General features: G+C 62.5%; 107 protein-coding genes, 1 tRNA gene and 1 riboswitch (1 of these 109 running past the window's edge). Of the genes, 76 read left to right on the top strand and 32 right to left on the bottom strand.

Annotated elements, in window-relative coordinates:
- The 3 genes from QRN54_RS24520 to QRN54_RS24510 all read left to right on the top strand — a co-directional run.
- The coding region annotated (locus QRN54_RS24520; RefSeq protein WP_285183280.1) for a non-ribosomal peptide synthetase crosses the window boundary (this coding region is incomplete at its 5' end): on the top strand, positions 1-801 show 801 of its 12436 nt. Its footprint begins 11635 nt before the window's first position.
- An 86-nt stretch (positions 802-887) separates the two neighbouring features.
- Positions 888-1910 (top strand): alpha/beta hydrolase, encoded by a 1023-nt coding sequence (locus tag QRN54_RS24515; protein ID WP_162114705.1) that lies wholly within the window; start codon positions 888-890, stop codon positions 1908-1910.
- A 102-nt stretch (positions 1911-2012) separates the two neighbouring features.
- Positions 2013-2849 (top strand): helix-turn-helix domain-containing GNAT family N-acetyltransferase, encoded by an 837-nt coding sequence (locus tag QRN54_RS24510; RefSeq protein WP_083059990.1) that lies wholly within the window; start codon positions 2013-2015, stop codon positions 2847-2849.
- 10 nt (positions 2850-2859) lie between these two features.
- Here QRN54_RS24510 and QRN54_RS24505 read toward each other — a convergent pair whose 3' ends face one another.
- The 5 genes from QRN54_RS24505 to QRN54_RS24485 all read right to left on the bottom strand — a co-directional run bounded on the left by QRN54_RS24505 (position 2860) and on the right by QRN54_RS24485 (position 8080).
- Entirely contained in the window at positions 2860-4326 is a 1467-nt protein-coding gene (locus QRN54_RS24505) for an FAD-dependent oxidoreductase (protein ID WP_285183274.1), read from the bottom strand.
- 87 nt (positions 4327-4413) lie between these two features.
- Positions 4414-4875: a carboxymuconolactone decarboxylase family protein gene (locus tag QRN54_RS24500; protein ID WP_003944075.1), complete on the bottom strand. Its 462-nt coding sequence runs from the start codon at positions 4873-4875 to the stop codon at positions 4414-4416.
- Entirely contained in the window at positions 4872-5807 is a 936-nt protein-coding gene (locus QRN54_RS24495) for an NAD(P)-dependent oxidoreductase (protein WP_054187433.1), read from the bottom strand. Before QRN54_RS24495 ends, QRN54_RS24500 begins: the two co-directional genes overlap by 4 nt.
- Positions 5804-6553 (bottom strand): SDR family oxidoreductase, encoded by a 750-nt coding sequence (locus QRN54_RS24490; protein ID WP_030536773.1) that lies wholly within the window; start codon positions 6551-6553, stop codon positions 5804-5806. Before QRN54_RS24490 ends, QRN54_RS24495 begins: the two co-directional genes overlap by 4 nt.
- Positions 6554-6613: 60 nt before the next feature.
- Positions 6614-8080 (bottom strand): aldehyde dehydrogenase, encoded by a 1467-nt coding sequence (locus tag QRN54_RS24485; RefSeq protein ID WP_285183270.1) that lies wholly within the window; start codon positions 8078-8080, stop codon positions 6614-6616.
- Between the two features lie 217 nt (positions 8081-8297).
- Between QRN54_RS24485 and QRN54_RS24480 the strand changes: the two genes are divergently transcribed.
- The 20 genes from QRN54_RS24480 to QRN54_RS24385 all read left to right on the top strand — a co-directional run bounded on the left by QRN54_RS24480 (position 8298) and on the right by QRN54_RS24385 (position 27807).
- Positions 8298-9155, top strand: coding sequence for a mycofactocin-coupled SDR family oxidoreductase (locus QRN54_RS24480; protein ID WP_007728643.1), 858 nt, complete (start codon positions 8298-8300; stop codon positions 9153-9155).
- Between the two features lie 136 nt (positions 9156-9291).
- The gene (locus QRN54_RS24475; protein WP_024487471.1) at positions 9292-9858 is read left to right on the top strand and encodes a TetR/AcrR family transcriptional regulator; all 567 of its coding nucleotides are present in this window, start codon (positions 9292-9294) and stop codon (positions 9856-9858) included.
- The gene (locus QRN54_RS24470; RefSeq protein WP_073513281.1) at positions 9855-11060 is read left to right on the top strand and encodes a cytochrome P450; all 1206 of its coding nucleotides are present in this window, start codon (positions 9855-9857) and stop codon (positions 11058-11060) included. The genes QRN54_RS24475 and QRN54_RS24470 overlap by 4 nt, the downstream gene beginning before the upstream one ends.
- Complete coding sequence (locus QRN54_RS24465) at positions 11060-11866, top strand: SDR family oxidoreductase (protein WP_003944110.1); 807 nt, start codon at positions 11060-11062, stop codon at positions 11864-11866. The genes QRN54_RS24470 and QRN54_RS24465 overlap by 1 nt, the downstream gene beginning before the upstream one ends.
- On the top strand, positions 11863-13257 hold the full coding sequence (gene cyp51 / locus QRN54_RS24460; protein ID WP_285183263.1) for a lanosterol 14-alpha demethylase: 1395 nt from the start codon (positions 11863-11865) through the stop codon (positions 13255-13257). The genes QRN54_RS24465 and cyp51 overlap by 4 nt, the downstream gene beginning before the upstream one ends.
- A gap of 2 nt (positions 13258-13259) precedes the next feature.
- Complete coding sequence (locus tag QRN54_RS24455) at positions 13260-13451, top strand: ferredoxin (protein ID WP_020907945.1); 192 nt, start codon at positions 13260-13262, stop codon at positions 13449-13451.
- Positions 13452-13488: 37 nt separating this feature from the next.
- Positions 13489-14040 (top strand): Cif family virulence factor, encoded by a 552-nt coding sequence (locus tag QRN54_RS24450; RefSeq protein ID WP_007728648.1) that lies wholly within the window; start codon positions 13489-13491, stop codon positions 14038-14040.
- A gap of 5 nt (positions 14041-14045) precedes the next feature.
- Entirely contained in the window at positions 14046-15293 is a 1248-nt protein-coding gene (locus QRN54_RS24445; RefSeq protein ID WP_087503877.1) for a hypothetical protein, read from the top strand.
- 26 nt (positions 15294-15319) lie between these two features.
- Complete coding sequence (locus QRN54_RS24440; RefSeq protein WP_285183258.1) at positions 15320-16957, top strand: acyl-CoA synthetase; 1638 nt, start codon at positions 15320-15322, stop codon at positions 16955-16957.
- A 60-nt stretch (positions 16958-17017) separates the two neighbouring features.
- Positions 17018-18271: a cytochrome P450 gene (locus tag QRN54_RS24435; protein ID WP_285183257.1), complete on the top strand. Its 1254-nt coding sequence runs from the start codon at positions 17018-17020 to the stop codon at positions 18269-18271.
- 34 nt (positions 18272-18305) lie between these two features.
- Positions 18306-19046 (top strand): MlaE family ABC transporter permease, encoded by a 741-nt coding sequence (locus QRN54_RS24430; protein ID WP_070161424.1) that lies wholly within the window; start codon positions 18306-18308, stop codon positions 19044-19046.
- On the top strand, positions 19043-19915 hold the full coding sequence (locus QRN54_RS24425) for an MlaE family ABC transporter permease (RefSeq protein WP_003944051.1): 873 nt from the start codon (positions 19043-19045) through the stop codon (positions 19913-19915). The genes QRN54_RS24430 and QRN54_RS24425 overlap by 4 nt, the downstream gene beginning before the upstream one ends.
- 9 nt (positions 19916-19924) lie before the next feature.
- Positions 19925-21094, top strand: coding sequence for an MCE family protein (locus QRN54_RS24420; RefSeq protein ID WP_285183254.1), 1170 nt, complete (start codon positions 19925-19927; stop codon positions 21092-21094).
- The gene (locus tag QRN54_RS24415; protein WP_285183252.1) at positions 21091-22113 is read left to right on the top strand and encodes an MCE family protein; all 1023 of its coding nucleotides are present in this window, start codon (positions 21091-21093) and stop codon (positions 22111-22113) included. Before QRN54_RS24420 ends, QRN54_RS24415 begins: the two co-directional genes overlap by 4 nt.
- Positions 22110-23132: an MCE family protein gene (locus QRN54_RS24410; RefSeq protein WP_030536766.1), complete on the top strand. Its 1023-nt coding sequence runs from the start codon at positions 22110-22112 to the stop codon at positions 23130-23132. The genes QRN54_RS24415 and QRN54_RS24410 overlap by 4 nt, the downstream gene beginning before the upstream one ends.
- Entirely contained in the window at positions 23132-24394 is a 1263-nt protein-coding gene (locus QRN54_RS24405; protein ID WP_030536765.1) for an MCE family protein, read from the top strand. The genes QRN54_RS24410 and QRN54_RS24405 overlap by 1 nt, the downstream gene beginning before the upstream one ends.
- Positions 24391-25524 (top strand): MCE family protein, encoded by a 1134-nt coding sequence (locus QRN54_RS24400; protein ID WP_285183248.1) that lies wholly within the window; start codon positions 24391-24393, stop codon positions 25522-25524. Before QRN54_RS24405 ends, QRN54_RS24400 begins: the two co-directional genes overlap by 4 nt.
- Positions 25521-26840, top strand: coding sequence for an MCE family protein (locus QRN54_RS24395; RefSeq protein WP_285183247.1), 1320 nt, complete (start codon positions 25521-25523; stop codon positions 26838-26840). Before QRN54_RS24400 ends, QRN54_RS24395 begins: the two co-directional genes overlap by 4 nt.
- A complete protein-coding gene (locus tag QRN54_RS24390; RefSeq protein ID WP_285183244.1) occupies positions 26807-27343 on the top strand; it encodes an Rv1363c family protein in 537 nt (178 codons plus the stop codon). Before QRN54_RS24395 ends, QRN54_RS24390 begins: the two co-directional genes overlap by 34 nt.
- A complete protein-coding gene (locus tag QRN54_RS24385) occupies positions 27340-27807 on the top strand; it encodes a hypothetical protein (RefSeq protein ID WP_285183243.1) in 468 nt (155 codons plus the stop codon). The genes QRN54_RS24390 and QRN54_RS24385 overlap by 4 nt, the downstream gene beginning before the upstream one ends.
- Here QRN54_RS24385 and QRN54_RS24380 read toward each other — a convergent pair.
- Positions 27804-28394 carry a TetR/AcrR family transcriptional regulator gene (locus tag QRN54_RS24380; RefSeq protein ID WP_003943994.1) on the bottom strand — a complete coding sequence of 197 codons (591 nt, stop codon included), beginning with the start codon at positions 28392-28394 and terminating at the stop codon, positions 27804-27806. The two genes, QRN54_RS24385 and QRN54_RS24380, sit on opposite strands and share 4 nt — an antisense overlap.
- Positions 28395-28614: 220 nt before the next feature.
- On the opposite strand from QRN54_RS24380, the gene QRN54_RS24375 reads away from it, so the two are divergent.
- Entirely contained in the window at positions 28615-30153 is a 1539-nt protein-coding gene (locus tag QRN54_RS24375) for an FAD-binding protein (RefSeq protein WP_285183242.1), read from the top strand.
- A gap of 28 nt (positions 30154-30181) precedes the next feature.
- On the opposite strand, the gene QRN54_RS24370 is transcribed toward QRN54_RS24375, so the two are convergent.
- Positions 30182-30691: a MarR family winged helix-turn-helix transcriptional regulator gene (locus tag QRN54_RS24370; protein ID WP_030536759.1), complete on the bottom strand. Its 510-nt coding sequence runs from the start codon at positions 30689-30691 to the stop codon at positions 30182-30184.
- Positions 30692-30865: 174 nt separating this feature from the next.
- Between QRN54_RS24370 and QRN54_RS24365 the strand changes: the two genes are divergently transcribed.
- Entirely contained in the window at positions 30866-31648 is a 783-nt protein-coding gene (locus QRN54_RS24365; protein WP_003944012.1) for a dioxygenase family protein, read from the top strand.
- Positions 31649-31688: 40 nt separating this feature from the next.
- On the opposite strand, the gene QRN54_RS24360 is transcribed toward QRN54_RS24365, so the two are convergent.
- Positions 31689-32147 (bottom strand): peroxiredoxin, encoded by a 459-nt coding sequence (locus QRN54_RS24360; RefSeq protein WP_030536758.1) that lies wholly within the window; start codon positions 32145-32147, stop codon positions 31689-31691.
- 57 nt (positions 32148-32204) lie between these two features.
- Here QRN54_RS24360 and QRN54_RS24355 point away from each other — a divergent pair, with 57 nt between their 5' ends.
- The 12 genes from QRN54_RS24355 (at position 32205) to QRN54_RS24300 (ending at position 48593) form a co-directional block, all read left to right on the top strand.
- A complete protein-coding gene (locus tag QRN54_RS24355) occupies positions 32205-33791 on the top strand; it encodes an anthranilate synthase component I (protein WP_007728697.1) in 1587 nt (528 codons plus the stop codon).
- Positions 33788-34492 carry a TIGR02234 family membrane protein gene (locus QRN54_RS24350; RefSeq protein ID WP_030536757.1) on the top strand — a complete coding sequence of 235 codons (705 nt, stop codon included), beginning with the start codon at positions 33788-33790 and terminating at the stop codon, positions 34490-34492. The genes QRN54_RS24355 and QRN54_RS24350 overlap by 4 nt, the downstream gene beginning before the upstream one ends.
- A 125-nt stretch (positions 34493-34617) precedes the next feature.
- The gene (gene trpC / locus QRN54_RS24345) at positions 34618-35427 is read left to right on the top strand and encodes an indole-3-glycerol phosphate synthase TrpC (protein WP_003944016.1); all 810 of its coding nucleotides are present in this window, start codon (positions 34618-34620) and stop codon (positions 35425-35427) included.
- A gap of 74 nt (positions 35428-35501) precedes the next feature.
- Positions 35502-36851, top strand: a complete 1350-nt coding sequence (gene trpB, locus QRN54_RS24340) for a tryptophan synthase subunit beta (protein ID WP_007728699.1) — start codon at positions 35502-35504, stop codon at positions 36849-36851.
- Entirely contained in the window at positions 36848-37651 is an 804-nt protein-coding gene (gene trpA, locus QRN54_RS24335) for a tryptophan synthase subunit alpha (protein ID WP_003944010.1), read from the top strand. The genes trpB and trpA overlap by 4 nt, the downstream gene beginning before the upstream one ends.
- The gene (lgt, locus tag QRN54_RS24330) at positions 37648-38721 is read left to right on the top strand and encodes a prolipoprotein diacylglyceryl transferase (protein ID WP_180279703.1); all 1074 of its coding nucleotides are present in this window, start codon (positions 37648-37650) and stop codon (positions 38719-38721) included. Before trpA ends, lgt begins: the two co-directional genes overlap by 4 nt.
- Positions 38718-39143, top strand: coding sequence for a TM2 domain-containing protein (locus QRN54_RS24325; RefSeq protein ID WP_030536756.1), 426 nt, complete (start codon positions 38718-38720; stop codon positions 39141-39143). The genes lgt and QRN54_RS24325 overlap by 4 nt, the downstream gene beginning before the upstream one ends.
- Before the next feature lie 126 nt (positions 39144-39269).
- Positions 39270-40082, top strand: coding sequence for a TM2 domain-containing protein (locus QRN54_RS24320; RefSeq protein WP_165639873.1), 813 nt, complete (start codon positions 39270-39272; stop codon positions 40080-40082).
- Between the two features lie 133 nt (positions 40083-40215).
- Positions 40216-44715, top strand: a complete 4500-nt coding sequence (gene gltB, locus QRN54_RS24315; RefSeq protein WP_285183236.1) for a glutamate synthase large subunit — start codon at positions 40216-40218, stop codon at positions 44713-44715.
- Entirely contained in the window at positions 44708-46210 is a 1503-nt protein-coding gene (locus QRN54_RS24310; protein ID WP_285183234.1) for a glutamate synthase subunit beta, read from the top strand. The genes gltB and QRN54_RS24310 overlap by 8 nt, the downstream gene beginning before the upstream one ends.
- Before the next feature lie 82 nt (positions 46211-46292).
- On the top strand, positions 46293-47711 hold the full coding sequence (gene pyk, locus QRN54_RS24305) for a pyruvate kinase (RefSeq protein WP_003944038.1): 1419 nt from the start codon (positions 46293-46295) through the stop codon (positions 47709-47711).
- Complete coding sequence (locus QRN54_RS24300) at positions 47712-48593, top strand: acyl-CoA thioesterase (RefSeq protein WP_003944096.1); 882 nt, start codon at positions 47712-47714, stop codon at positions 48591-48593. It abuts the gene before it with no gap.
- 33 nt (positions 48594-48626) lie between these two features.
- Here the strand turns inward: QRN54_RS24300 and QRN54_RS24295 are convergent, their stop codons facing one another.
- Positions 48627-49130, bottom strand: a complete 504-nt coding sequence (locus tag QRN54_RS24295; RefSeq protein ID WP_042923025.1) for an SRPBCC domain-containing protein — start codon at positions 49128-49130, stop codon at positions 48627-48629.
- Positions 49131-49305: 175 nt separating this feature from the next.
- Positions 49306-49386: riboswitch (ZMP/ZTP riboswitch) on the top strand.
- 22 nt (positions 49387-49408) lie between these two features.
- On the opposite strand from QRN54_RS24295, the gene QRN54_RS24290 reads away from it, so the two are divergent.
- A complete protein-coding gene (locus QRN54_RS24290) occupies positions 49409-50380 on the top strand; it encodes a bifunctional 5,10-methylenetetrahydrofolate dehydrogenase/5,10-methenyltetrahydrofolate cyclohydrolase (protein WP_285183231.1) in 972 nt (323 codons plus the stop codon).
- A 111-nt stretch (positions 50381-50491) separates the two neighbouring features.
- Here QRN54_RS24290 and QRN54_RS24285 read toward each other — a convergent pair whose 3' ends face one another.
- Entirely contained in the window at positions 50492-51124 is a 633-nt protein-coding gene (locus QRN54_RS24285; RefSeq protein WP_285183230.1) for an AMIN-like domain-containing (lipo)protein, read from the bottom strand.
- A 75-nt stretch (positions 51125-51199) separates the two neighbouring features.
- A tRNA-Leu gene (locus QRN54_RS24280) sits at positions 51200-51276 on the bottom strand.
- Positions 51277-51383: 107 nt separating this feature from the next.
- Between QRN54_RS24280 and QRN54_RS24275 the strand changes: the two genes are divergently transcribed.
- Both QRN54_RS24275 and QRN54_RS24270 read left to right on the top strand, forming a co-directional pair.
- Positions 51384-52001, top strand: coding sequence for an ANTAR domain-containing response regulator (locus QRN54_RS24275; RefSeq protein ID WP_003944029.1), 618 nt, complete (start codon positions 51384-51386; stop codon positions 51999-52001).
- Positions 52002-52209: 208 nt separating this feature from the next.
- Positions 52210-53541 (top strand): ABC transporter substrate-binding protein, encoded by a 1332-nt coding sequence (locus QRN54_RS24270; protein WP_003944031.1) that lies wholly within the window; start codon positions 52210-52212, stop codon positions 53539-53541.
- Between the two features lie 56 nt (positions 53542-53597).
- Here the strand turns inward: QRN54_RS24270 and QRN54_RS24265 are convergent, their stop codons facing one another.
- From QRN54_RS24265 to QRN54_RS24250, 4 genes are read right to left on the bottom strand one after another with little or no spacing between them, the layout of a single operon-like run.
- A complete protein-coding gene (locus tag QRN54_RS24265; protein ID WP_007728720.1) occupies positions 53598-54404 on the bottom strand; it encodes an ABC transporter ATP-binding protein in 807 nt (268 codons plus the stop codon).
- Positions 54401-55429, bottom strand: a complete 1029-nt coding sequence (locus QRN54_RS24260) for an ABC transporter ATP-binding protein (RefSeq protein WP_063316078.1) — start codon at positions 55427-55429, stop codon at positions 54401-54403. The genes QRN54_RS24265 and QRN54_RS24260 overlap by 4 nt, the downstream gene beginning before the upstream one ends.
- A complete protein-coding gene (locus QRN54_RS24255) occupies positions 55422-56411 on the bottom strand; it encodes a branched-chain amino acid ABC transporter permease (RefSeq protein WP_003944088.1) in 990 nt (329 codons plus the stop codon). Before QRN54_RS24255 ends, QRN54_RS24260 begins: the two co-directional genes overlap by 8 nt.
- A gap of 5 nt (positions 56412-56416) precedes the next feature.
- Positions 56417-57727, bottom strand: coding sequence for a branched-chain amino acid ABC transporter permease (locus QRN54_RS24250; RefSeq protein ID WP_223304673.1), 1311 nt, complete (start codon positions 57725-57727; stop codon positions 56417-56419).
- A 301-nt stretch (positions 57728-58028) separates the two neighbouring features.
- On the opposite strand from QRN54_RS24250, the gene polA reads away from it, so the two are divergent.
- Positions 58029-60776, top strand: a complete 2748-nt coding sequence (gene polA, locus QRN54_RS24245) for a DNA polymerase I (RefSeq protein WP_007728727.1) — start codon at positions 58029-58031, stop codon at positions 60774-60776.
- Between the two features lie 58 nt (positions 60777-60834).
- On the opposite strand, the gene trxA is transcribed toward polA, so the two are convergent.
- Complete coding sequence (gene trxA, locus QRN54_RS24240) at positions 60835-61206, bottom strand: thioredoxin (protein WP_003944106.1); 372 nt, start codon at positions 61204-61206, stop codon at positions 60835-60837.
- A 74-nt stretch (positions 61207-61280) separates the two neighbouring features.
- A complete protein-coding gene (locus tag QRN54_RS24235) occupies positions 61281-62276 on the bottom strand; it encodes a helix-turn-helix domain-containing protein (protein WP_003944097.1) in 996 nt (331 codons plus the stop codon).
- Between the two features lie 213 nt (positions 62277-62489).
- Between QRN54_RS24235 and QRN54_RS24230 the strand changes: the two genes are divergently transcribed.
- Positions 62490-63419, top strand: coding sequence for a DMT family transporter (locus QRN54_RS24230; protein ID WP_285183226.1), 930 nt, complete (start codon positions 62490-62492; stop codon positions 63417-63419).
- On the opposite strand, the gene QRN54_RS24225 is transcribed toward QRN54_RS24230, so the two are convergent.
- Entirely contained in the window at positions 63364-63939 is a 576-nt protein-coding gene (locus QRN54_RS24225; RefSeq protein ID WP_158646451.1) for a 2'-5' RNA ligase family protein, read from the bottom strand. The genes QRN54_RS24230 and QRN54_RS24225 overlap by 56 nt on opposite strands.
- Here QRN54_RS24225 and QRN54_RS24220 point away from each other — a divergent pair.
- The 4 genes from QRN54_RS24220 (at position 63905) to QRN54_RS24205 (ending at position 67795) form a co-directional block, all read left to right on the top strand.
- The gene (locus tag QRN54_RS24220; RefSeq protein WP_285183225.1) at positions 63905-65002 is read left to right on the top strand and encodes an isocitrate/isopropylmalate dehydrogenase family protein; all 1098 of its coding nucleotides are present in this window, start codon (positions 63905-63907) and stop codon (positions 65000-65002) included. The genes QRN54_RS24225 and QRN54_RS24220 overlap by 35 nt on opposite strands.
- A gap of 164 nt (positions 65003-65166) precedes the next feature.
- Entirely contained in the window at positions 65167-66081 is a 915-nt protein-coding gene (locus QRN54_RS24215) for an ABC transporter substrate-binding protein (protein WP_371683520.1), read from the top strand.
- Positions 66081-67037 carry an amino acid ABC transporter permease gene (locus QRN54_RS24210; RefSeq protein ID WP_003944035.1) on the top strand — a complete coding sequence of 319 codons (957 nt, stop codon included), beginning with the start codon at positions 66081-66083 and terminating at the stop codon, positions 67035-67037. The genes QRN54_RS24215 and QRN54_RS24210 overlap by 1 nt, the downstream gene beginning before the upstream one ends.
- Complete coding sequence (locus tag QRN54_RS24205; protein WP_003944053.1) at positions 67034-67795, top strand: amino acid ABC transporter ATP-binding protein; 762 nt, start codon at positions 67034-67036, stop codon at positions 67793-67795. The genes QRN54_RS24210 and QRN54_RS24205 overlap by 4 nt, the downstream gene beginning before the upstream one ends.
- Positions 67796-67798: 3 nt before the next feature.
- On the opposite strand, the gene QRN54_RS24200 is transcribed toward QRN54_RS24205, so the two are convergent.
- The gene (locus tag QRN54_RS24200; RefSeq protein ID WP_064112545.1) at positions 67799-68644 is read right to left on the bottom strand and encodes a class I SAM-dependent methyltransferase; all 846 of its coding nucleotides are present in this window, start codon (positions 68642-68644) and stop codon (positions 67799-67801) included.
- Between the two features lie 337 nt (positions 68645-68981).
- Here QRN54_RS24200 and rpsA point away from each other — a divergent pair, with 337 nt between their 5' ends.
- On the top strand, positions 68982-70469 hold the full coding sequence (rpsA, locus tag QRN54_RS24195; RefSeq protein ID WP_003944095.1) for a 30S ribosomal protein S1: 1488 nt from the start codon (positions 68982-68984) through the stop codon (positions 70467-70469).
- A 179-nt stretch (positions 70470-70648) separates the two neighbouring features.
- Here rpsA and QRN54_RS24190 read toward each other — a convergent pair whose 3' ends face one another.
- Entirely contained in the window at positions 70649-70864 is a 216-nt protein-coding gene (locus QRN54_RS24190; RefSeq protein WP_003944056.1) for a hypothetical protein, read from the bottom strand.
- 159 nt (positions 70865-71023) lie between these two features.
- On the opposite strand from QRN54_RS24190, the gene coaE reads away from it, so the two are divergent.
- On the top strand, positions 71024-72238 hold the full coding sequence (gene coaE / locus QRN54_RS24185) for a dephospho-CoA kinase (RefSeq protein WP_030536741.1): 1215 nt from the start codon (positions 71024-71026) through the stop codon (positions 72236-72238).
- Positions 72239-72242: 4 nt separating this feature from the next.
- Here the strand turns inward: coaE and QRN54_RS24180 are convergent, their stop codons facing one another.
- Complete coding sequence (locus tag QRN54_RS24180; RefSeq protein WP_054187412.1) at positions 72243-72761, bottom strand: ribonuclease FAU-1 family protein; 519 nt, start codon at positions 72759-72761, stop codon at positions 72243-72245.
- 86 nt (positions 72762-72847) lie between these two features.
- Between QRN54_RS24180 and uvrB the strand changes: the two genes are divergently transcribed.
- The 3 genes from uvrB (at position 72848) to QRN54_RS24165 (ending at position 76572) form a co-directional block, all read left to right on the top strand.
- Complete coding sequence (gene uvrB, locus QRN54_RS24175; RefSeq protein ID WP_007728743.1) at positions 72848-75010, top strand: excinuclease ABC subunit UvrB; 2163 nt, start codon at positions 72848-72850, stop codon at positions 75008-75010.
- A 45-nt stretch (positions 75011-75055) separates the two neighbouring features.
- Positions 75056-75931 (top strand): SCO6745 family protein, encoded by an 876-nt coding sequence (locus QRN54_RS24170; protein WP_021344388.1) that lies wholly within the window; start codon positions 75056-75058, stop codon positions 75929-75931.
- Positions 75932-76119: 188 nt separating this feature from the next.
- Positions 76120-76572, top strand: a complete 453-nt coding sequence (locus tag QRN54_RS24165) for a universal stress protein (RefSeq protein ID WP_003944055.1) — start codon at positions 76120-76122, stop codon at positions 76570-76572.
- 1 nt (position 76573) lies between these two features.
- Here the strand turns inward: QRN54_RS24165 and QRN54_RS24160 are convergent, their stop codons facing one another.
- The 3 genes from QRN54_RS24160 to QRN54_RS24150 all read right to left on the bottom strand — a co-directional run bounded on the left by QRN54_RS24160 (position 76574) and on the right by QRN54_RS24150 (position 80466).
- Positions 76574-77035, bottom strand: coding sequence for a DUF732 domain-containing protein (locus QRN54_RS24160; RefSeq protein WP_007728747.1), 462 nt, complete (start codon positions 77033-77035; stop codon positions 76574-76576).
- A gap of 83 nt (positions 77036-77118) precedes the next feature.
- The gene (locus QRN54_RS24155; protein ID WP_007728751.1) at positions 77119-79401 is read right to left on the bottom strand and encodes a HelD family protein; all 2283 of its coding nucleotides are present in this window, start codon (positions 79399-79401) and stop codon (positions 77119-77121) included.
- A 132-nt stretch (positions 79402-79533) separates the two neighbouring features.
- On the bottom strand, positions 79534-80466 hold the full coding sequence (locus QRN54_RS24150; RefSeq protein WP_285183219.1) for a DoxX family membrane protein: 933 nt from the start codon (positions 80464-80466) through the stop codon (positions 79534-79536).
- Between the two features lie 245 nt (positions 80467-80711).
- Between QRN54_RS24150 and QRN54_RS24145 the strand changes: the two genes are divergently transcribed.
- Positions 80712-81278 (top strand): DUF2716 domain-containing protein, encoded by a 567-nt coding sequence (locus tag QRN54_RS24145; RefSeq protein WP_225320039.1) that lies wholly within the window; start codon positions 80712-80714, stop codon positions 81276-81278.
- 28 nt (positions 81279-81306) lie between these two features.
- Here QRN54_RS24145 and QRN54_RS24140 read toward each other — a convergent pair whose 3' ends face one another.
- On the bottom strand, positions 81307-81993 hold the full coding sequence (locus QRN54_RS24140) for an MBL fold metallo-hydrolase (RefSeq protein ID WP_058227016.1): 687 nt from the start codon (positions 81991-81993) through the stop codon (positions 81307-81309).
- A 174-nt stretch (positions 81994-82167) separates the two neighbouring features.
- Here QRN54_RS24140 and uvrA point away from each other — a divergent pair, with 174 nt between their 5' ends.
- Positions 82168-85128, top strand: a complete 2961-nt coding sequence (uvrA, locus tag QRN54_RS24135; RefSeq protein WP_024487477.1) for an excinuclease ABC subunit UvrA — start codon at positions 82168-82170, stop codon at positions 85126-85128.
- 71 nt (positions 85129-85199) lie between these two features.
- Here uvrA and QRN54_RS24130 read toward each other — a convergent pair whose 3' ends face one another.
- The gene (locus QRN54_RS24130) at positions 85200-85907 is read right to left on the bottom strand and encodes an alpha/beta fold hydrolase (protein WP_064444635.1); all 708 of its coding nucleotides are present in this window, start codon (positions 85905-85907) and stop codon (positions 85200-85202) included.
- An 86-nt stretch (positions 85908-85993) separates the two neighbouring features.
- Between QRN54_RS24130 and QRN54_RS24125 the strand changes: the two genes are divergently transcribed.
- Positions 85994-86698: a helix-turn-helix transcriptional regulator gene (locus QRN54_RS24125; RefSeq protein WP_231783407.1), complete on the top strand. Its 705-nt coding sequence runs from the start codon at positions 85994-85996 to the stop codon at positions 86696-86698.
- Positions 86699-86703: 5 nt separating this feature from the next.
- On the opposite strand, the gene QRN54_RS24120 is transcribed toward QRN54_RS24125, so the two are convergent.
- The gene (locus QRN54_RS24120; protein ID WP_030536732.1) at positions 86704-87120 is read right to left on the bottom strand and encodes a DUF1801 domain-containing protein; all 417 of its coding nucleotides are present in this window, start codon (positions 87118-87120) and stop codon (positions 86704-86706) included.
- A 1-nt stretch (position 87121) separates the two neighbouring features.
- Positions 87122-87490, bottom strand: a complete 369-nt coding sequence (locus QRN54_RS24115; RefSeq protein ID WP_007736262.1) for a DUF1844 domain-containing protein — start codon at positions 87488-87490, stop codon at positions 87122-87124.
- Positions 87491-87859: 369 nt separating this feature from the next.
- On the opposite strand from QRN54_RS24115, the gene infC reads away from it, so the two are divergent.
- The 6 genes from infC to pheT all read left to right on the top strand — a co-directional run bounded on the left by infC (position 87860) and on the right by pheT (position 93885).
- On the top strand, positions 87860-88552 hold the full coding sequence (gene infC, locus QRN54_RS24110) for a translation initiation factor IF-3 (protein ID WP_003944008.1): 693 nt from the start codon (positions 87860-87862) through the stop codon (positions 88550-88552).
- Positions 88553-88595: 43 nt separating this feature from the next.
- A complete protein-coding gene (rpmI, locus tag QRN54_RS24105) occupies positions 88596-88790 on the top strand; it encodes a 50S ribosomal protein L35 (RefSeq protein ID WP_003944043.1) in 195 nt (64 codons plus the stop codon).
- A 63-nt stretch (positions 88791-88853) separates the two neighbouring features.
- Positions 88854-89243, top strand: a complete 390-nt coding sequence (gene rplT, locus QRN54_RS24100) for a 50S ribosomal protein L20 (protein WP_003944011.1) — start codon at positions 88854-88856, stop codon at positions 89241-89243.
- A gap of 23 nt (positions 89244-89266) precedes the next feature.
- Positions 89267-90097: a TrmH family RNA methyltransferase gene (locus tag QRN54_RS24095; protein WP_007736261.1), complete on the top strand. Its 831-nt coding sequence runs from the start codon at positions 89267-89269 to the stop codon at positions 90095-90097.
- A gap of 170 nt (positions 90098-90267) precedes the next feature.
- Positions 90268-91338, top strand: coding sequence for a phenylalanine--tRNA ligase subunit alpha (gene pheS / locus QRN54_RS24090; protein ID WP_283551952.1), 1071 nt, complete (start codon positions 90268-90270; stop codon positions 91336-91338).
- Positions 91339-91398: 60 nt separating this feature from the next.
- Positions 91399-93885 (top strand): phenylalanine--tRNA ligase subunit beta, encoded by a 2487-nt coding sequence (gene pheT / locus QRN54_RS24085; protein WP_019748615.1) that lies wholly within the window; start codon positions 91399-91401, stop codon positions 93883-93885.
- Between the two features lie 58 nt (positions 93886-93943).
- Here pheT and QRN54_RS24080 read toward each other — a convergent pair whose 3' ends face one another.
- Positions 93944-95005 (bottom strand): Lrp/AsnC family transcriptional regulator, encoded by a 1062-nt coding sequence (locus QRN54_RS24080; protein ID WP_285183209.1) that lies wholly within the window; start codon positions 95003-95005, stop codon positions 93944-93946.
- A 56-nt stretch (positions 95006-95061) separates the two neighbouring features.
- Between QRN54_RS24080 and QRN54_RS24075 the strand changes: the two genes are divergently transcribed.
- The 14 genes from QRN54_RS24075 (at position 95062) to QRN54_RS24010 (ending at position 110813) form a co-directional block, all read left to right on the top strand.
- Positions 95062-96381, top strand: a complete 1320-nt coding sequence (locus tag QRN54_RS24075; RefSeq protein ID WP_285183208.1) for a flavin-containing monooxygenase — start codon at positions 95062-95064, stop codon at positions 96379-96381.
- Entirely contained in the window at positions 96381-97292 is a 912-nt protein-coding gene (locus QRN54_RS24070; protein ID WP_007736251.1) for a bile acid:sodium symporter family protein, read from the top strand. Before QRN54_RS24075 ends, QRN54_RS24070 begins: the two co-directional genes overlap by 1 nt.
- The gene (locus QRN54_RS24065) at positions 97289-98224 is read left to right on the top strand and encodes an SDR family oxidoreductase (protein WP_285183207.1); all 936 of its coding nucleotides are present in this window, start codon (positions 97289-97291) and stop codon (positions 98222-98224) included. Before QRN54_RS24070 ends, QRN54_RS24065 begins: the two co-directional genes overlap by 4 nt.
- A gap of 117 nt (positions 98225-98341) precedes the next feature.
- Positions 98342-98803 carry a hypothetical protein gene (locus QRN54_RS24060; RefSeq protein ID WP_058227037.1) on the top strand — a complete coding sequence of 154 codons (462 nt, stop codon included), beginning with the start codon at positions 98342-98344 and terminating at the stop codon, positions 98801-98803.
- A gap of 38 nt (positions 98804-98841) precedes the next feature.
- The gene (argC, locus tag QRN54_RS24055; protein ID WP_285183206.1) at positions 98842-99912 is read left to right on the top strand and encodes an N-acetyl-gamma-glutamyl-phosphate reductase; all 1071 of its coding nucleotides are present in this window, start codon (positions 98842-98844) and stop codon (positions 99910-99912) included.
- 32 nt (positions 99913-99944) lie between these two features.
- Positions 99945-101183 carry a bifunctional glutamate N-acetyltransferase/amino-acid acetyltransferase ArgJ gene (gene argJ / locus QRN54_RS24050; protein ID WP_050656537.1) on the top strand — a complete coding sequence of 413 codons (1239 nt, stop codon included), beginning with the start codon at positions 99945-99947 and terminating at the stop codon, positions 101181-101183.
- Entirely contained in the window at positions 101180-102103 is a 924-nt protein-coding gene (gene argB / locus QRN54_RS24045; RefSeq protein ID WP_125051139.1) for an acetylglutamate kinase, read from the top strand. The genes argJ and argB overlap by 4 nt, the downstream gene beginning before the upstream one ends.
- On the top strand, positions 102100-103299 hold the full coding sequence (locus QRN54_RS24040) for an acetylornithine transaminase (RefSeq protein WP_007736227.1): 1200 nt from the start codon (positions 102100-102102) through the stop codon (positions 103297-103299). Before argB ends, QRN54_RS24040 begins: the two co-directional genes overlap by 4 nt.
- Positions 103296-104246, top strand: coding sequence for an ornithine carbamoyltransferase (gene argF, locus QRN54_RS24035; RefSeq protein ID WP_021334039.1), 951 nt, complete (start codon positions 103296-103298; stop codon positions 104244-104246). The genes QRN54_RS24040 and argF overlap by 4 nt, the downstream gene beginning before the upstream one ends.
- Positions 104243-104722 (top strand): arginine repressor, encoded by a 480-nt coding sequence (locus QRN54_RS24030; protein WP_007736224.1) that lies wholly within the window; start codon positions 104243-104245, stop codon positions 104720-104722. The genes argF and QRN54_RS24030 overlap by 4 nt, the downstream gene beginning before the upstream one ends.
- Positions 104723-104769: 47 nt before the next feature.
- Positions 104770-105969, top strand: coding sequence for an argininosuccinate synthase (locus tag QRN54_RS24025; protein ID WP_007736221.1), 1200 nt, complete (start codon positions 104770-104772; stop codon positions 105967-105969).
- Between the two features lie 3 nt (positions 105970-105972).
- On the top strand, positions 105973-107415 hold the full coding sequence (gene argH / locus QRN54_RS24020; RefSeq protein ID WP_003944092.1) for an argininosuccinate lyase: 1443 nt from the start codon (positions 105973-105975) through the stop codon (positions 107413-107415).
- A 170-nt stretch (positions 107416-107585) separates the two neighbouring features.
- Positions 107586-110567, top strand: a complete 2982-nt coding sequence (locus QRN54_RS24015; RefSeq protein WP_285183203.1) for an acyl-CoA synthetase — start codon at positions 107586-107588, stop codon at positions 110565-110567.
- 39 nt (positions 110568-110606) lie between these two features.
- Positions 110607-110813 carry a Trm112 family protein gene (locus QRN54_RS24010; protein ID WP_003944045.1) on the top strand — a complete coding sequence of 69 codons (207 nt, stop codon included), beginning with the start codon at positions 110607-110609 and terminating at the stop codon, positions 110811-110813.
- Here the strand turns inward: QRN54_RS24010 and QRN54_RS24005 are convergent.
- Genes QRN54_RS24005 through QRN54_RS23995 form a run of 3 tightly spaced genes read right to left on the bottom strand, consistent with a single transcriptional unit; the run spans position 110810 to position 112910 of the window.
- Positions 110810-111427 carry a TetR/AcrR family transcriptional regulator gene (locus tag QRN54_RS24005; protein ID WP_285183200.1) on the bottom strand — a complete coding sequence of 206 codons (618 nt, stop codon included), beginning with the start codon at positions 111425-111427 and terminating at the stop codon, positions 110810-110812. The genes QRN54_RS24010 and QRN54_RS24005 overlap by 4 nt on opposite strands.
- Positions 111424-112179 carry an ABC transporter permease gene (locus QRN54_RS24000; RefSeq protein WP_285183198.1) on the bottom strand — a complete coding sequence of 252 codons (756 nt, stop codon included), beginning with the start codon at positions 112177-112179 and terminating at the stop codon, positions 111424-111426. Before QRN54_RS24000 ends, QRN54_RS24005 begins: the two co-directional genes overlap by 4 nt.
- A complete protein-coding gene (locus QRN54_RS23995; RefSeq protein WP_285183197.1) occupies positions 112176-112910 on the bottom strand; it encodes an ABC transporter ATP-binding protein in 735 nt (244 codons plus the stop codon). The genes QRN54_RS24000 and QRN54_RS23995 overlap by 4 nt, the downstream gene beginning before the upstream one ends.
- A gap of 86 nt (positions 112911-112996) precedes the next feature.
- Here QRN54_RS23995 and QRN54_RS23990 point away from each other — a divergent pair, with 86 nt between their 5' ends.
- The gene (locus QRN54_RS23990; protein WP_285183196.1) at positions 112997-113605 is read left to right on the top strand and encodes a DNA-3-methyladenine glycosylase; all 609 of its coding nucleotides are present in this window, start codon (positions 112997-112999) and stop codon (positions 113603-113605) included.
- A 19-nt stretch (positions 113606-113624) separates the two neighbouring features.
- On the top strand, positions 113625-114902 hold the full coding sequence (gene tyrS / locus QRN54_RS23985; protein ID WP_007736194.1) for a tyrosine--tRNA ligase: 1278 nt from the start codon (positions 113625-113627) through the stop codon (positions 114900-114902).
- Positions 114903-115343: the final 441 nt, after the last annotated feature.

The raw sequence follows: 115343 nt of genomic DNA, 5'->3' as shown, positions 1-115343 counted from the left end.
GAAGAGCTTCTCGCCGTGGTTGTTCCACTGCGGACGAAAGGGACTGGGCGACCGCTGTTCTGTGTGCACCCCGGTATCGGCCTGTCCTGGGGGTATGCCGGCTTGGTGCGGTATCTGCCCGAGGACAGACCCGTGTACGGACTTCAGCTCCCCGCTCTCAGCGACGACGGTGACTATCAGTCGATCGAACAGTTAGCCCATCGCTACGTCGAAGAGGTGGAGGCCGTTTCGCCGGACGGGCCGTACGACTTACTCGGGTGGTCCCTTGGCGGAGTCATCGCGCACGCCATGGCCGTCGAACTGCAATCGTCAGGCCGCGACGTCGCCACACTGGCGATGATGGACAGCTACCCCGACAACGGCGATGCCCCTGCGTCAGCCGAACTCGACGTCCGAGACCTACTGCGAGGACTCGGCCTCGAGATCGAGACCGACCGAGATCTGACCTTCGACGAGGCGGCGGCCGTGTTGGCCCGGAGGCTCGGGCCCGAGACGGGAGTCGACGGTCGGGACCTCGAACGGATTGCCCGAGGGTACGAGACATCGCAGAGAATCACGCACCAGTTCGTTCCCCAGGTCTACGAAGGAGATCTGCTGATCTTCCTGGCATCCGGAGACGACGACACGATTCCGCGCGACAGGTCGCCGCAGGAATGGAGCCCACTCGTGACGGGCCGGATCGTGGAGGTGCCCGTGCGCTGCGAACACAACGAGATGATCGAACCTCCGGCCATGGCGGTCATCGGACCGGAGCTCGCCCGGGTGCTCTCGATGTTTTCCAAATACTCCGAACGGGCATGACAACTTCAAGCCACCAAGCCGCACGCCCGCGAAGCGAGCGCCACCGAGCTGTTGCCGGGCACCGCAATCGAGCACGAGGAGCGGCAATGAGAAGAATCGGACGTACTCGGGCAATGCTTGTCGTCGCCCTCGTCGCGTGGACGGGACTGTTCGGCGAAGCAGCGTTGGCCTCGGCTGACCCGGCCCCGACATCCCCTTCAGACGGTTCAGCTCTCGATCACGTCGAGGAGATCAACGCCCGTCAGCTGACTATGTACGTCTACTCGGCTGCGATGGACAAGGTGATTCCGCTCGAGGTGATTCGGCCGGCAGACACAAGTGCGCCCCGGCCGACCCTCTATCTACTCAATGGCGCCGGCGGAGGCGAGGACACGGCGACGTGGCAGACACGGACAGACGTCGTCGACTTCTTCGGCGACAAGAACGTCAACGTCGTCAACCCGATCGGCGGTGCCTACAGCTACTACACCGACTGGGAGAAGCCCGATCCTGTTCTCGGACTGAACAAGTGGACCACATTTCTCACCCAGGAGTTGCCACCGATCGTCGATGCCACGCTCGGGACTACGGGTACGAATGCCGTTGCCGGATTGTCGATGGCAGGTACCTCGGTTCTGAGCCTGGCCGAGGCGGCGCCATCGGTTTACCGTGCCGTCGGTGCTTTCAGCGGGTGTGCCGAGACGAGTACTCAACCCGGTCAGGACTACGTGAGATTCGTGGTCGGATTCCGCGGCGGCAACGTGGACAACATGTGGGGTCCTCCCGGCGGTCCGGGCTGGGTAGCCAACGATCCTGTGGTCAACGCCGAGAGATTGCGGGGGGTCGACCTCTACATCAGCAATGGATCGGGCCTGCCCGGCCCACACGAGAATCTGGGCGGACCGATGGTCAACGGCGACCTCGGCGTTCTGGCGAACCAGGTGATCGTGGGTGGAGTCATCGAGGCTGGGACGAACCAGTGCACCCAGCGTTTGGCCGAGCGGCTCGACTCCTTGGGTATCCCGGCCACCTATGATTTCCGGGCAACTGGCACTCACTCTTGGGGTTACTGGCAGGACGATCTTCACAACTCGTGGTCGATGATTGCCGCGTCGATCGGTGCGCGTTAGCCGGCGAACCCTGGGGTCGGTGGCTGAGTTGTTTCTCACTCCGGGACACTCTTGCCGAACCTAGCCGACCGAACTGCAGGTCAGCGGCGTTATAGTCGCCTCATGAGTTCAGAAACACTCGCTCCCCTCGACACCGACGTACTTGCGCGCAGGTTTGCGTGCCTGGGTGATCCGACGCGGCTGCGAGTGCTCCGACTTGCTGCCGGCGGTCCGATCGACGTCGACACGATTGCACACGCCGCATCACTCGAGCCGTCGGCGTTGAGTGCCCACCTCGAGGCCTTGATCGAGGTCGGTTTTGTCGAGGCTTCGGTGCGTGAAGGCACTTCGGTTGTCAGTGTTGCCGGAACGGCATACTCCGATCTGATGGCAGCGGCCGCCGTCGTGGCTGCTCGCGGTCCGGTCGAAGACACACTGGGAGTTCTTCCCGATGACGTGGTGGTGCGCCGCATGGAATCCGGCGACTGGGATGCCGTCCGCTCGATCTACCGCGAAGGAATCGACACCGGAACCGCGACGTTCACCACCTCGGTGCCATCCGCCGAGAAGCTCGACGCGCAATGGTTACCCGATCATCGATGGGTGGCCGAGATCGACGGCCGCGTCGAAGGCTGGGCGAGCCTCAGCCCGGTGTCCTCGCGAGACTGCTACCGCGGGGTCGCCGAGAACTCCATCTACATCGGTAGCGGCGCTCGCGGGCGCGGCGTGGGCAAGCTGCTGCTTCGCCGACAGGTGCAAGCCGCCGACGCCAGTGAGATCTGGACAGTGCAGTCGTCGATTTTCCCGGAGAACCGGGCAAGCGTCGCCTTGCACCAGGCCGTCGGATTCCGAGTCGTCGGCACTCGCTCGCGTATCGCTCAACTGGGTGGGCGGTGGCGTGACACGTTGTTCCTCGAACGTCGCAGCGAGGACGCTGACATTGCGGATGCTGACATCTGAGAAGAGACGCTCAGCCCTTGGCAGCGCTGACTCCGGCGCGTCGCCCGTAGAAACTGCCGTCTCCGAGGGACGTTCCGGAGGCATACCCGCCAGCGCAGACACCGGCGGTGCATCGTCCAGCGGCAAACAGACCCGGGATCGGTTCGCCGGAGACGTGCATGACCTCCGAGTTGATCGACGTGCGCAGACCGCCGAGCGTGAATCCGGCGGTGAAATTGCGAAGATCGAGCGCAGCGACGGGTGAGCCGATCGGCTTGACCCACTCCTTCTTCTTTCCCAGTACCGGGTCCTCACCACGGGCGGCGTGGCGGTTGTAGACCTCGACGGTCGACTGGAGGGTGCCTTCCGGCAGACCCATGTCGGATTCGAGTTCCTCGACGGTCTCGGCCACCCACTTGGGCTGGAATCTGAAGAACGGTGTGGAACTGTCGGCGGCGCAGCCCTCTTCGTAGGAAGCTTCGTCGATGATCAGGTAGGCCTGATTCTCGTTGCGCAGCAGCGTCTCCTGGCCGATTCTTCCCGGGTACGTGTCCTCGTTGACGTAGCGCTGGCCGCGTCCGTTGACGAGAATGCCGCGGATCATCAACTGGGGGTCGCCGAAGAATGCGACCTCGGTGGCGTCCATGTGCGCGAGGTCGGCCCCGAGAGCCTGCGCCATCTGGATGGACTTTCCGTCGTGCTCTTCGATAGCCGCACCGGGGCGCCCGATCAGCCGTGGGGCGTACGACTGGATCATCGCTTCGTTGTAGGCGAAGCTTCCCGTCGCCAGTACGACACCCGTGCGTGCTCGAACTGCCACTTCCTTGCCGTACTGCTTGGCGATGATGCCGACCACTCGATCTCCGTCGACGACCAGGCGCTGGACTCGCATGTCGTATTCGGCTCGTACGCCGAGGCTTTCGGCCGTCTCGATCAGTGGCTTCATCAACATGAAACCACCGCCCTTCTCCCCGGTGCGCTTGCCGCTCATCTGTGGAACGTGCCCGCGAGGGGCCGGTGTCGCGATCGTGTTGAACGGTGCCGAGTTCTCGCCGCCGGAATACATGAGTCCGTCGTCGAAGGGTGTTTCCCAGCCGGGTTGGCTGTAGAAACTCTCCTTGAACGGCACACCGTTGTCGACGAGCCAGTTGTAGTGCTCGACGCTGCCTTCGCAGTAGTCGGTGATCTTCTCCTCGTCGGCGCCGGGACCGAGTGCGGCCATCATGAACGATTTCATGTTGGCGGGGGAGTCCTCGAACCCGAGTGCCTGCTGCAACGGGGTCCCGCCGCCCAGATAGATGAATCCGCCTGCCAGCGCCGCAGCGCCGCCCCAGCCGCTCGTGCGCTCGAGCACCAACACGTCGGCGCCTGCTCGCGCGGCCTCGATCGAAGCACTCACTCCGGCAATGCCGTAGCCGGCGACGACGACGTCAGCCTCGAAGTGCCACTGCTCGATGTTTGCGGAGGACTGCGGACGGATTGAGCTGGCCTCGGCCATGGATTCGGATCCTTCGTTCTTCTGGTTGGTTGGTGGGGGAATCGGTGGGTGTGATCGATGCCCTGATGGCAGTATCTCGACCGAAAGTCAGTCGGTGTCCGTTTTCGCGGAATCGGCCGCGGCCTTCTCCTTGGCGCGCGCGGCCTTACGTCTGTCGGCCTTCACGGCGATCAGCGCATTGTTGAGCCCGGTGGCCAGCGGCCAGCCGACGTAGTGGCACAGGAAGATTGCGGCCTCTTCGAACTGCTGCTCGGTCAACTCCTCGTTGTGGAGAGCAGCGTTGATCTGGATCTTCGCCACATCGTTCTGCCCCTGGGCGGTGATGGCACCGATCAGGAGTAGTCGTCGATCACGTACCGACAGTCCCGGTCGCGTCCAGATGTCGGCAAAGAGGTGGTCGGCGGTGACCGCGAAGAAGTCGCCGGGAACGTCGGCGGGAAGCTCCCAGCCGTACACCTCGTTCATCTTCGCGACGCCACGAGCACGGGCCTCGGAGATGCGGCTTTCGTCGGTTCCACCGGCATCGGTCATGTGAGTGGTGTCGGTCATGCGTGCTCCCGAATAGTAGATGCCGTTGAAGGTTCGGCCGACCTGTCTTCGCTGTCATTCCCGACGCCCAGACCGGCACCGAGTCCGGCGAGCGCAAGGTGCGCGAGCGGCAGGTCGAGATTCAGCCGATCACCGAGGTCGATGGCCAAGGCCAAGTCCTTCTCCCCGAGATTGCGAACATGCCGCAGTATCGAGAACCACGGGTCGTCCTCCGAGACCGGTGCGGTGGTGTCGCGGAGCATGATCGCGCCCGCGCCACCGGTGATCGCATCGGTGTGCCTGACGACCTTTCCGAGCGTGCGGAGATCGAGTCCTGCTGCTTCGGCGAGTCGCGCGGCCTCGGTCGTGGCGGTGAACGAGACGAAGTGAAGAAGGTTGCGTGCGAGCTTCATTCGCGTTCCCGCGCCGACGTCACCGGCATGAACCACCAGCTCGGCCCAGGATCCGAAGGGCTCGCGGACGGCTTCGAACGCCTCGTCGGAGCCGCCGATCATCACTGCCAGCCTGCCCTGCGCTGCGCCGCCGGCACCGCCACTGATCGGCGCGTCGACCAGCAGAACACCACGCTGTTGACAGATGTCAGCGAGTTCCACCGCCGTGGTGTCCGAGATAGTGGAGTGAATCGCGACGACAGTGCCTGGCTGTGCGGTCGACAGAATCCCGTGCGGCCCGCACACAACCTCGCGTACCTGCGCGTCGTCGAGCACCGTGACGGAGATGATGCTCGCCTGCGCTGCAACGTCGGCGGGCGTCGATGCTGCGCTCGCGCCCGCAGCGGTGAACGGTTCGAGCGCTTCTGCGCGGGCATCACACACCACCAGTCCGCCCGGCCAGTCCAGGAGGCGCTGCGCCATCGGCGCGCCCATGTTGCCTAGGCCGATGTATCCCAGTCTGGTTTTCGAAGCGCTGGCTTTCGGCGCCGATTGCGTCATGACCGGTACACCTGGCCTCCGTCGACGTTGAAGATCTGCCCGGTCACCCAGCCTGCGTCGTCGGAGAGGAGGAACAGGCACATGCCGACGAGATCGTCCGGTGTTCCCATGCGCTGCAACGGGATTCGCTTCACCATGTCCTTGACGATGTTGCCGGGGGTGACGGTTCGAGTCGCCTCCGTGTCGATAGGGCCGGGAGCGATGGCGTTGATCCGGATGTTCGACCAGCCGAGTTCGGTCGCGAGTTGTTGTGTCAGGCTGTTGACGCCGGCCTTCGCGAGTCCGTAGTAATTCGAGTACAGCCAGGCTGCTGTGGAGGACTGGTTGACGATCGAACCGCCCTTCGCTCGCATGTGAGGTACGACCGCCCGGCACACGTGCAATGCGCCGTCCATGTTGACGCTCATGAACTTTCGGTAGTAGTCCCAGTCCACCGTCAACAGGGAATCGATCTTCATTCCGCCGTAGATGGCAGCGTTGTTCACCAGGTGCTCGATGCTGCCGAACTGCTCGATCGTGAAGTCGGCGAGTGCCGCAGTCGACTCCCCGTCGGCGACGTCGACGTCCTTGAACACGGCATTTCCGCCGTCCGCGTTGATCTGCTTGGCGACTGCTTCACCGAGTTCGCGATTGAGGTCCGCCACGACCACGTTGGCCCCCTCCGCGGCCAGAGCGCGGGCATACGCCTCTCCGATACCCTGCGCTGCTCCGGTGACTATCGCGGTGCGACCGTCGAAACGTCCCATGTCGACCTACTTTCGTGGTGATCTTTCTGTGGTGAGGGTGTGGGGTGAGGGTGTGGAATGTCAGGAAGGTGAAGCGACGAGCTTGGTTTCGAGGTATTCCTCGAAACCCGCGAGGCCCATTTCGCGGCCGATCCCGGATTGTTTGTAGCCGCCGAACGGTGCGTCGGCCGAATACCAGACGCCGCCGTTGACGCTCAGCGTTCCGGTTCTGACACCGGCAACGACGTGCGCGACGCGATCGGGATCGGTGCCCCACACCGACCCGGACAGGCCGTATGGGGAATCGTTGGCAATCCGGATAGCGTCGTCGTCGTTGTCGTACGGAAGGATCACGAGGACGGGCCCGAAAATCTCCTCCTGCGCTACGCGAGACGAGTTGTCCAGCCCGGCAATGAGAGTGGGTTCGACGAAGAAACCCCTCTCGCGATCGTCGGGACGGCCCCCACCCGTCACGATCGTGCCGCCCTCTTCGACCGCGAGGGTGAGGTAGCTCTCCACCCTGGCGCGCTGGCGCGCCGAGATGACCGGGCCACACACCGTTCCGCGCGCGCTGGGGTCGCCGGCTCGGATACCCGCCATCGCGGCAGATGCCGCGGCCAGAGCATCGTCGTACCGAGCGCGCGGCACCAGAAGTCTGGTACTGAGCGCGCATCCCTGACCGGCATGAACGCAGACGGAGAACGCGGCAACCGAGCATGCACCTTTGATGTCCGCATCGTCGAGGACGATGAATGCGGACTTACCCCCGAGTTCGAGGAAGACCTTCTTGAGAGTTTGCGCGGCCGTGGCCATCACTGTGCGTCCGGTGGCGGTGGAACCGGTGAAGGACACGAGATCGACGCGCGGATCGCTGCACAGCTGCGCGCCTAGGGAGTGATCCGTCGACGTCACGACGTTGACTACGCCGGCCGGGATCTCGGTCTCTTCTGCAATCACCTTGGCGACCAGCGCGGCGCACCAGGGCGTGTCCGGCGCGGGTTTGAGAACGACGGTGTTGCCGGCTGCGAGGGCGGGACCGAGCTTGGTGAAATTGATCTGGTGCGGAAAGTTCCACGGTGTGATTGCGCCGACGACGCCGACGGCTTCCTTGAGAAGTCGGCGATGGGTCGGAATCCCCATGGGAGACGCGTGCCCGAGATCTTGTTCCCACGAATAGGTTTCGATCAGATCGGCCCAGTAGCGAAGATCTTCGATCGGGCCTTCGAGCTGCGGACCGCTCGTCAGCATGACCGGTGCGCCGACCTCGGCGACGGTGATCTCACGCAACTCCTCGATGTGGGACTGGAGTGCATCGCACAGTTGGCGCAGGCAGTGAGCGCGAAACCCGTGATCGCGTGCCCATTCGGTGTCGTCGAACGCACGGCGCGCAGCGGCGATGGCCGCGTCCATGTCCGCGGCGGTGCCTTCGGCCGCACGGCCGATCAGTTCCTCGGTCGCCGGGTTGAAAACTTCGAAGGTTCCGCCGGATCCGGGAACCAGCTTTCCGTCGACGAGAAGTGCAGAACTGTCTGCGGGTCGAAGCGTCATAGCGCAAACCCTCTCTTTCTGGACATGTGTCTGGACTCTAGTTCACACTTGTGGTTGAGGCAATGGTTTTTGGGGCATAAGAGATTTCGAGAGCCCAGCGGTCTCGAGAGGGTCTCGGATCTGCTTCGACGAAAAGCGCCTCGTGTCCGGTGCGGCGCCGCTACGGTTCACCGCACATTCACAACCACGTCTTCACAGCCACAGGAGAGAGGTCGAAATGAACAGAGTTGACGGAAAAGTGGTGTTGGTGACCGGCGCTGCTCGAGGTCAGGGGCGCAGTCACGCCGTCCGTCTCGCGCAGGAGGGCGCGCACATCATCGCCTTCGATCTGTGCGCAGACATCGCCAGCAACGAATACCCGCTCGCCAGTCCAGCCGATCTGGAGGAAACGGCTCGACTGGTGAAAGAGGCCGGGCAGCAGGTGGTGACGGCGCGTGTCGACGTCCGTGATCGCGCCGGACTCGAAACAGCACTTGCCGAGGCGGTAGGGCAGTTGGGCGGATTGCATGTCGTCGTGGCGAACGCCGGTATCTGTCCGCTGGGCAAACACGTGTCGACCGCCGGTTTCGTCGACGCCTTCGATGTGAACTTTCTCGGTGTCGTCAATACAGTGCACGCGTCGATGGAATACCTCGGCGAAGGGGGTTCGATCATCGCGATCGGATCTGTTGCCGGTCTGGTGCCGCAGACCGGATTCAACGGGCAACAGGCGCTCCAGGGTCCGGGTGGCGACGGATACGGCTTGGCCAAGAAGCTGATTCAGGCCTATACCAGTTCGTTGGCGCTGACCCTCGGGCCGAGTTCCATTCGCGTCAACGCGATTCATCCGACCAATGTGAACACCGACATGTTGCAGAGCATGCCGATGTACCGGACGTTCCGTCCCGACCTCGAGAATCCGACGGCCGAGGATGCGGCAGTGACGTTCCCGTTCATGCAGGCGATGCCGACTCCGTGGGTCGAACCCGCGGACATCTCGCATGCGGTCGTGTACCTGTCCTCGGACGAGTCGCGATTCGTCACCGGCCAGCAACTGCGCGTGGACGCTGGTGCCGGGATGAAGATCGGTCTGTAGTAGAACTTTTCGCTTCGTGGCTGCCTGTTCGTGGTGAATTTTCGAAGTTTCCCCATTTCGTTGCCCTGGACAGGACGCTGTAGTAACGTCCAGACACGTGTCCAGCAAACGGGGCGATTCAGGTGGCGGGGGATCGATTGTCTATGAATCCACTCGCAGGCGCCTCACGGGCAAACAGGCGGAAACTGTGGCCAGGCTTGCCGAAGCAACAGTGAAAGTTCTACGCAAACAAGAGTTTTCCGGACTGACTGTCCGTTCGGTTGCGGCCGAAGCGGGTGTAGGAACTGCGACCGCCTACACGTATTTCGCGTCCAAGGAGCATCTGGTCGCAGAGGTCTTCTGGCGAAGACTTCAGAACTCGTCGGCGCCTGATGGCTCGGGGTTGGATCGCACCGCGCACGTGCTGTCTGTACTTCGAAATATCGCGCTGCTTCTCGCGGACGAACCGGAGGTATCGGCCGCCGTGACTAATGCACTGCTCGGATCCGATCCTGAAGTGGAACATCTTCGCGGGCGGATCGGACTCGAGATCCATCAACGACTCGCTTCGGCGTTGGATCCGAATGGCGAACCCGAAGTGTTGGAAGCGCTCGAAATGCTTTATGCCGGGGCGCTTCTGCGGGCAGGGATCGGCTACGGAACCTACGCGCAAATCGCTGGACGCCTGGAGGCCTCAGCTCTACTGATCCTGGAGAAATCATGACAGAAGCTTTGATCGATCCGGTGGTCTTCAATCCGTACGACTACCACTTTCACGACGATCCGTATCCGACGTACAAGCGTCTGCGCGAAGAATCACCCCTGTATCACAATCCGGACGTGGGATTTTGGGCGTTGTCGCGATATGCGGACGTGGTCGACGGATTCAAGGACAACAAGCGTCTCTCGAGCGCCAACGGGGTATCGCTCGACCCCGCAGCCTACGGTCCACACGCGCATTATGTGATGTCGTTTCTCGCGATGGACGATCCCCGCCATATGCGGTTGCGCCAGTTGGTTTCTCGCGGATTCACGCCGCGACGGGTTGCGGAGCTCGACGGCCGGATCCTCGAACTCACGAAGCAACATCTGGTACCTGCGTTGGGCGCGGGGGAGTTCGACTGGATTACGGAGGTGGCGGGAAAGCTGCCGATGGACGTCATCTCCGAACTCATGGGGGTCCCCGAACCCGACCGAGCCGAACTGCGGCGCAAGGCGGATCTGGTGGTGCATCGAGAGGCGGGTGTTCTCGACGTGCCGCAACCTGCGGTGGAAGCTTCGATCAGTTTGATGGGCTACTACAAGGAGATGATCGCGCAGCGTCGCCGATCGCGGACGGACGATCTGACCTCGGCCTTGCTCGATGCCGAGATCGACGGAGACAAACTCTCGGACCAGGAGATCCTCGGATTCATGTTTCTGATGGTCGTGGCCGGAAACGAGACCACGACCAAGCTTCTCGGAAACGCTCTGTACTGGGGTTCGCACCACCGGGAGCAGATCACACCGGTTCTCGACGATCCCGAACGAGCCTCGGAATGGGTGGAAGAGACTCTTCGCTACGACACGTCGAGCCAGATCGTGGCTCGGACTTCGGTTGTCGACCTCGAATATCACGGACGCACCATTCCGGCGGGGGAGAAGGTCCTGCTCCTGATCGGATCGGCCAACCGAGACGCCGACGTCTTCGACGATGCCGACAGCTTCCAGATCGGCCGGAGTTCGTCGGGCAAACTCGCGAGTTTCGGTGGTGGCGTGCACTTCTGCCTCGGTGCCCACCTTGCCAAGCTCGAAGCCAAGATCGCCCTGGCGGAGTTCGGGCGTCGGGTCAGCGACTACGAAGTCGTCGAGTCCGGAATCGAGCGTGTTCATTCGACAAATGTCCGGGGCTTTGCGGCCCTGCCGGTGAAAGTGCAGGTGCGCTGATGCCTCGTTTCGAACCCAATCCTGTTCGCCGGCCGGCACTGATCAGTGGTGCGTCGTCGGGAATCGGCACAGCCACCGCGTATGCCCTGGCCGAACTCGGGCATCCGGTTGCACTCGGTGCGCGTCGAGTCGCCGAATGCGAAGCCATCGCCGAGAAGATCCGCAGCAACGGTGGTGAAGCGTTCGCCCACTTCCTCGACGTCACGGACGGTGATTCGGTCGACGGGTTCGTCTCGGCCGCAGAGGCAGTCCACGGCCCCGCGGAAATCGTCGTCTCCGGTGCCGGAGACCTCGAATTCGGGGCTGCGGACGAGATGAATCCTGAGGCGTTTCTACGGCAGATCCAAGTTCACCTCGTCGGTGCGCAGCGATTGGCGCATCGTGTTCTCCCCGGTATGAGGCAACGACAGCGCGGTGACTTCGTACTGATCGGCTCGGATTGTGCCGAGCGCCAGCGTCCACTCATGGGTGCGTACGACGCAGCGAAGGCCGGGCTCGAGGCAATGGGGCGTCAGATGCGAATGGAGCTCGAGGGAACAGGCATTCGCGCGTCGATCGTGCGACCCGGGCCGACACTGACCGGCATGGGGATGGACACGACGCCGGAGATCATCGGACCGGTCGGGGAATCGTGGAGCAAGTGGGGGTTCGCCCGCCATGGTTACTTTCTGCGCGCCTCGGACATCGCCAATGCCATCGTCGCCGTTGTGTCGGCGCCGCGAGGAGCACACATCGTGCTCGTCGAAGTTCAGCCCGAGGCGCCACTGGACAAACTTCCCACTGCGAACTCACAGGAGACGACATGACGCACGGAGTGCAAGAGACGTCGCGAACACTGCCAGAGCCGCCGCGGGTGTCCGGCGGGGATCTCCCGCACGGGCATCTCGAGGAACTGCGAACCGACCCGATAGCGCTCATGCGCCGGGTGCGTGAGGAATGTGGTGACGTCGGCGCCTTTCAACTTGCCGACCGCACAGTGATCTTGCTGTCCGGAGCCGAGGCAAACGAGTTCTTCTTCCGCTCCACCGACGAGGATCTCGACCAACAAGCGGCTTACCCCTTCATGAAGCCGATATTCGGTGAAGGCGTCGTCTTCGACGCCAGCCCGGAGCGGCGTAAAGAGATGCTGCACAACTCGGCTCTGCGCGGCGAACAGATGCGCGGGCACGCCGCCACGATCGGCCGCGAAGTCGAGGCGATGGTCGCGCAGTGGGGAGACGAAGGCGCGATCGATCTGCTCGACTTCTTCGCCGAGCTGACCATCTATACCTCGTCGGCGTGCCTGATCGGCAAGAAGTTCCGCGACGAACTGGATGATAGCTTCGCCAAGCTGTATCACGAGCTCGAACAGGGAACGGATGCATTGGCTTTCGTGGATCCGTACGCGCCGATCGATAGTTTCCGCCGCCGCGACGAGGCCCGGTTGGCGTTGGTCGCTCTGGTACAGGACATCATGAACGGGCGCATCGCGAATCCTCCGCATGGCAAGGATGACCGCGACATGTTGGACGTGTTGGTCTCGGTCAAGGACGAGAACGGCGACCTCCGGTTCAGTGCCGACGAGATCACCGGAATCTTCATCTCGATGATGTTCGCCGGCCACCATACGACTTCCGGCACGGCAGCGTGGTCGCTGATCGAGATGTTGCGGCATCCCGACACCATGACGGACGTCGTCGACGAACTCGACAATCTGTACTCCGACGGCGCCGACATCAGTTTTCATGCCCTGCGCCAGATTCCGGTTCTCGAGGCTGTGGTCAAGGAAACCCTTCGACTGCATCCGCCGTTGATCATCCTGTTGCGGGTGGCACGTGGAGATTTCGAAGTGGGCGGCTTCGAGATCCGAGAGGGCCATCTTGTCGCCGCGACACCCGCGATCTCCAATCGAATCGCCGAGGACTTTCCCCGGCCGGACACCTTCGATCCCGGGAGGTACATCGACCCGAATCAAGAGGACATCGTCAACCGCTGGACGTGGATTCCGTTCGGAGCCGGCCGGCATCGCTGCGTCGGCGCTGCGTTCGCCCAGATGCAGCTCAAAGCGATCTTCTCGATCCTGCTGCGGGACTTCGAGTTCGAGATGGCGCAGCCGTCGGAATCCTACCGAAACGACCACAGCAAGATGGTCGTCCAGTTGCAGCAGCCGTGCGCGGTGAGGTACCGGCGCCGAACACGTCCCGGGCGTGAGGGGTGATCATGCACGTCGAAGTCGACCTCGACCTGTGCCAAGGCCATGCGGCGTGTGAGCTGGAGGCACCGGAGATCTTTGTCGTCCCGAAGCGGGGGAAGGTCAGTCTTCTGGACTCGGACCCACCCGAGTCGCTCCGCGGTGAAGCCGAGATGGCGGTCAGGTACTGCCCGACCGGCGCCCTGAGAATTGTCGATTGATTGCAGCGAATTCATGTGCTCGAGGGAGGAAGTTCAGATGACGGGTTTCGACCGCGCAGAGCTCGACGAGATGGTCCAACGCTGGATCGAGGCGAACAAAAAGGCCGAAGCCGCCGGCGATTGGAAACCGTTGGCGGACATGTATACCGAGGACGCCACGTACGGGTGGAACTACGGCCCCAAGCAGGATTTCATGGCGGTGGGGCGCGAGGAGATTCGCGAAGTCGCGCTCGGTCTCGAGATGAAGGGCCTCGAAGGCTGGGAGTATCCGTATCAAGACTTTGTGATCGACGACCGTAGCGGAAACGTGATCGGCTTGTGGAAGCAGATTTCCGATGCCAAGCGTGAGGACGGTAGCAACTACTCCGTCTACGGTATCGGTGGTAGTTGGTTCCGCTACGGCGGGGATTTCCAATGGTCGTGGCAGCGTGACTTCTTCGACTTCGGGAACGTGTCGGCACTGTTCATGGAGATGATCGGCAACAACGCTCTCTCGAAGGGGATGCAGGGCCGGATCCAGCGATCGATCTCGGGCGACCCGCTACCGGGCTGGTATCCGGTGGGCACCGCGCCGGTTTCGCTGTGGTGAGTCCGATGTCGGTGCGCGATTCCTTCGAGGCACTCTCGCAGCGCGACCTTGCCGTGCTGGTGCCCGAGTTGCTCCTGTGCGGGCAGCTGATCGATCGCTCGGGCATGGCGCATCTGATCGTCGAATTCGGACGCGAGGGTATGGCACAGGTGGCCGTCGAGGAGTGGGAGTCGGCCAGCCCCTGGTACACCCGCCGCATGCAGAAGGCTCTCGGATACGAGGGCGACGACGTCGTGACGATCTTCAAAGGGTTACAACTCGACATCGGCGCTCCGCCACAGTTCATGGACTTTCGATACCGGGTCGACGATCCGCTGCACGGTGAATTCTGGCTCGATCATTGCGGAGCACTCATGGACGTCGAGCCGTTGGGCGATGAGTTCGTGACCTCGATGTGTCACGACATCGAGGATCCGACTTTCGATGCAACGGCCATCGCGACCAACCCGCGCGCCCAGATCCGGCCGATTCACCGACCACCGCGCAGGCCCGCCGACCGACATCCGCACTGCGCCTGGACCGTTTCCATCGACCCGTCGCACACGCCTCCCGTGATGACCGCGCACACCGAGCAGATCGGACGCACCGCCGCGGTGACGGTCGAGCTGAGCCCGATCGATCACGGTGGGGACGGTAGGGCGGACTACTCGGGTCCGTTGTTGTCCGACCTGAGGTTTTCCGACTTCTCGCGATCAGCCTTGGTTCGTATCGCAGAGGAGATCTGTGTGCAGCATCATCTGTTGGCGTTGGGCTTTCTGGCAGCGGTTCGCCGCCGTGCCGACGAAGACAAGGCTCGCGAGATCACGCGAAAGCAATTGACCGGAATCGCGGGAGTTGCGGCACAGCGTATTCGAGATGCGCTCGGGCTTCCTTCGACGCTGGAATCGTTGGCATTGGTCCTGTCCGTGCATCCCTTGCTGAATCCGAAGCAGTATGTAGAGAGCGAGATTCGACAGGACGGCGGTGCTCTGGAGCTGCGGATCTCGCGAGAAGCTCTTGTCGACCGCGACGGCGGTTGGCCGACCTTGCTCGGCAGCGAGCACCTTGATCCTCTCCAAGCTTTGGTCCGCGGCGTGAATCCGCACTTCACCGTGAGAGTGGTGGCCGAAGATGCCGCGGGGCTTCTTCTGGCCGTCGACATCACCGAGGCTCCCGCTCCGGAATGCGTCGAAGTCGCCATCACGAAGGTCAGTACCGGCGCGGCATTCGTATTCGAAGATCGCGGAATCCCCTTGCCTCTCTTCGTCGTCTGACCGGCCGAACCCGAAGGACTCAACCTATGGCGTACACGTTTGCAGACCTGTTCGAGCATTCCGTCGATGTGATGCCCGATCGCCTCGCGCTGATCGTTTCCGGCGAGGAGGTGACATACCGTGAGCTCGACGAGCGGGCCAACCGATTGGCGCATTACTTCCAGTCCGTCGGGTTGGGTGTCGGTTCGCACATCGGTATTCAGCTGCACAACTCGATCGAGGCGATGGTTGCTGTCCTCGCGGCCTTCAAGATCCGCGGCGTTCCCATCACGGTGAACTACCGCTACACGAGCGACGAATTGGTTTATCTGTACGAGAACGCGGATCTCACGGCGTTGGTTTTCCATCGTGGTTTCGCTGAGCGGGTCGCCGAGGCCTTGGTGGCCACGCCGCGGGTCAAGTACGTGATCGAGGCGGCGGACGAACTCGCTCTCGGGAACGAACCGTCGATTCCGGGGGCAGTGGCGTACGAGGATGCGCTCGGCAACCAATCCTCGCTTCGCACAGGTGAACATGCATTTCCCGAGCGTTCCGGCGATGACGTCTACGTTCTCTACACCGGCGGAACAACCGGACGACCGAAAGGCGTCGTCTGGCGGCAGGAAGACATCTGGCGCGTATTGGCCGGCGGTTACGACTTCTATTCGGGTGAGCCGATCGCCGACGAGTACCAGCAGTCGCGCGGTGGCGCCGCGGCAGCCGAACCGATGCGGTGGTGCATGCTTCCACCGCTGATCCACACCTCGGCACTGATGCCGACGTTCAACGCTCTGTTCTCCGGAAACACCGTCATCTTCGAACCGAAGTTCGATGCGGCACAGGTCTGGAAAGTCGTCGCCGAGTATCGGCCGCAGGTCATGGTCATCACCGGCGACGCCATGGGCCGTCCACTGGTCGAAGCCCATCACGAAATGCAACCGGATGGGTCGAGCCTGGCTGTGCTCGCCTCCGGCGCTGCGCTCTTCTCCGGATCGGTCAAAGATGCGTTCTTCGACGTCTTTCCGAATCTGATGATCTCCGATTCGGTTGGATCGTCCGAAACAGGCTTCGGCGGAATCGGATTCGCAACCAAAGGGCTCGAGCAGCGTGGCGGACCCAAAGTGGGTGCCAACAGATTCACGGTCGTCGTCGACGACGACAACCGTGTGTTGGAGCCGGGCTCGGGCGCCGAAGGATGGCTGGCGAAACTCGGAAACGTTCCACTCGGCTACTACAAGGATCCGGTGAAGTCGGCCGAGATATTCCGCGAGGTGAACGGCGCACGGGCAGTGGTGACCGGAGACCGGGCGCGGATCGAGGACGACGGCTCGGTCACCCTCCTCGGACGGGGAAACATGGTGGTCAACACCGGCGGCGAGAAGGTCTTCGTGGAAGAAGTCGAAGCCGTGGTGAAGGCCCATCCCGACATCTACGACGCGACAGTGATCGGTGTTCCGGACGAGCGGTGGGGCAATCGGGTGGCGGCAGTGCTTCGCATCCGCGACGGTGTGGAACCGGATTTCGAATCCATCGAGAAGCACGCCCGCAGTCACCTCGCCGGCTATAAGATTCCGCGTTCCTTCTGGATCGCCGACGAGGTCGTTCGAGCGCCGAGCGGCAAGCCGGACTACCGCTGGGCCAAGGAGTTCTCACAGAACAGCGACCCGGTCCACCGGATCGACTAGCGCTCACACGCAACACCCGGCACCCGGCACCCGGCACCCATCCGTAAAGGAGCATCTGCAATGCCTGAGATCGACCTTCCCGACGGGTTCGACGTGACCGACCCACATCTGTACGGCGAGCGCGTCCCGCTTGCCGAGTTCGCCGAACTACGACGATGCGCTCCGGTCTGGTGGAACGCCCAGGAACCGGGTACCGGCGGATTTCACGACGGTGGTTGTTGGGTTGTCTCCCGCCACGCAGACGTCCGCGACGTCTCGTTGCGCAGCGAGGAGTTCTCGAGCAACGTCAACGGCTGCATTCCGCGGCATGAAGACAACATCTCGGCGGAGGAGTTGGAGGCGACAAAACACGTCCTCATCAACAAGGACGCCCCTGAGCACACACAGCTGCGCAAGTTGGTGGCACGCTTGTTCACTCCGCGGTCGGTGGAAGCGATGCGGGCCGGGTTGGAAGCGCGGGCAGAAGACATAGCGTCGGCTGCCGTGGCGGAAGGTAGCGGTGATTTTGTCAGCCAGATCGCCAGCGAGTTACCCATGCAGGCGATCTCGGAGCTGATCGGTGTACCGCAGGACGGGCGCCGTCAGCTGTACGAATGGTCGAATCAGATGACGGGATACGACGACGAGTCACTCGCCGGCGAGTCTCGGATGGCGTCGGCGCAGATATTGGGCTACGCCTATCAACTGGCTGAGGCGAGACGGGAGGAACCGCTCGACGACATCATCTCGCGCTTGGTGCATGCCGACATCGACGGGCAGAAACTCACCCCGGAACAGTTCGGTTTCTTCGTCATCATGTTGGCTGTCGCGGGCAACGAAACGACGCGAAACGCAACGACACTCGGCATGATGGCATTTCTCGAGCATCCGGATCAGTGGGAACTGTACAAGCGCGAGCGTCCGCGCACCGCCGCGGACGAGATCATCCGCTGGGCTTCGCCACTGACGTCGATGCAACGAACAGCAGTGGTGGACACACAGATTGCCGGCACTGCGATTGCGAAGGGGCAGCGCGTCGTACTGCTCTACGGCTCGGCGAACTTCGACGAAACCGTCTTCGGGAACCCCGACGTCTTCGACATCACCCGAGACCCGAACCCGCACCTCGCGTTCGGAGGAACCGGGCCGCACTACTGCGTCGGCGCCAACCTGGCCAGAATGGAGGTCGATCTGATCTTCGGCAAGATCGCCGATCACATGCCCGACATCAGCAAGCTCGGCGATCCGAGCAGGCTCTCGTCCGGTTGGCTCAACGGGATCAAGGAATTCAAGGTCGACTACGGCAACTCCACGTCATGTCCTTCGGGGCATTGACGTGTACAGCGGAAGAGTTGCACTTGCGGGCCCGATGCGCGAACTCGGCCAGTTCTACCGGATGGGCGCCGATGTCGCAGTGGGCTTGTTCCGCAACCGCTTTCAGGTGCAAGAGTTTCTCGAGCAGAGTTGGATGATCGCCCGGGTGTCGATCGTGCCGACAGTGTTGGTAGCCGTGCCGTTCACGGTCCTGGTGAGTTTCACCCTCAACATCCTTCTCCGCGAAATCGGTGCCGCCGACCTCAGCGGCGCCGGGGCCGCGCTCGGTGCCGTGACTCAGGTCGGTCCGGTGGTGACGGTGCTGATCGTGGCAGGTGCGGGCGCGACAGCCATCGCCGCCGATCTGGGATCGAGAACGATTCGTGAAGAGATCGACGCCATGGAGGTGCTCGGGATCGATCCGATCAATCGGTTGGTGATTCCGCGGGTGGTCGCGTCGACCGTGGTGGCTTTGCTGCTCAACGGACTCGTCTGCGTCATCGGCATCGCCGGCGGTTACGCCTTCTCGGTGTTTCTCCAGGGCGTGAACCCTGGCGCCTTCGTCGAGGGAATCACGTTGCTGACCGGCCTGCCCGAGGTGGCGTTGTCGATGGTCAAAGCTGCACTGTTCGGGATGCTGGCGGGATTGGTGGCCTGCTATCGCGGACTGTCGGTACGGGGTGGGCCGAAAGGCGTGGGGGAGGCCGTCAACGAAACGGTGGTGTACGCATTCATGGCGTTGTTCGTCGTCAACACCATCGTCACCGCGGTCGGCATCCGATTGACGGCGGGGTGATCGAGGTGACGCTGTCGGATTCGCTGGCACAAATCGGCAAGTTCGGACGCACGCGGGCGCGGGTGGCTCGAACGTCACGCTCGATCGACGACGTCGGGCGACAAGCTGTCTTCTTCGCGCGCGCCATCGCTCACATCCCGTGGGCAATTCGCAAACACCCGAAAGAAGTGTTGAGGCTGGTAGCCGAGATCAGCATGGGCACCGGAGCTTTGGCAGTGATCGGCGGCACGGTTGCGGTCGTAGGATTTTTGACTCTCGCCTCGGGCGGCACCATTGCGATCCAAGGTTTCAGCTCACTGGGAAATATCGGAGTCGAAGCGCTCACCGGATTCTTCTCCGCCTTCATCAACGTTCGTATCGCTGCGCCGGTCATCGCGGGAATCGGCCTGTCGGCCACGATCGGCGCAGGTTCGACCGCGCAGATCGGTGCCATGCGCATCAGTGAGGAAATCGACGCCCTCGAATCGATGGCGATCAGTTCGGTCCCGTACGTCGTCAGCACCCGCGTCACCGCAGGGATGATCGCGATCTTGCCGCTGTACTCATTGGCGCTCGTAGGATCTTTTCTGGCCGGAAGGTTCACCACGGTCGTGCTGTTCGGTCAGTCCTCCGGTCTTTACGACCACTACTTCACGACGTTCCTCGATCCGGTCGATGTCGCATGGTCCTTCGTTCAAGTGCTCGTGATGGCACTACTGGTGATGCTGATCCACACGTACTACGGATACAACGCGTCCGGGGGACCGTCGGGCGTGGGAACTGCAGTGGGCCGCGGGGTTCGGCTCTCGCTGATCTGCGTCGTGGCGGTGACCCTGCTCGTCTCACTCGCGCTCTACGGCGGTTCCGGCAACTTCAATCTGTCCGGTTAGGGGGACTGCGTGCACAGATACGGCTACAAGTTGGCTGCTCTGGGCTTGGCTGCGGCGGTCGTCGGGGTCATCGCTTTGTCGGTCGCGTCTTTCAACCAGGTGTTTGTCGCTCGCGTCCCGATCACGGTGATCGCGGAGCGCGCGGGGCTCGTGATGGATCCGGGCGCGCGGGTGAAGATGGCCGGGGTGACCGTGGGCTCGGTGGAGTCCATCACGCCGACTGACGACGCCACCGCACAACTGTCGTTGTCGATCGATCCCGAAGCGCTCGAATCGATTCCGTCAAACGTGGATGTGGCGATCACGTCGAACACGGCCTTCGGCGCGAAGTTCGTCAGCCTGTCCTCGCCGGAGCAGCCGAGTAGTGCGCGACTTGCCGCCGGAGCGACGATCGACGCATCCCGGGTGACCGTCGAGCTGAACACGGTGTTCGAGAAACTCACCACCGTGCTCCGGACGGTGGACCCGGGCAAACTCGATTCGACATTGGGTGCCCTCTCGACTGCTCTGCAAGGACGCGGCGAACGGCTCGGGGTCGCACTCGAACAAGCAGATTCCTCCTTGCTCGAATTCAACACTGCACGTGAGGCTCTCGATCATGTGTTGACGGATTTACCAGCCGTCACACAGACCTACCGCGACGCTGTTCTCGACTTGATGGACACACTCGACTCGCTCACGACGACGGGAACCACTGTTCTCGACGAGCAGCAGAATCTTGATCTCCTCTTGCTCAACGTGATCGGGGTCGCCCGCACCGGAGAAGATGTACTGGGAGAAAACGCCGACGGTATCGACACCGTTCTGTCGTTACTGCGGCCGACCACCGCACTGCTCGAGGAATACTCCCCGGTGATTCCCTGCATGTTCCAGGGACTGCAGGAGAGCAAGAAGATCGGCGACGGCGCCTACAACGGACAACCAGGAATCAAGATGTCGATCGGTCTGATCGCCGGAACCGAACCGTACCGATATCCCGACGACCTCCCGAAGGTCGCGGCAACAGGTGGCCCGCAGTGTATGGGCCTTCCACTGCGCGACCCGAACGTCAATGCTCCGTACCTGGTGACCGACACCGGGGTGAATCCGTTTGCGCCCGAGCGTCAGCCGAATGGTGGGCAACCGATGAACACGGTCCCGGATCTGATGAGCTACCTGTTCGGGACGGAGATCCGATGAAAGTTCGTGGGTACACCGTCAAGTTCGGAATTTTTGTTCTGGTGATGATCCTCGTCAACGCCGGGCTGATCCTCGTGTTCGGCCAGATGCGAGGTGGCGACGCGAGGTCGTACTCGGCGGAGTTCGTCAACGCCTCCGGGCTCAGAGCCGGCGACAAGGTGCGCATCGCCGGTGTGCCGGTCGGTTCTGTCGGCTCCGTCGAATTCGGTGGGAATCACCGTGCCCACGTGAGTTTCAGTGTGGATACGGGTGACACCGTGACTGTATCGACCAGAGCCGCTGTTCGATATCAGGATCTGGTGGGTAATCGATACCTCGAACTGCTCGACGATCCGGGGATCGCGGAACCGCAACCGGAGGGCGAGAGCATCCCCGTCGATCGCACCGCACCGGCACTCGACCTCGATGCGCTACTCGGTGGTTTCAAGCCGCTGTTTCAAGCCCTGGACCCGGAGCAGGTCAACGCGTTGTCGATGTCCTTGCTCGAGGTGTTTCAAGGCCAGTCCGGAACTGTGGCATCGGTGCTGGCGCACACCGGATCGATTACGAACACTCTCGCAGACCGCGACCAACTGATCGGTCGAGTGATCGGCAACCTCGACGGTGTGCTTAGCGAATTGCGCAGCCGCGGTGGTCAGTTCAGTGACACTCTCGATCACCTACAACAGCTGGTCAGCGGGCTCACGGCGGACCGGGAGATGATCGGGACTGCCGTCGAGAGTGTGAACACCGCATCAGGCACCTTCGCCGATCTCCTCGCCGGAGTTCGCCCGGACATCGCGGGAAACCTGTCGAAGCTGGACGCAAGCCTGAATCCGCTGATCGAGCAACAGAGTGAGCTCGATCGGATTCTCGCGTCCATGCCCTCGAACTACAAGCAGCTGATCCGAGTCGGCTCGTACGGGTCGTTCTTCAACTTCTATCTGTGCGGAATCGCACTGAAGGTCGACGGTGCCGACGGTACGCCGCTCACTGTCGACCTGGTGGATCAGACGACCGGAAGGTGCGCACCACGATGAGAGAGATGGCACAGAGCCAGGCCGTACGCGTGGGGGTCGTGGGATTGGTCGTCACGGCCGCCGTCGTATTGGCATCGCTCCAGTATCAGAATCTGCAGTTCCTGAAATCGGGTGTCGGGTACAGCGCGGTGTTCGCCGACGCCAGCGGTCTCGCGCCGGGAGACGAAGTCAACGCCGCCGGAGTGAAGATCGGAACGGTGGATCGGATCGAGGTCGAGCACGGACTCGCGCGCGTGGATTTCACACTGGAAGGCTCGATCGGTCTGGGAGAAAGCACATCGGCGGCCGTCACCACGATGTCGTTGCTCGGCAAGCGAGCGGTATCGCTCGATCTGGACGGTCCGGGAAGGATCGCGGTCGGCGGCGAGATCCCGGTCGAGCGAACAAGATCGGCGTACTCGCTGCCCGACGTGCTCGGTGACCTCACCACGACGGTCGAGGACATCGATCTCGACCAACTCTCCGAATCGCTCGACGCAGTGGGGCAGGTGATGTCCGACAGTGCGCCGAACCTGAGGCCGGCGCTGGACGGTGTCGCACGGATCTCCGACAGCGTCAATAGACGCGACGACATGTTGCGCACCTTGCTGTCCGATGCAAACGACGTCGCCGGGACGCTGGCCGAGCGTGGACCACAGGTCAACGCGCTACTCGTCGACGGCAACGCCTTGTTGGGAGAACTGGATCGGCGACAGGCGGCGCTGGGGGAAGTGATCACGAACATCTCGGCGTTGTCGACCCAGCTGAGCGGACTCGTCCACGACAACGAGGCGCAATTGCAGCCGGTCCTCGGCAAACTCGACACGGTTGTCGGAATTCTGCAGAACAACAAGGACAACCTTTCTCAGGGAATCGACGGTCTCGGTACGTACGTGGGCACGCTCGGTGACACCGTGGCCAGCGGCCCCTTCTACTACGCCTACGTCCAGAACCTGGTGCCGGCGCAATACACCCAACCGTTGATCAACGCGATGTTCGGGCTACCACCTGCGCCGCTACCGATTCCGGAGGTTCGATGATGGGTGCCTTACGAGTTCGCAAACCGGTGAACTGGCGCCGAATCGCCGTCGTTGGTGGAAGCGTCATCGGTGCGGCGATCGTCGTCGTGTCGGGATACCTTGCGGTGCAACATCTGCGCTACTACAACGTGACGGCCTACTTCACCTCGACGACCGGTCTGTATGTCGGTGACGACGTTCGTGTCGTGGGAGTCGACGTCGGCCGCGTCACCGCGATCGCCCCACAGGGAGATCGAATGCGCGTCGAACTGAAATTGGCGCGCGAGGTTCCCGTCGCCGAGGACGCGAAAGCGGTGATCGTTGCCCAGTCGCTGGTCTCGGCCCGCTTCGTGCAGTTGACGCCGGCGGTGACGGACGGCGCCGACGCACTGAATGACGGTGCGGAGATCCCACTCGACAGAACGGCCGTCCCGGTCGAGTGGGACCAGATCAAGGAACAGCTGGGCCGGGCTGCCGACGCTTTGGGCCCCGTCGGCGACGATCGCGGTCCCGCCGCCAACTTCCTCGACGGTGCCGGATCCGCACTGGCTGGCAACGGGGAAGCGCTGGGGCGCTCGGTGACCGAACTCTCGGAGGCTATGAGCACACTCGACGAAGGCGGAGCCGATCTGTTCGGCACCATCCGCGGCCTGCAGACCTTCACGACCGCACTCGCCGCAAGCGACGAACAGATCGTTCAGTTCCAAGGACGACTGGCAAATGTCTCGAGTGTGCTCGCCGAGAGCCGGACGCAATTGGCTCCGGCTCTCGCCGATCTGGACGCCGCCGTCGTCGACGTACAGCGGTTCGTCGAACAGAACCGAACCGGCTTGACGGAGCAGATCGCGAAGTTGGCCGACGTGTCCCAGGTATTGGTCGACAAGCGCGCAGGTCTCGAGAAGGTACTGCATCTGGCTCCGACAGCGTTGTCGAACTACTACAACGTCTACCGGCCGGCCCAAGGAGCGATGGTGGGTGTGCCCGCATTCCAGAACGTCGGCAACCCGATCGACTTGATCTGCGGCGGAATCGCCGGCCTGGCCAACGACACCTCGAAGAAGGGCGCGGATTTGTGCATCGAATACCTCGGCCCGTTGCTCAACACGATCAAGGCGAACTACCCGGACCTGAGCATCAATCCGACCCGGGCGCTCGGGGCTCTTCCGGACCAACTGGTGTACAGCGAGCCTGATCTGGAACCGACTGGCGCCTTGAGCTTTCCGATCATGCCCCCGGCGCCTGACCTGGCCGGACTGCTCATGCCGTCGACGGAACCCCGATGACTACCCGGAGGTGGGTGACAGTCTGTGTGGGGGCGAGCACCGTGCTGGTTCTGGCGGGTTGCCAATGGAGCGGGCTGAATTCGGTTTCGCTGCCAGGCGCGGCTGGGCGCGGTGAGGGGAGTTTCGCAGTCGTGATCGAGATGCCGGACGTCACGTCGATAAGTCCCAACTCTCCGGTCATGGTCAACGACGTGACGGTCGGAAGTATCAGTGCGATCGAGACCGACAACTGGCACGCACGGGTGACGGTTGCACTCGACGGTTCGGTGTCCCTGCCCGCCAATGCGACTGCCAAGATCGGCCAAACCAGCCTGCTCGGGTCCAAACACGTTGCGCTTGCGCCGCCTACCGATGTTGCGCCGGAAGGGCGGTTGTCGGAGGGATCGGTGATCCCCCTCGCGTCGGCCGGCGTCTATCCCACCACCGAGGAAGCGTTGACGGCACTGTCATTGGTCCTCAACGGCGGCGGGCTCGCTCAGATTCACAGCATCACCACGGAGCTGAACACGGCGCTCGGCGGACGGACGGATGCGGCGCGCGACCTGCTGAGTCAGATGGATACCGTGACCGAAACACTCGACCGCCAACGTGATGCGATGGTCACGACCATGGAGAATCTCGACGTCTTCGCCGGCGAGATCACGGCTCAGCGAGACGTTCTCGGTGAGGCGTTGGAGACCCTTGATCCGGCCTTGGCGGAACTCAGCGCCCAACGCGTCGACCTGACCACCGCCCTCGATGCGGTCGGCAGGTTCGGGGACGTCGGGACCGATCTGGTCGACCGGACCCGCGACGATTTGAAAGCCAATTTGAGCGCCTTGGAATTGACGCTGCAGAAGGTGGTCGAAACAGGACCGGACCTGATCAACAATTTGGGCAACCTGAGTACCTTCCCCTTCCCCCAGACGACCATCGACGACGGAATGCGCGGCGATTACACCAATCTGTGGGCGCTGATCGACCTCACGAGTAATCGCCTCCAGTCAGGTCTCGGCTTCGGTACGCCGTTCGGGGCGCCGCAAACTCCGGTGGAGAACGGAGTACTGGTCGATCCCTTGACCGCCCCACTCGGCACAGGGCAGCCCGGCCCACTTGGCACAGCGCAGCCCGCCCAGGGAGGTGGACGATGATTCTCACGAAGTTGGTGCGAAGGCAATTGACGATCTTCGCGATCCTGGCGGTGATAGGCATGAGCGCAGCGGCTATCTCGTACCTGAGAGTTCCGACCATGCTCGGAATCGGGCGCTATTCGGTGACAGTCGAACTGCCGGACGCCGGTGGCCTGTATCGGAACGCGAACGTGACCTATCGCGGCGACACCATCGGTCAGGTCAGATCGGTGCGTCTGTCTCCGGGAGTGGTACGCGCCGAATTATCTTTGGAGAGTGCGGTTCCCGTTCCCTCCAGCGGGCTCGCAGTAGCGGTGCGAAGTGTGTCGGCCATCGGCGAGCAATACGTCGACATGCAACCGAGAACCGCGGACGGACCGTTTCTGGCCGACGGAGACGTGATCGGCCCCGACGCTGTCACGATCCCGACCGAGATCGGACCGGTCCTCGATCAGGCGCAGGCGATGCTCGCATCGGTACCGCAGGAAAAGTTGCGATCGGTGATCGACGAGTCCGCGGCAGCTTTCGGAGGCAGGGGAGAGGATCTGGCTCGTCTGCTGGATTCGACCACCTCGTTCGTCGATCAGATGTCTGCTGCCACAACCCCGGCCACGACGCTCGTACAGCAGTTGGATCCGCTCCTGCAGACACAGGTGGTGACGGGCGATCAGATTCGCCAGTGGGCGTCCAGTGTCGCTCAACTCAGTGGACAGTTGGAGGTCGCCGACGGGTCCGTGCGCAATATCCTCGAGACCGGACCGGGCTTCGCGACTGAAGCCGACCTGCTGTTTCAAGGCCTCAAACCCACTTTGCCTGTGCTGCTTGCCAATTTCACCAGCACCGCTCAGGTGGCTTTGACGTACAACGCCGGGTTGGAGCAGGTGCTCGTCATCTTGCCGCCACTGGTCGCGGCACAGGAAACCGTCGTACAACGCGGGCAGGTGGACGGCGCCGCGAACGTCAACTTCCATCTCCAAGCGCAGGACCCTGCGGCGTGCTCGACCGGTTACCTTCCGGCCGATCAGCGACGGGACCCGACCCAGACGAGTGTGCCGGACACCCCGGCTGATCTGTACTGCAAAGTGCCACAGAACTCGGTCTTCGCCGTTCGTGGATCTCGGAACATTCCCTGCATGGAGGTACCGGGCAAACGAGCACCGAGCCCGGAGATCTGCCGGAGCCCCGAAGCGTACGTGCCGTCGGGGACCAATGCGCCCGGCGAGTTGTACACCGGGCCTGACGGAGTCGACTATCAACACACGGAGTTGGCTCCAGCTGACTCCGGCCCGGGGGAGGGTGAGCCGTGGCAACAGTTGCTGACGCCGACGAATCGCTGAGAGGTGAGGTGCTGGATCCGGTCGGAGGGAAGCGCGGTGTACTCACTGCCCTGGTCTGGATTGCACTCGCGGCTCTGAGCGTCGTTGTGGTCTTCGGTGCTCTGGCAGTACGATCCGACCGGGCGCGCGAGACCCAGCGTCAAGAGTACGTCGACGGTGCGGTCGCAGGAGCCCTCGCTCTGATCGACGTTCACTCCGCCACGCTCGACGAGGACCTCGAGACGCTACAGGCCCTGAGTACGGGAACCTTTGCCGACGAACTGAAGTCCGGCGAATCTGCGTTCGTCGCGTCCATCCGTGATTTTGCCGTCGATTCCGACGGTCGTGTCGACACCGCAGCCCTGGCATCGGAATCCGGAACCTCGGGGGTGGTACTGATCGCGGCATCGGCTCAGGTCGCCAATTCAGCGGGAGAGTCTTCGGCGCGAACCTACCGTCTTCGCGTCGGTGTCGATGAAGTTGACGGGCGGATACTGATGTCGAGTGTGGAGTTCGTCCCGTGAAGCGCGTGGTCTTGGCGTTTGCAGCGCTGATCTTGGTGGGAGCCGGCGGGACTCTGCTCTGGAGTCACCACCGTTCGGCAGCCGCCGAAACCGCACGTGCCGAGGTGATCGGTGTGGCGCCGATGCTCGTCGAGAATCTCTTGAGCTACAACAGCGACACGGTGGACGAGGATCTTGCACATGCTGCCGAGGGCGCAAGTGGAACATTTCAGGACCGCTTCGCTGAATTCGGATCGAAAACCGTTGCACCCCAGTCGAAGGAGCAAGGAATCAGCACGAAGGCGCGAGTAGTCGATGTCGGAGTGCTCTCCGCTGCTGCAGACCGAGCGGAATTGCTCCTGTTCGTCGATCAGATCGCGACGAGTATCGCGCGGCCGGCACCAGCGTCGACGTCGAGCCGAGTCGAGGTGACACTCGATCGAGTCGACGGCACATGGCTGGTGAGTGCCATGACCCCCGTCTAGTGAAGGTTGTCGCGGCCCGCCATGATCAGCCTGGCAGTGACTTCGAGCCGGTCTGCGATCTGCGAATAGGACTCGTAACCCATGCCGGCTCGGACAAGCGCTCCGGACCAGGAGATTTCGAGTGCTTCGAGTACGTCGGGATCGTATGACGGCCCCAGCGCCTCGATGAGCCGCTCGCGGATGTTCTTGCCGATACGTCCCCGAAGGTGTTCGACGTCGGGATCGTTGCCCATCATCGCCGTGGTCACGGCCGCGGCCAGCTCCGGTTCGTCGGAAACGAGGAGTGCGACGCTTCGAAGGACCGAGCAGACCTGCGCTTCTCGTTCCGCCTCGGGGGAGGGCTCGTGCGGTACCGCGTCGAGTCGGCGCCAGAACAGTTCTGCCACAAGGTGACTCTTGGACGAGAAATAGGTGTACGCCGTAGCCGCGGCGACACCGGCTTCCGCTGCCACCATCCGCACGGTCAGATCCGCAAACCCTTTGTCGCGCAGGACCGTGATCGCTGCCGCGGTCAATCGATCGACGGTTTCGGCTTGCTGCTGGGTCAGTCTGCGGCGAGTGGACTCGAACTTGGTCTTACCAGACATGTGTCCAGACACTACGGGATCAGACCCGTGCGAGCAAAGTGTGCGCTATCGCTGCTCGTTCTCGCTCCCGCTCGGCGTCATGTCTCGCTCCCGCTCGGCGTCATGTCTCGCTCCCGCTCGGTGGGACAGAATTTCGAACCCCCGCGATCGCTAAGTCCATGTGTTAGAACGATTTCTAGAACATGTTCGGAAACTGTGCCCAGAATCAGAGAGGCTGACGATGACGAAGTGGGACGAGACGTGCGACGTACTCGCTGTGGGATCAGGCGGCGGACTCACCGGCGCGTACACGGCAGCCCGCGAAGGCCTCGACGTCATTGCGATCGAAGCAACCGACAAGTACGGCGGAACAACGGCGTACTCGGGCGGCGGCGGAATGTGGTTCCCGTGCAACGCCGTTCTTCGTCGGGGCGGGGACGACGACACCATCGAGGATGCGCTGGAGTACTACCGATCAGTGGTGGGTGATCGTACGCCCGCCGACGTTCAGGAAGCCTACGTTCGAGGTGGCGCCGGGTTGATCGACTACCTCGAAGAGGACTCGAACTTCGAGTTTCAGATACTGCCGTGGCCCGACTACTTCGGTGAAGAGCCCAAGGCTCGAGCGAGTGGACGGCACATTGTTCCCAAGCCGATGAACGCGAACAAGCTGGGTGCCCTTCGTGATTCGCTTCGTCCGCCGCTGGCGACGGAACGGCTGGGGGAGAAGTTGCCGAAGTACCTCGTCGGCGGCCAGTCGTTGATCGGTCGATTCCTGTTGGCTCTTGCGGAACTCCCGAACGCCACCATGCACCTGAAGACCACTCTCGAGGAACTGGTTGTCGAGGACGGGGTGGTGGTCGGAGCCGTCGTCGACCGAGATGGTCGGCGTCGAACCATTCAGGCACGCAGAGGAGTGATCCTCGCCGCCGGTGGATTCGAGCAGAACGAGACCATGCGTGCCGAATTCGGTGTCCCCGGATCCGCTCTCGACACGATGGGCTGCCCCGGCAACCTCGGGAAGGCGCACCAGGCGGCGGTCGCCGCGGGTGCCGACACCGACCTGATGGGCGAGGCCTGGTGGTCGCCGGGACTCACCCATCCAGATGGGCGCTCCGCGTTTGCGCTGTGGTTCACCGGCGGAATCTTCGTGGACGACGACGGTCGTCGATTCGTCAACGAATCAGCGCCGTACGACCGCTTGGGTCGCGCTGTCATCGAACACATGCGGGCAGGGAAAGTAACCACGCCGTACTGGATGATCTACGACAACAGAGAAGGCGCAGTGCCGCCGGTGAAGGCACCCAACGTACCCATGGCCCAGACGGAGCAGTATGTGGCTGCGGGGTTGTGGAAGAGTGCACAGACACTCGAAGACCTCGCTGCCCAGATCGATGTTCCCACAGCGGAACTGGTGGAGACCGTGAAGCGATACAACGCGTTTGCGGCGACTGGCGTCGACACGGACTTCGGTCGAGGAGACACTGCGTACGACCGCGCCTTCTCTGAGGGGGCTTCGCCGCTCGTACCGATCGATCAAGGGCCGTTTCACGCTGCCGCTTTCGGCATCTCCGACCTCGGGACCAAAGGTGGTCTACGGACCGACGCGACCGGGAGGGTGCTCAAAGCCGACGGTACGGCGATTGCCGGGTTGTACGCGGCGGGGAACACGATGGCAGCGGCCAGCGGGACTACGTACCCCGGCGGTGGAAACCCGATCGGAGCGAGCATGCTGTTCAGTCACTTGGCTGCTCTCGACCTCGCGAAGCTGCCGTCTTGATCATCAGTCGCTCGTCTCGGGGATGTGGTCAGGCCTTGCCGAGTCCGGCGGCGATTCCCTTGTCCAGTTGGGTGAGCATTGCTGTACCCAACGACGAAAGCTGGGCGACCTGGCGATCGTCGAGGCCCTCGAAGAGGAGACCTTGAACTGAGGCGACGTGCGGCGGTGCGGCCGCGACCACCTTTGCCATTCCCTCGTCGGTGAGCACTGCGTTGGAGCCGCGGCTGCCACGAATGACTTCCCGTTTCACCCAGCCGGCCTTCTCCATCTTCGTGATCACGTGCGAGAGGCGGGACAGGGACGCGTTCGCGCGCTGGGCCAGTACCGACAACTGGAGCTTGTGGTCGGGGGCGTCCGAGAGTGCCGCGAGTACGAAGTATTCGAAGTGTGTGAGTGCCGAATCGCGTTGTAGTTGAGTGTCGAGTGCGGCAGGCAACCGTGTCACGAGAGCGATCAGTGTCAGCCATGCTTCTTGCTGCTCGGCTGTGAGCCACTTCGTCTGAGACTGCGCGTCGGGCTGCGCGGTCGGTTCACTCATCGGTGACTTCTCCTTCGGGTCGAGCATTCTTCGTGCACGGAGCGTGCTTGTGTACAGCGTCTCAGACGCATGTCCAGAAGAATCCTGCGGGGAATAGTTGCGGGACGCAAGTGTTGAGTTCTATATTAGGTTGAATCTTCAACTTACGACGAATGTCTATCCCGAGGAGTCCGTATGTCCACCACAACCATGCCTGCGCTGTATCTCAGCCACGGTGCTCCGCCGCTGGTGGACAGCGCGTTGTGGGTCGACCAGTTGGGGGCGTGGGCCGGCGATCTTCCGCGGCCGACGGCAATCCTCGTCGTATCGGCGCACTGGGAATCAGCACCGCTGACGATCGGATCGACGACCACGGGCACCCCGCTCATCTACGACTTCGGTGGTTTTCCCGAGAGGTTCTACCGCGCGAAGTACAACTCTCCCGGCGCTCCGGAACTCGCCGCCCAGGTTGCCGCGTTGATGCCGGACAACGAACGCGTGGTTCAGCAGCCGAATCGAGGCCTGGATCACGGTGCCTACGTGCCGCTCACGGTGATGTACCCGGACGCAGACATCCCGGTACTGCAAATTTCGCTGCCCACCCTCGATCCCGAGCGTTTGCTCCATCTCGGACAGCGCCTACGGCCACTCCGTGAGCAAGGTGTACTGATCGTGGGATCCGGATTCACCACGCACGGGCTACCGTTCCTGCGCGATCCGTCACCGGAGGCGCAGGCCCCGGGATGGTCGGCGGAATTCGACGCGTGGGCAGGGGAGAGGTTCGCTGCCGGTGACGTCGATTCCTTGATCGACTTCCGCGCTCAAGCTCCCGGGATGCCGTACGCGCATCCGACCATCGAGCACTTCGCCCCGTTGTTCGTCACGCTCGGTGCGTCATCCGATCCGGAACAGGTGCCCACCCAGGTGATCGACGGATTCTGGATGGGGCTTGCGAAGCGCTCGATTCAGGTCGCCTAGAGATTTCAAATCGCGCAGAGAATCAGGTCGCCCAGGTGGGTCAGCTTCGATTGCGAAGGAACTCGAGCGCCTGGTCGCCGTGGGTGTTGGCGCGTAGTTCACTCGAGATGACTTTGAGGACGGTGCGGTCGGTGTCGATCACGAAGGTCGAGCGTTTGACCGGAGCCAACTTGCCCAGGAGTCCGCGCTTGACGCCGAACTGTTCGGCTACCTTGCCCTCGGTGTCGGCGAGTAGGGGGTAGTCGAAGGATTGTGCGGTGGCAAAGGTGGACTGAGCTTCGACCGTATCGGTGCTGATGCCCGCTCGCGAAGCGCCCACCGCGGCGAATTCGCTGCCGAGGTCACGGAAGTGGCACGCCTCGGCGGTGCACACCGGCGTCGAGGCTGCCGGGTAGAAGAAGAGGACCAGGGGTCCGTTCTCGAGCAGGCTCGTCAGCGAGCGCGGAGTCCCGTCCTGGTCGGGCAGTGAGAAATCGGGAGCGAGTTGGCCTGGTTTCATTCGGCCGAGGTTACCCGCGCACGACGGCCACATGGGGGAGCCTGGGATGATGGAGCCATGCACGGCGAGCCCACCTCCATGTCCGCACGGTCATCCGACACCGCGATCGTCGGTGACGCGTCCGATTCCACCACGACCCGGGAGCAGTTCCGAGCTCTCGCAGCTGAGCACCGGGTCGTTCCGGTCACTCGGAAAGTGTTGGCGGACTCCGAAACTCCGCTCTCGGCGTACGAGAAGTTGGCCGGCAATCGTCCCGGCACCTTCTTGCTCGAGTCGGCCGAGAACGGTCGTTCGTGGTCGCGGTGGTCGTTCATCGGCGTCGGGAGTCCGGCTGCACTGACCGTCGTGGACGGAGAGGCGGCCTGGTACGGCAACGTTCCGGCCGGCGCTCCGGCCGGCGGCGACCCGATCGACGCGCTCGGTGCCACCCTCGAGCTGCTTCGTTCGGAGCGGCTGCCCGACCTGCCCCCGCTGACCGGCGGAATGGTCGGATTCCTCGGCTACGACGCGGTGCGGCGCCTCGAGAGATTGGGTGACTCCGCGGTCGACGACCTGCAGATCCCCGAAATGGTCATGCTGCTTGCCGCCGACATCGCCGCAGTCGATCACCACGAAGGGGCGATCACCCTCATCGCCAATGCCGTCAACTGGGACGGCACGGACGAGCGCGTCGACACGGCGTACGACGACGCAGTCGCCAGGTTGGACGCGATGACTCGTGCTCTCGCGGCGCCGGCGAAATCGACGGTGTCGACATTTTCGAAAGCGACTCCGAACTACCGCCGTCAGCGCACCACCGAGAGCTTCGGTGTCGACGTCGAAAAGTTGATCGGCGACATCGAAGCGGGCGAGGCATTCCAGGTAGTTCTCTCGCAGCGATTCGAGATCGATTGCACTGCAGCGCCGATCGACGTGTACCGGATGCTGCGAGCGTCGAACCCCAGCCCGTACATGTATCTGCTCAACGTGCCGAACGGTGATGGAGAGACGGCGTTTTCGATCGTCGGTTCGAGCCCGGAAGCACTGGTCACGGTTGCTGAGGGCGTCGCGACAACACACCCGATCGCTGGAACCAGATGGCGCGGTGCCACAGAGGAGGACGACATCCTGCTCGAGAAGGACCTCCTCGCCGACGAGAAGGAAAACTCCGAGCACCTCATGCTCGTCGATCTGGGGCGAAACGATCTGGGTCGTGTCTGTCGCCCGGGCACGGTGAAGGTGCACGACTACCGGCACATCGAGCGGTACAGCCACGTGATGCATCTCGTATCGACCGTCACCGGTCATCTGGCCGAGGGAAAGCACGCTCTCGACGCCGTCACCGCATGCTTCCCCGCTGGAACCCTCTCGGGGGCACCCAAGGTCCGAGCGATGCAGCTGATCGAAGAACTGGAACCGACCAGGCGCGGTATCTACGGCGGCATCGTCGGCTACCTCGACTTCGCCGGCGACGCCGACACCGCGATCGCGATCCGAACGGCATTGATCAAGGACGGGATTGGATACGTCCAGGCGGGCGCCGGTGTCGTCGCCGACTCGGATCCGGTGTACGAGGACACCGAGGCCCGCAACAAGGCGATGGCAGTGCTGAGCGCGATTGCGTCGGCGCACACCCTGCGCACCATCGGAGGTGACGATCAGTGAGTGAGAACGAGTCGAGTGCAGCGGAGCCTACAAGCGTTTCTCGTGGCACCGCCGTGCCGAGAACGCTTCTGCTGGCGTTGTCGGCAGCAGCTCTGTGGGGCAGCTCACGAATGACGTGGGTTCATCTGACCTCGAGCGACGGCAAGACGCTGGAGAGGACGACGGATCTCGACGGCAGCACCTGGGCGGCGGCGATGACTCCGCTCGCGCTCGCGCTTCTGGCGGCGATCGCGGCGTCGTTTGCGGTGCGAGGTTGGGCACTTCGGGTAGTCGGACTGTTGGTTGCCCTCGTCGCCGTCGCGGTAGCGGTTCCGGCAGTGCAGTTGTTGGTGTCCGGAGCCTCTGCGGACCGAGCGGTGGAGTTGGCCGAGTTGTCCGGTCACCCGGAAGACCTCTCGACGACTGTTTCGGTACTGCCTGCCTTGCTTGCGTTGGTCGGAGCGGTGGCGGCGCTCGGTGCGGCAGTACTTCTGATGCGCAAACCTCCAGTGCGAGGCGGGTTGTCGTCGAAATACGACAACCCTGCCGCGCGCCGCGAGGCCGCGGCCAAGCTTGGTCAGGGAGACAAACCTGCATCGGACGAGCCTGTGACACAACGGATGTTGTGGGATGCGCTCGACGCCGGAGAGGACCCGACAGCGACTGACGGGGACGACGGAGTTGGGGGAGACAACGGCGCGAAACCGGGGTCGTCCCACTGAGTAAGACTGAACCCTCACCTGCGTGGGTACCCCGACGGAGTAGCAAAATTTCGTCCCACTAGGCTGAGACCACCCTGATGACGTATCTCACATCGGGCTCTTGCCCAGAAAGGATTCGGGCCACGATGACCGTACTCGACTCGATTCTCGACGGGGTGCGCGCTGACGTCGCCGCCCGCGAAGCCGTACTCGACTTCGCTGCAGTCAAGGCTGCTGCGGCCGCTGCACCGCCTGCACTCGATGCTGCAGCAGCACTTCTGGAATCGAGCATCGGCGTCATCGCCGAGGTCAAGCGAGCGAGCCCGTCAAAGGGTGCGTTGGCCGACATTGCCGATCCCGCTGAGCTTGCCGCGGCGTACCAAGCCGGTGGCGCACGCATCATCAGTGTTCTCACCGAAGAGCGCCGTTTTCACGGCTCGTTGGCCGACCTGGACGCAGTCCGTAAAGCGGTCACCATTCCGGTGCTCCGCAAGGACTTCATCGTGGGGCCGTACCAGATTCACGAGGCTCGCGCTCACGGCGCCGACGTCATCTTGCTGATCGTCGCGGCACTCGAGCAGCAGGCGCTCGCCTCGTTGATCGATCGCACCGAATCTCTGGGAATGACTGCCCTCGTCGAGGTGCACACCGAGGAAGAAGCCAACCGCGCGCTCGAAGCCGGCGCCAAGGTGATCGGTGTGAACGCCCGCAATCTCAAGACTCTCGAGGTGGACAAGAACACCTTCGGTCGCATCGCTCCCGGTCTTCCGACCGAGACGATCAAGATTGCCGAGTCCGGTGTTCGCGGAACTGCCGATCTGTTGGCGTACGCCGGGGCGGGCGCCGACGCAGTGCTCGTCGGTGAAGGCCTCGTGACCAGCGGCGACCCTCGCAAGGCCGTCGCAGATCTGGTCAATGCAGGTGCGCACCCGTCCTGCCCCAAACCGTCTCGATAAATCGCTTCACCCGCCCGGCGTGCTTTGATGCACCCGGGCGGTGACCAGCGACACCGTTGGGGCAGACTGGTGGGGTGACTTCACGTACTCAGGAACCAGGCTCCGGTGCAATATTCAAGGGCGGCAATCTGCCGCCGGCCAGCGCGGGACTCACCGAGCGCTCCCACGATCCCGACGCCGGAGGCCATTTCGGCGTCTACGGCGGACGGCATGTGCCGGAAGCCCTCATGGCGGTTATCGACGAAGTCACTGCGGAGTACGAAAAGGCTCGAGCGGACGACACGTTCTTGAACGAACTCGACCGCTTGCAGCGCGATTACACCGGGCGCCCGTCGCCGATTTTCGAGGCAACGCGAATGAGCGAGTTCGCCGGCGGTGCGCGCATCCTTCTCAAGCGTGAAGATCTGAACCACACCGGTTCTCACAAGATCAACAACGTTCTCGGTCAGGTTCTGCTGGCAAAGCGTATGGGCAAGACCCGCATCATCGCCGAGACCGGAGCGGGCCAGCACGGTGTGGCATCGGCAACCGCCTGTGCACTGCTCGGTCTCGAGTGCGTCATCTACATGGGTGCTGTCGACACCGAACGTCAAGCACTGAACGTCGCACGCATGCGCCTGCTCGGCGCGGAGGTCGTTTCGGTCGAGACCGGTTCGCGCACGCTCAAGGACGCGATCAACGAAGCCTTGCGCGACTGGGTTTCCCACGCGGACAACACCTATTACTGCTTCGGTACCGCGGCAGGCCCGCACCCGTTCCCCACCATCGTTCGGGACTTCCAGCGAGTGGTCGGCCTCGAAACACGCGTCCAGGTTCAGGCACTGACCGGCCGCCTGCCCGATGCAGTCACAGCCTGCGTCGGAGGCGGCTCCAACGCAATCGGAATCTTCCACCCGTTCATCGACGATCTGTCGGTACGGCTGGTTGGCTACGAAGCGGCCGGCGACGGTGTCGAAACCGGAAGGCATGCAGCAACGTTCGCCGGCGGTACCCCTGGTGCATTCCAGGGTGCCTACTCCTACCTCCTCCAGGACGAAGACGGTCAGACCATCGAATCGCACTCGATCTCTGCTGGTCTGGACTACCCGGGCGTCGGACCCGAGCACGCTTACCTGAGCGATATCGGGCGCGCGACCTACGAACCCGTCACCGACAGTGAAGCCATGGATGCGCTGCTGCTGCTCTCGCGCCGCGAGGGCATCATCCCGGCCATCGAATCGGCCCACGCCGTCGCCGGCGCACTCCGACTGGGCAAAGAACTCGGTGAGGGCGCGATCATCGTCGTCAATCTCTCCGGTCGCGGTGACAAGGACATGGACACCGCCGCAAGCTGGTTCGGTCTTTTCGACGGCGCCTCAGGTCAGGCAGCCGCTCCGGATGATGCAGCAGACGAGAACGACAACACGGAAGGCTCGGACAAGTGAGCGAACGACCATCACGCCTCGCACCCACCTTTGCCGCCTGCAAGGCTGACAAGCGTGCCGCCCTCGTCGGTTACCTGCCTGCCGGTTATCCGACCGTTCCCGAATCGATCGACGTGTTCAAGGCGATGGTCGACGGTGGCTGCGACATCATCGAAGTCGGTGTCGCGTATTCCGATCCGGTCATGGACGGTCCGACCATCCAGCGTGCAGCCGAAACCGCACTCACCAACGGCGTTCGCCTTCGCGACATCTTCACCGTGATCGAGCAGATCAGTTCGGTCGGCGGCAAGGCCGTCGTGATGACGTACTGGAACCCGGTACTGCAGTACGGCGTCGACAAGTTCGCACGAGACCTCGCTTCCGCCGGCGGGCTCGGACTGATCACCCCCAACCTCATTCCGGAAGAAGCCGGCGCCTGGATGGAAGCATCCGAGGAGCACCACCTCGACCGGATCTTCCTTGTCGCTCCGTCCTCGACGGAAGAACGACTCGCGATGACACTCGATGCGAGTAGTGGATTCATCTACGCGGCCTCGACGATGGGTGTCACCGGCGCTCGCGACGCCGTGTCTTCGATGGCTCCGGAACTGACCGCACGAATCCGCGCGCATTCCGACATTCCCGTCGGCGTCGGATTGGGAGTTCGCTCCGGCGCACAGGCTGCCGAAATCGCGGCATACGCCGATGCCGTCATCGTCGGCTCGGCTCTGGTCTCCGCGGTCGAGAACGGCCTGGGAGCGGTTCGCTCGCTCACCGAAGAACTCGCCGAGGGCGTCCGCTCGGCTACCGTGGCGTCGTGACCTCAACTGTGGACCTGCTGGCCTATATCCCCAGCCCGCCCCAAGGCGTCTGGTACGTCGGACCGGTGGCGCTTCGCGCCTACGCGCTCTTCATCATCCTCGGCATCATCGTCGCGATCGTGTGGGGAGATCGTCGTTGGGTCGCCCGCGGCGGCGAGAAGGGGACCGTTCTCGACATCGCGATCTGGGCCGTTCCCTTCGGTCTGATCGGTGGCAGGCTCTACCACGTTTTGACCGACTGGCCCGCCTATTTCGGCGAGAACGGTCAGCCACTCGACGCACTCAAGGTGTGGCAGGGAGGCCTCGGAATCTGGGGAGCAGTGTTCCTCGGCGGCATCGGTGCGTGGATCGGCTGCCGTCGACGCGGCATTCCGGTGTCCGCGCTCGGTGATGCGATTGCGCCCGGAATCTTGCTCGCGCAGGCCATCGGTCGTATCGGCAACTACTTCAACCAGGAGTTGTACGGTCGCGAGACCACCGTCCCATGGGGCCTCGAGATCTTCGAGCGTGTGAACTCTTCCGGCCAGCTCGATCAACTGGCAGGTGTCTCCAACGGAGAAGTCATTCGGGTCGTTCACCCGACGTTCCTCTACGAAGCTGTGTGGAACGTCCTGATCGTGATCCTGCTGGTCCTCGTCGACCGCCGATTCAAGATCGGCCACGGACGCCTGTTTGCTCTGTACGTCGCGGGCTATTGCCTGGGCCGGTTCGTCGTCGAACTGATGCGCGACGATTTCGCCTACGAGATCGCCGGCATTCGCGTCAACACATTCACTTCGGGGATCGTGTTCTTCGCCGCACTGGCTTACTTCTTCCTGGCGAAGAAGGGTCGTGAGGATCCGGCTGATTTGAAGTCGAAGGACTACGTCGCTGCGGTAGCTGCCGGCGAAGCAGGAGTCGCGGCGCCAGTTACCGAAACTGATTCGGCGAAGGCCGACGCGAAAGTCGCCGACGCTGAAGATTCTGAATCCGATGCTGCTGAATCCGCTTCCAGTGAGGCAAGCGCCTCCACGGCAGCGTCGGATGAGTCGTCGGACGCGGTGAAGCTGTCGAAGAAAGACAAGCCGTGACAGGTCCCTATTCGCAGGGGGGATTCCCCGAGGATCAGGGACCGGTCTACGGCGCGCCCAATCCGTACGGATATCAGCAGCCATTGCCGCCTCCATCGATGTACGGGTTCGGAGATCCCTACGCCCCGTACGGTCGGCACCCGGTAACCGGGGAACCGTATTCCGACAAGTCGAAGGCCACCGCTGGACTGTTGCAGATCTTGCTGGGCTTCTTCGGAATCTGTGGAGTCGGGCGCCTCTATATCGGAAGTGTCGGCATCGGATTGTGCCAACTGCTCGGCATGTTCTTCGCGCTGTTCATGTCGGCGTTCCTCATCGGAATTCCATTTGCGATCGGAATCTGGATCTGGGCGTTCGTCGACGGCATCGTGATACTTTCGGGCAATGCGCGGGACGGTGCTCGCCGGCCATTGCGAGGATGAGTCGCGAGCGCGAACCGAGGAAACATGTGTGGGGGACTGGCCTCGAGAAGGTCGAACCTTCTCGAAGTCCGATAACAAAAGCTATTACGTACCGTCGTCGAATCGAAGGAAAGTACGTTGCCTAACTTGAACAAGAATCCGGAACCTTCCGAGTCGGGGGACTCGTCTGGATCACAGCCGCCGGTTCCACCGCAGTTCGGGTCGCCGTTCGACTACGACGCGACGGCGGATGCGTCGTTGACGGAAACCTCGGCACCCACCGAAAAGACGCCGTCGACGGAGACCACCGGCACCGGTCCAGGCTGGGACACGTATTCGGGAGTCGGAAACGGTCCGGGGTGGGGAAACCACCCCATCTACCCGCCGCCGACCGGAACCGAATCGACCACAGCGTTTCCCGCTGCCGATTCTGATTCCACCCCGAATCAGCCGACAGCGCCGTACACGTCGCAGGAAAGTTACGCCGCCCAGAACTATCCGGCGCCTGACTACTCGAGCCCGACCCAAACCCCGACGGACGGTCCCGTCTACGGTGCACCGGCAGATCAGACTCCGAATCCCTACGCGGCTCCGCCGCAGGGCTACCCCCAGCCGGGATACTCACAGCCGGGTTACGGTCAGCCTCAGGGGTACCCACAAGCTCAGGGTTATCCTCAGCCTGGCTACGGCCTGGTCGACCCGTCCGCACCATACGGACGTGACCCGATGACCGGTGAACCGTACTCGGACAAGTCGAAGACGACTGCCGGATTGCTGGGCATTCTGCTCGGCGGATTCGGTGCAGGACGTTTTTATCTCAACCAGCCCGGCATGGCTGTCGCACAGATCGCGGTCACTTGGTTGACGTGTGGAATCGGTGGCATCTGGCCGCTCATCGACGGAATCATGATGTTGACCGGCAGTGTGCGCGATCAGTACAACCGCCCTTTGCGTAGCTGATCGAAACGACCGTCGGCAAGTGTGACCCCCTGATGCCTCGGTATCAGGGGGTCACCGTTTTGCTCTCGCGACCTGCGGTTATGGGCTGATAAACTAGCGCACGTCGGCTGCATGTCCGCGTGGAGGTCGCCGAGTGCTGTTTTCTCGAATACCTGAACCTCGGGGCCTGTACGACCCCGATCAGGAAACCGATTCGTGTGGTGTAGCCGTGGTAGCAGACACCTCTGGACGCCACCTGCATTCCATTGTCGACGATGCGCTCGCGGTCCTGGGCAATCTCTCCCATCGCGGCGCAGTTGGGCGCGAATCCAACAGCGGAGACGGCGCGGGCATTCTGATTCAGCTGCCGACGGAGTTCTTCGACGCGGTGACCGGGTTCGAGCTTCCACCACCCAACGCGATGGGTGAGAACACCTACGCGGCCGGAAACTGCTTTCTCCCGGTGGATCAGGAAGCACGTTGGCGCGCGGTAGTTCGGATACACCGGTACGCAGCGGCAGAAGGACTGCGGATTATCGGGTGGCGAGAGGTGCCGGTCGACCGAGACTGCGTCGGAACCGTTGCCGCGCAGTGCGCTCCGTACGTCAGTCAGTGTTTTGTGACGTGCGCCGAGTCGCGAGATCGTAGTGTGGGCGGAATTGCCTTGGACAGACGAGTGTTTGCGCTCAGGAGACAGGTCGAGCGGATTCACTGTGCCAACACTGCAGTGTATTTCCCCTCGTTGTCCGCCCGAACCATCGTGTACAAGGGCATGCTGACGCCGACGCAGTTACCCGGTTACTTCACCGACCTACGCGACGACCGAATGCGAACTGCGTTGGCAGTCGTGCACAGTCGATACTCCACGAACACATTTCCGTCGTGGCCACTCGCTCAGCCGTATCGCTGCATCGCCCACAACGGCGAGATCAATACGATTGTGGGAAACAGGAATTGGATGCGCGCTCGCGAGCCGATGCTGCGGAGCACACTTTTAGGTGGGGACATCGATCGCCTGTTTCCGATCTGCACCCCGGGAGGATCCGACTCTTCGTCGTTCGACGAAGTACTGGAGTTTTTGACGCTCGGGGGCCGCAGTGTGCAACACGCCATCGCGATGATGATTCCCGGAGCCTGGGAGAACGATTCTTCGATGCCCGACGAGATAAAGGCCTTCTACCAATTTCACGGTTGTCTGATGGAACCGTGGGACGGTCCGGCGTCCGTGACGTTCAGCGACGGCATTGTTGTCGGGGCCGTGTTGGATCGCAACGGTCTTCGCCCAGGGCGATGGTGGCGGATGAAGAACGACCGTATCGTGTTGGCCAGTGAGAGCGGTGTGTTCGACGCTCCCACGTCCGAGGTGTTGGAGAAGGGGCGCCTCGAACCGGGACGCATGTTTCTCGTGGACACCGCTCGCCATCGGATCGTTTCCGATGCGGAGATCAAGTCCGAACTCGCGAGCACAGCCCCCTACCGGGACTGGGTCGACGGGGGATTGGTCGACCTCGAGGAAATCCCCGAGACTGCGCCTGCCCGAGGCGATCCGGCTCCGCTGTTGCAACGGCAGTTGCTCTTCGGATACCACGCCGAGGACGTGCGGGACATTCTTGTCCCGATGGCAAGCTCAGGATCGGAGCCGTTGGGATCGATGGGTGTCGACACGCCTCTCGCCGTTCTTTCGGATCGGCCGAAGCTGTTGTACGACTACTTTATTCAGCTCTTTGCTCAGGTGACCAACCCGCCTTTGGACGCGATTCGCGAGGAAGTCGTCACTACGCTTGGTGTCACCCTCGGCGCTGAGCAGAACTTGTTCGAAGCGTCGGCGCTGTCGTGCCGAAGGATTGTTCTCGACAAACCGGTGATCGGACCGGGGAAGATGGCGAAGGTCGCCGAACTATACGGCGCAAGAACTCCGAGAAGCGCTGTCCTTCGCGCAGGTTTCGATCCGAGGGGCAGTCTCACCGAAGGCGTCGAGAGGCTTCGTGAGTCCGCCCGAACAGCCGCCGAAGCCGGAATCGAGATTCTGGTGATCTCCGACCGTGGATCAGGCCCTGAGCAGGCTCCCATTCCGTCATTGCTCGCAGTATCAGCCGTGCACCACGATCTGGTTCGTCATGGCCTGCGGACCAAGGTTTCCCTTGTCGTCGACTCGGGTGACGCGCGCGAAGTTCATCACATCGCGCTGCTGATCGGCTACGGTGCGGCGGCTGTCCACCCGTATCTTGCTCTCGAATCTGTCCAAGCCCTCAGCGAGCAGGACGAACTTCCCGGGATAGATCCGAAGACTGCGTCGGACAACTACCTGAGAGCAACAAATTTCGGCGTGCTCAAAGTGATGTCGAAGATGGGAATCGCTACGGTTCACTCCTACACGGGCGCACAGGTATTCGAGGCCGCGGGCTTGGGTCGAGAGTTGGTCGACGAATACTTCTGCAACACACGGAGCCGGATCGGCGGGATCGGTATCACCGAAGTCGCGCGCGAAGTTCTGATGCGCCACACGGCTGCGTTCTCGTCGTCCGCAGTGCAGCATCGTCAGTTCGACAATCGTCAGTTGACCGACAGCGGACAGTACCGGTATCGCCGCGATGGTGAATTGCATGTGTTCACACCCGAATCCGTGTTCTTCCTTCAGCATGCGACCCGGACGGGGCGAAGTGAAATCTTTCGCCGCTACAGCGATGAAGTCGATCGACTGAGCGCGCAGGGCGGAACACCGCGGGGATTGTTTCGATTTCGGTGTGAGGTTCGTCCGCCGATTCCGCTCGATCAGGTCGAACCCATCGAGATGATTCTCGCTCGATTCAACACCGGTGCGATGAGCTACGGTTCCCTCTCTGCGGAGGCGCACGAGACGATGGCGGTTGCGATGAATGCTCTCGGCGGGCGTTCCAACACCGGTGAGGGCGGAGAGTCGCCGGAGCGGTTGCGTGACGACAAGCGTCGAAGCGCAGTCAAGCAGGTCGCGAGTGGGCGCTTCGGGGTGACCAGCGATTACCTGGTCAATGCCACCGACATTCAGATCAAGATGGCCCAAGGTGCCAAGCCCGGTGAAGGAGGGCAGCTTCCGGGGTCCAAGGTGTACCCGTGGATCGCGGAAACCCGGTACTCGACGCCTGGGGTCGGGCTCATTTCTCCGCCCCCGCACCACGACATCTATTCGATCGAGGATCTCGCCCAATTGATCTATGACCTCAGATGCGCAAACGATCGTGCGCGGATACACGTGAAATTGGTCAGCGCAGTCGGAGTCGGGACTGTTGCGGCAGGTGTGGCCAAAGCGCACGCCGACGTGGTGCTGATCTCCGGTCACGACGGTGGGACGGGTGCTGCGGCACTCTCGTCCATCCACCACGCGGGTACGCCGTGGGAGATCGGGCTGGCCGAAACTCAGCAGACCCTGGTGCTCAACGGGTTACGCGATCGGATCGTCGTCCAGTGTGACGGGGGTTTGCGCACGGCGCGGGACGTCGTCGTCGCCGCGTTGCTGGGGGCGCAGGAGTACGGGTTTTCCACGGCGCCACTCATCGCGGCCGGGTGCGTCATGATGCGGGTATGTCACCTCGACACCTGCCCTGTCGGAGTAGCGACGCAGAATCCCGAACTGCGCGAGCGATTCACCGGCCGGCCCGAGTACGTCGAGAACTTCTTTCGCTTCATCGCCGACGACGTACGACGGCTGTTGGCAGAACTGGGGTTTCGAAGTATCGACGATGCTCTGGGGCACGCAGACGTATTGGAAATGTCTCCGGCGGTGGCACATTGGAAGAGTCGCACGTTGGACCTCTCACCACTCTTCGACGTTCCGGCCGCGCCGGCCGGCGCGGCCTTCCAACCGTATGTACCTACTTCGAGCGAACTCGAACGCACCCTGATCAAGTTGGCTGCGAACTCCCTCGAGGACGCTCGACCGGTGCATATCGAACTGCCAGTACACAATACGGATCGAGCGGTGGGAACGAGGCTGGGCGCTGAGGTGACCAGACGCTACGGCGCCGTCGGGCTACCTGACGGCACCATCGACGTCGTGCTCCGTGGAACGGCAGGCCAGTCACTCGGTGCGTTCCTGCCACCGGGCATCTCGCTGGTCGTTGTCGGCGATGCAAACGATTACGTGGGAAAGGGGCTCTCGGGTGGACGAATCGCGCTTCGGCCGAGTGAGGACGCACCCTTCGTGGCCGAGGAGCAGGTGATTGCCGGCAATACGCTGCTGTACGGCGCTACGAGCGGTGCGCTCTATGCCAGGGGGCGTGTCGGGGAACGATTCGCGGTGCGAAACTCGGGTGCGGTCGCTGTGGTGGAAGGCGTCGGCGACCATGCGTGTGAGTACATGACCGGGGGTCGCGTCGTCATCATCGGCCCAACCGGTAGGAACCTTGCTGCGGGAATGTCGGGCGGAATTGCCTTCGTACTCGATGTGAAGGCAGAGAAGGTCAACCGCGACATGGTCGTGCTGGAGCGGCCTTCGGCGGAAGACTGTCGTCAGCTGGTCGACATTCTCGGCGAGCATTTCGCTGCGACCGGCTCGCCGGTGGCTGCGAAACTTCTCGACGACTGGGTTGGCCAGAGTCCGAGATTCACCAAAGTCTTGCCTGTCGACTACCGGAAGGTCGTGGAAGAGAACGAACTGGTGGAGCCGGCTCATGCCTGACGCACGCGGGTTCCTCAACGTGAAACGATCCGACGCACCGACCAGATCGCCCGATGTGCGTGTCGGCGACTGGGCGTCGGTATACGAGTCGCTGGATCCCGTCGTGCGAAATCGAGACGTATCTGCACAGGCCTCGCGTTGCATGGACTGCGCTGTGCCGTACTGCCATTCGGCCGACGTAGGGTGTCCGCTCGGCAATCTCATTCCGGAATGGAACGACCTGGTTCGGCGTGGACGGTGGTCCGAAGCCTCGGAGAATCTGCATTCCACCAACAATTTCCCCGAGTTCACCGGACATCTGTGCCCCGCACCGTGCGAAACGGCGTGCGTTCTCGCACTCGACGACGAGCACACGTCGGGGGGTGTCACCATCAAGCGCATCGAACAGGCGATTGTCGACAACGCCTGGGAGTCGGGTTGGTTGGGGCCGCAGGCTGCGGTAGTTCACAGCGGAAACCGTGTTGCGGTTGTCGGTTCGGGACCGGCGGGACTGGCCGCGGCTCAACAACTGACACGAGCCGGACACAGTGTCACGGTGTTCGAGCGGAGCGATCGGATCGGGGGACTGCTTCGCTACGGAATTCCTGAATTCAAGTTGCCCAAGGCCCTCATCAACCGGCGGCTGGACCAACTGACCGCCGAGGGGACCCGATTCGTCACCGACTGCGCCGTCGGAGTGAACGTGAGCGCGCACGACCTCCTGACGGATTTCGAGGCGGTAATCCTGGCGGTCGGGGCTGATCGTGTCAGAGACACCGACGTACCGGGTCGTAGTCTTCGTGGAATCCATCGTGCGATGACGTATCTGCGGGCGGCCAACCGCGAATGCGAGGGTGATGGTGCGTCGAGCATCTCGGCGCGAGGTAAAAACGTCGTGATCATCGGTGGCGGCGACACGGCCGCCGACTGCCTCGGCACGGTGCATCGCCAGGGTGCGCTCTCGGTGACGGAATTGGACTACCACGTCCCACCTCCGGCACGCCGCGATCGAGATCGCGACCCATGGCCGTTGTGGCCGCGGGTCCTGCGCACCTCGCCGGCGGACGAGGAGGGCAGTGACAAACGATTCCGATGGGCGGCGCAGGAATTTCTCGACGACGGTGGGGGTGCGGTCCGCGCAATCCGGATGGTTCCGGTAGCCGTGTCACGAGCGAAGGACGGACAACGGACCCTGGTGGAGACCGGCGACACGACGGATCTGGTGTGCGAGATGGTCCTGCTCGCTCTGGGTTTCGACGGCGTCGAAACCGCCCCGCTGCTCACCGACCTTGATGTCGGCACCGATCCACTCGGCAGAATCGAGTGTGATGTCGGGTGGCAGACCCGGACACCCGGCGTATTCGTCTGCGGCGACGCGCATCGCGGGGCGTCGCTGGTCGTGTGGGCGATTGCCGAGGGACGGTCGGCCGCACGTGCCGTCGACATGTTTCTCACAGGCGAGTCGGCGCTTCCGGCTCCGGTTCATCCAAAGGCATTTCCGCTGTTCGTGAGCTGACCAACTGAATCGAGTAAGTACAGAAAGTGCAGGTCGCAAATGCCGGATAGAAGTGCGGTGGGGTAGCGACTAGGCTCGAGCCGTGAACCGACGGACAAAAATTGTATGCACACTTGGACCTGCGACAGCTTCTGGCGACCGCATCCGTGAGCTCGTGGAGAGCGGCATGGACGTGGCGCGCCTCAACTTCAGCCACGGCGAGCATGCCGATCACGAAGAAAACTACATTCGCGTCCGCGCCGCGTCGGACGCCACCGGAAAGGCCGTCGGTGTTCTCGCCGACCTTCAGGGGCCCAAGATTCGACTCGGCCGATTCAAGGACGAGCGGACCACCTGGGCCAACGGTGAAGAGGTTCGTATCACCGTCGACGACGTCGAGGGAACGCACGATCGCGTCGGGACCACGTACAAGGAATTGGCGCGCGACGCCAAGGCCGGCGATCGACTGCTGGTCGACGACGGAAAGGTCGGCCTGGTCGTCACGTCCATCGACGGCAACGACGTCGTCTGTCGGGTCACCGAAGGCGGTCCGGTCAGCAACAACAAGGGCCTCTCACTGCCCGGTATGAACGTCTCCGTTCCAGCCCTGTCGGGCAAGGACATCGCCGACCTCGAGTTCGCTCTCAAGCTGGGTGTCGACTTCATTGCACTCTCCTTCGTTCGCTCACCGGCGGACGTCGAATTGGTTCACGCCATCATGGATCGAGTCGGGCGCCGCGTTCCCGTCATCGCGAAGCTCGAGAAGCCCGAGGCCATCGACAATCTCGAAGCCATCGTGCTCGCGTTCGACGCCGTCATGGTCGCCCGCGGTGACCTCGGTGTCGAGTTGCCGCTCGAGCAGGTCCCGCTCGTTCAGAAGCGCGCAATCCAGATTGCTCGTGAGAACGCGAAGCCGGTCATCGTCGCGACGCAGATGCTCGAGTCGATGATCGAGAACTCACGTCCCACTCGCGCAGAGGCATCCGATGTCGCCAACGCCGTTCTCGACGGCGCCGACGCAGTCATGCTCTCGGGCGAGACTTCGGTGGGCAAGTACGTCATGGAAACCGTTCGCACCATGGCCCGCATCGTCGAGGCCGTCGAGAACGAATCGACCCGTGTCCCACCGTTGACCCACGTCCCGCGCACCAAGCGCGGTGTCATCTCGTACGCAGCACGCGACATCGGCGAACGTCTCGACGCCAAGGCCTTGGTTGCGTTCACTCAGTCCGGTGACACGGTGCGTCGACTGGCTCGTCTGCACACGCCGCTGCCGTTGCTCGCCTTCACACCGCTGCCCGCGGTGCGCAGTCAGCTGACGCTGACGTGGGGAACCGAGACGTTCCTGGTCGATGCGGTGGCCACCACCGACGAGATGGTGCGTCAGGTGGACAGTGCGTTGCTCTCCCTCGGGCGGTACGTCAAGGGCGACCTCGTGGTCATCGTTGCCGGGTCCCCTCCGGGAACTGTCGGTTCCACCAACCTCATTCACGTCCACCGCATCGGTGAAGAGGACCACTGAGTGACCCACGCGAACGCGTCCACCGACCTCGGTACTCTCCTCGGTTTGTTGGATCTGGAGCAGATCGGTGAAGACGCGTTCCGTGGATACCACCCGAAACAGGTAGGTTCGCGGACGTTCGGCGGTCAGTTGGTGTCTCAGGCACTGATGGCCGCCGGGCGGACCGTCGACGGTGATCGCCCCATCCATGCGGTGAATGCCCATTTCATTCGCGGCGGAGATGTCAAGGCGCCCATCGAGTATCGGGTGGATCGTCATCGCGACGGGCGGGCGTTCGCCAACCGTCAGGTGACTGCCTATCAGGGTGAGAACGAATTGTTCGTGATGCTCGCGGCGTTCCAGGACTCCGGCAAGGGGCTCGACCATGCTGTCGAGATCCCGGATGTTCCACTTCCGGAGTCGTTGCCTCCCATCGGCGATCATCTGGTGGGGTACGAGGAAAAACTGCCGCATTTCAGTGCAGCGCTCAAGCCGATCGACATGCGGTACGCCAACGATCCGGCGTGGATCCTCAAGGGCACCGGCGAGAAACTCAACCACAATCGGGTGTGGATGCGCCCCGACGGTGATCTGCCGGACGATTCGCTCATTCACGCTGCGACGCTGGCATATTCGTCCGACACCACCGTGCTCGATTCGATTCTGACCACTCATGGTTTGTCCTGGGGTCATGATCGTATCGTCGCGGCGACGGTCAATCATTCGATCTGGTTCCATCGCCCGTTCCGGTTCACCGACTGGGTCCTGTACGCCACCGAATCGCCGGTCGCCGCAGGTTCGCGCGGTCTGGCAACCGGACGGTACTTCTCGGTGGAAGGACTGCTGTTGGCGACGGTGGTCCAAGAAGGAATGATCAGGCATTTCCCGCGTAAAGGGGAATGAGATGCGGGCCCGAGACCGAACTCGGGCCCAGAATCAAGCAGACTTGCGATATTGCGGTGAGAGTTCGTCGGCGCGGTCCCACGGAGACCAGTCGACTTCGCGTCCATCGAGTTGGGCCGCAACAACTTCCAAGCCCGCGTGCCAACCGGCGGCGTGCGCGTACGCGGACTCCTCGTCCTCCATCGTGTGGGTGAGAGTCAGCCAACAGCCGCCGGTGCCGTCCGGTGCCAGTTCCCAATGAAGAGTGTCTGCGTCCCAGAGGAATTCGAGAATTCGGTGCGGGTGGACGCTGATGACCGTCCCGCGCGTCACGTGATCTGCGGGCAGTCCGAAACGCTCGACTTGTTCCGGTGTCACCTTGAACAGTAGATCCGCGCCGGGAGTGAGATCGAAATCGACGTCCGCCGGAAACCAGGCGTCGAGGTACTCGCGTTCCGTTATCACTTTCCAGACCTTGTCCGGTGCGTGCGGAATCGCCAGTTGGAAGCTCAGTGACACCCGACCGTCATAGGTCAGGTTTATCTTGCCGTTGTCCATCGGTGCCTCCAATGCTTGGTGCCCGTGCGGTTGCCCCCCATCGTGCCATCTAATTGCACAGGATGGAATAACTGCAGGTCAGATCGTTACCTATTGATAGGTTATGTCGATTTGTCTCGTTTTGTGAGTGGCGTTCTCGACGCGTTTCGTGGCGGTGAAGCAACCGCGCGGTACGCTGACCACGCACGACTGGCGCGGGTGGGAATTACCACCGGGGAGTGCACATCGCGAGGCATCGACCGCCTGGGTGCTTCACACATCTTGTGTGAAGGGGATCCATGTCTATCGAGAATCGGCCCACCGAAAATCTGTCTACCGAAAATCTGCCCAGCCAGAACGTGGCCGCTCGAATAATCGACGGACGCGCAATTGCCGATGCTGCGCTCGCGGACCTGTCGGTGCGCACCAGGCAGTTTCGTGATGAGGCGGGGCACGTTCCTTGCCTGGCCGCCGTCATCGTGGGAGCGGACCCGGCCTCGAAGGCGTATGTACAGATGAAGGCCAAACGATCTGTCGCCGTCGGAATGACGTCGCGGACGGTCGAACTCCCGGTGAGTACAACCACCGAAGAACTGGTCGGCGTGCTGAGAGCGTTGTCGGCGGACCCTTCGATCGACGGCATACTGCTGCAACACCCGGTGCCAGACCACATCGACGAACGGGCCGCGTTCGATGCCATCTCGGCCGACAAAGACGTTGACGGCGTCACTTCGGCATCTTTTGCGGCAATGGCGTTGACCGGTGGGGGATTCGAATCGTGTACGCCGAGTGGCATCCTGCGCCTGCTCGGCGCCACAGGCGTCGAACTCACCGGAAAGCATGCTGTCGTGGTCGGCCGAAGCCCGATACTCGGATTGCCGATGGGAATGCTCCTCCTGCGTCGAGGCGCAACGGTGACATACTGCCATTCGCGAACCGTCGACCTGGCCGCCCACGTCGCCTCGGCAGACGTCGTCATCGCGGCCGTCGGTGTTCCGGAACTGATCAAAGGGGCGTGGATCAAGCCTGGGGCAGTGGTGATCGATGCGGGGTACAACGAGGGCAACGTCGGAGATGTGGAGTACGCCGCTGCGCTCCCACATGCCGGTGCGATCACACCAGTGCCGGGTGGCGTCGGCCCCATGACGGTGGCAGTCCTGCTGGAACAAACACTGGCAGCAGCAGTTCGAGCAGCGGAAGTTCGGGCATGCAGTGAGAATCATGACAGTCGTGTTGAACCGGACCCCTCAATCGCCTCGGATCGATTGTGAGACCTCGGTTTCGAGACGGAGTATTCATGCGCCCCGCGATAACCGAATTACCGCGTCGAGCACCGCTGCGCTGGAATGGCTGAGCTGAGCGCGCAATTGGGTATTCGACAGTCAGCTGTGTGCTTTGGGGATGTCGATCATCAACTGGGATGGTGGATCGGATGTCGATACGGTGTATGCCGGACGGATGTCGACCGTGCCGACAAACGACTGCAGGATCGCACTGTTCCTGGCTGCACTGTCTATGCGCGTGATGTTTCCGCCCTCGTGAGACACGGAGTTGAGCGACGAATCCGATTGGACTCCCATCAGGTCGACTTGAAGTATCGATCGACTTCCAACGTCCACGACTGTGCTGTCACCCGCTCGTATTGCTTCACTGACGTATTCGGTTTTCCAGAACACAGATCCGCTTCCGTCGAAGCGATAGGTGATGCGGGTGAAATCATCGTGATCGATCACGTCGATCTCGGTCACATCGACGCGCGGAGTCGGTGAAGGGACCTCCGTGTCGTTCGGGAACGGGGGAGGCATGGAGATCTCGGTGGATGGGGCATCGATCGGGGGAGAGCCGACCTGAAGGGTGCCGGTTTGTGTTGCAGCATCGAGCACGGCCTGGGTGGAAGATTCGCCGGCAGTGCTGGATTCGCCGGCAGTATTGGATTGGCCGTCTGTTTGACACCCGGTGAGCAGCGCGAGAATCGATATGGCTCCGAGCAGAGCAATCAGCCGGTGACCGTTCATGGATCGAATCTAACGGCGGTCGATCTGGGGTACAGCCGAATGCCGAAACCTTGCGGTGCGGCCAGCTGCGGCAGGTGGTGCCCTCGGTGAGACTCGAACTCACACTGGACGGGTTTTGAATCCGTTTCCTCTGCCAATTGGGATACGAGGGCTTGTTGCGATGACTACATTAGAAGATGCGATTTCAATGTCAAACACCGGTACCCTCTAATCGTTCGCGTCTCGTGTCGGGGCGGTTCGATGGAGGAGGATGGTGGCCATGAATTCGCCGCAGCCGCAAGGCAATCAGCTCGCACCCCGTCGTGTTGTCGTCGCTGAAGACGAGGCGTTGATCCGCATGGATCTGGTCGAGATGCTCCGCGAAGAGGGCTACGACGTCGTCGGTGAGGCCGGTGACGGGCAGGTTGCGGTGGAGTTGGCCGAGTCGCTCAAGCCTGATCTGGTCATCATGGACGTGAAGATGCCCAGGAGAGACGGCATCGACGCCGCTTCGGAGATTGCCGCCAAGCGGATCGCTCCTGTTGTCATTCTCACAGCGTTCAGTCAGCGCGAGTTGGTCGAGCGCGCACGCGATGCCGGCGCCATGGCTTACTTGGTCAAGCCGTTCTCGATCAGTGACCTCGTTCCCGCTGTCGAATTGGCGGTCAGTCGTTTCCGCGAGGTGACGGCGCTCGAGCGTGAGGTCGCTGATCTTTCCGACCGGCTCGAAGCACGCAAGCTGATCGAGCGAGCAAAGAGTGTTCTGATGGTTCGCCAAGCGCTCACCGAACCTGAGGCGTTCAAGTGGATTCAGCGCGCCGCGATGGATCGGCGCTCCACGATGAAGGCGGTCGCACAGGTCGTACTGGAAACTCTGGGCGGTGAACCGGACGCTTGAGCAAAGTGTCCGGGTTACCCGGTTGCTGCGTCGACCGTCGAAACGTCGCGCAGCGCTACAGCCGTGTAAACACTGTGCACCTTCAGATAACAGTCAGGTCACAGGGCTTTCTTGAAGGATCGCGAAACGGTTCCAAGGTCTAGCGTCTGATCCCACAGCGAGCGCCAGTTCGGGTGGCGCGAGCACCGGCTGATCTTAGGAGCGTGGGATGGCTAGACGAACACTTGTGCGTACTGCTGCAGTTCTCGGCGCGGCATCACTGGCACTTGCAGGCTGTAGCTCGGACAAGTCGGATGACTCGTCTTCGAGTGGCTCTACGTCCGGCGCTTCTGCCGCGACGACATCCGTCACGACTGATTGCACCCCGGAGCAGGCCAAGGCCGGCGCCACCCCGTCCACGGAAGCACTGCGCATCGGCACGCTTCTTCCCGATACAGGCAGCTTGTCGTTCCTCGGGCCGCCGATGGTCGCGGGCACCCAGCTGGGAGTCAACGACGTCAATGCAGCCGGAGGCGTTCTCGGCCAACCGGTCCAGCTGATTCCCGGCGATTCGGGTGACACCACAACGGACACCGCCAATACCACCGTCGACCGCGAATTGGCTGCAGGCACTCAGGTCATCGTCGGCGCCGCGTCGTCCTCGGTCTCGCTCAAGGTGATCGACAAGATCGCCAGCGCAGGCGTCGTGATGTTCTCGCCTGCCAACACCTCGGACCAATTCGTCTGCTACCCAGACAAGGGCATGTACTTCCGCACCGCTCCGACGGACGTACTGCAGGCTCAGGCCGTCGCACAGCTCATTTCGGACGACGGTGGTCAGCGCGTAGCGATCATGGCCCTCAACGACCCGTACGGGACGGGTCTGGCGGACAACATCGAAAAGAATCTGATCGATTCGGGTGTCCCCTCCGATCAGATCGAGAAGATCATCTACGACCCGAACGCGCAGTCGTTCAACTCCGAAGTCGATCAAGTCAAGAACTTCAATCCGGATGCAGTGGCACTGGTGGGCTTCGAAGAGTCGGCGAAGATCATCACGCGCATGCACGAAGTGGGCATCGGCCCGTCGGACGGAATGGCGATGTACGGCGTCGACGGCAACATGGGCAACGCTCTCGGCGAATCCGTGGCGAAGCCGTTGCTCGACACCATGCAGGGAACGACGCCCCTGACGGACGTCGGAGCTGCCTTCCAGGATCGTCTGAAGGCTGTGAACCCCTCTCTGATCGACTTCAACTACGCCGGAGAGTCATACGACGCGGTGGTGATCTCAGCGCTCGCTGCCGAGCAGGCGAAGTCGACGGCCGGTACCGACATCGCAGCCAACATCAACAGCGTCACCGAAGGCGGCACCAAGTGCACGTCCTACGTCGAGTGCCTGCCGTTGGTGAAGGCGGGAACCGACATCGACTACGACGGCATCACCGGTGAGTTGGACTTCAACGATTCGGGGGAGCCGTCCATCGGTTCGTACGGAAAGCTCAAGTTCGGCCCTGAGAACACCCTGACCACAGAAGGATTCGTGGTGGTGGGCAAGTAAGCAGCCAAGGAGAATGGGCCAGGGTCTCGCGACCCTGGCCCATTCTCGTGTCTGTCCTACTTCTCTTTGCTTCCGGCAAGCGTTCCCAAGTACAGCTCGATCACTTTGGGGTCGTTCATCAGATTGGCGCCGGTGTCGGTGTACGCGTTCTTACCCTGATCGAGTACGTAACCGCGGTCGCAGATCTGAAGGCAGCGGCGCGCGTTCTGCTCGACCATGATGACCGAGACACCGGCAGCATTGATCTTCTTGCAGCGGATGAACACCTCGTCCTGGAACATGGGGGACAGGCCCGCGGACGGTTCGTCGAGCAGCAGCACCGACGGATCCATCATCAGGGCCCGGCCCATCGCGACCATCTGGCGTTCGCCGCCGGAGAGTGCGCCGGCCTTCACCTTTCGTCGTTCACTCAGAAGAGGGAACAGTTCACTCACGAAGGCGAATCGTTCCGCGAATGCCTTGGGCCGCAGATAGATGCCCATTTCGAGGTTTTCTTCGATGGTCAGAGTCTGAAAGACGTTCTGTGTCTGAGGGACGTACCCGACTCCCTTCTGAACGAGGACGTGAGCGGGCGCAGACGTGATGTTGTCCTCGCGTAGGGTGACCGACCCTTCGCGTACCGGTATCAGTCCGAACAGTGATTTCAGGAGTGTCGATTTGCCTGCGCCGTTCGGTCCGATGATCCCGACGATTTCCCCTTCCTTCAGGAAGAAGTTGCATTCACGCAGGATGTTGACGCCGGGAATGTAGCCCGCGACGAGGCTGTCGGCGCGGAGCAGGGCACCTGCCGACAGTCGCTGATGCTCCTCGGCCGTCGCGGCGAACTCTGCAGGCGTGAGTGAACGTGCGTGGTTCTCGCTCATGGCTTCTCGTGCCTTCCGCGCGGTTCCTCGGGACTCGATTCCAGCGTCGCGGCGAGATCGGCCGGAAGGTTGTCGATGTCGGGTTCCGACAGGTCCCCGCCCGTCTCGAGGGTTTCGACCTCGGCTTCAGCCAGGGCGGCGGCCAGAACGGCCGTCTCGCCCACCGGATTTCCGTTGTCGTCGAACTCGAGGGCCTGGTCATGGTGGCTGCCCAGATATGCGTCGACGACGGCTGTATTGGACGAGAGTTCGTCCGGGGTGGATTCGGCGATGACGCTGCCCTGCGCCATGACCACCACCCAATCGCTGATGTCTCGGATCACGTCCATGTCGTGCTCGACGAACACGACGGTCATTCCGTCGTCGCGCAATGACTTGATGTGTCCGAGCAGGCTTTGCGTCAGAGCAGGATTGACCCCCGCCATCGGTTCGTCCAGCATCACCACCGAGGGCGAGGTCATGAGTGCGCGAGCCATTTCGAGCAGTTTGCGCTGCCCACCGGAGAGTGAACCGGCGAGGTCGTCGGCCTTGGTGTCGAGTTTGAATCGTGCGAGGAGTTCGTTGGCGCGTTCGGTGATCTCGCGTTCCTGGCCTTTCCAGATCCACGGGACGAGAGATGCAAAAATGCGTTCACCACGTTGGCCGGTGGCACCGAGACGTACGTTGTCCAGCACGGTGAGTTTGGAGAGCGCCTTGGTCAACTGGAACGTCCGTACCACTCCTTTCCTGGCTACCTGGTGGGGATACATGCGGCCCAGCGATTGACCGTCCATCGACCACGTACCGGTGTCCGGCCGGTCGAATCCGGTAAGGAGGTTGAAGAGCGTCGTTTTTCCGGCACCGTTTGGACCGATCAGACCCGTGATGCACCCTCGTTGAATCTCGAGGTGATCGACGTCGACGGCCTTGAGACCGCCGAACGTCCGCGAGACGTTGTCAGCGACCAACACCGGGTCGGGTTTCGCCGATCCGGGAAGGTGAGGAACGTCGGCAAAGATCTTTGCTCTGGTATCGGCGTCAAGCATTGAGTTGCACCTCCCGCTTGTTACCCAGTATTCCCTGCGGTCTGAAGACCATCAGGAGAGCAATCATCAATCCGAGCAGGACATACCTGGTGGCCCCGACCTGTTGTTCGGTCAGCGAGAGCAGCGGATTCTCGCCGGAGATCGCCTGACGCAGCAAGGCATCAGGGATGGCGAGGAGGAACCAGAACAACATTGCGCCGACCACCGGGCCGAATACCGTTGCCGCCCCGCCCAGAATCAGTGCGCCGAACGCGAAGAACGTCTGCGCGGTCGAGTAGAAGTCCGGGTTGATGGACTTGGTCTGCAAAGCGTTGAACACCCCGGCCAGACCACCGATCACGCCGCCGAGAACCAGCGCCTGCATCTTGTACACGAACACGTTCTTGCCCAACGATCGCGCTGCGTCCTCGTCTTCGCGAACCGCCTTGAGGACGCGCCCCCACGGGCTGTGCGTCAACAGGTAGACAAATCCGCACAAGATCAAGACCAGGGTCCACCCCACGACCATCGACCAGAGGTCGTCTCCGTAGAACTTCACGCCGAGAAACGAGTATTGCTTGGCCGAGTCGAACGGGCTCAGTGCGGTGAACGGATCTGCGAAACCGAAGAGGCCGTTGGTGGAACCGGTCACCGAATCCGACGCGGTCGAGCGGAAGATCAGACGCAAGATCTCCGAGGCCGCGATGGTGACGATGGCGAGATAGTCGGCGCGCAGACGCAGCGTCGGAATACCGAGCACGAGCGCGAGAAGGCCGGCTGCGGTGAGTCCGACGAGGATGCCGAGCCAGAGCGGCTGGTCGTAGGTCACGGTCATGATGCCGACGCCGTAGCCGCCGAGAAGGGCAAAACCGATCTGACCGAAATTGAGCAGTCCGGCGTAGCCGAAGTGCAGGTTCAACCCGATTGCCAACAGTGCGTAGAAGATTGCCGACGGCCCGATCAGCTGGGCGAAGGAAACCTGGAAAGCTCCCATGATGTCCATGTTCGTCACCCGATCCTTTGTCTGGATCCGAGGATGCCCTGGGGGCGAACCACGAGGATCACGATCAAGACGAGAAGTCCGCCGATGTATTTGAGGTCTGGGTTGATGATGAGCGTCGAGAGTTGGACCAGAAGTCCCACGATGACGCAGCCGAGTAGCGCCCCGTACGCGGTTCCCAGACCACCGAGGGTGATTCCGGCGAACATGAGCAGCAACAGTTTGAAGCCCATTTCCCACTGGACGCGTCCGCCGAGTTCGGAGATGCCGAACAGCACACCGCCGAGGGCGGCCAATCCGCCGCCGAGACCCCAGACGAACATGATCACGCGCTCGACGTTGATTCCGGACGAAGCGGCGAGGTCACGATTGTCGGAGACGGCACGCATGGCCTTTCCGATGCGAGTCTTCTGCAGAAGCAGTGCGACGCCGACCAGGACGACCAGACTGACGATCATGACTATCGCGTTGGCGTCGGTCAGTGCGATCGGGCCCCAGTTCTTCTCGACCTGGCCCTGGTAGTCGTCGAACGGTTCGGCGCGGTCGGAGAAGAAGATCAGGATCAAGTAGCGCAATGAAATCGCGAGGCCGATCGAGACCACCAATTGCGCGATCAACCCGGTCTTGCGCTTACGCAGTGGTTTCCAGACGATTCCGTTGGTCAGCAGGCCGATGCCGATGCCGACGAAGATCGCGAGGATCGTGGCGGGAATCAGCGGAACGCCGAAGGACGTGTTGATCACCCAGGCAGCAACGGCTCCCAACGTCACCATCTCGCCGTGAGCGAAGTTGGTCAGGCCAGTGGTGCCGTAGATCAGGCTCAAACCCACACCGGCGATCGCGATCACGAGGCCGAACCGCAGACCGTCGACCGTCGTGCGGATCAGCTTCTCGCCGAAGCTGACATTCGAGGCGGTACGTACCTCGCCGAACGAGAAGATCACGGTGTTCGCGCGGCCGGCCACCACCTCGCGTTCGACAGCGGCTTGCACACTGACCCCGTCGGGAAGTGTGTCGGCAACGATCTCGAAGGTGTAGGTGCCCGGTGCCACGGCCAGTTCCCAACGGCCGTTCGATGCCGATTCTCCGGTGGCGACTTCCGTGCCGGAAGAATCGAGTGCACGCACGGTGACGCCCTCGAGGCGTGTGCCGCCGTTGTTGAGATTGCCGCTGACGGGGACAGCGTTGTCGGGAACCGGTGCTGTCGGTGGCGCGGATGCTGTCGGGGTCGGCGGTGTAGGGGAAGTGGTCGGTTCCTGAGCCGAAGCAGTTCCGGCCAGGCTGAGTAATGCGAAGAACGTCAGTAATGCAAAGGCCAGTAGTCGGCTGAGTGTCGCGAGGGTCTGCCGTTTCACTACGGGTGGGGCCACGTACGTCCTCCGAGCGGGTCGGGAATAGCGCGTCTGGACAAAGTGCCGCGCAGCAGAGGGATTGTTTCGCTGCTGCGATTTCCGGACTCTAACGGCTCCGTTCGCTTCAGATGGGGTTCTGAGATTTCCGGGATGTTTCGGTTCCGTATCGAAGGCGAAGGCTGCATCAATTGTCCGATTCTTGTGTCTGTTCCTGCGTAAACAACGGCGAAGGCGTCGATGTCGGTCGCGATCCCTAGACTGATGAACCGTGAGCCCCGCAACCACAACTCGGTCCAGCACGTCCACCGCTCCAGCCGGCACCACCGGCAAGGCGGACGATCGCCCTCTTCTGATGCTTCTCGACGGGCATTCGTTGGCGTTTCGCGCCTTCTACGCGCTGCCTGCAGAGAACTTCAAGACACACAGTGGGCAGGCCACCAACGCGGTGTACGGCTTCACGTCGATGTTGATCAACCTTCTTCGTGACGAGCAGCCCACCCACCTGGCCGCGGCCTTCGACGTGTCGCGTCAGACGTTTCGCGCCGACCTGTTCCCCGAATACAAGGCGCAGCGCGCGAAGGCTCCTGACGAATTCAAGGGCCAGATCGACATCACCAAGGACGTTCTCGGCGCGCTGGGCATCCCGGTCATGGCCGAGGAAGGTTTCGAAGCCGACGACGTGATCGCCACCTTGACCACGCAGGCGGAGGCCCTCGGATACCGGGTTCTCGTCGTGACCGGTGACCGTGACTCGCTGCAACTGGTGACCGACAACGTCACTGTGCTCTACCCGAAGAAGGGTGTCTCGGAGCTCACCCGATTCACGCCGACGGCCGTAGAGGAGAAGTACAGCCTCAGCCCGGCGCAGTATCCCGATTTTGCTGCACTGCGCGGCGACCCGAGTGACAACCTCCCCGGCATCCCCGGCGTCGGCGAGAAGACCGCCACCAAGTGGATCCGTGAGTACGGCGACCTGCAGGGACTGGTCGACAACGTGGACAAGGTCCGCGGCAAGGTGGGCGACTCACTGCGGGAGAACCTCGCGAACGTCCTGCTCAATCGTCAGCTCACCGAAATGGTTCGCGACGTTCCCTTGCCGTACACGCCCGAGCAGTTGGTGTTGGCCCCGTGGGACCGCGAGAAGATTCATGCGTTGTTCGACGATCTCGAGTTCAAGGTTCTCCGCGATCGACTGTTCGCGACCCTGTCGTCGTCCGAGCCCGAAGCAGAGGAAGGGTTCGAGGTCAGCGGCGACGCACTCGCCCCGGGTGCGGTTGCCGCGTGGCTCGACGCCCACGCACGAACCGGTGAGCGTCACGGCGTGACGGTGCTCGGAACCAGAACTCCGTTCGCCGGCGACGTCACTGCACTCGCGATCGCGGCCTCCGACGGTGAATGTGCATACATCGCGGCGTCGACGGCAACACCGGAAGACGAAGCAGCTCTCGGTGATTGGCTCGCCGACGCATCGCAGCCGAAGGCGCTGCACGAAGCCAAGTGGGCGATCCATGCTCTGCGTGGGCGTGGTTGGACGCTCGGTGGACTGACCAGCGACACTGCTCTGGCCGCGTACCTCGTCCGGCCGGGCCAGCGCAGCTTCAATCTCGACGACCTCTCGCTCCGCTACCTCAAGCGTGAACTGCGCGCCGAAACATCCGGCCAGGAACAGCTTTCACTGCTCGACGACACCGAGCAGCTCGATGCCGAAGCGGCCGAGACCGCGATGCTCAGCGCTCAGGCCGTTCTCGACTTGGCAGCTGCACTGGACACCGAGTTGGAGTCGATCGAATCCAAGTCGCTCCTCTCCGACATGGAACTGCCGTTGACGATCGAGCTCGCTCAGATCGAGGCCACCGGCATCGCCGTCGACAGCGCGCATCTGCACGATCTTCAGAGCCGTTTCGCCTCCCAGGTCGCCGACGCAGCAAACTCGGCCTACGAGGTGATCGACAAGCAGATCAACCTGGGTTCGCCGAAGCAGCTGCAGGTGGTCTTGTTCGAAGAACTCGACATGCCCAAGACGAAGAAGACGAAGACGGGCTACACCACCGACGCCGAGGCGTTGCAGGGTCTGTTCGACAAGACAGGACACCCGTTCCTCGAACACCTTCTCGCGCACCGTGATGCGACGCGTATGAAGGTGACCGTCGACGGTCTTCTCAAGGCCGTAGCCGAAGACGGACGCATTCACACGACGTTCAACCAGACGGTTGCCGCGACCGGACGTCTGTCGTCGACCGATCCGAACTTGCAGAACATCCCGGTGCGAAACGACGCGGGGCGCGAGATTCGCGACGGATTCGTAGTCGGGCAAGGGTTCGACGTTCTACTCACTGCCGACTACAGCCAGATCGAAATGCGCATCATGGCGCACGTATCAGGCGACGAGGGACTGATCGAGGCATTCAACACCGGTGAGGACCTGCACAGCTTTGTCGGCTCGCGCGCATTCGGTGTACCGATCGAAGAGGTGACTCCAGAACTGCGGCGCCGGGTCAAGGCGATGTCCTACGGTCTGGCCTACGGGCTCAGTGCCTACGGATTGGCGTCGCAGCTGAAGATTTCGACCGAAGAAGCGAAGCAGCAGATGGATGCGTACTTCGCTCGTTTCGGCGGCGTGCGGGATTACCTCCACGCGGTGGTCGAGCAGGCACGTAAGGACGGCTACACCTCGACGCTCTACGGTCGTCGTCGCTACCTGCCGGACCTCAACAGCGACAACCGTCAGCGTCGTGAGGTTGCCGAACGTGCTGCCCTCAATGCGCCGATCCAGGGCACTGCGGCCGACATCATCAAGGTGGCGATGATCAACGTGCAGAAGGCTCTCGCTGACGCCGGATTGAAGTCGCGCATGCTGTTGCAGGTGCACGACGAATTGGTGCTCGAAGTGGTTGCCTCCGAGTTGGAGGAGGTCACCGCGCTGGTCAAGGACAAGATGGCCACAGCCATCGAGCTGTCGGTACCTCTGGATGTTTCGGTGGGAACCGGTCGAAGCTGGGACAGCGCGGCTCACTAGGCAGCAACGAAAAAGGCTGGGCCGGAATCGACTTCGATTCCGGCCCAGCCTTTTCACGCTATTCAGCAGATGCGGTCTGCTCTGCGATCTGCTTGCGGACCTCGTCCATGTCGAGTGCCTTGACCTGAGTGACGAGCTCCTCGAGCTGAGCGGCGGGAAGCGCGCCGGCCTGGTTGAACACGAGTACGCCTTCGCGGAAGGCCATGATCGTGGGGATGGAGCGGATGTTGGCGGCCGCTGCGATTCCCTGCTCGGCCTCGGTGTCGACCTTGGCGTGAACGACGTCGGCATGCTTCTCCGAAGAGGCTTCGAACGTCGGTGCGAACTGGCGGCACGGGCCGCACCAGGAGGCCCAGAAGTCCACGAGGACGACGTCGCTGCCGTTGATCGTTTCGTCGAAGTTCTGCTGGGTGAGTGTCTGGGTGGCCACAGGGGTCCTTTCCATTGTGCGGGCTGTTGGTGTGTGCAACGCCCCGGAACCGCTGATTCTTCCCTGAGCCGATTTCAGCTTGCGTTCTCGGTCGCCCGAAACGTCCGGCGGTAGGCCTGCGGCGTGGTGCAACGCAGACGAATGAAGTGCTGGCGAAGCACGGCACCGCCGCCGAATCCGACGCGTTCTGCGATGACGTCGACGGAGAGGTCGGAATTCTCGAGGAGATGTTGGGCGGCCAGTACTCGCTGATCGCTGAGCCAGCGGGCGGGGGTTGTTCCCGTTTCCGCTTGGAAACGGCGCGCGAACGTGCGCGCGGACATGTTCGCGCGGGCTGCGACCATGCCCACAGTGAGGTCGAGGGCGAGGTTCTCCGTCATCCAGTCGAGGAGCGGGGCAAGGGTTGCACTCGGCGTCGAGGCGAGGGGAGTGGCAACGTACTGGGCTTGCCCACCGTCACGATGGGGCGGCACCACCATCCTTCTCGCGATGCCATTGGCAACGCGAGAACCCTGTTCTTTTCGGACGATGTGCAGGCACAGGTCAATTCCTGCCGCGGTGCCTGCGCTGGTGAACACCGGATCTTCGTCCACGTACAACACGTCCGGATCGACCTTGGCTTCCGGATACGTCTGGGCAAGCCTCTCTGCATGCCGCCAATGCGTCGTGCATCGCCTTCCGTCCAGTAGTCCAGCCGCCCCGAGGACAAACGCTCCGGTGCACAGACTCGCCACCTTGGCGCCCCGGGCTACGGCCTCGTTGAGTTTGACCAACAGGGGATCGACACTCGAGTCGGGACTCGGTGAGCACATGTACGCGTCGCCGGCGTCGTAGGTTCCGCCGGCGGACACGACGATGAGATCGGCGTCGTCGAGAGAATCGAGGTTGTACGGAACATCGATGTTGTACCCGAACCGCGTTCGGATCGGACCCGGAACTGCGGCGATCAGAGAGAAGTCGTACGTGGGGAGGCCGTCGTCGGATCGGTCGAAGCCGAAGACTTCACATGCGACGCCGAGTTCGAACGCTTCGGTCATCGGCATCAGTGGGACCACCACTTTCGCGAGCATCTTTCGAGTGTGACAGAAAAACAGGAAAGTGGCAGAAAATCGTCCAAGTCTGGCTTTTCTGCCACTACTGCCACGTGGGACATTCCGTCAGGCTGGACACATGGCAATCATCGTCGTCAGCGTCTTGGTCCTACTGGTCCTGAACGTACTAGCTCTTGCCGGCCGAACGCCCGACACTCGTCACGACGTCAGTCCGCACGGAGACTTCACCCTTTGAGGGCAAGTCTGGCCTTTCAATACACCGCAGCTGCGGTGGTGTGGGGAGCCAGTTTCCTCTTCATGAAGATCGGGCTCGAAGGTCTGTCCTTCACGCAGGTAGTTCTGTGGCGCTTGGTCTTCGGTGCGCTCGCGCTGGTTCTCGTGTCAGCGGTCGGCCGGATCGGCCTACCGAGGGACTTTCGCGTCTGGAAACACATGGCTTTTCTCGCAGCGACACAATGCATCGTGCCGTGGCTGCTGTTCAGTTGGGCGGAGCAAAACATGTCTTCGGGACTCGCGAGCATCTACAACGCCACCACGCCACTGATGACTATGGCTGTCTCCCTTGCCTTTCTGCCGGGGGAGACGCTGACGCGATACAAATCGCTGGGGTTGCTTCTCGGATTCGGTGGGGTGCTGATCGTATTGGCGCCGTGGAATCTCGGCGTCGGCGGAAGTGTCAGTTCTCAGGTCGCTTGCCTGGGAGCGACTGCCTCGTACGGGATTTCGTTTGTCTACCTCAGACGTTTCGTGCTTCCTCTCGGCGTCGACACCCGCACGGTCGCGCTATTACAGATCAGTATCGGTGCATTCGTGATGGTTTTGGCCTCACCGGTCATCGCGAATACACCGATGCACCTGACGCCGGCAGTTGTCCTGTCGATGATCGCTCTGGGCGCACTGGGGACCGGGCTCGCATTCATCTGGAACACCAATGTCGTTCAGGGGTGGGGGCCGACTGCGGCGTCCACCGTCACTTATCTCAGTCCAGTGGTGGGCGTCGCTCTCGGCGCAATAGTCTTGAACGAAAGCGTTGGCTGGAATCAGCCGGTTGGTGCACTCGCGGTGATCGCGGGAATCCTGGTGACCCGACGTGCAACCCGATCTGTCACAGCGGCGGCGTCAGTAACCATTCCGTCTTCTGTTCGCCGTCCCAGCGCCTGATCGCGCCGCAGCGCCCTTGAATCACGTCGGTTCCCAGCAGGGCGATGGCTTCACCCAGACGTGCAGGTTCGACGCGTCGGGCGAGCGTCACATGAGGCGTCCACGCGCCGGGCTCGACGTGGGCGGGAAGCGCCGTCGAACCAACGGTTGCCTCGGCTATTTCTCGGTGCAGGTGAAGGAGTGCGCGCGAAGGAATGACCGAGCGCGCCAAGACCATCTGCTTGCCGCCGAACACGATGTAGCCACCGAGTCGGACCTCGAAGTCAGGGGCCGAGAAGCGCCGCTTCAACAGTTTGTCGATCTCCGCGGGGATCTCACGGGCGACGAACAGTGTGATGTGCGGACGGTTGGACGGGCTGTGATGAGAGGCCTGACTTGGTAAACCGGCGTCGGCGAGAAGCTGCCACTGTGCTCGGACTTCCGACTCACTCACTGGATCGAGGAGCAATTCCACCGACTGGACCATGGTGAGCAATGATTGCCTGATGACAGGTGCGAGCGCAATCGGTACTTCGGCCATGCGGCTGGGACTCATGCACGGCGACGGAATCGGCCACGAAATCGTCCCGGCGACACGGCAGATCGTGGATGCGGCGTTGTCAGCGGTTCATGCTCCGCCCGTCGAGTGGGTCGAGCTTCCGCTCGGGAACACGGCCATCGACAGCCACGGCACACCGATTCCCGACGAGACCATCGATTCGTTGGGGCAGCTGCAGGGTTGGATTCTCGGACCCCACGACAGTGCGTCCTATCCGGAGAGGTTTCGCGGACAACTCACACCCGGCGGCGTCATCCGGAAGAAGTTCGAGCTGTTCGCGAACATTCGGCCGGCAGCGGCGTTCCCCGGTGTCAAGGCAATGGTCCCCGACATGGATCTGGTGATCGTCCGCGAGAACACCGAGGGGTTGTACGCGGATCGGAACATGGCAGTCGGCAGCGGCGAGTTCATGCCGACGCCCGACATCGCGCTGGCCGTCGGTGTGTTCACCCGCGCTGCGTGTGAACGGATCGCACGCACTGCCTTCGCGTTGGCGTCGCGACGGCGCAATCACGTCACGATCGTCCACAAAGCCAACGTCCTCACACTGACCACCGGCCTGTTCCGTGACGCCTGCCGAACAGTCGCTGCGGAGTACCCACACGTAGTCGTCGACGACGAGCACGTCGACGCGATGGCGGCGCACCTGGTTCGGCGCGGCGGCGACTTCGATGTCGTGGTGACCGAAAACATGTTCGGCGACATCTTGTCGGATCTGGCGGGCGAGCTGTCCGGTTCACTCGGAACCGCGCCGTCGATCAACGCTTCCGAGACGCAGGTCATGGCTCAGGCTGCGCACGGTGCCGCACCCGACATCGCCGGGAAGAATCGGGCGAACCCGACGGCACTGTTCCTCTCGAGTGCAATGATGCTCGACTGGCTCGGTCATGCGCGTGGCGATCGGTTGTTGTCTGCGGCAGCACGCCGGATTTCAGAGGCCGTTCGCACGACCATCGCGTCGGGCATCGCGACCGCCGACCTCGGCGGTTTGGCATCGACCAGCGAATTTTCCGAAGTCGTGTACGCACACACTCTGCGTCGCTGATTCTTGTACGACAGGCCGGAATCTTGCGAAGTCGGCGACGGTGGAACTCCTGCCGTAACCTACCGTTCGACTGAATTTCGGATGGACGTTGCAAGTGCGGCGATCGACGAGTGGAGAGCAGAGTCGTGGTCGATGAAAACGCACGGGCACCAAGGCCACGTGGCGTGAGTTATGGCTCGAGCAGTGGTGGGCGTATCCGTGCCAACGTGGTGCGAGTCTTGTTGGTGGGCTTGATCGTCGCACTGTGCGGCGGGTGTGTGACCAACAACGAGGGCCTCGTTCCGGAGGGGCCGCCACTTGACATCCAGAAGGTGCCCGAGATCGCCGCCCTGTTGCCCCCGAACGTCAGGGAGTCGGGCAAGCTGCAGGTCGGGGTCAACATTCCTTACGCACCAAACGAATTCAAAGATGAGAATGGCAAGATCGTCGGCTTCGACGTCGACATCATGAACGCAGTGGCGACTGTGCTCGGGGTCGAAGCTGTCTATAATCAGGCCGACTTCGACAAGATCATCCCCGCTATCCAGTCGGGAAGCTACGACCTCGGCATGTCTTCGTTCACCGACTCCAAGGAGCGGGAGAAGTCGGTCGACTTCGTCACGTACTACAGCGCAGGTATCCAGTGGGCTCAGCGGCCGGACAATCCCGTGGACCCGAACAATGCGTGTGGGTTGCGAGTGGCGGTACAGACCACAACTACCGAGGACATCGACGAAGTACCCGCCAAGAGCGAGGCATGCGTTGCTGCGGGCAAGCCGCCCATCGAGAAGATTAAGTACGACAGTCAGGACGACGCGGCCAACGCACTCATCCTGGGTCGAGTCGACGCGTTGTCCGCTGATTCACCGGTGACCGGCTACGCGATCAAACGGAGTAAGGGGCGGATGGAAGCTGCGGGTCAGCCCTTTGATTCCGCGCCGTACGGCTGGCCGATCGTGAAGGGTTCCGCCCTCGGTCCCGCCCTGCAGCAGGCAATGCAGTACCTGATCGACAACGGTGTCTATCAACAGATCGCGCAGACCTGGAGTGTCGAGGCCGGCGTCATCGAAGTATCCAAGATCAACGGCGCGGAAAGCTGATGAACATGACAACAACTGAGACTGGCGATCCGGCGCCGATCAAGGCGATCCCACTGCGCAGACCGGGCCGATGGGTCGCAGCAGTCGTGGTGGTGGTCCTGGTAGGGCTCTTTATCTACGGTTCGGCGACCAATGAACAGTTCGGCTGGGCGACTTACCGCCAGTACCTCTTCGACGCTCGAATTTCGAAGGCCGCCTGGGTCACCATTCAACTGACAATTCTGTCGATGGCAGCCGCGATCGTTCTGGGCATCGTCCTCGCGGTAATGCGGCTGTCGCCGAACCCGGTGCTGAAGTCCGCTGCCTGGGTGTATTTGTGGGTCTTCCGCGGCACGCCCGTTTACGTCCAGCTCGTCTTCTGGGGTCTCTTCCCCTCCATATACAAGAGCATCGATCTCGGCGTTCCGTTCGTCCATCAGTTCGTGCATTTCGACATGCAGGATCTCCAGGCGGCGTTTCTCTTCGCAGTCATCGGACTCGCATTGAACGAGGCGGCGTACATGGCCGAAATCGTCCGTGCAGGTATCGCCTCGGTCAACGAAGGTCAGACCGAAGCGTCAGTGGCTTTGGGAATGACGTGGGGCCAGACGATGCGGCGAACGGTCCTTCCCCAGGCGATGCGGGTGATCATCCCACCGACCGGCAACGAATTGATCAGCTTGCTCAAGACGACTTCGCTGGTGACCGCAGTGCCGTTGAGTACCGAACTCTACGGACGAGCGAGAGACATATCCGGGGCAAATTTCGAGCCGATCCCACTCTTGATGGTCGCGGTTACGTGGTACCTCGCAATGACCAGTGTTCTCATGGTCGGCCAGTACTACGTCGAACGCCACTATTCGAAAGGGTCGACGAGGACGCTCACCACTCGCCAGCTTCAGGCACTCGCCGACGCACAGGGCAAAGAAACGGTAGTGGAGACACTCCCGGATATTCCAGGAGGAGAACGCAGATGACACCGATGGTCAAGGCAGACCGGGTCTGTAAGAACTTCGGCGCGCTCGAGGTTCTCAAAGGGGTCTCACTCGAAATCGATCCCGGCCAAGTTCTGTGCCTCGTCGGGCCGTCCGGGTCGGGCAAGTCGACGTTCTTGCGCTGCATCAATCACCTCGAGCAGGTCAACGCCGGCCGACTGTACGTCGACGGCGACCTGGTGGGCTACTCGGAGAAGAACGGAAAACTGTACGAACTTCACCCGCGAGCAGCGGCCAAACAGCGCCGCGACATCGGGATGGTGTTTCAGCACTTCAATCTGTTCCCGCACCGCACCGCTCTCGAGAACATCATCGAAGCGCCGACGCAGGTGAAGCGCGTCAGTAAGAAGAAGGCTGTCGAACGAGCGAAGGACCTCCTCGATCAGGTCGGGTTGAGCGCCAAAGCCAACGCCTACCCGGCCCAGTTGTCGGGTGGTCAGCAGCAAAGAGTTGCCATCGCCCGCGCTCTCGCGATGGACCCGAAGCTCATGCTGTTCGACGAGCCGACGTCCGCGCTCGACCCCGAACTGGTCGGTGAAGTTCTCACCGTGATGAAGCAGTTGGCCAAAGAAGGTATGACGATGGTGGTCGTCACCCACGAGATGGGATTCGCCCGCGAGGTCGCCGACCAGTTGGTGTTCATGGACGGGGGAGTTGTGGTCGAGGCAGGCGAGCCGCGGGAACTCCTGGCCAATCCTCAGCACGACCGGACCAAGGCTTTCCTGTCGAAGCTGCTGTAGCCGTCAGGGTTTGACGGCGCTGAAAATTGCAGTGCCCGGAAAGAGTTGGCCGCGCAGGGGACTCCACTGTCCCCATTCGCGGTCCAACCACTCCGGCCATTCGGGCTCGATGATGTCGCGCACCTGAAGTCCGGCGGCGACGATCTCACGAACCCGGTCGCCGATGGTGCGGTGATGCTCGACGTAGGTGGGGACTCCGTTGTCATCGACCTCGACATACGGGGTGCGGTCGAAGTAGGGGAGGGTCGCGGTCAAGCCTTTCGGCCCGGGATCGTCGGGGAAGATCCATCGAATCGGATGGTTGACGGCAAAGACCCACGATCCGCCGGGACGCAGAACCCGGGCGACTTCGTTCATCACTCGCTGCGAATCGGCAACGAACGGGACGGCGCCGAACGCGGAACAGACGATGTCGAAACTCCCGTCGGCAAACGGCAGGAGTTCCGCACTTGCCTGAATCAACGGGACTGCCGGCCCGCCGGCATTCATCGCGTCCTGCCCGCGGGCGAGCATCCCCATCGAGATGTCGAGACCGACGGCCCGAGCACCGTGTCCGGCGAGCCATCGGGCGCACGGCGCGGAGCCGCAACCCACTTCCAATATGTCTTTGTCGACTATGTCGCCGAGCAAGTGGTGATCGCCCTCGTGCAGCCCTTCGGGGCACCAGACGAATTCACCTTCCGCGCTGTTCACGCCCAGAAACTCGCCGTGGGTTCGGTGGTAATCGTCGGCGTCGGCGTCCCACCACGCACGGCTGGCGCGGTCGCTGGCACTTGAATCGACACGGACTCGGCCGACGCCGCTGGTACCGAGAATGGAATTGGCAGCGGCATGGCGCTCGTCAGACATGAACAACACAGTAGAACGGGTGATGCGGGCGCAGGGTACCCGGGTTTGCCCGGCAAGATAGCCGACGCGTAGTCTTACTCACGCGAGTGTCTGTCATCCGACCGATTGTCTATACGAGATCTTTACCAAGGTCTCGGAATCAGTCGGACCGAGGGAGCTCGCGGTGCGCTTCCGCGGTGTGGAATGTGATCCGGTATTCGGTTGTTCGTTATTGATGCAGCTGGGTACTTCGATCTAGTACTTCACAAAGTACTTCCAACATTTGTACGCCACAGTTGCGCATCTCGTCCGACAAAATCCATCAACCGACCACAACTCGTCCGGAGCAATTCAACATATGCCCTCCACAACCGTCACCTCGCCGCAGGTTGCCATTAACGACATTGGCTCCGCCGAGGACTTCCTCGCCGCCATCGATGCCACGATCAAGTACTTCAACGATGGCGACATCGTCGAAGGAACCATCGTCAAGGTCGACCGCGACGAGGTTCTGCTCGACATCGGTTACAAGACCGAAGGCGTCATCCCTTCTCGTGAGCTCTCCATCAAGCACGACGTCGACCCCAATGAGGTCGTCTCCGTGGGAGATGCGGTCGAGGCTCTCGTCCTCACCAAGGAGGACAAAGAAGGTCGACTGATCCTGTCGAAGAAGCGCGCTCAGTACGAGCGTGCCTGGGGCACCATCGAGGAGCTCAAGGAGAAGGACGAGGCCGTCAAGGGCACCGTCATCGAGGTCGTCAAGGGCGGCCTCATCCTTGACATCGGTCTTCGTGGCTTCCTCCCCGCTTCGCTCGTCGAAATGCGTCGCGTCCGCGACCTCCAGCCGTACGTCGGCAAGGAGATCGAGGCCAAGATCATCGAGCTCGACAAGAACCGCAACAACGTGGTCCTGTCGCGCCGCGCATGGCTCGAGCAGACTCAGTCCGAGGTTCGCAGCGAATTCCTGCACCAGCTCCAGAAGGGCCAGGTCCGCAAGGGCGTCGTGTCCTCCATCGTCAACTTCGGTGCATTCGTGGACCTGGGCGGCGTAGACGGTCTGGTTCACGTTTCCGAGCTGTCTTGGAAGCACATCGATCACCCGTCCGAGGTTGTCGAGGTCGGCACCGAGGTCACCGTCGAGGTTCTCGACGTCGACCTGGACCGCGAGCGCGTCTCCCTGTCGCTCAAGGCAACACAGGAAGATCCGTGGCGTCAGTTCGCCCGCACGCACGCCATCGGCCAGATCGTGCCCGGCAAGGTCACGAAGCTGGTTCCGTTCGGTGCATTCGTGCGCGTCGAAGAGGGAATCGAAGGCCTCGTTCACATCTCGGAGCTCGCTGAGCGCCACGTCGAGGTTCCGGACCAGGTTGTCGGCGTCGGCGACGATGCACTCGTCAAGGTCATCGACATCGACCTCGAGCGTCGTCGTATCTCGCTGTCGCTGAAGCAGGCCAACGAGGATTACAACGCCGAGTTCGATCCGTCCAAGTACGGCATGGCCGACTCGTACGACGAGCAGGGCAACTACATCTTCCCCGAGGGCTTCGATCCCGAGACCAACGAATGGCTCGAGGGCTTCGACAAGCAGCGTGAAGAGTGGGAGAACCGCTACGCCGAGGCTGAGCGTCGCCACAAGATGCACACCGCTCAGATGGAGAAGACCGCTGCAGACGAGGCCGCTGAGGCTGCCACCGCTGCTGCCGGCTACTCCTCGGAGACGGCTGCTGCAGACGACGCCGAGGCTCCGGCTGCTGCCGGCTCCGCTCCGGCCGAGTCCGCTGGCGGATCGCTTGCCAGCGATGCACAGCTCGCCGCACTTCGCGAGAAGCTGTCGGGCAACGCATAAGGATTACCGCTTGATCTGATCAGGCGAGATCTGTGAAGAACCCCGCCCCTGCACGTGCAGGGGCGGGGTTCTTCTCTCTGCCAGGTGTCACTTGCGAGCGAAGAATCAATTCAGTGAGTGAACACAAAAATGACCGGCACCGAAGGGTTGCCGGTCATTTTGTACTTCGTGAAGAGAACTCAGTTTGCGGGAGCAGGCACCCAGTAGGTGGCGGTCGCTTCGGCTGTGCGCTTACGCATCGACGCGAAGCTGTGTCGGCCTTGGCTCACGAGCATCGTGAACCACGTACGACGGTGCTCTGCCAGGGCAAAAGCAACTTCGGGAAACTCTATGCAGTGCACGCCGTTCGGCATTCCGAGGCGGTGCTGACCGTGATGGTCGCGATCTGCTCGCATGGCGTCCACTTTCTCGAGAAGGTGCAGGTACAGGTGCGTTCGCTAGAACATAACCGCACGGTCACCGAAATTGTGGTATTTGAGCCTCGAACGCCCCGGCGTGTTCGATCAGTAGGCGTGTCTGAATCTCTCGGGCGCGGAGATGAGAGACTGTCGAGTGTGTTGAGAGTTGGCCTCACTGGAGGCATCGGAGCCGGTAAGTCGACAGTGTCGAAAATCCTCAGCGAACTGGGAGCCGTCATCGTCGACGCCGACCTGATCGCCCGAGAAGTGGTCGAGCCCGGTACTCCGGGACTTGCCGCTCTGGTCGATGCATTCGGCGACGGGATTCTGTCCGAGGACGGCAGCCTCAACCGACCCGCGCTAGCGTCGTTGGCGTTTGCCGACGACACGTCACGCGGAACTCTCAACGGCATCCTCCACCCACTGATCGGTGCGCGGACGATGGAGCAGATTTCGTCTGCGCCGTCGGATGCAGTGCTCGTTCAAGATATTCCGCTGTTGGTCGAGGGTTCGATGGCGCCGGCATTCAATCTGGTCGTCATCGTCTACGTCGACGAGGAGGAACGAGTTCGACGCTTGGTGGGCTCGCGCGGCATGCCTGAATCCGACGCTCGTGCGCGCATCGCAGCGCAGGCAAATGACGATCAGCGTCGTGCTGTTGCCGACGTGTGGCTCGACAACAGCGGAGAGCCGGGTTCACTCGACGACGTGGTCCGCGACTTGTGGGCGAATCGACTTGTTCCCTTCGAGAAGAACCTCCGCGAGGGCACGGTAGTGCGCGCACTGCCCGAGCTGACTCCAGCCGACCCGTCGTGGCCGGCGCAGGCCGAACGAATCATCGGCCGGTTGTCGTTGGCGTCCGGTGACCGCGCGCGCCGTATCGATCACATCGGATCGACCGCAGTGCCTGGTCTCGATGCCAAGGACGTGATCGACATTCAGATCACTGTCGAGCACCTCGGCGTTGCCGACGACCTCGCGGAAGATCTGGCCGCTGCCGGGTTCCCCCGGATCGAGCACATCGTCGCCGACGACCCGAAACCGTCGTACCTCGGTGGCGAGACCGATCCGGCGGTGTGGGCGAAGCGGATCCACGGGAGTGCCGATCCAGGGCGCCGCGCGAACATTCACATTCGGGTGGACGGTTGGCCAGGTCAGCAGTTCGCGATCCTCTTCCGCGACTGGCTTCGCGCCGATGCGTCGGCGCGTGCCGAATATGCCGAACTCAAGGTCAAGGCAGCCGAGAGTGCCGCCGGCATCGACGACTACGCCGCTGCGATCGACGCCTACCTGGGTGTCAAGACGCCGTGGTTCGACGCCGCTTTCCACCGGGCATGGGAGTGGGCCGAGAAATCAGGCTGGTCCCTCTAACCACTCAGCGCCACGTGACCGGCATGCCCACCGAGGTGAGCCAGGCGTCGAGATCGTGACCGTGGGCGGCGATGCCGTCGATAGCGCGGGCCGCGTTCAGCATCGCACGCTCTGACGTCTTCGGGTCGAGAATCCCGGCGGTGTTCGCCTCGAGCAATTCGTCGACGTCGAGCAATTCGACGCTGCGTCCGGTCTGCACGATCAGGTCGAGGTAGTGGTCCTCGGACGTCCAGACCTGGTCGCCGCGGATGAAGTCGCCGATGTCGACATAGAAATCCCAGTCTCGGATGTGTTCCGGGGTGAAGTGCAGGATCGACGCCCGAATTCCGAGTTCGGGAATGATCCAGGACTCCAAGTAGTGAAACCGGGGATGGTCGGCGTGGCGCGCCATGTACAACCCCCACGGTTCTTCGCGGTAGTGCTCGACCGGGCGAACGAAGCCCTTGGGATCGACGTTGGTGCGAGCTGCGATGTCGAAGGTTTCGACCTTCGGCCGGTGAATGTGGGGACGTTCCTCGCTCATGGTCGAAGAACCTACCGCCGAACTGCATTTTCGGCTGAACGCGGACGAGCGGGCATTGTGTCGGTAGGTGCGCTTACCCTGGTTTCATGGCGTTTGCTTCCGAACATCCCGTGGTCGCGCATTCCGAGTTTCGGCCGGTTGGTGACATCGAGCGCTCAGACGCGCGCTTCGAGGTCGTCAGCCCGTACGAACCGGCAGGCGATCAGCCGGCAGCTATCGCCGAGCTGGAGAAACGGATCAACGAGGGGGAGAAGGACGTAGTCCTCCTCGGTGCGACCGGTACCGGTAAGTCGGCCACGACTGCGTGGTTGATCGAGAAGCTGCAGCGCCCAGCTCTGGTGATGGCTCCGAACAAGACTTTGGCGGCTCAGCTCGCGAACGAGCTTCGGGAAATGCTACCCAACAACGCGGTCGAGTACTTCGTCTCGTACTACGACTACTACCAACCCGAGGCGTACATCGCCCAGACGGACACCTACATCGAGAAGGATTCGTCCGTCAACGACGATGTCGAGCGGCTGCGCCACTCGGCGACGTCCAGCCTTCTGTCACGACGGGACGTGGTCGTGGTGGCCTCGGTGTCGTGCATCTACGGCCTCGGTACACCGCAGTCGTACCTCGATCGCTCGATTCAGCTGGACGTCGGTGTGGAGGTGCCGCGGGATGCGTTCCTGCGTCTGCTCGTCGACGTTCAGTACAACCGCAACGACATGGCGTTCACGCGAGGTTCGTTCCGCGTGCGCGGCGACACGGTCGAGATCATTCCGTCGTACGAAGAGCTGGCGGTCCGCATCGAATTCTTCGGTGACGAGATCGAGGCACTGTACTACCTCCATCCACTGACTGGTGACATCGTTCGCCAGGTCGACACGGTTCGTATCTTCCCGGCGACGCACTACGTCGCCGGCCCTGAACGCATGGAGCGTGCCGCCAAGGACATCGAGGCGGAACTCGAAGAGCGACTCGCCGAGCTCGAAGGCAAGGGCAAGCTCCTCGAGGCTCAGCGTCTGCGCATGCGTACGCAGTACGACCTCGAGATGATCAAACAGGTCGGATTCTGCTCCGGCATCGAGAACTACTCGCGCCACATCGACGGCCGTGGCCCTGGAACTGCCCCCGCAACCTTGATCGACTACTTCCCGGAAGATTTCCTTCTGGTCATCGACGAGTCGCACGTCACGGTTCCTCAGATCGGCGCCATGTACGAGGGCGATATGTCGCGCAAGCGAAACCTGGTCGAGTTCGGATTCCGGCTACCGTCGGCAACAGATAACCGCCCTCTGACTTGGGAAGAATTCAGTCAGCGGATCGGTCAGACCGTCTACTTGTCGGCGACACCAGGTAAGTACGAGTTGGGTCAGTCCGGCGGTGAGTTCGTCGAGCAGGTGATCCGCCCGACCGGATTGATCGATCCCGAGGTCATCGTCAAACCCACCAAGGGACAGATCGACGATCTCGTTCACGAAATCCGCGAGCGAGCGGAACGTGACGAGCGTGTGCTGGTCACGACGTTGACCAAGAAGATGTCGGAAGATCTGACCGATTACCTGCTCGAACTCGGTATTCGCGTCCGCTACCTGCACTCGGATATCGATACGCTCCGGCGAGTCGAGTTGCTCCGTCAGCTCCGCCTGGGGGAGTACGACGTGCTGGTCGGCATCAACCTCCTGCGTGAGGGACTCGACCTTCCCGAGGTGTCGCTGGTCGCGATTCTCGATGCCGACAAAGAAGGTTTCCTACGTAGCTCCACCAGCCTCATTCAGACGATCGGCCGAGCGGCTCGAAATGTATCCGGTCAAGTGCACATGTATGCGGACAAGATCACCGCTTCCATGGCGCAGGCCATCGAGGAAACCGAGCGACGACGCGAGAAGCAGGTCGCCTACAACGAGAAGATGGGCGTCGACCCACAACCTCTACGCAAGAAGATCGCGGACATTCTCGATCAGGTGTACGAGGAGGCAGAGGACACTGCGGCGTCCGTGGACGTCGGTGGTTCGGGTCGCAATGCGACGCGTGGTCGGCGTGCGCAGGGTGAGGCCGGTCGTGCGGTCAGTGCGGGTGTGTACGAGGGGCGCGACACCAAATCGATGCCTCGGGCCGAATTGGCAGATCTGGTCAAGGAACTCACCGATCAGATGATGAACGCTGCACGTGACCTTCAGTTCGAGTTGGCTGGGCGATTGCGAGACGAAATCTCGGATTTGAAGAAGGAGCTTCGAGGAATGGACGCCGCGGGTCTCAAGTAGGTCGCCTCGCGTGCGTTCGTGCTTTCGACCGCTACGGTTTCAGGTATGGATGCACAGACTGCAGGCAAGACCGCGCGGACTCTCGAACTTCTCCATTCCTTGGCGTACTTCGTCCCGGAGACGGAGAAGGAACTTGTCGGCGTCGGGTTGGAGCCTGGCCGAATGGTGTACTTTGCCGGGCGATCAGCTCCGCTCGGCGCTCCACCCGCGACTGTCGTCACGGCCACCTTCTTCAACTTCAATCCTGAATTGATCGCCAGTGTCATCCCACGTGCCTGGGAATTGGCAAGGCCCACAGAGGTTGTCGCCGCGCGGTATCGGGCAATCGACGCGGCGTACGTCCGCCTGTTCGGTGCAGACGTGACAGGATCGGCGGACATGGCCGAGGCCGCCGAACTCGTGTCGATCGCTGCCCAGAACATTCCTGGAGTGGACGGCCGCCCTCTGTACGCGGGTTGGGCGTCGCTCGACTGGCCGGCCGAGCCGCACCTGCGTTTCTGGCACGCGCTGACACTGCTGCGTGAGTATCGCGGTGACGGCCACATTGCGGCCCTTCAGACCGCGGGATTGAACGGCCTGGACGCGTTGATCACGCACACCGCGACGGGAATCGGGTTTCAGCGCAAATTCGCGCAGACTCGTCGCGGATGGTCGCAGGAACAGTGGGACGAGGCCGTCGAGAGTTTGAAGGACCGCGAACTGCTGCATCGTTCGTCCGGTGCGCTGACCGAGGACGGGCAGGACTTGCGTGACGTCGTCGAAGACCTGACGGACGACCTCGCTTTGGCTCCGTGGGATGCGCTGGGTGAGGAGGGTGCCAAGCGGTTGCTGGAATTGGCGACGCCGTGGCGTACCGCCCTGGTCGAGCAGGAAGTATTTCCGGCGGCGCTGTTCGGGCCCCGCTTTGGCAAACTTCGCTGAGTGGTCACCACCGAACAAATGTGTCTGTGACGAAGAATCACATTCACTGTGGGCTTGTGGCGTGTACTGCAAATAACACTATCCGCGGCACAATCCCGCTAATGTCAGCGCAGCGGTTGTCGAGCGGGCGCAACAGCGTTGCGCCCGGTGCCGGCCGTACCGTCCGTCCCGTAACCATGGAGGAATGAATGAGTGCCTACCGGACCGTTGTCGTAGGAACCGATGGCTCCGAGTCGTCACTGAAGGCAGTCGACAGAGCTGCCGCCATTGCCAGTGGCTCGGACGCTCAGCTCGTCATCGCGTGTGCGTACTACCCGGCTGATCCCAAGGACGTGAGCGCTGCCGCTGATGCGTTGGGTAACGAGGCCTACCAGGTCACCGGTTCCGCTCCGACCTACGAGATCCTTCGCACCGCTCGTGAGCGCGCACATGCCCAGGGGGCAAAGGATGTTGTCGAGCGCGCCGTCGTCGGCGCTCCCGTCGAATCGCTTCTCGCTTTGCTCGACGAGGTGAAGGGCGACTTGCTGGTCGTCGGAAATCGCGGATTGAACACGTTGACCGGGCGTCTACTCGGATCGGTGCCTTCCGATGCCGCTCGCAAGGCGACGTCCGATGTCCTGATCGTGCACACCGTTCGCTGAACTACCGGCAGTAGTCGGCCTCGGCCGCATCGACGAACACTTCAGCCAGCTGATCGGCGCTGGGGGGTGTTGTCGATGCGGCCGAGCCGTTTCCGGAGGTGACCATTGGTTCGCTTGCTCCGTTCAGCGATACCGCCCGCAGATTCGCGATGATCATCGCTCGATCCGTTCCGGCCGCGAGCTGCTGGCAGACGCCGTCACCGAGCGCCTGCAACATGTCGTCGGAAAAGGCGGGCGTGACCCCGGTAGACGCAAGCGCCGCCCGCAGCCGATCTGCCTCGTCTACCGGTTTTTCTGTCGGTGCGGCAGCAACAGCAGCGATGTCGTCGCTGCCGGCAGCAGCCGTCGAACTCGAATCATCCTCTGAGCAACCGGCTGTCACCGCCGCAAGCATCCCGACGCCGATCACCACGCGAGCGATCTTGCGGATGGGTGCGGCGGAACTTGCGGGCAGGCCAAGCACGAGGGGTCATTCCTTCAGTCGTCGACACAAATTGGAGTGACACCACCATTCGTGGTGTCACGCACGAACCTACTCCGTGATGCTCACGAATCGAAGGCCAACTCTGCTGCTTCGACGCCGTCGAGAACCGAGGGGAGCGACTCGACGTGAATGATGCCGAGCCTCTGGGTAGCGCGGGTCAATGCGACGTAGAGGTCGTTCATTCCGCGTGGTGACTCGTCGAGAATGTCGGCAGGTTCGACGATCAACACTGTGTCGAACTCGAGTCCCTTGACGTCCTTGACGGACAGGACGCTTACGGTGTCACTCGCAATGCCCGCCAGATCGGCAACGACCTCGGAACCGGCGATCACTGCGGTGATACCGGGATGCGACTCGGACTCGATGCAACGGCGCACGGTCGATTCCAATTCTTCGGCCGTGGTCTTGAGCGCCCACGGCGCGAATCCGCTGTCGCGTACCGACCGGGGCACGGATTGCTCCGGGTCGATCTCTTCGAGCACACGGTGCGCGACATCCATGATCTCCGAGGGAGTTCGGTAGTTGACGGTCAGTTCGGTGAGCTTCCAGCGCTTGGCGACGTAAGGCTCGAGAATCTTCTGCCAGGACGAAGTTCCCGCGGGATCACCGGTCTGAGCTGTATCGCCGACCAACGTCATCCAGCGATTCGGTATGCGCCGCATCAGCATTCGCCACGCCATTTCGGAGAGCTCTTGGGCTTCGTCGACGATCACGTGACCGTAGGTCCAGGTTCGGTCGCCGGCAGCGCGTTCTGCCGTGGTCTGGCGCTGGCCCTGATCGTGGCGTTGGGCGAGTTGGCTGGCGTCGATCAAGTCGTACGCCATCAAGATCTCGGGATCCATCTCGTCTTCGAGATCCTGTGGTGCAGACCCGGTGAGGATGTCGAGGGCGCCCTGGGCGTCGGCGATCTGCGCGCGCCATTCACGTTGTGCGCGTTCGCGTTCGGCGGCGTCGTCGACGCCGAGAATCTCGGCCAGTTCGTCGAGCAGGGGAGCATCGGCCGCACTGAAACCCGGTCCGACGCTCTGCAGAAGCTCGTCGCGTTGGGCGTCGTCGAGTTGCGGCGCTGCCTTGGCCAACCTCGCCGGCGACGTCCACAGTTCCGCGAGGATTTGCTGCGGCGACAATTCGGGCCACAGCTTTCCGATGGCGGACATGATGTCAGGGTCCTCACGCATCTCGTCGCGAATGTCGGCGATGTCGTCCCGACTGAGGAGTGACCCACCGTCGACGAGGTTTCCGCCGATGAGTTCGGCCATCTGCAGTGCCAACGCCTCGATGACTGCTGCCACGAAGATCGGGCGCGCCAGGTTGTGTGGGCGACGCGACGACCGAGCACGCCCGCGCGCCTTCGTGACAGTCTTTCGATCCAGCTTCAAGTCGTACGTGTCGAATCGAAGGGTAATCGGCTTCGACGGAACTTCCTGCCGATCCCGGACGGCGTTCTTGAGCACGTCGAGGATCGCGAGGGAACCCTTGATCTCACCGGCGGCGAGGGAATCCGTACGAGTCGCACGCACTCCGGGGTACAGGTCCCCGATCGTCGAGAGTAGAACTCCGGTCTCACCGAGTGAAGGAAGGACCTGGCTGATGTAGTCGAGGAACGTCGCGTTCGGCCCGATGATGAGAACACCGGCCTTGGCCAGTTGCTGGCGGTAGGTGTAGAGCAAGAAGGCGGCACGGTGAAGGGCGACTGCGGTTTTGCCGGTACCCGGACCGCCCTGGACGACCAAAACGCTCTTGTGCTCGGAGCGGATGATGGCATCCTGCTCACTCTGAATGGTCTCGACGATGTCGTTCATCTGACCCGTACGCGCTGCGTTCAGAGCGTCCAGGAGAGCGCTCTCACCGGCGACGCCGCCGGCTTCGGTCACCACGCCTGCGGCGCGGGCCGCGTCGAGGTCCAGGTATTCGTCGTTGATGCCGGTGACTGTGCGGCTCCGACTGCGAATATGGCGTCGCCGCTTCACGCCCTCAGGTGCCGCGGGCGTCGCCAGATAGAACGGGCGTGCCATCGGAGCTCGCCAGTCGAGGAGCAGCGTTTCGTAGTCGTTGTCGGTGTCCAGGATTCCCAGTCGGCCGACGTAGCGTCGCTCGTCGTCGAAGTCGATGCGTCCGAAACACATTCCGTTCTCGGCTGCGTCGTACTTGGCGAGATCCTCGGTGTACATGGCGTTGAAGGATTCGCGTTCGCTGCGTGCTTGCGGGGTTCCGCCGGTCTCGAGGAGGACCGTGCTCAAGCGAGTTTGGGCATACTTTCGAAGATCGTCGAGACGGGAGTACAACATCGTCACGTACTGCTGCTCGAGCTCTTGCTCGTTCAGTGACGGGTCCGCGTCGGGCAAAGGATCTCCTAGGCTTGATGAGAAATTCACGCGCTGCAAAAGCGCCAAGACAGTCTAGTTCCCCCAGATGAACTGCCGCATAGATACAGGTCAGGCCACCCGAAGGTGGCCTGACCGTGTTTTTCAGTGCACTCAGTGCGCCAATTCGTCCTTCTTGGCGCGAGCCTTTTCGAGCGCCTTCTCGGCGCGCTTGCGAGCACGCTTACCCAGCACCTCGGTTTGCTCCGACGCCGTTTCGGCCCACTCGTTGCTCTTCTCGAGGGCGAGTTCGGCGAACTCGGAGCTGCGCTTGCTCGCCAGCTCTGCCAGTTCGGCCCTGCGCTCGCGTGCGGTCTCGGCCAGTTCGGAGCCGCGCTTCTGCGCGACTTCCAGGATGTCCGGGCCGCGTTCTTTGGCGACCTCTCCGAATTCCGCGGCTCGCTTGCTCGCGATCTCCGCGAACTCGGAGCTGCGCTCCTTGGCAAGTTCGAGCCAATCCGTGCCGTGTGCCTTCGCGGTTTCGGCAAGTTCGGAACCGCGTTCGGACGCCACCGACAGAGCGTGTTCGACGCGATCGCTCGTGTGATCGGTCTGCGATGCGACCAATGGAAGTGCTGCGGCGATAGACGCCTGGGCCTTCTTCGCGGCGCGGCGGCCACGCCAGCCGAGCGACGGCTTGCCCTCGGTGTCGACGGAGGCGATCATCAGTCCGCCGAGCAAGCTGACGTTCTTGATGAAGTTTGTGCGCTGCATCGCTCGCAGTGACGGATCGGTTTCGTTCCAGAAGTCGTGACCGGCAAGCGTGGTCGGTACCAGGCTCCCCGCGAGCACCAACGACGCGAGCCGCGGCGCCTTGCCGGTGGCCAGCAGGGCACCGCCGCCGATCTGGACGGCGGCGTTGATCTTGACGAGTGTTTCCGGATCAGCAGGCACCTTCTGCGTCACTGCTCCTGGCAGCGTCTCGACGGATTTGTCGATCAGCGGTGACGCTTTGGCTGCTCGCTGAGCGGGGTTGCGCAAAGCATCGATTCCCCCGGCGATGAAGATCGTGGAAAGCAGTGGACGAGCAATTCGACGTACCAGCATGTTTCAAGCCTCCCGATGTAGGTTCGTTTTCCACCCTAGCGATCTCACAAGGAATTGGTCCGGTTCGGCGATCCCGGCACGCCTGACCCGGTCGCCGGATTCCTGGTCGCCGAAGCGCGCTGTACTGCGACGATGACTTCTCCACTGATCCGGACGCACCGTTCTGAAGTATCCGTTACCGCGTATCCGCATACGGCGTGTTCGAAGGTGTCACAGTATGCTCACCGTTCGAGCACGATGGTGTTGTGACCACCAAGATGACTCAGAATTTCGGCTCGACCCTTCCCACCGGCTGGGGACAGCTGTCGGACGAGGAGAACGAGAGAAACTGGGCGGTCTTTCGTGACCGCTTTGGGTTCACGCCCGGCATCGACGCACGATCTTGGCCCGCCATCGCCGAGCCCATCCCGTCCGTGGTCTTCGATTTGGGTGCGGCGCCAGCTGCGACTCCCGGGGCGTGGGCCGCTCGCGTGGATGCGATCAACGCCGAAGCGTTGCGCTGTTTTGTCACCGATTGGAACGACGATCCCAACTTCGTCGTTCTGGATTGGCAGCATCCGGGCTACACCTTCGACGCGGAGGCACATGCTGCTGCGAAGGAGCTTGCGGAGTGGCGTGTCCCGGTCTATCCGAACGGTGACTACTACATATTCAGTCGGGACGACTTCACGGAAGGGACCTTCGGCCATCCGTGGGAACGCACGCTGTGTGTGTTCGGGGAACGGATGGTCGAAGGACTGGGCCGGACTCTGTCGACCTGGCTTCCGCGACTTCGAGTCAACGGTGAACAGGTCGACAGCCAAGTCGGTTAGCGGGGTCCAGTACGGAACAGGTGAAACGTCACCAACCGCGTTCGCGCCACTCCGCCAGGTGCGGGCGCTCGGCGCCGAGCGTCGTGTCCTTGCCATGCCCGGGGTAGACGACGGTCGCGTCGTCGTACCTTCCGAACAGCTTGTTTTCCACGTCGTCGAGTAGAGAAGTGAACTTCTCGGGGTCGGCGGTCTTGCCTACTCCGCCGGGGAAGAGTGAGTCGCCGGTGAAGAGGTGAACCTGTCCGCTCGGTTCGGTGAGAGCCAGCGCGATGGAGCCGGGCGTGTGGCCGGACAGGTGAATAACGTCGAGGCTCAAGTTGCCAACGGTCACCTTGTCGCCGTCTTCGAGGAGTACGTCCGGGGTGACGGGAAGGACCTCTGCGTCGAGGGGGTGCGCGGCGGTCGGCACCTTGGTTGCGGCGTGAACGTCTTCGAGGGCCAACCAGTGATCGCCGTGCTGGTGGGTGGTGACGATGGAATCGAAAACAGGTGCTTCCTGTGCGATGAGCGCGATGATCTTCTCGGCTTCGTTGGCCGCATCGATCAGGAGAGATTTCCCGGTCGTGGAACAGACGACGAGGTAAGTGTTGTTGTCCATGGGGCCGACCGACATCTTCGTGATGACGGCGCCTTCGACCGTGCGCCGCTGAGGGGCAGAATCGGGGGAGAGCTGACCGGTGTAGGAGTCGTCGATCACGATGGGCTGATTCGTCATGAAACGCAGGCTACCTTCGAATAGGGGCAGGTAGAGCGATGGGCTCGCCTGGTGAGAAAAACGTGTCGGTGGCTCGGCCTACGATGACGATCGCTCGAGGACTCGCGTTTGCGAGGCCACTCGAGACTTCTCCGGGGGGACGGCCCCGGACGATTGACAATGAAGGGAATTGGTGTGGCGGATCGCCTGATCGTGCGGGGTGCGCGTGAGCACAATCTGCGAGGAGTCGATCTCGACCTCCCGCGAGACAGCCTGATCGTCTTCACCGGGTTGTCCGGCTCCGGCAAGTCCAGCCTCGCGTTCGACACGATCTTCGCCGAAGGTCAGCGCCGCTACGTCGAGTCGCTCTCGGCATACGCGCGTCAGTTCCTCGGTCAGATGGACAAGCCGGATGTGGACTTCATCGAGGGATTGTCTCCTGCGGTGTCGATCGACCAGAAGTCGACCAACCGCAACCCCCGTTCGACGGTGGGCACCATTACCGAGGTCTACGACTACCTCCGACTTCTCTATGCCCGCGCAGGTTCGGCGCACTGCCCGGTGTGTGGTGAGAAGATCGCACGTCAGACGCCCCAGCAGATCGTCGACCAGGTGCTCGAGATGGAGGAGGGTATCAAGTTCCAGGTCCTCGCACCAGTGGTCCGTACTCGTAAGGGCGAGTTCGTCGATCTCTTCGATCAGCTCAACACCCAGGGCTACTCGCGAGTGCGCGTCGACGGTGTCGTCCATTCGCTGGCGGATCCGCCGAAGCTCAAGAAGCAGGAAAAGCACGACATCGAAGTAGTGGTCGACCGATTGCAGGTCAAGGCGAGTTCGAAGCAGCGCCTGACCGACTCGGTCGAGACCGCACTTCGCTTGGCTGAAGGCATCGTGGTCCTCGACTTCGTCGACCGTGAAGAAAATGCACCTGATCGTGAGCGTCGTTTCTCCGAGAAGCTGGCCTGCCCGAATGGCCACGCACTCGCGATCGACGATCTCGAACCGCGCTCGTTCTCCTTCAACTCGCCCTACGGCGCCTGCCCGGAATGCACCGGCCTCGGTATCCGCAAGGAGGTCGACCCGGATCTGGTGGTTCCCGATCCCGACCTGAGTCTCGAAGACGGAGCAATCGCGCCGTGGTCGATGGGCCAGAGTTCGGAGTACTTCGGACGGTTGCTCTCCGGCCTCGGCGACATCCTCGGTTTCGACATGAAGACGCCGTGGAACAAGTTGCCGGCGAAGGCCCGTAAAGCAATCCTCGAAGGCAGCGAGGAGCAGGTTCACGTCCGGTACAAGAATCGGTACGGCCGTACCCGTTCTTACTACGCGGAGTTCGAAGGTGTGATGCCGTTCCTGCATCGCCGGCTCGAGCAGACCGAATCGGATCAGATGAAGGAACGGTACGACGGGTACATGCGCGACACGCCGTGCCCGGCGTGTGGTGGTGCTCGCCTGCGCCCGGAAATCCTGTCGGTAACTATCGCGGCTGGGGACTTCGGCAGTAAGTCCATCGCCGAGGTCTGTGAACTGTCGATCTCCGATTGCGCGGACTTCTTGAACAGCCTCACTCTCGGCTCGCGCGAAGAGGCGATTGCGGGTCAGGTCCTCAAGGAAGTTCAGGCACGACTCGGGTTCCTGCTCGACGTCGGCTTGGAATACCTTTCCCTCTCGCGTGCCGCTGGCACGTTGTCCGGTGGCGAGGCCCAGCGAATCCGCTTGGCAACGCAGATCGGTTCCGGACTCGTCGGCGTGCTGTATGTACTCGACGAGCCGTCCATCGGCCTGCATCAGCGTGACAATCGACGACTGATCGAAACCCTGACGCGCTTGCGCGACCTCGGCAACACGCTGATCGTCGTCGAGCACGACGAAGACACGATCCGCACGTCCGACTGGGTAGTCGACATCGGACCGTACGCCGGCGAGCACGGCGGCAAGGTCGTCCACAGCGGGCCATACGAAGAACTGCTGACGTGTGAAGAATCTCTGACCGGCGCCTACCTGTCAGGTCGTAGCTTCATCGAGGTTCCGGCCATTCGTCGACCGGTGGACCGCAAACGCCAGGTCACGGTCGTCGGAGCTCGCGAGCACAATCTCGACGGCATCGACGTGAGTTTCCCGCTGGGTGTTCTCACCGCTGTCACCGGTGTCTCCGGTTCGGGCAAGTCGACGTTGGTCAACGACATTCTCGCGACCGTCATGGCGAACAAGCTCAACGGTGCACGCCAGGTACCTGGGCGTCACACACGAATCAACGGTCTCGATCAGCTGGACAAGCTCGTGCAGGTCGATCAGTCTCCGATCGGCCGGACTCCACGATCGAACGCGGCGACGTACACCGGCGTGTTCGACAAGATCCGAACCCTGTTCGCGGCCACCACGGAAGCGAAAGTCCGCGGTTACCAGCCCGGCCGATTCTCGTTCAACGTCAAGGGCGGACGCTGCGAGGCGTGCTCCGGCGACGGAACGCTGAAGATCGAGATGAACTTCCTGCCGGATGTGTACGTGCCCTGCGAGGTGTGCCACGGCGCCCGGTACAACCGCGAAACGCTCGAGGTCCACTACAAGGGCAAGTCAATCGCCGAGGTACTCGACATGCCTATCGAGGAAGCAGCCGAGTTCTTCCAGCCGGTCACCTCAATTCACCGGTACCTCAAGACGCTGGTCGACGTCGGCCTGGGCTATGTCCGACTGGGTCAGCCGGCTCCGACTCTGTCCGGTGGTGAAGCGCAGCGCGTCAAGCTCGCCGCCGAATTGCAGAAGCGGTCCACCGGTCGCACGGTGTACATCCTCGACGAGCCCACCACGGGTTTGCATTTCGAGGACATCCGCAAGCTCCTGATCGTGATCAACGGTCTGGTGGACAAGGGCAACAGCGTGATCGTGATCGAGCACAATCTCGACGTGATCAAGACGTCGGACTGGGTCGTCGACATGGGACCCGAGGGTGGATCCGGCGGCGGAACCGTTGTGGCGCAAGGTACGCCGGAAGACGTTGCCGCGGTCCCCGAGAGCTACACGGGCAAGTTCCTCAGTGAGGTTCTCACCGCACAGCACGCGCCGGTCAAGGCCAAGCCGATCACCAAGAAGCGTGCGACGAAGGCAGTTGCCGCAAAGAAGGCCGCGCCACGGAAGAAAGCCGCTTCCGTGAGCTAGTAGAACGTGAGCAAGTAGAAATCGGTCAGTGATGCCGGGTCGGAATCGACCCGGCATCACTGCTTTGTCGATCAGGAAGTGCTGGTCTCGAGAATTACGTTGGCGACCTCTTCGGGGCGCGACCACATCGGCCAATGGCCGGTCGGGAGGTCGACGTACGTCACGGGGAGTTTCGCCAGTTCGGCGGCCATCGGATGACCTCCGTCGGCCATCTGGGCGATCACCGCGGAGGGGAACGTGCTGCAAACGACGGTTGACGGCACCTGGTAGCGCTTTTCGTTCGTCAGGACAATCGGCTCACGCGCGGGCCCAGCCGGTTCGGGTACCGCGTTGGCGCGGAACGTCTCCAGAGCTTTCTCGTCGAGTCCTTCGAGGCTGCTGCCGTCCGCTTCGAGCTCTGCCCACGTGGGGAGCGGAATCTCGATGACATCGGAGGCCAGATCCGGTCGCAGCGCTGCGCCGTCGGGCATGGGGCCCGAGTCGACGTAGACGATCCGAGCGACGCGATCCGGGATGCGATCGGTGACGGCGTACCCCACCGGGCCGGCGCCGCTGTGTACGACCAATACCGTGCGCTCGTCGGAGTCCGATACGGCGTCGACGACTGCACGGACGTGAGCGTCGAAGGTGACCGCTGATCGATCTGTGTCTACTGAGTCGAGCCCGGGCAGTGTCAGGCTGGTCACGCGGGTGTCGGAACGTTCGAGGTGGGGGAGTACTGCATCCCAAGCCCATGAACCGAGCCAGAATCCGGGAACAAGAACGATGTGAGTTTTCATGGACTCACAGTGCACCCGGGTTGGTGACAACAGAGTGTCACCAATTATGTCACCGTTTGGTATCGGAATCTGAGACACTGGAGAACGTGAATCGAGCTGCGAGATTGCATGCTCTCGTCGAGGAACTTCGGCGACAGGGCGATCGAGGGACTACGTGCTCCCGATTGTCCGAGGAATTCGGTGTCACCACCCGGACGATCAAGAGGGATATCGAGACGCTGATGATGTCGGGTGCGGCGATCGAAGCGCGCTCAGGTCCCGGAGGTGGATACCGACTCGTGGGTCGCGCCACGCTGCCGCCGGTGAATTTCACTGTTCCGCAGGCAGTTTCGATCGCGTTGGCCTTGACGGCGATGGGTGATGCTCCGTTTGCGTCGGATGGGCGAGCAGCGCTGGCGAAACTGCTCGATGTGATGGACGAGGAGAGTCGTCGCAAGGTCGCCGAGCTCGGTGGCCGCGTGTGGATTCGCGGTGAGGGCGGGGCTCTGACGGATTCGCGCGCGAACCGGCAGGCCGTCGAGCAGGGTCTCGAACAGAGTCGAGTCGTGTCGTTGCACTACGTGGATGGGGACGGTGCGGAGACGGTGCGGGCAGTTGAGCCGCACATTCTGGCGCAGGACCGTGGTCAGTGGTTTCTCATCGGCTGGTGTCGCGAGCGCGACGCCGTGCGGTGGTTTCGACTCGATCGAATGCGTCGGGCCACGCTGACGAACGATCACTTCACACCACGCGATTCGACCGTCTTCGGGCAACCGCCCGAAGACGCTCGGCCTGTTTCTCCCCGTAGGTGAGTGACTCAGTCGATCATGTTGCGGGCTGCGGCAACGGAATCCGTGATCAGTTCGGTCAGGGCGGTCACATCGACGTCGCTCAGCCGTTTGACGTACAGGCAGCCCTTGCCGATTTTGTGCTTGCCGAGGCGAGCGAGCGTGTCGGTGTAGTCGTCGAAGTTCAGCGACAAGTACAACGTGAGCGCGGTGGCCCTGGGGGAGAACCCGATCAGTGGGGTGTCACCTTCGTGGCCACTCGCATATCGGTAGTGCCGTGCCCCGAATCCGATGATGCTCGAGCCCCACATGACAGCAGGCTCGCCGGTTGCGGCCGACAGCAGGGAGATCAGCTCCACGGCGTCGGCGCGTTTGCGGTCGTCGACGCGTGAAATGAATGCGTCGACGTCCTCGGGCGTCGGTTGAGTCTTGTTGGCGGTTGCCAACTCAGTAGACCGGACCGGTGAATTTCTCGCCCGGTCCCTTTCCTGGCTCGTCCGGGTGCGAGGACGCCTCACGGAATGCGCGCTGCAGGGCTTGGAGGCCTTCACGGATGGGTCCGGCATGAGGGCCGAGGTATTCGACCGACGCAGTCACGAGTCCGGCAAGTGCCGTGATGACGCGACGCGCTTCGTCGAGGTCCAGGTAGGGGCTGGAAGACGGATCGGCGTCGGAGAGGCCGAGTTTTTCGGCAGCCGAACTCATCAGCATCACTGCAGCGCGGCTGATGACCTCGACCGCGGGAACTTCGGAGAGTTCGCGGACGTCGGGGTTCGCGCCGTCGGTGTTCTGTTCTGCCTCGAAGTTCTCACTCATGGATGTAAGGATTCCATCAGGCCGTGACGGTGTTGAATCGGGCCTCTCCCGGCAGCACTGGGAGCGGCACCGATTTCTTTCATCTGTGGCGACCTGTTACTCTTGTTGCAACGACCGCCTCCGACTTGTTCGGGGGCAGCAAGTGGAGTCCGACTCCCACCTCTGCGCGGCAGGTGAAACTGCAGTTCAGTGGTTCCGGTCACCTGTTATCGGAGATCATTCTTCGTCAGGTTCCTCGCTCAGTCGAGGAGATAGGTTTCGGCGTGAGCTGGATCTTATGTGATCGGTCGACATCGGGCCCCGCGGATGAGCAATCATCACAGCGGGGCTTTTTTGTTGGGGTGCGGGCGGTACGGGCTGCGTGCGGTCATGAAGACCGCACCGTTCAACCTAGGAGGCCCCATCAGCACTGAGACCCGCATCAACGATCGTATCCGCGTTCCCGAGGTTCGTTTGGTCGGACCTGGCGGCGAACAGGTAGGCATCGTGCGTGTTGAAGATGCACTCCGCTTGGCCCTTGAGGCCGACCTCGACCTGGTCGAGGTAGCTCCTGACGCCCGTCCACCGGTCTGCAAGATCATGGACTACGGCAAGTTCAAGTACGAGGCTGCACAGAAGGCACGTGAGTCACGTAAGAACCAGCAGCTGACGGTCATCAAGGAGCAGAAGCTCCGACCCAAGATCGACGACCACGACTACGAGACCAAGAAGCGCAACGTCGTTCGCTTCCTCGAAGCCGGTTCCAAGGTCAAGGTCACGATCATGTTCCGCGGACGTGAGCAGTCACGCCCCGAACTCGGCTACCGCCTTCTGCAGCGTCTGGGAGCAGACGTCGCAGATCTCGGATTCGTCGAAACCTCGGCAAAGCAGGACGGCCGAAACATGACGATGGTCCTGGCACCGCACAAGGGCGCCAAGACTCGTGTCAAGGCGCAGGAGAGCGCTCAGGCGCCAGTGGCTCAGGCTGCTCCGCGTCCGGCTCCGGCCGCACCGGCTTCCAGTGAAGCAGCTCCGGAAGCACCGGCGACCGGCGATGCCGCTCCCGAGGCTCCGGCCAGCTAGTCGATTTCCCAAGATCCACCACGTAACAAGAACTGAGGACTCCATGCCCAAGATGAAGAGCCACAGCGGCGCCTCGAAGCGATTCAAGGTGTCCGGCAGCGGAAAGCTCATGCGCCAGAAGGCCGGCCGTCGCCACCTTCTCGAGCACAAGTCCAGCAGGGTTACCCGTCGTCTCGACGGTGTCGCTGTTGTCAGCCCTGACGACGCTCCGCGCATCAAGCGCATGCTCGGCATCTGAGTCGCCCCCTTACTGACCACCCGGGGCCGTACTTTCAGCCCCTAGATTGACAGGATTTTTCAAGTGGCACGCGTAAAGAGGGCGGTCAACGCCCAGAAGAAGCGTCGTTCAATTCTTGCTGCATCCAGCGGCTACCGTGGACAGCGTTCGCGTCTGTACACCAAGGCCAAGGAGCAGCAGCTCCACTCGCTCACCTACGCGTACCGCGACCGTCGTGCGCGCAAGGGCGAGTTCCGCAAGCTGTGGATCACGCGTATCAACGCTGCAGCTCGTGCAAACGACATCACGTACAACCGCCTCATCCAGGGCCTGCGTCTGGCAGAGGTCGACGTCGACCGCAAGATCCTGGCCGAGCTCGCTGTCTCCGATGCCGAGGCCTTTGCCGGCCTGGTCGCACTCGCGAAGGCCGCTCTGCCGGCTGACGTGAACGCTCCTGCCGGAGAAGCAGCCTGATTCACGCATCACAGCAACGGCCCGTGGACCCGCTCACCGAGCGGACTCCGCGGGTCGTTTCTGCTGTCAAGCTCCTGCGCACAGCAGAACGACGCAAAGCAGGACGTTTCCTCGTCGAGGGCGAGAACTCGGTCACCGAACTGTTGAACGGTGCACTCTCGAATGGCGAGGCCCGCCCGGTACACGACCTCTTCTACACCGAGGACGCAGCCGAGCGCTATCAGCACGTCATCGATCGGGCGCTGACCGCTGGAGTTCGTGTTGCTCTTGTGACCGATCGAGCAATCAAAGCTCTCAGCGATACCGTCACGCCGCCCGGTCTCGTTGCCGTCAGCGATCTACTGGATGTACCGCTGAGCGCAGCCGTCCATCAGGAGACCCGCCTGCTCGCAGTGCCGGTCGAGGTCAACGAACCAGGTAACGCGGGCACCGTCATTCGCATCGCCGACGCAGTGGGTGCCGATGCGGCAATCCTCGCCGGCGACAGCGTCGATCCGCACAACGGCAAGGTCGTTCGTTCGTCGGCGGGCAGCCTGTTTCACCTGCCAGTCGTCCGCGATCGAGACACGGTGTCGGTGATCGAGCAGATTCGCGCAGCCGGCATTCAGATTCTCGCGACTGCAGCTGACGGCGAGGTCGATCTCGACGAGGCCGACGAGTTGCTGAGCAAGCCGACGGCCTGGCTGTTCGGTAACGAAGCTCACGGTCTCGATCCGGCGATCGCCGCGCAGGCTGATCATCGGGTCAGGATTCCGATCCATGGCCGCGCCGAAAGCTTGAACCTCGCGACAGCGGCGGCAATTTGCCTGTACGCAAGCGCGCGGGTGCAAAACCGCGCCACCGATCACGGCTGAAAACGCACGCGAAGACCTCACGGAATCCCATTTGCGGAAGCCTGAGACAATACAAGAGCAGAGACAATGCTCGAGCGAGTTCGAATGCTCGCTCGCAGTACAAGAAGTAAGCAGTACAAGAAGCACGCAGTACGAGAAGTAAACCGAGAAGCGACAGGAGCGTCACAGCCGTGGCCAAAAAAGAGGGCGCGACACCGCCGGAGGTCGACGCGAGTGTACTCACCGAAGAGGCGTTGACCGCTGCGGCTGAGAACGCCGAGAAGGCGCTGGCGGACGCCGCCGACCTGGATGCGCTGGCGCACGTCAAGGTGGAGCACCTGGGGGACAAGTCCCCGATCGCCCTCGCGCGCCGGGGTCTCGGCAGCCTTCCGGGCAAGGAAAAGGCGGACGCCGGTAAGCGCGTCAACATCTTCCGCACTCGGATCAACAACGCGTACGACGCTCGTCGTGAGGTCCTCCTCGCCGAGCGTGACGCCGCGGTGTTGGTTGCCGAGGCAATCGACGTCACTCTGCCCTCCGATCGCCACCCCGTCGGGGCGCGTCACCCGATCAGCCTGATTTCCGAGCAGGTCGCCGACGTATTCGTCGCGATGGGTTGGGAAGTTGCCGAGGGTCCGGAGGTGGAGACCGAGCACTTCAACTTCGACGCGCTCAACTTCTTGCCGGATCACCCTGCCCGCACGATGCAGGACACCTTCCACCTGGCACCCGAGAACTCTCGCCAGGTGCTGCGTACCCACACCTCGCCGGTGCAGGTCCGCACGATGCTCTCGCGTGAGGTACCGATCTACGTGGTGTGCCCGGGCCGCACGTTCCGCACCGACGAACTCGATGCGACGCACACGCCTGTCTTCTCGCAGGTCGAGGGCCTGGCCGTCGACAAGGGCCTGACCATGGCCAACCTGCGCGGGACTCTCGACGCGTTCGCTCGTGCCCTTTTCGGCCCCGAGACGCGTACCCGTATGCGCCCCAATTACTTCCCGTTCACGGAACCGTCGGCAGAGGTCGACGTCTGGTTCGCGAACAAGAAGGGCGGCGCAGGCTGGGTCGAGTGGGGCGGCTGCGGCATGGTCAACCCGAACGTTCTGCGCGCCAGCGGTATCGATCCCGACGAGTACTCGGGTTTCGCATTCGGCATGGGTCTCGAGCGGACCCTGCAGTTCCGCAACGGTATCCCGGACATGCGCGACATCGTCGAAGGAGACGTGCGTTTCACGCTGCCCTTCGGTGTCGCAGGCTGACCGATCCGGTCCGCGGAACCTTCACAAAGACTTATCGACAAACGAGAGAGCTGAGCAGACGTGCGAGTAGCGCAATCCTGGCTGACCGAGATCCTGCAGCGGGCAACTCCGGACTGGGAGGTGACCCCGGAAGAGCTGGACGCCGGGTTCGTCCGGGTGGGACTCGAAGTCGAGGAACTCGACACACTCGAGGCGATCGATGGCCCGTTGGTCGTCGGCAAGGTCGTCTCCATCACCGAACTGACCGAGTTCAAGAAGCCGATCCGCTTCTGCCAGGTCGAGGTCGGCGAACCCGAGCCCCGTGGCATCGTCTGTGGCGCGCGCAATTTCAACGAGGGTGACCTCGTCGTCGTTGCGTTGCCCGGCGCGGTGCTGCCCGGCGGATTCGAAATCGCCACTCGCAAGACGTACGGCCAGGTGTCCGACGGCATGATCTGCTCCGTCTCGGAACTCGGTATCGGCAAAGACCATTCGGGCATCTTGGTGCTCGAGCCTGGTACCGCCGAACCCGGCGCAGATGGCAACGAGTTGCTCGGTCTCGGTGACACGATCATCGAACTGAACATCACCCCGGACCGTGGCTACTGCTTCTCGGTCCGCGGTCTCACGCGAGAGCTCGCGTGCGGCTTCGATCTCGAATACGCCGATCCTGCTTCGGTTCCCGCGCACCCGGCTGAGGGTGAAGCCTGGCCGGTGCGCCTCGAACCGGAGTCCAAGGCTTCGCGTTTCGTGATGCGGAAGATCACGGGTATCGATCCGCAGGCAGTGAGCCCGTGGTGGCTGCAGCGTCGACTTCTGCTCTCGGGTGTTCGCCCGATCTCGCCGGCCGTCGACGTCACCAACTACGTGATGCTCGAACTCGGTCAGCCTCTGCACGCGTTCGATGCGACCTCGGTGCAGGGCGACCTGGTGGTCCGTCGCGCCAAGGCGGGGGAGAAGCTGACGACGCTCGACGACGTCGAACGCACGCTCGATCCCGAAGACGTTGTCATCGCCGACGATTCCGGAGTCATCTCGCTGGCTGCCGTCATGGGCGGCGCAACCACCGAGGTGGGAACGGCAACGACGGACATCCTCCTCGAAGGAGCTACTTGGGATCCGCTCGCAGTCTTCAAGACGGCGCGCCGGCACAAGCTGCCGAGTGAGGCGAGCAAGCGTTTCGAGCGCGTCGTCGATCCGGCGATTCCGCTCGCGGCCGTCGACCGCGCAGCCGCTCTGCTGGTCGAGATTGCCGGCGGACGGATCGAACCGGTCCTGACCGACGTGGGCGATGTTGCCCCTCGCGCTGCCATTCGCATGGATATCGACCTGCCCGACCGTGTCGCCGGAGTCACGTACCCCAACGGCACCGCAGCTCGCCGCCTCACCCAGGTTGGCTGCAACGTCGAGGTCGGCGTCAGCGAAGAAGGACACGGCCAGTTGGTCGCGACGCCGCCGTCGTGGCGTCCGGACCTGGTGCAGCCTGCGGACCTCGTCGAGGAAGTTCTTCGCCTCGAAGGTCTCGAGCAGATCCCGTCTGTGCTTCCCGCCGCTCCGGCCGGACGTGGGTTGACTCCGTCGCAGCGGCGAAAGCGCACGGTCTCGAAGGCCGTGGCTCACGCCGGTTACGTCGAGGTCCTTCCTCCGGTCTTCCTGCCGACGAACGTCTTCGACGTCTGGGGCCTCGACGCGGATGATCCGCGCCGCAACACCAGCAAGGTCCTCAACCCGCTCGAAGCCGATCGTCCGGAGTTGGCGACCACGCTGCTCCCGGGTCTGCTGGAGATCCTGGCTCGCAACGCTTCTCGCGGTCAGCGTGATCTGTCGCTGTACGGCATCGCGCAGGTCGTCCTGCCGGGCCCCGACACCAAGCCGGTGGATGCATTGCCGGTGGATCGTCGTCCGACGGACGAGCAGATCGCGAACCTGATCGCGTCGTTGCCGGCTCAGCCCGTGCACATCGCTGCAGTGTTGAGTGGTTTGCGTGAGCCGAGCGGCCCCTGGGGCCCTGGCCGTCAGGCCGAGGCTTCGGACACTTTTGCAGCAGTGCGGGTCATTGCAGCTGCAGCAGGCGTCGAGGTGGAACTACGTGCGGCGCAGTACCTGCCGTGGCATCCCGGCCGTTGCGCCGAGGTTGTCGTTGACGGCAACGTAGTCGGTCATGCGGGCGAACTGCATCCGGCTGTTCTCGAGCGTGCGGGATTGCCTGCGCGCACTTGTGCACTGGAGATCGACCTCGACGCTTTGCCGTTGGTCGAGAACCTGCCGGCGCCGCGCATTTCGCCCTTCCCCGCAGTGCTCCAGGACGTGGCGGTTGTTGTCGATCGCGATATTCCTGCGGCGAAGGTCCAGGAAGCTCTGCGTTCCGGCGGCGGCGAGCTTCTCGAAGACATTCGCCTCTTCGACGTCTTCGAGGGCGAGCAGGTCGGTGAAGGCCGCAAGTCGCTCGCGTTCGCATTGCGATTCCGTGGTGTCGACCGGACGCTGACCGAGGACGAGGCCAGTGCCGCGCGTGATGCGGCAGTGGAGGCGGCGTCCAAGGCCGTCGGTGCGCAGATGCGCGGCTGATTTCCTCAACTGATCACAGAGCCCACGACCGTTGCCGGTGGTCGTGGGCTCTGTCGTGTTATCGGCTTTTCGACTGAGGTGAATCGGAAAGCCACACATCTGGCACAACGGTGTCCGTCCGTCGCCCTTGCTGGTCGAGCACGTGGCCGAGCAGTTTGCGCAAATACAGCACGATGGATCGTTCCGTGACGCAAAGACCCGGAATCTCCTTGCGCAGACGAGTTTCGAATGCATCGAGTTCTGCAGGAGAATGTAGCCACAACTGAACCACCAGGTTGTCGGCGCCGACTACAGCGAAGCAGTTTCGAACTTCCGACGCCCGACTCAGCACTCGTCCCGCCGTATCGAGAAGCTCGGGTTCGACGCGGCACCACAAAGTGGCGAGCACGGGAAGGCCGGCCAGCGGCCGCGCGAATTCACACCGCAGCGCCACCAACCCCGAAGACGTGAGCCGGTCGATCTGGCGTTTGCACGCAGCGGGACTGACACCGATCGCGTCGGCCAGTTCCTTCATGGGAGTGCGCCCGTCGTAAGCGAGCTTCGTCAGAACCTTGCGATCCTGTTCGGATATCCCGGTCGGCCGAGCGCGCACGGCAGTACGGTTTTCGCTGGTGGTCAGCACACCCTTCTCGGACGGTGCCAGCGCATTGAGTCTCCATCGCCCACCTTCGGTGAACCAGCGTGTGATGATCGAGGTTCGTGTCGCCAGTACACCGTCGATCGTTGCGACGTCTTCCGATATGAAGCGCGACATCGACGCCAGGTCCGCGGTACCGGCTGTGACGAGCAGATCTGCTCTGCCCGTTGATGCTTCGATGGTCACGGCGTGGGCCGAGCGAGTCAGCCGTGCCGCGACGGTGTCGAGAAGAGCAGGTGAGCAATCGATTTCGATGATCGCTGTGACGATGCTGCCCAGGACCTGTGGCCCTGGAGTGACCGTGACCCAGGCCAACGACGATTCGGAGAGTCGATTCCAACGACGGGCGAGAGTCGCGGCGTCGAGTTCGAGTGGTTCGGCCAACGAAAGCCACTTCGATCGCGGTGCGAGCTGGAGCGCATTGATTATCCTCAGATCGATTTCATCTATCCCGCGACCGTTGCCGGTATCTGGTGCGCTCATAACGTCATTATCCGGCATATTTCTGCAAGATTCGGACTATCTGCGACGCTCGACGGATGATCACAGAGGAGAAGTACGCGCTGATCGGAGCGGGCCCGTCTGGATTGGCCGGCGCGCGAAACCTCGATCGGGCCGGGATAGCGTTCGACGGCTTCGAGAGCCACGACGACGTCGGTGGGCTCTGGGACATCGACAACCCGCACAGCACCGTCTACGAGTCGGCGCACCTCATCTCTTCGAAGGGCACCACCGCATTCGCGGAGTTCCCGATGGCTGATTCGGTGGCCGACTACCCGAGCCACGTCGAACTTGCCGATTATTTCCGCGACTACGCCGATACTCACGATCTTCGCAGGCACTTTGCCTTCGGCATTACCGTCGTCGACGTTTCGCCGGTCGATTCGCTATGGCAGGTCACCACGCGCAGTCGCAGCGGTGAGACAACAGTCGCGCGGTATCGAGGCGTGATCATCGCGAACGGAACGCTGTCGAAGCCGAACATGCCGACTTTCCGGGGCGACTTCACCGGCACGTTGATGCACACGAGCCAGTACCGCAGCGCCGAGATCTTCCGCGGGAAGAAGGTACTGGTCATCGGAGCGGGCAACAGTGGATGCGACATCGCCGTCGATGCCGTCCACCAGGCCGAGTGCGTCGACCTGAGCGTTCGGCGAGGCTACTACTTCGTCCCCAAGTATCTGTTCGGCCGACCCTCGGACACCTTGAATCAGGGAAAGCCGTTGCCGCCGTGGATCAAACAACGCGTCGACACCTTGGTACTCAAGCAGTTCACGGGTGATCCGGTGCGGTTCGGATTTCCGGCACCGGACTACAAGATCTACGAATCGCATCCGGTCGTGAACTCGTTGATCCTGCACCACATCGGGCACGGTGATGTGCACGTGCGCGCCGACGTCGACCGGTTCGAGGGGAAGACGGTGCGGTTTGTCGACGGATCGTCTGCCGACTACGACCTCGTTCTCTGCGCCACGGGGTATCACCTCGACTATCCCTTCATCGCGCGCGAGGACTTGGACTGGTCGGGCGCTGCCCCGGACCTGTTCATCAACGTCGCGAGTCGCCGCCACGACAATCTCTTTGTTCTCGGCATGGTCGAAGCATCCGGTCTTGGGTGGCAGGGCCGTTTCGAGCAGGCCGAGTTGGTGGCCAAATTGATCACCGCACGTACCGAAGCCCCCGCCGCGGCGCGGGAATTCTCGGCGGCGGCGGCCGGTCCTCCTCCCGATCTGTCCGGGGGATACAAGTACCTGAAGTTGGGACGAATGGCCTACTACGTGAACAAGGACGCCTACCGCTCGGCGATCAAGCGGCACATCGGACTGCTTGATGCCGCTCTGACGAAGGGAGGACAGTGATGCCGATCGACGACGTGGTGCTCAACTTCAACCCGGGATCGTTGATGATCCTCAACGCGGTGCTGGCCGCGATCATGCTGGGGATCGCCCTCGACACCTCGGTCGACGACTTTCGTCGTGCGCTCACCAAACCCAAGGCGATGGCGGTGGGTATTGCTGCGCAGTTCCTGCTGTTGCCGGCAGTGACTTTTCTCCTGACGCTGATTCTCTCGCCGGCTCCGTCGGTAGCACTCGGCATGATCCTGGTGGCGTGCTGCCCGCCAGGGAACATCTCGAACGTCCTGACTCACCGGGCGGGCGGCGACGTCGCACTCTCGGTGTCCATGACGGCGGTGTCGAACGTCCTCGCGATCTTCCTTATGCCGCTCAATCTTGCGTTCTGGGGGAGCCGACGCCCGGAGACCGACGCTCTGTTGCAGTCCGTGAACCTGAATGCGCTCGAGATGGTCGCGCAAATCGCCCTGATCATCGGTGTGCCGTTCGTTCTCGGCATCTGGGCGGCACGAAGGTTTCCGGAGATCGCCGCGAAAGCGCAGCCTTGGGTGAAAAACGGTTCGTTGGTGGCGTTGTTGATCTTCATCGTCGCGGGGGTGTCGGGGAACGCGTCGTACTTCGTCGACTACATCGGGGTGGTACTGCTCGCGGTCTTCCTGCACGACACGGTTGCCCTCGCACTGGGATACTTCTGCGGCGCCGTCACCGGGTTGAACGAATACAGCCGTCGCGCAGTTTCTTTCGAGGTCGGCATCCGCAATGCGGGGCTGGGGCTTGGCCTGGTGTTCACGTTCTTCGACGGTCTCGGTGGCATGGCCGTCGTGGCCGGCTGGTGGGGGATCTGGGACATCATCGCCGGGTTGGCTCTGGCGACGATCTGGTCCAAGCGACGCGCCCGAAAGGCGGTACCGGCATGACCGTCGCACTCGTCACGGGCGGAAACGGGTTCCTGGGTACCGCTGTCATCGACGCACTGATCGCGCAGGGCATCACCGTCGTCTGTGTCGACCTCACGGTCAAGGACACGCCGGACGATCGCATCCGCCGCGTCAGGGCGGACGTCTGCGACCCCACAGAATTGGGGCGGGTGTTCGGTCAGTACCGACCGAACGTCGTGATCCACCTTGCGTCCATCGTGAATCCCGGCAAGAACACGACAGCAGAGCAGGAGTACCGCGTCGACGTCGACGGGACACGAAACGTGCTCGCGGCCTGCGTCGAACACGGGGTTGGACGGATCGTCGTGTCTTCGTCCGGAGCGGCGTACGGCTACCACTCCGACAACCCACCGTGGATCACCGAGGACGTACCTGTCCGAGGCAACGACGAATTCACATACAGTCGCCACAAACGCTTGGTCGAAGAGATGCTCGCCGAATATCGCGTCGAACACCCGGAGTTGGAACAAGTTGTCTTCCGGATCGGCACGATCTTGGGTGAGAGCGTCGACAATCAGATCACCGCGTTGTTCGATCGCCGCAAGCTGCTCAAGGTTGCCGGGAGCGACAGCCCCTTCGTCTTCGTCTGGCACACCGATGTCGCGGGCGCTTTTGCGGAGGCCGTGACCGGAAACCAAGTGGGCATCTTCAATGTCGCGGGCGACGGCTCGTTGACCGTCGACGAGTTGGCTTCCCGGATGGGCAAGAGCACGGTGACGCTTCCTGCATGGTTGTTGCGAGGCGTTCTACGCGTCGGGCGGCGATTGGGCGTAACGGAACACGGTCCGGAGCGCGTCGGATTTCTCCAGTACCGACCGGTTCTCGACAATCGGCGGCTCAAGGAACAGTTCGGATACGTCCCCGAATATTCGAGCGAGGAAGCGTTTGCCGCGTATCTCGCGTCACGCTGACCCCTTCGACGGACGGTCGTGGAAGGATCGGAATTGTCCGTCGGCATTTTCGAGAAGGGACTGACAGTGTCACGAAATGATGGGCCCGAACATGATGGGTCCGAGCACGATGGTTCCGTGCACCAGGTAGTCGAGGCCGCCAGTGCACTCGACGACAAGGACTTCCTCGCGGTCGTCCGCGCAGTGGTCGAGCGTCGTCCGAGTTTGTCGGTCCTTCTTTCCGTGGTGGACACCGCTGCCGCGAGCCTCGAGCCGAACCGCGTCGAGGACGAGAACGAGATCACCGACGCCGAAGAAGTCGAACTGCCCGACACCGTTGTGGAGGTCGACGAGATCATCGACGTCCCGGTGGTACTTGCGACCGATCCGAGAATTCCCGAACCCGACTACACCGAAGGCGGAGTGCCCACTTTCGACCGCGTTCGGGAGAAGATAGAGGGGCGCTTCGGTACTTCAATAGGTTCGTCCGAACTGGCGCACGAGAGTCCTGCCGGAAAGTCCGTGGACGAGCGGTGGGACGAGCGCCAGAAGGCCGCAAAGGCCAAGCTCGAGGAGATCCGGCGATCCATGGGTAAGTAATTATGCATTCCGATGCACAATGATGCATACTGTGTGACATGACTGAAGGTGGTACGACCGAGAACGCACGCAAGCCGATCAGAGTCGCCGTTGCCGGCGCCAGTGGGTACGCCGGTGGTGAGGTTCTGCGTCTGCTTCTCGGGCACCCCTCCTATGCCGACGGCAGTCTGGTGATCGGTTCGCTGACCGCCGGTGGCAACGCCGGTTCGAAGCTCGGTGAGCATCATCCGCACTTGCTTCCACTCTCTTCGCGGGTACTCGAAGAGACCACTGTCGAGATCCTCTCGGGTCACGACGTCGTCTTCCTCGGTCTCCCACACGGAAATTCGGCTCAGTACGCCAAGTTGCTGCCCGAGTCGACGGTCATCATCGACTGCGGCGCGGACTTCCGGCTGCAGGATTCCGCAGCCTGGGAGAAGTACTACAAGAGCGCTCATGCCGGCACCTGGCCCTACGGTCTTCCTGAATTGCCCGGTGCCCGTGAGAAATTGGTAGGCGCAACCCGCATCGCCGTTCCGGGCTGCTACCCGACGGCAGCGAGCCTCGCACTGGCCCCCGCCGTTGCCGCGGGGATCGTGGACTCACACGTGAACGTGGTTGCGGTCAGTGGCACTTCGGGCGCCGGCCGGGCACCGAAGGCTGATCTGCTGGGTTCCGAGGTCATGGGCTCCGTCCGTGCGTACGGCGTCGGCGGCGTCCATCGCCACACCCCTGAGATCATTCAGAATCTCTCGGCCGCAGGCGGCAAGGACATCAGTGTCTCCTTCACTCCGGTGCTCGCGCCCATGCCGCGCGGCATCCTCGCGACCTGCACGGCAGCCACCACGGCCACCGAAGAGCAGGCACGCGAAATCTACGAAAAGGCATACAACGACGAGCCGTTCATTCATGTGCTGCCTGCCGGCATCTTCCCGCAGACCGGCGCTGTGATCGGATCCAACGCCGTGCAGATCGGGGTCACCGTCGACGCCGACGCCGGTCAGCTCGTTGTCATCTCGGCAATCGACAATCTCACCAAGGGCACCGCCGGTGGCGCGGTGCAATCGATGAATCTCGCCCTTGGCCTACCCGAGACCGCAGGTCTCTCTACCGTGGGAGTAGCTCCGTGAGCACCGACAATCCGCAGCAGATCGACAACGCAATCGAGCCTGACGCGACCGTTGCAGACGTGGTTCACGTCGCCGGGGGACGTCTGCTCCGCACGCAGGGCGTCACCGCACCTGCCGGATTCCGCGGTGCCGGAATTGCTGCCGGTATCAAGAAGAGTGGCAAGTCGGACCTCGCATTGGTGCTCAACGAGGGACCCGATCTGGCCGCTGCCGGCGTCTTCACCCTGAACAAGGTCAAGGCAGCTCCGGTGCTCTGGTCTCAGCAGGTCCTGACGACGGGCAAGCTGCGCGCGGTGGTGCTCAACTCGGGCGGCGCGAACGCCTGCACGGGCGCGGGTGGATTCCAGGATGCACACAAGACTGCCGAGGAAGTTGCTTCGGCACTGAGTAATTGGGGCACCGAGACGGGCGCGATCGAGGTCGCTGTCTGTTCGACCGGACTTATCGGTGACCGCTTGCCCATGGACAAGCTGATCCCCGGTGTCACCGAGGTGGTGCACGAACTGGCCGGCGGAATCTCCGGCGGCACCGACGCGGCATACGCGATCATGACCACCGATACCGTGCCGAAGCAGGCGTCGCTGCACCACGCGAACAAATGGAACGTCGGCGGAATGGCCAAGGGCGCAGGCATGCTCGCGCCTGCGCTGGCCACCATGCTGTGCGTCGTCACGACCGATGCTGTCGCAACGGCGGATCAGCTCGATACCGCTCTGCGCGCCGCCACCCACCTGAGCTTCGATCGCCTCGACGTCGACGGCGCCACGTCCACCAACGACACCGTGCTCCTGTTGGCCTCCGGCGCCAGCGGTGTCACGCCGACGCAGGACGAACTGAACGCCGCAGTGCTGGCCGTGTGTGATGATCTCGCGGATCAGTTGATGGCAGACGCCGAGGGTGTCACCAAGCGGGTCAAGGTGACGGTTCGCGGCGCGGCGTCCGAGTCCGATGCGTTGATCGGCGCCCGGACCATCGCCCGCGACAGCCTGGTCAAGACAGCGCTTTTCGGTTCCGATCCCAATTGGGGTCGCGTTCTCGCCGCAGTGGGTATCGCTCCCATCGAGCTCGATCCCGATCGAATCAGTGTGTCCTTCAACGGGAGTCCCGTCTGCATCGACGGCGTCGGCGCTCCGGGAGCGCGTGAGGTGGACCTGAGCGGGATCGACATCGAACTCGACATCGACCTGGGAATCGGCAACGAGTCCGTGAGCATTCGCACCACGGACCTCTCGCACGCGTACGTCGAAGAGAACTCGGCGTACTCGTCATGACCGAGACGTATCCCGTGATCAGCGAGCATCAGAAGGCGCATGTCCTCGCCGACGCGCTGCCGTGGCTGCAGCGATTCCGAGACAAGGTGGTCGTGGTCAAGTACGGCGGAAACGCCATGATCGACGAGACACTCAAGACCGCCTTCGCCGCGGACATGGCGTTCCTGCGGACTGTCGGCATCCACCCCGTCGTCGTGCACGGCGGCGGCCCGCAGATCAACGCGATGCTGGCACGCCTTGGCATGAAGGGTGAGTTCCGCGGTGGTTTCCGGGTCACGACGCCCGAGGTGATGGACGTCGTCCGGATGGTGCTCTTCGGTCAGGTGGGCCGTGAACTCGTCGGGCTGATCAACGCGCACGGTCCCTACGCGGTCGGTATCTCCGGTGAGGATGCGCACTTGTTCACCGCTACTCGACGCACTGTTGCGGTCGAGGGAGAGCAGACCGACATCGGCCTGGTCGGAGACGTCACTACCGTGAACCCGGACGCGGTACTCGATCTCATTGCAGCAGGACGTATTCCGGTGGTCTCGACCATCGCACCCGACGCCGACGGTGTCGTCCACAACATCAACGCCGATACCGCTGCTGCCGCACTGGCCGAGGCGATCGGTGCCGAGAAGCTCGTTGTCCTCACCGACGTCGAGGGCCTGTACACCGATTGGCCGGACCGATCCTCGCTGGCCACCGAGATCGACACCGACGCCCTTGCTCAGTTGTTGCCGAGTCTCGATGCCGGCATGGTGCCCAAGATGGAGGCCTGCCTTCGCGCGGTGCGCGGAGGTGTGCCGTCGGCGCACGTGATCGACGGTCGGCTCGAACATTCAGTCCTACTCGAACTTTTCACCGGTGAAGGAATCGGCACGATGGTCGTGCCGGGTTCCTCGGTCGCCGGTCCCCAGCAGGGAGCTATCTCATGAGCACGATCGATCTGCAGCAGCGGTGGTCCGCTTCGCTGATGAACAATTACGGCGTACCCCGGGTTGCTCTCGTCCGCGGTGACGGCGCCGTACTCACCGACGCCGACGGCAAGCAGTACGTCGACTTCCTGGCCGGAATCGCCGTCAACATCCTCGGACACGGACATCCGGCCGTCGTCGAAGCCGTGACTACTCAGCTGTCGACACTCGGCCACGTGTCCAACCTGTACGCCAGCGAGCCGGTCGTCGAGTTGGCGGAGCAGCTGCTCGCTCATCTCGGCAACGTCACCGGGCGCGCGTTCTTCTGCAACTCCGGTACCGAGGCGAACGAGGCTGCCTTCAAGCTCGCTCGCGCCACCGGCCGGAAGAAGATCATCGCAGCCGAAGGCTCCTTCCACGGTCGCACGATGGGGGCACTCGCTCTGACGGGTCAGCCGGCCAAGCGGGCGCCGTTCGAACCGATGCCCGCCGGTGTCGAGTTCGTGCCGTACGGCGACGTCGAGGCACTCGAGCAGGCCGTCGATTCCGACACCGCCGCTGTGTTCCTCGAACCGATCATGGGTGAGGGCGGCGTCGTGGTGCCACCCGAGGGCTACCTCGTCGAGGCTCGGCGGATCACCGCCGAACGTGGTGCGCTGCTCGTACTCGACGAAGTGCAGACCGGCATCGGCCGGACCGGCTGGTTCTACGCACATCAGGCAGTCGGCATCGTGCCAGACGTCATCACTCTTGCGAAGGGACTCGGCGGCGGAATGCCGATCGGCGCCTGCATCGCGACCGGGGCAACGGCAGAGTTGTTCGGACCGGGCAAGCACGGTACGACGTTCGGTGGCAATCCGGTGTGCGCTGCGGCGGCACTTGCCGTGCTGAAAACCATTGCAGCGGAAGACCTGATCTCACGCGCCGACAGCTTGGGCAAATCGATCTCGGCGGGCATCGAAGATCTGGGCCATCCGTTGGTCGACTACGTACGGGGATCAGGACTGTTGCTGGGTGTCGTGCTGACCGAGGACGTCGCGCCGGCAGTGGAAAACGCAGCGCGCGAAGCCGGGTACCTTGTGAATGCAGCGCAACCCGGAGTGATCCGGTTGGCGCCGCCGCTCATCCTCACGGACGAGCAGGCCGAAACCTTCGTGGCAGCACTACCTGCCATCTTCGACAGTGCACTATCGGCTGACCAGCCGGGGGAGAAGTGACTACCGTGGTGAAACACTTTCTCAGGGACGACGATCTGACTCCTGCGCAGCAGGCCGAAGTTCTCGAACTCGCAGCGATTCTCAAGAAGGACCCGTTCGCTCGGCGTCCGCTCGAGGGTCCCCGCGGAGTCGGTGTCATCTTCGAGAAGAACTCGACGCGTACACGTTTCTCGTTCGAGATGGGCATCGCACAGATGGGCGGTCACGCTGTCGTCGTCGACGGGCGCAGCACTCAACTCGGTCGTGAAGAGACGTTGGCGGACACCGGACGCGTACTCTCCCGTTATGTCGACGCCGTCGTGTGGCGCACGTTCGGCCAGAAGCGCTTGGAGCAAATGGCAACGGGTGCAACGATTCCCATCGTCAATGCATTGTCCGACGAATTTCATCCCTGTCAGGTTCTGGCCGACCTGCAAACGCTGATCGAACAGAAGGGTGAGCTCAAGGGGCTGAAGCTGACCTACCTGGGCGACGGCGCCAACAACATGGCTCACTCGCTGATGCTCGGCGGAGTGACCGCAGGCATAGACGTCACCATCGCAAGCCCCGCCGGCTTCGAACCGGCGGACTGGGTCGTGGCAGCAGCACGCAAACGCGCCGAGGAAACCGGCGCGACCATCACCCTGACGCAGGACCCACAGGCCGGCGTCGTCGGCGCCGACGCGTTGGTCACCGACACCTGGACCTCGATGGGTCAGGAGAACGACGGACTCGATCGGGTCGGACCTTTCCGTCCGTTCCAGATCAACAAGGAGCTGCTCGCAAAGGCAGATCCGAAGGCCGTCGTCCTGCACTGCCTGCCCGCGCATCGCGGCGAAGAAGTCACCGACGAGGTTCTCGACGGGCCGCAGAGTGTTGTCTGGGACGAGGCGGAGAACCGTCTGCACGCCCAGAAGGCATTGCTCGTGTGGCTGCTGGAACAGCGAACCCAACTGGACCCGGCGTGAGCGTCGCTCCCACTCGGGCTGGTCGCCAGTCGCGCATCATCGCGCTTCTGGCGGCTCACCCTGTCCGAAGTCAGACGGAGCTGGCGGCCTTGCTCGGTGCCGAGGGCATCGAAGCAACGCAGGCGACGCTCTCGCGTGACCTCGAAGAGCTGGGAGCGGTGAAACTGCGAGCCGCCGACGGCGGCGCCGGTGTTTACGTGGTGCCGGAGGACGGGAACCCGGTACGCGGTGTGGCCGGCGGTACCGACCGCCTCTCACGGCTGTTGGGTGAGTTGTTGGTCTCCACCGATTTCAGCGGCAACATGGCGATCCTCCGGACACCGCCGGGAGCCGCGCACTACCTCGCGAGCGCACTGGATCGGTCCTCGATGCCGGACATCGTGGGCACGATCGCCGGAGATGACACCATCTTCGTAGTGGCCCGGGAACCGCTTTCCGGAGCGGAACTCGCGGCCATGATCGAATCGCTCGCCTGACCCCTTATTCTTTGATAGAGATTTTCAACCGAAGGAGCACAAAAACCATGGCCGATCGCGTCGTACTCGCCTACTCGGGCGGGCTGGACACTTCTGTTGCCATCAGTTGGATCGGTAAGGAGACCGGCGCTGAAGTTGTCGCCGTCGCCATCGATCTGGGGCAGGGTGGCGAGGACATGGAGGTCGTGCGTCAGCGCGCGATCGACTGCGGCGCAGTCGAATCCGTTGTCGTCGACGCCCGCGACGAGTTCGCGGACGAGTACTGCTTGCCGACCATCGCGGCCAACGCCCTGTACATGGACCGCTACCCGCTGGTCTCGGCCATCAGCCGTCCGCTGATCGTCAAGCACATCGTCGAAGCTGCACGCTCGCACGGCGGCACCATCGTCTCGCACGGTTGCACCGGTAAGGGCAACGACCAGGTTCGCTTCGAGGTCGGATTCGGCGCCCTCGCACCCGACCTTCAGGTCATCGCACCGGTCCGCGACTACGCCTGGACCCGCGAGAAGGCCATCGCCTTCGCCGAAGAGAACAACATCCCGATCAACGTCTCCAAGAAGTCGCCGTTCTCGATCGACCAGAACGTCTGGGGCCGCGCCGTCGAAACCGGATTCCTCGAGGATCTGTGGAACGCGCCGACGAAGGACGTCTACGACTACACCCAGGACCCGACGGTCAACTGGAACGCACCCGACGAGCTCATCATCAGCTTCGACAAGGGCCGCCCGGTCGCCATCGACGGCCGCCCGGTGTCGGTTCTCGAAGCCATCCAGGAACTGAACAAGCGCGCAGGCGCTCAGGGCGTCGGCCGTCTCGACGTCGTCGAGGACCGTCTCGTGGGCATCAAGAGCCGTGAGATCTACGAAGCTCCCGGCGCCATGGTTCTCATCACCGCACACCAGGAACTCGAGCACGTCACCCTCGAACGCGAACTCGGTCGCTACAAGCGTCAGATGGAGCAGCGTTGGTCCGAGCTGGTCTACGACGGCCTCTGGTTCTCGCCCCTCAAGGACGCGCTGGACACGTTCGTCAACAAGACGCAGGAACGCGTTACCGGCGACATCCGTCTCTTCCTGCACGGTGGAGCCATCACCGTCAACGGTCGTCGCAGCCCGGAGTCGCTCTACGACTTCAACCTCGCGACGTACGACGAGGGCGACAGCTTCGACCAGTCCGCATCGAAGGGCTTCGTCGAGATCCACGGTCTGTCGTCGAAGGTCGCCGCGAAGCGCGATCTGGGACTCTGAGCCATGACGGCTCACGGTGACGGAGACGCTCAAAAACACGGCACCAACGAAGGTGCGCTGTGGGGCGGGCGGTTCGAGTCCGGACCGGCCGCTGCCATGGCGGCGCTGAGCAAGTCGACTCACTTCGACTGGGTCCTCGCTCCGTACGACGTGCGGGCGTCGCAGGCGCATGCGCGTGTGCTGAACAAGGCAGGCCTGCTCAGTGAAGCCGACCTCGTGACAATGCTCGACGGTCTCGACCGCCTGGCGGCAGATGTTGCCAGTGGCGCCTTCGGGCCCAGCGAGTCGGACGAGGACGTACACGGCGCACTCGAGCGTGGTCTGATCGAGCGTGTCGGGCCTGAGGTCGGTGGGCGCCTGCGTGCTGGACGTTCGCGAAACGACCAGGTGGCCACGCTGTTCCGCATGTGGCTTCGCGATGCAGTCCGCCGCATCTCCACCGGAGTTCTCGACGTGGTCGACGCATTGGCGACTCAGGCCGGGGCGCATCCGGATGCCGTGATGCCGGGCAAGACGCACCTGCAGGCGGCTCAGCCGGTCCTGTTGGCGCATCACCTGCTCGCTCACGCACATCCACTGTTGCGGGACGTGCAGCGCCTTCGCGACTTCGACGTGCGAGCTGCGGTGTCCCCGTACGGTTCCGGTGCACTGGCCGGTTCCTCACTCGGACTCGATCCCGAAGCGATTGCGGCGGAACTGAAGTTCGACAGCTCGGCCGAGAACTCGATCGACGCAACGGCTTCGCGTGATTTCGCAGCCGAGGCAGCGTTCGTGCTCGCAATGATCGGTGTCGATCTCTCCCGTATGGCGGAAGAGATCATCATCTGGAGCACACCGGAGTTCGGCTACATCACGCTTGCCGACGCGTGGTCGACGGGATCGTCGATCATGCCGCAGAAGAAGAATCCGGATGTCTCGGAACTGACGCGCGGTAAGTCGGGTCGTTTGATCGGCAACCTGACCGGATTGTTGGCGACGCTCAAGGCTCAGCCGCTGGCGTACAACCGCGATCTGCAAGAGGACAAGGAACCGGTTTTCGACTCGGTTGCGCAGCTCGAGATGCTGCTCCCGGCCATCACCGGTCTGGTGCAGACGCTCGAGTTCCACACCGAGCGCATGGCGGAACTAGCTCCGGCAGGGTTCACGTTGGCCACCGACATCGCGGAGTGGATGGTGCGTCAGGGCGTGCCGTTCCGGGTTGCACACGAGGCTGCTGGAGCGTGTGTGCGTGTCGCCGAAGCGCGAGGCGTCGGACTCGAAGATCTCACGGACGAGGAACTGGCCGGCGTCGACAGCGCGCTGACACCCGCTGTTCGTGAGGTGCTGACAGTCGAGGGTTCCATCGCTTCGCGCAACGCGCGAGGCGGCACCGCGGGGGTGCGGGTTGCCGAGCAGCTGGACGGAGTCAAAGCAGTGGCGCAGTCACTGCGGGAATGGACCCTGTGACCTCGCGGTCACGAGTGTTGTCGCTCTCTTTTCGGCAGTAGTCCTTCGGTCGTACGCGGTCAGGTAGCAGAATTTGCTCCCTGACCGCGTACGCGTATTCGTCGTCAGTAGGCTTGTCGCGCGCGGGAAAAATGAGACTGACGTCACATGGTGAGTAACTTGGGAGTGAAATGGTGGGATTGAATTCCAAGTCTGTGCTGGGCCCGATTCGTCGGGTGGTTGCGACAGCACAAAACGGCCTCGAGGTCGTCCGGTTGGGTGGGCTGGAAACGGATGCGACCACTTCGCCGTTCGAGATCGTCGAACGCGCAGCGATGTATCGGCTACGGCGCTACTTCCCGGACAGTGACCCGGAAACCGTCGGCGCACCGATCTTGCTGATCCCGCCGATGATGATGTCGGCGAACGTGTACGACGTGACCCGTGACCAGGGCGCTGTGGGAATTCTGCACGAGATGGGCCTTGATCCCTGGGTCGTCGATTTCGGTTCGCCCGACTCGGAAGAGGGCGGTTGGGATCGTAATCTCGCCGATCACATCATCGCTCTCAGCGACATCGTCGATCACATCCACCGTCACACCGGAAAAGATGTTCACATCTCCGGTTATTCGCAGGGTGGCATGTTCGCCTATCAGGCTGCCGCGTATCGGCGTAGTCGAAACATCGCCAGCGTCATCACCTTCGGCAGTCCGGTCGACACACTCGCCGCGCTACCCTTCGGCATCCCGGCGGGATTGGCAACCAAGGGTGCAGATTTCCTCGCCGATCACGTCTTCAATCGCCTGGCGGTCACCGGGTGGATGGCCCGTACCGGGTTCCAGTTGCTCGATCCCGTGAAGACGCTGAAGATGCGCGTCGACTTTCTGCTTCAACTGCACGACCGTGAGGCGTTGCTTCCGCGGGAGCAGCAACGACGCTTCCTCGCGACCGAGGGTTGGGTCGCGTGGTCGGGGCCCGCGGTAGCCGAACTGCTCAAGCAGTTCATCGTGCACAACCGAATGATGACCGGTGGGTTCGTCATCAAGGATCAATTGGTCTCGCTCGCCGAGATCACCTGCCCCATCCTGGCATTCGTCGGCGAGGTCGACGACATCGGCCAGCCGCAAGCGGTTCGAGGCATCAGTCAAGCCGCTCCGCGGGCGAAGGTCTACGAATCTACCTTGCGTGCAGGTCATTTCGGTTTGGTTGTCGGTTCCACCGCGGCCAATCACACCTGGCCGACCACCGGTGAATTCGTGCAGTGGACCGAGACGGGTGGACCCCTCCCGGACCGTATCGCGAACATGGTCTACGGCGCCGACCTCGAAGACCAGACCGGTGTGTCGATCAGCAATCGGATCATCCACACCGTCGCCTCGGTCGCTGAAGTAGGTGCAGGAGTCACCAAGGGAATCAGTGACCTTGCCGCCGGTGCGTTGCGCGGCACTTTCGAATTGTCGGGAGAAGCGGCACGAGCGTTGCCACGTCTGGCTCGACTCAACCAGATTCAGCCGCACACCAAGATCTCGCTGAGCCAGTTGCTGGCGGAGCAGCGTCGAAAGGCGCCGAACGGCGAGTGCTTCCTCTTCGACAATCGCGTGCACACCTATGAAGCGGTCAACGCGCGTATCGACAATGTCGTGCGTGGATTGATCTCCGTGGGAGTGCGTCCGGCAGCGCATGTCGGTGTCCTGATGGAGACCCGCCCCAGCGCACTCGCGGCCATCGCGGCCCTGTCGCGACTTGGTGCCGTCGCGGTCATGCTTCCGCCAGGCTCCGACATCACGGCGGCGGTCAAGCTGGGGTCGGTCGATCGGATCATCACCGATCCGGAAAACGTCGATGCTGCAGTGGTTGCCGGTCGGCCGGTACTGGTGCTCGGCGGCGGCGATGCCCGTGGCCTCGAGGTGGATCCGTCACACGACGTGATCGATCTCGAACAAATCGATCCGACGAAGGTCAATCTGCCCGGGTGGTACCGACCGGATCCCGGTGTCGCCCGCGAACTCGCCTTCATCATCTTTGCGGAATCCGGCGGTGTGCTCGAGGCCAAGCAGATCACCAACTACCGGTGGGCACTGTCGGCCTTCGGCACGGCCACGGCGGCAGATCTCGATCGCGGTGACACCGTGTACTGCCTTGCACCACTCCATCATTCGTCGAGTCTGCTCGCGACCATCGGTGGTGCCATGGCCGGTGGCTCACGCATTGCGCTCTCACGTGGACTGAACCCCGCGAGGTTCGTCGAGGAAATCCACCGCTACGGCGTGACGGTCGTGAGTTACACGTGGTCGATGATGCGCGAGATACTCGACGAGGATCTTCTTCTCATCGACGGTAGTCATCCGGTCCGCCTGTTCATCGGTTCGGGCATGCCCCATGGTCTGTGGAAGCGGACAACGGAGGCGTTCGACCCCGCGCAGGTACTCGAGTTCTATGCGTCGACCGAAGGCGACGTGATTCTTGCCAATGTTGCAGGCTCCAAAGTTGGTTCCAAGGGGCGCCCACTGCCGGGTAGCGCGCAGGTGCGGTTGGCGGCATACGACCCGCTGAGTGGTCGTCTCCTCGAGAACGGAAACGGATTTGTCCGTGAGTGCGCCGAAGACGAGGTCGGATTGCTGCTCGGGCGCGCGGGATTCACCGCCGATCTCTCGGGCGGAGCCATGCGAGGTCTCTTCCAAGCCGGCGATTCGTGGATTCCCACCGAAAATCTCTTCCGCCGGGACGCCGACGGCGACTACTGGCTGATCGACCACAAGAACACGGTCATTTCCACGCTCCGCGGTCCCGTGTTCACCCAGCCGATCGTCGACGCGTTGTCGAGTGTGGCGCGGGTGGATCTTGCCGTTGCATACGGAGTCGGTGACGCGCCGCATCAGCTGGCGGTCGCTGCCGTGACATGGCGTCCGGGACGGCAGTTCCGTTCTGCCGAGCTTGCAGAGGCCCTCTCGCGCATCGCTTTCGACGCTCGTCCGGATATCGTGCACGTGGTTGACGAGATCCCGGTGGGTTCGTCGTACCGTCCGAGCTCCACTGCGTTGGCCGCGGCCGGATTGCCGGCGCCGGGGCCACGGACGTGGTTCCTCGATTCCGAGTCGCAGTCGTACAAGCGGCTGACCAAGGCAATTGCCGCGCAGTTGATGCCGACGAGGGTGAGCACCGGAGCACGGTAGCCTGAGGACATTCTGTTTGATCGGTTCGAGAGGACTCACGTGGCTATTGATTCGACGTTGCTCAGCATTTTGGCCTGCCCCCAGGACAAAGGCCCGCTGTTGCTGGTCGGGGACGAGTTGCTCTACAACCCGCGCCTGCGGCGTGCCTACCCGATCGAGAACGGCATTCCCGTTCTGTTGATCGACGAGGCACGCGATGTGGCGGACGACGAGCACGAGAAGTTGCTCGCGCGGGCTGAAGGCTAGATCGGTAATTCACCGGTCAGGTACCGCTGGAGGTTCGGAGCCACCAGCGGTACCAAAGCGTCAAAGCTCAATGATGCGAGTGGTTCGAGTCCGAGCACATATCGCGTGACAAGCAGTCCGGCCATCTGAGAGGCCACCAATTCCGCTCTGATCAAGCCGGTACCAGGTGGTGTGTCCACCCGCGGAATGATGTCGTGCAATACGACATCGAGCAGAAAGCTCTGGATCAGCTGCGATCCGTCGCCGGAAATGGCTGATCGAAAAGCCGCCAGAATCGCCGGCTGATGTTCCGAATCCCATAGCCCGATCACCGCCCGGAGAAGGCTTTCGCCGAGGTTTTCGGTCGGGGAGGTGTGAACCGGTCCCAATACCTGGACTGGATCGATCGGTAGCGCGATCGCAGCGGTGAACAACTGCTCCTTGCTCCCGAAATGGTGATGAATCATAGCCGGATCGACGTCAGCGGCCGCAGCTATCGATCGAACGGTTGTTCGTCGAAAACCGTTCTGGGAGAACGCCCGTCGCGCCGAATCGAGGATCTGCGCGCGAGTCTCCGACTTGCCCGGTCGTCGCCCCGAACGAATCGGTGCAGGACTCGTGTCCTTGTCGGTCATGGAGTGCGGCGATCGAGTGTGGCCGCGGCCAGCGATAGTGCGGCGGCGGCGAAGCCCGCTATGACGGCGAGATCACGCCACATCTGACCCGTCGCGTCGGCATGCATCGACACTTGCTGAAGTGCGTCGACGGCGTAGCTCAAGGGGAGGACGTTGCTGATCCATTCGAGCCAGGTCGGCAATTGGTCGCGCGGTACCAGGAGTCCGCAGAGGAAGAGCTGTGGAACCACAACTACCGGCATGAATTGCACCGCTTGGAACTCGGTCTTCGCGAATGCGCTGGCCAACAGGCCTAGCGCAACGCCCAGTATTGCGCCGAGAACTGCAATGACGATGACCCAGGCAAGACTGCCGGCGATGGTGAGTCCGAGGAATCCGAAAGCAACCGCGCACGCGAGAGCTGCTTGAGCGGCGGCGGAGAGCGAAAATGCCGCCCCGTATCCGGCGAGAAGGTCGAGTTTGCCCATCGGTGTGGTGAGCAGGCGTTCGAGGGTTCCTGAACTGCGTTCGCGCTGCATGGCGATGGATGTGACCAGGAACATCACCACAAACGGCAAGATTCCCAACATCGTGATCGCCACTCGTTGGAAGAGCGAAACCTGGCCGGGTGGCGTCGGGACGTCTTGGTAGAGGAAATACAGCAAAATCATCAACAACGACGGGACCAACAAGATCATGGCCACCGTGCGATGGTCCTGGCGGAGCTGAAGCAGAATGCGTACGGTCGTAGCGCCGAAGATCCTGATGCTCATGATATTTCACCTCCGACGGGTGAAGTCCGAATCAGCTCGAGAAAGGCGTCCTCGAGCCGTTCACATTTGGTTTTGGCGCGCAATTCATCGGGTGTGAGTTGAGCGAGGAGGTGCCCGTCTCGCATCAGGATCAGCTCAGCGCAGTGGTCGGCCTCATCCATGACGTGGCTCGAGACCAACAGGGTGGTTCCGCTGCGAGCAAGGTCAGCGAATCGTTCCCACAATTCGACGCGAAGCACCGGATCGAGGCCGACGGTCGGTTCGTCGAGGATCAACACATCAGGTGACGCCACCAACGCGCAAGCCAGCGAGACTCGCCCGCGTTGACCACCAGACAGATCGGCGGCGGTCTGGTCGGCGTATCGGCTCAATCCGACGGCGTCGACCGCTGCTGCGACGTCTGCGCCGGATTTTCCGTACAGAGCGCCGAAATACTGAACATTTCGCGTGACCGTCAGGTCGCCGTACACACTGGGGGATTGGGTGACGTACCCGATCCGACGGCGAAGGGCAACGGACCCGGCGCGATCTCCCAGGACTCTGACCTCACCGCTTTCGACGATCTGCGTTCCGACTATCGCGCGCATGAGGGTTGTCTTGCCGCAACCGGAGGGTCCGAGCAGTCCGGTGATCGATCCTGCTGATACCTGCAGGTCAAGCGAGTGAAGAACTTCGTGCTTGCCGCGAATGACTCGTAGTCCGCGGATGTCTATTGCCGGCGTTGTGGTCACGGTTCGCCTCGTTTCAATAATTCATCACTTGTTGAATTATGCGACTCGGCCGACCGATGAGTCAACGGCGTGGGCACAATCGAAGGGTGAGCATCGAGACCTTGGAAAATGTGGAGAACCCGTTGGAAGCGGGCCTGACAATTCTCGGCTCGACCCTGACCGTCGACGACATCTCGCTGAGGATCGTCGAGGTCGAGGCGTACGGAGGGGAGAAGGACGGGCCATGGCCGGATCCGGCAGCACATTCGTATCGGGGGAGAACGCCGCGGAACAGCGTGATGTTCGGGCGGGCGGGGCGTCTCTACGTCTACCGCAGCTATGGAATGCACTTTTGTATGAACATCTCGTACGGCCCGGATGGTGTCGCAGGTGGTGTTCTGCTCCGAGCGGCCGAAATCGAGGCCGGTCACGATGTGGTGTCTGCTCGGAGATCGCCGGATCGACCATCTCACCAATGGGCCAGAGGGCCGGGTAATCTCGGTGCTTCCGCCGCAATCACGCTGGGGGACAACGGAACAGACGTGTTCGACCCGGCGTCGCGGATTCGGCTCGAATTGGGGGAGTCGAAGGAATGGGTCAGTGGACCGCGGGTGGGGGTCAGTACCGCGGCGGAGGTTCCGTGGCGCCTGTGGATTCCGGACTCGCGAGCGGTGTCCGCGTATCGCCGAAGCCCGCGAGCGCCGGTCATTTCGTGAAGATGGGATGATCGAGTCCGTGACTGAGAATATTCTCGACGAACTGACCTGGCGCGGGCTGATCGCCCAATCAACCGATCTCGACGCTTTGCGTAAAGATCTCGAGGCCGGACCGGTCACGTTGTATGCGGGCTTCGACCCGACAGGACCGAGCCTGCACGCAGGTCACCTGGTTCCGCTCCTCGCGCTCAAGCGGTTTCAGCGCGCCGGCAACCGCCCGATCGTTCTTGCCGGCGGTGCAACGGGCCTGATCGGAGACCCCCGTGACGTCGGGGAACGGACGATGAACTCCGCCGATACCGTCGCGGACTGGGCAGGTCGCATCCGTGGTCAGCTCGAACGATTCGTGGATTTCGACGATTCGCCGACGAGCGCGGTCATCGAGAACAACATGAACTGGACCGGCAAGATGTCGGCCATCGACTTCCTGCGTGATGTCGGCAAACACTTCTCCGTGAACGTCATGCTTGCGCGTGACACCGTGAAGCGTCGTCTCGAGTCGGACGGGATGTCGTACACCGAGTTCAGCTACATGCTGCTCCAGGCCAACGACTACCTGCACTTGCGACGCGACCTCGGCTGCACTCTGCAGGTCGGCGGGTCCGATCAGTGGGGCAACATCATTGCCGGCGTCGAACTCAACCGTCGTGTCGACGGTGAGAGCGTTCATGCAATGACGGTTCCGCTGGTGACCTCGGCCGATGGCAAAAAGTTCGGAAAGTCGACCGGTGGCGGAAGTTTGTGGCTCGACCCCGAGATGACCAGCCCGTACGCCTGGTACCAGTACTTCGTGAACACCGGCGACGCCGACGTGATCAAGTACCTGCGCTGGTTCACCTTCCTGACTGCGGACGAACTCGCAGAGTTGGAGACTGCAACGGCAGAGCGGCCGCATGCGCGAGAAGCGCAGAAGCGACTTGCCGCGGAGATGACGACCTTGGTTCACGGGGAACACAACACCCGTGCTGTCGAGCTCGCCAGTCAGGCGTTGTTCGGCAAGGCGGAGCTGGCGGAACTCGACGAGTCGACGCTAGCCGCGGCGCTGAAAGAAGCATCGGTCAGCGAATTGGCGCCGGGGGAGCCGCGCACGATCATCGATCTGCTCGTGACGAGCGGCTTGTGCGAGAGCAAGGGGGCCGCTCGACGCGCCGTGAAAGAGGGCGGTGCTTCGGTGAACAACCAGAAGGTGTCGGCCGACGACTGGGAGCCCACCGCATCCGATCTGCTTCACGGCAGCTGGTTGGTCGTCCGGCGCGGAAAGCGCAACTTCGCCGGCGTGAGAATCCTTCCGAACTGACGTGTGTGGGGTCACAGTTGTCTAGCGGGGCTCCTGTGGCCGCTGGTGGCCCGCCTCCGGGCGGGCTACCAGCGGATTTAACCTGTCGAACATCTGCGACCTGCACGTTTGACGCTCAGTTTTCATTCGCGTAACTTTGTCCAAGTCAGAGCGACACGGACACCAACCCCGACCGACAGGCCGGGGAAACGCGGTTGGACGAAGTCGGAGACGATCACGCTCAGTGGGAACTTGCTTCCTTGGAGCGAACAAGCTAAGATTGTAACCCTTGCCCCGGAGCTTTCAACCTGGTTGAAGTGATGGTGTGTGCGTGTTCTTTGAGAACTCAACAGTGTGTCGATGAATGTCAGTGCCAAATTTTTTTGGTACTTCACATCCGCGAATGATCAGCCGCCTCTTGGGGTTTGGTTGGTTTGTGTGTGGTGTGAGTATTTTTCGTCG

Origin of the sequence: Rhodococcus sp. MEB032 (assembly GCF_030208925.1) — a bacterium.
In the GTDB taxonomy this organism is placed as follows: domain Bacteria; phylum Actinomycetota; class Actinomycetes; order Mycobacteriales; family Mycobacteriaceae; genus Rhodococcus_F; species Rhodococcus_F qingshengii.
Note: the sequence above shows the minus strand (reverse complement) of the source record. Positions and strands in the feature narration are given on the sequence as shown.

Bases quoted from the DNA above. Each gene is read 5' to 3' on its own strand.
- QRN54_RS24515 (WP_162114705.1), top strand. From the start codon at position 888: ATGAGAAGAATCGGACGTACTCGGGCAATGCTTGTCGTCGCCCTCGTC.
- QRN54_RS24510 (WP_083059990.1), top strand. From the start codon at position 2,013: ATGAGTTCAGAAACACTCGCTCCCCTCGACACCGACGTACTTGCGCGC.
- QRN54_RS24505 (WP_285183274.1), bottom strand. From the start codon at position 4,326: ATGGCCGAGGCCAGCTCAATCCGTCCGCAGTCCTCCGCAAACATCGAG.
- QRN54_RS24500 (WP_003944075.1), bottom strand. From the start codon at position 4,875: ATGACCGACACCACTCACATGACCGATGCCGGTGGAACCGACGAAAGC.
- QRN54_RS24495 (WP_054187433.1), bottom strand. From the start codon at position 5,807: ATGACGCAATCGGCGCCGAAAGCCAGCGCTTCGAAAACCAGACTGGGA.
- QRN54_RS24490 (WP_030536773.1), bottom strand. From the start codon at position 6,553: ATGGGACGTTTCGACGGTCGCACCGCGATAGTCACCGGAGCAGCGCAG.
- QRN54_RS24485 (WP_285183270.1), bottom strand. From the start codon at position 8,080: ATGACGCTTCGACCCGCAGACAGTTCTGCACTTCTCGTCGACGGAAAG.
- QRN54_RS24480 (WP_007728643.1), top strand. From the start codon at position 8,298: ATGAACAGAGTTGACGGAAAAGTGGTGTTGGTGACCGGCGCTGCTCGA.
- QRN54_RS24470 (WP_073513281.1), top strand. From the start codon at position 9,855: ATGACAGAAGCTTTGATCGATCCGGTGGTCTTCAATCCGTACGACTAC.
- QRN54_RS24465 (WP_003944110.1), top strand. From the start codon at position 11,060: ATGCCTCGTTTCGAACCCAATCCTGTTCGCCGGCCGGCACTGATCAGT.
- cyp51 (WP_285183263.1), top strand. From the start codon at position 11,863: ATGACGCACGGAGTGCAAGAGACGTCGCGAACACTGCCAGAGCCGCCG.
- QRN54_RS24455 (WP_020907945.1), top strand. From the start codon at position 13,260: ATGCACGTCGAAGTCGACCTCGACCTGTGCCAAGGCCATGCGGCGTGT.
- QRN54_RS24450 (WP_007728648.1), top strand. From the start codon at position 13,489: ATGACGGGTTTCGACCGCGCAGAGCTCGACGAGATGGTCCAACGCTGG.
- QRN54_RS24445 (WP_087503877.1), top strand. From the start codon at position 14,046: ATGTCGGTGCGCGATTCCTTCGAGGCACTCTCGCAGCGCGACCTTGCC.
- QRN54_RS24440 (WP_285183258.1), top strand. From the start codon at position 15,320: ATGGCGTACACGTTTGCAGACCTGTTCGAGCATTCCGTCGATGTGATG.
- QRN54_RS24435 (WP_285183257.1), top strand. From the start codon at position 17,018: ATGCCTGAGATCGACCTTCCCGACGGGTTCGACGTGACCGACCCACAT.
- QRN54_RS24430 (WP_070161424.1), top strand. From the start codon at position 18,306: ATGCGCGAACTCGGCCAGTTCTACCGGATGGGCGCCGATGTCGCAGTG.
- QRN54_RS24415 (WP_285183252.1), top strand. From the start codon at position 21,091: ATGAAAGTTCGTGGGTACACCGTCAAGTTCGGAATTTTTGTTCTGGTG.
- QRN54_RS24410 (WP_030536766.1), top strand. From the start codon at position 22,110: ATGAGAGAGATGGCACAGAGCCAGGCCGTACGCGTGGGGGTCGTGGGA.
- QRN54_RS24405 (WP_030536765.1), top strand. From the start codon at position 23,132: ATGGGTGCCTTACGAGTTCGCAAACCGGTGAACTGGCGCCGAATCGCC.
- QRN54_RS24400 (WP_285183248.1), top strand. From the start codon at position 24,391: ATGACTACCCGGAGGTGGGTGACAGTCTGTGTGGGGGCGAGCACCGTG.
- QRN54_RS24395 (WP_285183247.1), top strand. From the start codon at position 25,521: ATGATTCTCACGAAGTTGGTGCGAAGGCAATTGACGATCTTCGCGATC.
- QRN54_RS24380 (WP_003943994.1), bottom strand. From the start codon at position 28,394: ATGTCTGGTAAGACCAAGTTCGAGTCCACTCGCCGCAGACTGACCCAG.
- QRN54_RS24375 (WP_285183242.1), top strand. From the start codon at position 28,615: ATGACGAAGTGGGACGAGACGTGCGACGTACTCGCTGTGGGATCAGGC.
- QRN54_RS24370 (WP_030536759.1), bottom strand. From the start codon at position 30,691: ATGAGTGAACCGACCGCGCAGCCCGACGCGCAGTCTCAGACGAAGTGG.
- QRN54_RS24365 (WP_003944012.1), top strand. From the start codon at position 30,866: ATGTCCACCACAACCATGCCTGCGCTGTATCTCAGCCACGGTGCTCCG.
- QRN54_RS24360 (WP_030536758.1), bottom strand. From the start codon at position 32,147: ATGAAACCAGGCCAACTCGCTCCCGATTTCTCACTGCCCGACCAGGAC.
- QRN54_RS24355 (WP_007728697.1), top strand. From the start codon at position 32,205: ATGCACGGCGAGCCCACCTCCATGTCCGCACGGTCATCCGACACCGCG.
- trpC (WP_003944016.1), top strand. From the start codon at position 34,618: ATGACCGTACTCGACTCGATTCTCGACGGGGTGCGCGCTGACGTCGCC.
- QRN54_RS24310 (WP_285183234.1), top strand. From the start codon at position 44,708: ATGCCTGACGCACGCGGGTTCCTCAACGTGAAACGATCCGACGCACCG.
- QRN54_RS24295 (WP_042923025.1), bottom strand. From the start codon at position 49,130: ATGGACAACGGCAAGATAAACCTGACCTATGACGGTCGGGTGTCACTG.
- QRN54_RS24290 (WP_285183231.1), top strand. From the start codon at position 49,409: ATGTCTATCGAGAATCGGCCCACCGAAAATCTGTCTACCGAAAATCTG.
- QRN54_RS24285 (WP_285183230.1), bottom strand. From the start codon at position 51,124: ATGAACGGTCACCGGCTGATTGCTCTGCTCGGAGCCATATCGATTCTC.
- QRN54_RS24275 (WP_003944029.1), top strand. From the start codon at position 51,384: ATGAATTCGCCGCAGCCGCAAGGCAATCAGCTCGCACCCCGTCGTGTT.
- QRN54_RS24270 (WP_003944031.1), top strand. From the start codon at position 52,210: ATGGCTAGACGAACACTTGTGCGTACTGCTGCAGTTCTCGGCGCGGCA.
- QRN54_RS24265 (WP_007728720.1), bottom strand. From the start codon at position 54,404: ATGAGCGAGAACCACGCACGTTCACTCACGCCTGCAGAGTTCGCCGCG.
- QRN54_RS24260 (WP_063316078.1), bottom strand. From the start codon at position 55,429: ATGCTTGACGCCGATACCAGAGCAAAGATCTTTGCCGACGTTCCTCAC.
- QRN54_RS24255 (WP_003944088.1), bottom strand. From the start codon at position 56,411: ATGGACATCATGGGAGCTTTCCAGGTTTCCTTCGCCCAGCTGATCGGG.
- QRN54_RS24235 (WP_003944097.1), bottom strand. From the start codon at position 62,276: ATGCTCGCGAAAGTGGTGGTCCCACTGATGCCGATGACCGAAGCGTTC.
- QRN54_RS24220 (WP_285183225.1), top strand. From the start codon at position 63,905: ATGACAGGTGCGAGCGCAATCGGTACTTCGGCCATGCGGCTGGGACTC.
- QRN54_RS24225 (WP_158646451.1), bottom strand. From the start codon at position 63,939: ATGGCCGAAGTACCGATTGCGCTCGCACCTGTCATCAGGCAATCATTG.
- QRN54_RS24210 (WP_003944035.1), top strand. From the start codon at position 66,081: ATGAACATGACAACAACTGAGACTGGCGATCCGGCGCCGATCAAGGCG.
- QRN54_RS24205 (WP_003944053.1), top strand. From the start codon at position 67,034: ATGACACCGATGGTCAAGGCAGACCGGGTCTGTAAGAACTTCGGCGCG.
- QRN54_RS24200 (WP_064112545.1), bottom strand. From the start codon at position 68,644: ATGTCTGACGAGCGCCATGCCGCTGCCAATTCCATTCTCGGTACCAGC.
- rpsA (WP_003944095.1), top strand. From the start codon at position 68,982: ATGCCCTCCACAACCGTCACCTCGCCGCAGGTTGCCATTAACGACATT.
- QRN54_RS24190 (WP_003944056.1), bottom strand. From the start codon at position 70,864: ATGCGAGCAGATCGCGACCATCACGGTCAGCACCGCCTCGGAATGCCG.
- QRN54_RS24180 (WP_054187412.1), bottom strand. From the start codon at position 72,761: ATGAGCGAGGAACGTCCCCACATTCACCGGCCGAAGGTCGAAACCTTC.
- uvrB (WP_007728743.1), top strand. From the start codon at position 72,848: ATGGCGTTTGCTTCCGAACATCCCGTGGTCGCGCATTCCGAGTTTCGG.
- QRN54_RS24170 (WP_021344388.1), top strand. From the start codon at position 75,056: ATGGATGCACAGACTGCAGGCAAGACCGCGCGGACTCTCGAACTTCTC.
- QRN54_RS24165 (WP_003944055.1), top strand. From the start codon at position 76,120: ATGAGTGCCTACCGGACCGTTGTCGTAGGAACCGATGGCTCCGAGTCG.
- QRN54_RS24150 (WP_285183219.1), bottom strand. From the start codon at position 80,466: ATGCTGGTACGTCGAATTGCTCGTCCACTGCTTTCCACGATCTTCATC.
- QRN54_RS24140 (WP_058227016.1), bottom strand. From the start codon at position 81,993: ATGACGAATCAGCCCATCGTGATCGACGACTCCTACACCGGTCAGCTC.
- QRN54_RS24130 (WP_064444635.1), bottom strand. From the start codon at position 85,907: ATGAAAACTCACATCGTTCTTGTTCCCGGATTCTGGCTCGGTTCATGG.
- QRN54_RS24115 (WP_007736262.1), bottom strand. From the start codon at position 87,490: ATGAGTGAGAACTTCGAGGCAGAACAGAACACCGACGGCGCGAACCCC.
- infC (WP_003944008.1), top strand. From the start codon at position 87,860: ATGAAGACCGCACCGTTCAACCTAGGAGGCCCCATCAGCACTGAGACC.
- rpmI (WP_003944043.1), top strand. From the start codon at position 88,596: ATGCCCAAGATGAAGAGCCACAGCGGCGCCTCGAAGCGATTCAAGGTG.
- QRN54_RS24080 (WP_285183209.1), bottom strand. From the start codon at position 95,005: ATGAGCGCACCAGATACCGGCAACGGTCGCGGGATAGATGAAATCGAT.
- QRN54_RS24075 (WP_285183208.1), top strand. From the start codon at position 95,062: ATGATCACAGAGGAGAAGTACGCGCTGATCGGAGCGGGCCCGTCTGGA.
- QRN54_RS24070 (WP_007736251.1), top strand. From the start codon at position 96,381: ATGCCGATCGACGACGTGGTGCTCAACTTCAACCCGGGATCGTTGATG.
- QRN54_RS24065 (WP_285183207.1), top strand. From the start codon at position 97,289: ATGACCGTCGCACTCGTCACGGGCGGAAACGGGTTCCTGGGTACCGCT.
- argC (WP_285183206.1), top strand. From the start codon at position 98,842: ATGACTGAAGGTGGTACGACCGAGAACGCACGCAAGCCGATCAGAGTC.
- argB (WP_125051139.1), top strand. From the start codon at position 101,180: ATGACCGAGACGTATCCCGTGATCAGCGAGCATCAGAAGGCGCATGTC.
- QRN54_RS24040 (WP_007736227.1), top strand. From the start codon at position 102,100: ATGAGCACGATCGATCTGCAGCAGCGGTGGTCCGCTTCGCTGATGAAC.
- QRN54_RS24025 (WP_007736221.1), top strand. From the start codon at position 104,770: ATGGCCGATCGCGTCGTACTCGCCTACTCGGGCGGGCTGGACACTTCT.
- argH (WP_003944092.1), top strand. From the start codon at position 105,973: ATGACGGCTCACGGTGACGGAGACGCTCAAAAACACGGCACCAACGAA.
- QRN54_RS24015 (WP_285183203.1), top strand. From the start codon at position 107,586: ATGGTGGGATTGAATTCCAAGTCTGTGCTGGGCCCGATTCGTCGGGTG.
- QRN54_RS24005 (WP_285183200.1), bottom strand. From the start codon at position 111,427: ATGACCGACAAGGACACGAGTCCTGCACCGATTCGTTCGGGGCGACGA.
- QRN54_RS24000 (WP_285183198.1), bottom strand. From the start codon at position 112,179: ATGAGCATCAGGATCTTCGGCGCTACGACCGTACGCATTCTGCTTCAG.